The organism is Sphingomonadaceae bacterium OTU29LAMAA1 (genome assembly GCA_024072375.1).
In the GTDB taxonomy this organism is placed as follows: domain Bacteria; phylum Pseudomonadota; class Alphaproteobacteria; order Sphingomonadales; family Sphingomonadaceae; genus Sphingomonas.
On sequence record CP099617.1, the window covers coordinates 3,307,067 to 3,419,426 of the forward strand.

At 67.0% G+C, this 112,360-nt stretch carries 108 protein-coding genes and 1 pseudogene (2 of these 109 cut by a window edge); 50 read left to right on the plus strand and 59 right to left on the minus strand.

The features are described 5' to 3' along the window. Positions 1-181, plus strand: the final stretch of a protein-coding gene (gene msrA, locus NF699_15835) for a peptide-methionine (S)-S-oxide reductase MsrA (GenBank protein ID USU04498.1). 473 nt of this gene lie to the left of the window's left edge; the window shows 181 of its 654 coding nt (coding positions 474-654); the start codon falls outside the window, past its left edge; its stop codon occupies positions 179-181. A 38-nt stretch (positions 182-219) separates the two neighbouring features. Here msrA and pdeM read toward each other — a convergent pair whose 3' ends face one another. After that, a complete protein-coding gene (gene pdeM, locus NF699_15840) occupies positions 220-882 on the minus strand; it encodes a ligase-associated DNA damage response endonuclease PdeM (protein USU04499.1) in 663 nt (220 codons plus the stop codon). Between the two features lie 138 nt (positions 883-1,020). Here pdeM and NF699_15845 point away from each other — a divergent pair, with 138 nt between their 5' ends. Continuing rightward, positions 1,021-2,955: a potassium transporter Kup gene (locus tag NF699_15845; protein USU04500.1), complete on the plus strand. Its 1,935-nt coding sequence runs from the start codon at positions 1,021-1,023 to the stop codon at positions 2,953-2,955. A gap of 212 nt (positions 2,956-3,167) precedes the next feature. Here the strand turns inward: NF699_15845 and NF699_15850 are convergent, their stop codons facing one another. Together NF699_15850 and NF699_15855 are read right to left on the minus strand one after the other, a co-directional pair. Continuing rightward, complete coding sequence (locus tag NF699_15850; GenBank protein ID USU04501.1) at positions 3,168-5,573, minus strand: ligase-associated DNA damage response DEXH box helicase; 2,406 nt, start codon at positions 5,571-5,573, stop codon at positions 3,168-3,170. Between the two features lie 155 nt (positions 5,574-5,728). After that, positions 5,729-5,902, minus strand: a complete 174-nt coding sequence (locus tag NF699_15855) for a hypothetical protein (protein USU04502.1) — start codon at positions 5,900-5,902, stop codon at positions 5,729-5,731. Between the two features lie 96 nt (positions 5,903-5,998). On the opposite strand from NF699_15855, the gene NF699_15860 reads away from it, so the two are divergent. Further along, positions 5,999-6,997, plus strand: a complete 999-nt coding sequence (locus tag NF699_15860) for a ligase-associated DNA damage response exonuclease (GenBank protein USU04503.1) — start codon at positions 5,999-6,001, stop codon at positions 6,995-6,997. Between the two features lie 203 nt (positions 6,998-7,200). Here NF699_15860 and NF699_15865 read toward each other — a convergent pair whose 3' ends face one another. The 6 genes from NF699_15865 to NF699_15890 form a co-directional block, all read right to left on the minus strand. Continuing rightward, on the minus strand, positions 7,201-8,037 hold the full coding sequence (locus NF699_15865) for an endonuclease/exonuclease/phosphatase family protein (GenBank protein USU04504.1): 837 nt from the start codon (positions 8,035-8,037) through the stop codon (positions 7,201-7,203). Continuing rightward, entirely contained in the window at positions 8,034-9,512 is a 1,479-nt protein-coding gene (rpoN, locus tag NF699_15870; GenBank protein USU04505.1) for an RNA polymerase factor sigma-54, read from the minus strand. The genes NF699_15865 and rpoN overlap by 4 nt, the downstream gene beginning before the upstream one ends. Positions 9,513-9,688: 176 nt before the next feature. Further along, on the minus strand, positions 9,689-10,468 hold the full coding sequence (gene lptB / locus NF699_15875; GenBank protein ID USU04506.1) for an LPS export ABC transporter ATP-binding protein: 780 nt from the start codon (positions 10,466-10,468) through the stop codon (positions 9,689-9,691). A 169-nt stretch (positions 10,469-10,637) separates the two neighbouring features. Next, positions 10,638-11,165, minus strand: coding sequence for an LptA/OstA family protein (locus tag NF699_15880; protein USU04507.1), 528 nt, complete (start codon positions 11,163-11,165; stop codon positions 10,638-10,640). Between the two features lie 5 nt (positions 11,166-11,170). Further along, positions 11,171-11,812 (minus strand): LPS export ABC transporter periplasmic protein LptC, encoded by a 642-nt coding sequence (lptC, locus tag NF699_15885; GenBank protein ID USU04508.1) that lies wholly within the window; start codon positions 11,810-11,812, stop codon positions 11,171-11,173. Positions 11,813-11,869: 57 nt separating this feature from the next. Then, a complete protein-coding gene (locus NF699_15890; protein USU04509.1) occupies positions 11,870-12,490 on the minus strand; it encodes a ribonuclease D in 621 nt (206 codons plus the stop codon). Positions 12,491-13,098: 608 nt separating this feature from the next. Between NF699_15890 and NF699_15895 the strand changes: the two are divergent. The 3 genes and pseudogenes from NF699_15895 to NF699_15905 all read left to right on the plus strand — a co-directional run bounded on the left by NF699_15895 (position 13,099) and on the right by NF699_15905 (position 14,629). Further along, a pseudogene (locus NF699_15895) lies at positions 13,099-13,281 on the plus strand (cold-shock protein). Between the two features lie 201 nt (positions 13,282-13,482). After that, positions 13,483-13,656, plus strand: coding sequence for a cold-shock protein (locus NF699_15900; GenBank protein USU07119.1), 174 nt, complete (start codon positions 13,483-13,485; stop codon positions 13,654-13,656). Positions 13,657-13,780: 124 nt separating this feature from the next. Continuing rightward, positions 13,781-14,629: a glutaminyl-peptide cyclotransferase gene (locus tag NF699_15905; GenBank protein ID USU04510.1), complete on the plus strand. Its 849-nt coding sequence runs from the start codon at positions 13,781-13,783 to the stop codon at positions 14,627-14,629. A 73-nt stretch (positions 14,630-14,702) separates the two neighbouring features. On the opposite strand, the gene NF699_15910 is transcribed toward NF699_15905, so the two are convergent. Further along, positions 14,703-15,089: a hypothetical protein gene (locus tag NF699_15910; protein USU04511.1), complete on the minus strand. Its 387-nt coding sequence runs from the start codon at positions 15,087-15,089 to the stop codon at positions 14,703-14,705. 92 nt (positions 15,090-15,181) lie between these two features. After that, the gene (locus NF699_15915) at positions 15,182-16,777 is read right to left on the minus strand and encodes a cisplatin damage response ATP-dependent DNA ligase (GenBank protein USU07120.1); all 1,596 of its coding nucleotides are present in this window, start codon (positions 16,775-16,777) and stop codon (positions 15,182-15,184) included. Between the two features lie 50 nt (positions 16,778-16,827). On the opposite strand from NF699_15915, the gene NF699_15920 reads away from it, so the two are divergent. Then, positions 16,828-17,643: a metallophosphoesterase gene (locus NF699_15920; GenBank protein ID USU04512.1), complete on the plus strand. Its 816-nt coding sequence runs from the start codon at positions 16,828-16,830 to the stop codon at positions 17,641-17,643. Positions 17,644-17,773: 130 nt separating this feature from the next. On the opposite strand, the gene NF699_15925 is transcribed toward NF699_15920, so the two are convergent. From NF699_15925 to NF699_15935, 3 genes are all read right to left on the minus strand, one after another. Next, positions 17,774-18,265 (minus strand): DNA starvation/stationary phase protection protein, encoded by a 492-nt coding sequence (locus tag NF699_15925; GenBank protein ID USU04513.1) that lies wholly within the window; start codon positions 18,263-18,265, stop codon positions 17,774-17,776. 95 nt (positions 18,266-18,360) lie between these two features. After that, positions 18,361-18,915, minus strand: a complete 555-nt coding sequence (locus NF699_15930) for a TMEM165/GDT1 family protein (GenBank protein ID USU04514.1) — start codon at positions 18,913-18,915, stop codon at positions 18,361-18,363. A 13-nt stretch (positions 18,916-18,928) separates the two neighbouring features. Next, positions 18,929-19,234, minus strand: a complete 306-nt coding sequence (locus NF699_15935) for a hypothetical protein (GenBank protein USU04515.1) — start codon at positions 19,232-19,234, stop codon at positions 18,929-18,931. Positions 19,235-19,441: 207 nt separating this feature from the next. Here NF699_15935 and rpmG point away from each other — a divergent pair, with 207 nt between their 5' ends. The 5 genes from rpmG to NF699_15960 all read left to right on the plus strand — a co-directional run bounded on the left by rpmG (position 19,442) and on the right by NF699_15960 (position 24,174). Further along, positions 19,442-19,609, plus strand: a complete 168-nt coding sequence (rpmG, locus tag NF699_15940) for a 50S ribosomal protein L33 (protein USU04516.1) — start codon at positions 19,442-19,444, stop codon at positions 19,607-19,609. Positions 19,610-19,966: 357 nt separating this feature from the next. Next, positions 19,967-20,716: a methyl-accepting chemotaxis protein gene (locus NF699_15945; protein USU07121.1), complete on the plus strand. Its 750-nt coding sequence runs from the start codon at positions 19,967-19,969 to the stop codon at positions 20,714-20,716. Between the two features lie 102 nt (positions 20,717-20,818). Further along, positions 20,819-22,468 carry a hypothetical protein gene (locus NF699_15950; protein USU04517.1) on the plus strand — a complete coding sequence of 550 codons (1,650 nt, stop codon included), beginning with the start codon at positions 20,819-20,821 and terminating at the stop codon, positions 22,466-22,468. A gap of 238 nt (positions 22,469-22,706) precedes the next feature. Then, on the plus strand, positions 22,707-23,684 hold the full coding sequence (locus tag NF699_15955; GenBank protein ID USU04518.1) for a beta-lactamase family protein: 978 nt from the start codon (positions 22,707-22,709) through the stop codon (positions 23,682-23,684). Positions 23,685-23,697: 13 nt separating this feature from the next. Continuing rightward, on the plus strand, positions 23,698-24,174 hold the full coding sequence (locus NF699_15960) for a nuclear transport factor 2 family protein (GenBank protein ID USU04519.1): 477 nt from the start codon (positions 23,698-23,700) through the stop codon (positions 24,172-24,174). A gap of 319 nt (positions 24,175-24,493) precedes the next feature. On the opposite strand, the gene NF699_15965 is transcribed toward NF699_15960, so the two are convergent. The 4 genes from NF699_15965 to NF699_15980 form a co-directional block, all read right to left on the minus strand. Further along, on the minus strand, positions 24,494-25,630 hold the full coding sequence (locus NF699_15965) for a GNAT family N-acetyltransferase (GenBank protein ID USU04520.1): 1,137 nt from the start codon (positions 25,628-25,630) through the stop codon (positions 24,494-24,496). A gap of 150 nt (positions 25,631-25,780) precedes the next feature. Further along, on the minus strand, positions 25,781-26,245 hold the full coding sequence (locus NF699_15970) for a RidA family protein (protein USU04521.1): 465 nt from the start codon (positions 26,243-26,245) through the stop codon (positions 25,781-25,783). A gap of 34 nt (positions 26,246-26,279) precedes the next feature. After that, entirely contained in the window at positions 26,280-26,903 is a 624-nt protein-coding gene (locus NF699_15975; protein USU04522.1) for an HAD family hydrolase, read from the minus strand. Further along, the gene (locus NF699_15980) at positions 26,900-27,175 is read right to left on the minus strand and encodes a DUF3572 domain-containing protein (GenBank protein ID USU04523.1); all 276 of its coding nucleotides are present in this window, start codon (positions 27,173-27,175) and stop codon (positions 26,900-26,902) included. The genes NF699_15975 and NF699_15980 overlap by 4 nt, the downstream gene beginning before the upstream one ends. A gap of 35 nt (positions 27,176-27,210) precedes the next feature. Between NF699_15980 and NF699_15985 the strand changes: the two genes are divergently transcribed. Further along, positions 27,211-27,573 (plus strand): response regulator, encoded by a 363-nt coding sequence (locus NF699_15985; GenBank protein ID USU04524.1) that lies wholly within the window; start codon positions 27,211-27,213, stop codon positions 27,571-27,573. Positions 27,574-27,857: 284 nt separating this feature from the next. Here the strand turns inward: NF699_15985 and NF699_15990 are convergent, their stop codons facing one another. Further along, positions 27,858-29,078 carry an argininosuccinate synthase gene (locus NF699_15990; protein USU04525.1) on the minus strand — a complete coding sequence of 407 codons (1,221 nt, stop codon included), beginning with the start codon at positions 29,076-29,078 and terminating at the stop codon, positions 27,858-27,860. A 130-nt stretch (positions 29,079-29,208) separates the two neighbouring features. On the opposite strand from NF699_15990, the gene NF699_15995 reads away from it, so the two are divergent. Continuing rightward, positions 29,209-29,625 carry an EF-hand domain-containing protein gene (locus NF699_15995; protein ID USU04526.1) on the plus strand — a complete coding sequence of 139 codons (417 nt, stop codon included), beginning with the start codon at positions 29,209-29,211 and terminating at the stop codon, positions 29,623-29,625. A gap of 240 nt (positions 29,626-29,865) precedes the next feature. Here NF699_15995 and NF699_16000 read toward each other — a convergent pair whose 3' ends face one another. The 3 genes from NF699_16000 to NF699_16010 are packed head-to-tail and all read right to left on the minus strand — an operon-like array spanning position 29,866 to position 32,623. Then, complete coding sequence (locus NF699_16000) at positions 29,866-31,143, minus strand: cyclopropane-fatty-acyl-phospholipid synthase family protein (protein USU04527.1); 1,278 nt, start codon at positions 31,141-31,143, stop codon at positions 29,866-29,868. A gap of 17 nt (positions 31,144-31,160) precedes the next feature. Beyond that, positions 31,161-31,907: a molybdopterin-dependent oxidoreductase gene (locus NF699_16005; GenBank protein USU04528.1), complete on the minus strand. Its 747-nt coding sequence runs from the start codon at positions 31,905-31,907 to the stop codon at positions 31,161-31,163. Next, complete coding sequence (locus NF699_16010) at positions 31,904-32,623, minus strand: cytochrome b/b6 domain-containing protein (protein ID USU04529.1); 720 nt, start codon at positions 32,621-32,623, stop codon at positions 31,904-31,906. Before NF699_16010 ends, NF699_16005 begins: the two co-directional genes overlap by 4 nt. Positions 32,624-32,649: 26 nt before the next feature. Between NF699_16010 and NF699_16015 the strand changes: the two genes are divergently transcribed. Beyond that, positions 32,650-33,267: a flavin reductase family protein gene (locus tag NF699_16015; protein USU04530.1), complete on the plus strand. Its 618-nt coding sequence runs from the start codon at positions 32,650-32,652 to the stop codon at positions 33,265-33,267. A gap of 180 nt (positions 33,268-33,447) precedes the next feature. On the opposite strand, the gene NF699_16020 is transcribed toward NF699_16015, so the two are convergent. The 4 genes from NF699_16020 to NF699_16035 form a co-directional block, all read right to left on the minus strand. After that, on the minus strand, positions 33,448-34,164 hold the full coding sequence (locus NF699_16020; protein USU07122.1) for a sulfite exporter TauE/SafE family protein: 717 nt from the start codon (positions 34,162-34,164) through the stop codon (positions 33,448-33,450). A gap of 34 nt (positions 34,165-34,198) precedes the next feature. Next, positions 34,199-35,407, minus strand: coding sequence for a 23S rRNA (adenine(2503)-C(2))-methyltransferase RlmN (rlmN, locus tag NF699_16025; GenBank protein ID USU04531.1), 1,209 nt, complete (start codon positions 35,405-35,407; stop codon positions 34,199-34,201). Between the two features lie 362 nt (positions 35,408-35,769). Beyond that, positions 35,770-36,252: a hypothetical protein gene (locus NF699_16030; GenBank protein ID USU04532.1), complete on the minus strand. Its 483-nt coding sequence runs from the start codon at positions 36,250-36,252 to the stop codon at positions 35,770-35,772. Beyond that, on the minus strand, positions 36,249-36,896 hold the full coding sequence (locus tag NF699_16035; GenBank protein USU04533.1) for a phosphoglycerate mutase family protein: 648 nt from the start codon (positions 36,894-36,896) through the stop codon (positions 36,249-36,251). The genes NF699_16030 and NF699_16035 overlap by 4 nt, the downstream gene beginning before the upstream one ends. 133 nt (positions 36,897-37,029) lie before the next feature. On the opposite strand from NF699_16035, the gene NF699_16040 reads away from it, so the two are divergent. Then, positions 37,030-37,632, plus strand: coding sequence for an outer membrane beta-barrel protein (locus NF699_16040; GenBank protein USU04534.1), 603 nt, complete (start codon positions 37,030-37,032; stop codon positions 37,630-37,632). Positions 37,633-37,750: 118 nt separating this feature from the next. Next, positions 37,751-38,866 (plus strand): DNA polymerase III subunit beta, encoded by a 1,116-nt coding sequence (gene dnaN, locus NF699_16045; GenBank protein ID USU04535.1) that lies wholly within the window; start codon positions 37,751-37,753, stop codon positions 38,864-38,866. Between the two features lie 147 nt (positions 38,867-39,013). Here the strand turns inward: dnaN and NF699_16050 are convergent, their stop codons facing one another. Next, the gene (locus tag NF699_16050) at positions 39,014-39,931 is read right to left on the minus strand and encodes a PEP-CTERM sorting domain-containing protein (protein USU04536.1); all 918 of its coding nucleotides are present in this window, start codon (positions 39,929-39,931) and stop codon (positions 39,014-39,016) included. 81 nt (positions 39,932-40,012) lie between these two features. Here NF699_16050 and NF699_16055 point away from each other — a divergent pair, with 81 nt between their 5' ends. Genes NF699_16055 through NF699_16065 form a run of 3 tightly spaced genes read left to right on the plus strand, consistent with a single transcriptional unit; the run spans position 40,013 to position 42,956 of the window. Next, positions 40,013-41,107 carry an 8-amino-7-oxononanoate synthase gene (locus NF699_16055; GenBank protein ID USU04537.1) on the plus strand — a complete coding sequence of 365 codons (1,095 nt, stop codon included), beginning with the start codon at positions 40,013-40,015 and terminating at the stop codon, positions 41,105-41,107. Further along, entirely contained in the window at positions 41,104-41,721 is a 618-nt protein-coding gene (gene bioD / locus NF699_16060; GenBank protein ID USU04538.1) for a dethiobiotin synthase, read from the plus strand. The genes NF699_16055 and bioD overlap by 4 nt, the downstream gene beginning before the upstream one ends. Beyond that, positions 41,718-42,956: an adenosylmethionine--8-amino-7-oxononanoate transaminase gene (locus tag NF699_16065; GenBank protein ID USU04539.1), complete on the plus strand. Its 1,239-nt coding sequence runs from the start codon at positions 41,718-41,720 to the stop codon at positions 42,954-42,956. Before bioD ends, NF699_16065 begins: the two co-directional genes overlap by 4 nt. A gap of 301 nt (positions 42,957-43,257) precedes the next feature. Here NF699_16065 and NF699_16070 read toward each other — a convergent pair whose 3' ends face one another. From NF699_16070 to NF699_16090, 5 genes are all read right to left on the minus strand, one after another. Further along, positions 43,258-44,166, minus strand: coding sequence for a Gfo/Idh/MocA family oxidoreductase (locus tag NF699_16070; protein ID USU07123.1), 909 nt, complete (start codon positions 44,164-44,166; stop codon positions 43,258-43,260). A 29-nt stretch (positions 44,167-44,195) separates the two neighbouring features. Further along, entirely contained in the window at positions 44,196-45,200 is a 1,005-nt protein-coding gene (gguC, locus tag NF699_16075; GenBank protein USU04540.1) for a GguC family protein, read from the minus strand. Beyond that, positions 45,197-45,835, minus strand: coding sequence for a 2-dehydro-3-deoxy-6-phosphogalactonate aldolase (locus NF699_16080; GenBank protein ID USU04541.1), 639 nt, complete (start codon positions 45,833-45,835; stop codon positions 45,197-45,199). Before NF699_16080 ends, gguC begins: the two co-directional genes overlap by 4 nt. 61 nt (positions 45,836-45,896) lie before the next feature. Further along, a complete protein-coding gene (locus tag NF699_16085) occupies positions 45,897-46,775 on the minus strand; it encodes a 2-dehydro-3-deoxygalactonokinase (GenBank protein USU04542.1) in 879 nt (292 codons plus the stop codon). Positions 46,776-46,780: 5 nt separating this feature from the next. Beyond that, positions 46,781-48,085, minus strand: coding sequence for a sugar MFS transporter (locus NF699_16090; GenBank protein ID USU04543.1), 1,305 nt, complete (start codon positions 48,083-48,085; stop codon positions 46,781-46,783). 160 nt (positions 48,086-48,245) lie between these two features. Here NF699_16090 and NF699_16095 point away from each other — a divergent pair, with 160 nt between their 5' ends. Together NF699_16095 and NF699_16100 are read left to right on the plus strand one after the other, a co-directional pair. After that, positions 48,246-49,337 (plus strand): galactose mutarotase, encoded by a 1,092-nt coding sequence (locus NF699_16095; GenBank protein ID USU04544.1) that lies wholly within the window; start codon positions 48,246-48,248, stop codon positions 49,335-49,337. A 1-nt stretch (position 49,338) separates the two neighbouring features. Then, positions 49,339-51,132, plus strand: a complete 1,794-nt coding sequence (locus NF699_16100; GenBank protein USU04545.1) for a dihydroxy-acid dehydratase family protein — start codon at positions 49,339-49,341, stop codon at positions 51,130-51,132. A 160-nt stretch (positions 51,133-51,292) separates the two neighbouring features. Here the strand turns inward: NF699_16100 and NF699_16105 are convergent, their stop codons facing one another. Then, positions 51,293-52,003 carry a FadR family transcriptional regulator gene (locus NF699_16105; GenBank protein USU04546.1) on the minus strand — a complete coding sequence of 237 codons (711 nt, stop codon included), beginning with the start codon at positions 52,001-52,003 and terminating at the stop codon, positions 51,293-51,295. An 85-nt stretch (positions 52,004-52,088) separates the two neighbouring features. Between NF699_16105 and pncB the strand changes: the two genes are divergently transcribed. Together pncB and NF699_16115 are read left to right on the plus strand one after the other, a co-directional pair. After that, positions 52,089-53,393, plus strand: a complete 1,305-nt coding sequence (gene pncB, locus NF699_16110) for a nicotinate phosphoribosyltransferase (GenBank protein USU04547.1) — start codon at positions 52,089-52,091, stop codon at positions 53,391-53,393. 42 nt (positions 53,394-53,435) lie between these two features. After that, positions 53,436-54,332, plus strand: coding sequence for a 2-hydroxyacid dehydrogenase (locus tag NF699_16115; protein USU04548.1), 897 nt, complete (start codon positions 53,436-53,438; stop codon positions 54,330-54,332). A gap of 43 nt (positions 54,333-54,375) precedes the next feature. Here the strand turns inward: NF699_16115 and NF699_16120 are convergent, their stop codons facing one another. Continuing rightward, positions 54,376-55,851: a glycerol-3-phosphate dehydrogenase gene (locus tag NF699_16120; protein ID USU04549.1), complete on the minus strand. Its 1,476-nt coding sequence runs from the start codon at positions 55,849-55,851 to the stop codon at positions 54,376-54,378. Between the two features lie 79 nt (positions 55,852-55,930). Between NF699_16120 and glpK the strand changes: the two genes are divergently transcribed. Continuing rightward, a complete protein-coding gene (glpK, locus tag NF699_16125; GenBank protein USU04550.1) occupies positions 55,931-57,418 on the plus strand; it encodes a glycerol kinase GlpK in 1,488 nt (495 codons plus the stop codon). On the opposite strand, the gene pncA is transcribed toward glpK, so the two are convergent. Continuing rightward, complete coding sequence (gene pncA / locus NF699_16130) at positions 57,415-58,044, minus strand: bifunctional nicotinamidase/pyrazinamidase (GenBank protein ID USU04551.1); 630 nt, start codon at positions 58,042-58,044, stop codon at positions 57,415-57,417. The two genes, glpK and pncA, sit on opposite strands and share 4 nt — an antisense overlap. Before the next feature lie 96 nt (positions 58,045-58,140). Then, positions 58,141-58,734 (minus strand): hypothetical protein, encoded by a 594-nt coding sequence (locus tag NF699_16135; GenBank protein USU04552.1) that lies wholly within the window; start codon positions 58,732-58,734, stop codon positions 58,141-58,143. A 110-nt stretch (positions 58,735-58,844) separates the two neighbouring features. On the opposite strand from NF699_16135, the gene NF699_16140 reads away from it, so the two are divergent. The 4 genes from NF699_16140 (at position 58,845) to NF699_16155 (ending at position 62,909) form a co-directional block, all read left to right on the plus strand. Continuing rightward, the gene (locus NF699_16140; GenBank protein USU04553.1) at positions 58,845-59,504 is read left to right on the plus strand and encodes a response regulator transcription factor; all 660 of its coding nucleotides are present in this window, start codon (positions 58,845-58,847) and stop codon (positions 59,502-59,504) included. Further along, a complete protein-coding gene (locus NF699_16145) occupies positions 59,501-60,820 on the plus strand; it encodes a HAMP domain-containing histidine kinase (GenBank protein ID USU04554.1) in 1,320 nt (439 codons plus the stop codon). Before NF699_16140 ends, NF699_16145 begins: the two co-directional genes overlap by 4 nt. Positions 60,821-60,853: 33 nt before the next feature. Continuing rightward, on the plus strand, positions 60,854-61,957 hold the full coding sequence (locus NF699_16150) for an NADH:flavin oxidoreductase/NADH oxidase (GenBank protein ID USU04555.1): 1,104 nt from the start codon (positions 60,854-60,856) through the stop codon (positions 61,955-61,957). Positions 61,958-62,033: 76 nt separating this feature from the next. Continuing rightward, the gene (locus NF699_16155; GenBank protein ID USU04556.1) at positions 62,034-62,909 is read left to right on the plus strand and encodes an SMP-30/gluconolactonase/LRE family protein; all 876 of its coding nucleotides are present in this window, start codon (positions 62,034-62,036) and stop codon (positions 62,907-62,909) included. A 137-nt stretch (positions 62,910-63,046) separates the two neighbouring features. Here NF699_16155 and NF699_16160 read toward each other — a convergent pair whose 3' ends face one another. Further along, positions 63,047-64,627 (minus strand): aldehyde dehydrogenase (NADP(+)), encoded by a 1,581-nt coding sequence (locus NF699_16160; protein USU04557.1) that lies wholly within the window; start codon positions 64,625-64,627, stop codon positions 63,047-63,049. Between the two features lie 191 nt (positions 64,628-64,818). Here NF699_16160 and NF699_16165 point away from each other — a divergent pair, with 191 nt between their 5' ends. Beyond that, positions 64,819-65,673, plus strand: coding sequence for a rhamnogalacturonan acetylesterase (locus tag NF699_16165; GenBank protein ID USU04558.1), 855 nt, complete (start codon positions 64,819-64,821; stop codon positions 65,671-65,673). 15 nt (positions 65,674-65,688) lie between these two features. On the opposite strand, the gene NF699_16170 is transcribed toward NF699_16165, so the two are convergent. Beyond that, positions 65,689-65,961 (minus strand): hypothetical protein, encoded by a 273-nt coding sequence (locus tag NF699_16170; protein ID USU04559.1) that lies wholly within the window; start codon positions 65,959-65,961, stop codon positions 65,689-65,691. Positions 65,962-66,076: 115 nt separating this feature from the next. Further along, positions 66,077-66,934, minus strand: a complete 858-nt coding sequence (locus tag NF699_16175; GenBank protein USU04560.1) for a glucose 1-dehydrogenase — start codon at positions 66,932-66,934, stop codon at positions 66,077-66,079. Between the two features lie 175 nt (positions 66,935-67,109). Between NF699_16175 and NF699_16180 the strand changes: the two genes are divergently transcribed. Beyond that, a complete protein-coding gene (locus NF699_16180) occupies positions 67,110-69,149 on the plus strand; it encodes a TonB-dependent receptor (GenBank protein ID USU07124.1) in 2,040 nt (679 codons plus the stop codon). A gap of 57 nt (positions 69,150-69,206) precedes the next feature. Continuing rightward, entirely contained in the window at positions 69,207-70,232 is a 1,026-nt protein-coding gene (gene alr, locus NF699_16185) for an alanine racemase (protein ID USU04561.1), read from the plus strand. A gap of 48 nt (positions 70,233-70,280) precedes the next feature. Here the strand turns inward: alr and NF699_16190 are convergent, their stop codons facing one another. From NF699_16190 to NF699_16200, 3 genes are all read right to left on the minus strand, one after another. Continuing rightward, positions 70,281-74,249, minus strand: coding sequence for a TonB-dependent receptor (locus tag NF699_16190; GenBank protein USU04562.1), 3,969 nt, complete (start codon positions 74,247-74,249; stop codon positions 70,281-70,283). A 199-nt stretch (positions 74,250-74,448) separates the two neighbouring features. Continuing rightward, complete coding sequence (locus NF699_16195; protein ID USU04563.1) at positions 74,449-75,621, minus strand: acetyl-CoA C-acetyltransferase; 1,173 nt, start codon at positions 75,619-75,621, stop codon at positions 74,449-74,451. Between the two features lie 7 nt (positions 75,622-75,628). Next, positions 75,629-76,633: an alpha/beta fold hydrolase gene (locus NF699_16200; GenBank protein USU04564.1), complete on the minus strand. Its 1,005-nt coding sequence runs from the start codon at positions 76,631-76,633 to the stop codon at positions 75,629-75,631. A gap of 119 nt (positions 76,634-76,752) precedes the next feature. Here NF699_16200 and phaR point away from each other — a divergent pair, with 119 nt between their 5' ends. After that, positions 76,753-77,325, plus strand: a complete 573-nt coding sequence (gene phaR / locus NF699_16205; protein ID USU04565.1) for a polyhydroxyalkanoate synthesis repressor PhaR — start codon at positions 76,753-76,755, stop codon at positions 77,323-77,325. A gap of 10 nt (positions 77,326-77,335) precedes the next feature. Continuing rightward, positions 77,336-77,521: a hypothetical protein gene (locus NF699_16210; protein USU07166.1), complete on the plus strand. Its 186-nt coding sequence runs from the start codon at positions 77,336-77,338 to the stop codon at positions 77,519-77,521. Between the two features lie 108 nt (positions 77,522-77,629). Here the strand turns inward: NF699_16210 and NF699_16215 are convergent, their stop codons facing one another. Together NF699_16215 and NF699_16220 are read right to left on the minus strand one after the other, a co-directional pair. Continuing rightward, complete coding sequence (locus NF699_16215; protein USU04566.1) at positions 77,630-78,829, minus strand: aspartyl protease family protein; 1,200 nt, start codon at positions 78,827-78,829, stop codon at positions 77,630-77,632. A gap of 54 nt (positions 78,830-78,883) precedes the next feature. Further along, positions 78,884-80,413, minus strand: coding sequence for a CpaF family protein (locus tag NF699_16220; protein ID USU04567.1), 1,530 nt, complete (start codon positions 80,411-80,413; stop codon positions 78,884-78,886). Between the two features lie 143 nt (positions 80,414-80,556). On the opposite strand from NF699_16220, the gene NF699_16225 reads away from it, so the two are divergent. Next, positions 80,557-82,068 carry a serine protease gene (locus tag NF699_16225; protein USU04568.1) on the plus strand — a complete coding sequence of 504 codons (1,512 nt, stop codon included), beginning with the start codon at positions 80,557-80,559 and terminating at the stop codon, positions 82,066-82,068. A 52-nt stretch (positions 82,069-82,120) separates the two neighbouring features. Next, the gene (locus tag NF699_16230; protein USU04569.1) at positions 82,121-83,728 is read left to right on the plus strand and encodes a DUF1570 domain-containing protein; all 1,608 of its coding nucleotides are present in this window, start codon (positions 82,121-82,123) and stop codon (positions 83,726-83,728) included. Here NF699_16230 and NF699_16235 read toward each other — a convergent pair. Together NF699_16235 and NF699_16240 are read right to left on the minus strand one after the other, a co-directional pair. Continuing rightward, on the minus strand, positions 83,725-84,750 hold the full coding sequence (locus NF699_16235; protein USU04570.1) for a methylated-DNA--[protein]-cysteine S-methyltransferase: 1,026 nt from the start codon (positions 84,748-84,750) through the stop codon (positions 83,725-83,727). The two genes, NF699_16230 and NF699_16235, sit on opposite strands and share 4 nt — an antisense overlap. Positions 84,751-84,799: 49 nt before the next feature. Next, a complete protein-coding gene (locus tag NF699_16240) occupies positions 84,800-85,714 on the minus strand; it encodes a hypothetical protein (protein ID USU07125.1) in 915 nt (304 codons plus the stop codon). Positions 85,715-85,958: 244 nt separating this feature from the next. Here NF699_16240 and NF699_16245 point away from each other — a divergent pair, with 244 nt between their 5' ends. The 5 genes from NF699_16245 (at position 85,959) to NF699_16265 (ending at position 90,938) form a co-directional block, all read left to right on the plus strand. Further along, on the plus strand, positions 85,959-86,513 hold the full coding sequence (locus tag NF699_16245) for a F0F1 ATP synthase subunit delta (protein USU04571.1): 555 nt from the start codon (positions 85,959-85,961) through the stop codon (positions 86,511-86,513). 4 nt (positions 86,514-86,517) lie between these two features. Beyond that, positions 86,518-88,047, plus strand: a complete 1,530-nt coding sequence (gene atpA / locus NF699_16250; protein ID USU04572.1) for a F0F1 ATP synthase subunit alpha — start codon at positions 86,518-86,520, stop codon at positions 88,045-88,047. Between the two features lie 100 nt (positions 88,048-88,147). Beyond that, a complete protein-coding gene (locus NF699_16255) occupies positions 88,148-89,053 on the plus strand; it encodes a F0F1 ATP synthase subunit gamma (GenBank protein USU04573.1) in 906 nt (301 codons plus the stop codon). Between the two features lie 25 nt (positions 89,054-89,078). Then, positions 89,079-90,560, plus strand: coding sequence for a F0F1 ATP synthase subunit beta (gene atpD, locus NF699_16260; GenBank protein ID USU04574.1), 1,482 nt, complete (start codon positions 89,079-89,081; stop codon positions 90,558-90,560). Between the two features lie 126 nt (positions 90,561-90,686). Then, on the plus strand, positions 90,687-90,938 hold the full coding sequence (locus NF699_16265) for an ATP synthase F1 subunit epsilon (GenBank protein USU04575.1): 252 nt from the start codon (positions 90,687-90,689) through the stop codon (positions 90,936-90,938). 225 nt (positions 90,939-91,163) lie between these two features. Here NF699_16265 and NF699_16270 read toward each other — a convergent pair whose 3' ends face one another. The 3 genes from NF699_16270 to NF699_16280 are packed head-to-tail and all read right to left on the minus strand — an operon-like array spanning position 91,164 to position 95,816. Next, the gene (locus tag NF699_16270; protein USU04576.1) at positions 91,164-92,147 is read right to left on the minus strand and encodes a N(4)-(beta-N-acetylglucosaminyl)-L-asparaginase; all 984 of its coding nucleotides are present in this window, start codon (positions 92,145-92,147) and stop codon (positions 91,164-91,166) included. Between the two features lie 34 nt (positions 92,148-92,181). Beyond that, the gene (locus NF699_16275; protein USU04577.1) at positions 92,182-94,353 is read right to left on the minus strand and encodes a primosomal protein N'; all 2,172 of its coding nucleotides are present in this window, start codon (positions 94,351-94,353) and stop codon (positions 92,182-92,184) included. A gap of 38 nt (positions 94,354-94,391) precedes the next feature. Continuing rightward, positions 94,392-95,816 carry a diguanylate cyclase gene (locus tag NF699_16280; protein ID USU04578.1) on the minus strand — a complete coding sequence of 475 codons (1,425 nt, stop codon included), beginning with the start codon at positions 95,814-95,816 and terminating at the stop codon, positions 94,392-94,394. A gap of 133 nt (positions 95,817-95,949) precedes the next feature. Here NF699_16280 and NF699_16285 point away from each other — a divergent pair, with 133 nt between their 5' ends. Next, complete coding sequence (locus NF699_16285) at positions 95,950-96,819, plus strand: tyrosine recombinase XerC (protein USU07126.1); 870 nt, start codon at positions 95,950-95,952, stop codon at positions 96,817-96,819. Positions 96,820-96,831: 12 nt separating this feature from the next. Here the strand turns inward: NF699_16285 and NF699_16290 are convergent, their stop codons facing one another. The 4 genes from NF699_16290 to rsmI form a co-directional block, all read right to left on the minus strand. Further along, a complete protein-coding gene (locus NF699_16290; protein USU04579.1) occupies positions 96,832-97,434 on the minus strand; it encodes a DedA family protein in 603 nt (200 codons plus the stop codon). 24 nt (positions 97,435-97,458) lie between these two features. Beyond that, positions 97,459-98,436 (minus strand): glutathione synthase, encoded by a 978-nt coding sequence (gene gshB, locus NF699_16295; GenBank protein ID USU04580.1) that lies wholly within the window; start codon positions 98,434-98,436, stop codon positions 97,459-97,461. 55 nt (positions 98,437-98,491) lie between these two features. Beyond that, positions 98,492-98,866, minus strand: coding sequence for a YraN family protein (locus tag NF699_16300; GenBank protein USU07127.1), 375 nt, complete (start codon positions 98,864-98,866; stop codon positions 98,492-98,494). Positions 98,867-99,087: 221 nt separating this feature from the next. Next, positions 99,088-99,945 (minus strand): 16S rRNA (cytidine(1402)-2'-O)-methyltransferase, encoded by an 858-nt coding sequence (gene rsmI / locus NF699_16305; protein USU04581.1) that lies wholly within the window; start codon positions 99,943-99,945, stop codon positions 99,088-99,090. Between rsmI and NF699_16310 the strand changes: the two genes are divergently transcribed. Further along, a complete protein-coding gene (locus tag NF699_16310) occupies positions 99,944-101,143 on the plus strand; it encodes a penicillin-binding protein activator (GenBank protein USU04582.1) in 1,200 nt (399 codons plus the stop codon). The genes rsmI and NF699_16310 overlap by 2 nt on opposite strands. A gap of 92 nt (positions 101,144-101,235) precedes the next feature. Here NF699_16310 and hemW read toward each other — a convergent pair whose 3' ends face one another. Next, entirely contained in the window at positions 101,236-102,396 is a 1,161-nt protein-coding gene (hemW, locus tag NF699_16315; GenBank protein USU04583.1) for a radical SAM family heme chaperone HemW, read from the minus strand. A 12-nt stretch (positions 102,397-102,408) separates the two neighbouring features. Between hemW and NF699_16320 the strand changes: the two genes are divergently transcribed. Continuing rightward, a complete protein-coding gene (locus NF699_16320; protein ID USU04584.1) occupies positions 102,409-102,981 on the plus strand; it encodes a CAP domain-containing protein in 573 nt (190 codons plus the stop codon). Positions 102,982-103,041: 60 nt separating this feature from the next. Here NF699_16320 and rdgB read toward each other — a convergent pair whose 3' ends face one another. Together rdgB and rph are read right to left on the minus strand one after the other, a co-directional pair. After that, positions 103,042-103,668, minus strand: coding sequence for an RdgB/HAM1 family non-canonical purine NTP pyrophosphatase (gene rdgB / locus NF699_16325; protein ID USU04585.1), 627 nt, complete (start codon positions 103,666-103,668; stop codon positions 103,042-103,044). Continuing rightward, positions 103,665-104,378 (minus strand): ribonuclease PH, encoded by a 714-nt coding sequence (rph, locus tag NF699_16330; GenBank protein ID USU04586.1) that lies wholly within the window; start codon positions 104,376-104,378, stop codon positions 103,665-103,667. The genes rdgB and rph overlap by 4 nt, the downstream gene beginning before the upstream one ends. 81 nt (positions 104,379-104,459) lie before the next feature. Here rph and NF699_16335 point away from each other — a divergent pair, with 81 nt between their 5' ends. The 4 genes from NF699_16335 to NF699_16350 are packed head-to-tail and all read left to right on the plus strand — an operon-like array spanning position 104,460 to position 107,846. Then, entirely contained in the window at positions 104,460-104,969 is a 510-nt protein-coding gene (locus NF699_16335) for a DUF6438 domain-containing protein (GenBank protein ID USU04587.1), read from the plus strand. A 6-nt stretch (positions 104,970-104,975) separates the two neighbouring features. Further along, a complete protein-coding gene (gene hrcA, locus NF699_16340) occupies positions 104,976-106,016 on the plus strand; it encodes a heat-inducible transcriptional repressor HrcA (protein ID USU04588.1) in 1,041 nt (346 codons plus the stop codon). Between the two features lie 16 nt (positions 106,017-106,032). Continuing rightward, on the plus strand, positions 106,033-106,575 hold the full coding sequence (gene grpE, locus NF699_16345) for a nucleotide exchange factor GrpE (GenBank protein ID USU04589.1): 543 nt from the start codon (positions 106,033-106,035) through the stop codon (positions 106,573-106,575). Between the two features lie 44 nt (positions 106,576-106,619). Continuing rightward, the gene (locus tag NF699_16350; GenBank protein USU04590.1) at positions 106,620-107,846 is read left to right on the plus strand and encodes a threonine synthase; all 1,227 of its coding nucleotides are present in this window, start codon (positions 106,620-106,622) and stop codon (positions 107,844-107,846) included. On the opposite strand, the gene NF699_16355 is transcribed toward NF699_16350, so the two are convergent. From NF699_16355 to NF699_16365, 3 genes are all read right to left on the minus strand, one after another. Next, on the minus strand, positions 107,843-108,496 hold the full coding sequence (locus tag NF699_16355; GenBank protein USU04591.1) for a methyl-accepting chemotaxis protein: 654 nt from the start codon (positions 108,494-108,496) through the stop codon (positions 107,843-107,845). The two genes, NF699_16350 and NF699_16355, sit on opposite strands and share 4 nt — an antisense overlap. A gap of 204 nt (positions 108,497-108,700) precedes the next feature. Further along, positions 108,701-109,180: a vgr related protein gene (locus tag NF699_16360; GenBank protein ID USU04592.1), complete on the minus strand. Its 480-nt coding sequence runs from the start codon at positions 109,178-109,180 to the stop codon at positions 108,701-108,703. A 41-nt stretch (positions 109,181-109,221) separates the two neighbouring features. Further along, positions 109,222-109,662, minus strand: a complete 441-nt coding sequence (locus tag NF699_16365; GenBank protein ID USU04593.1) for a copper chaperone PCu(A)C — start codon at positions 109,660-109,662, stop codon at positions 109,222-109,224. A gap of 194 nt (positions 109,663-109,856) precedes the next feature. On the opposite strand from NF699_16365, the gene dnaK reads away from it, so the two are divergent. Together dnaK and dnaJ are read left to right on the plus strand one after the other, a co-directional pair. Then, the gene (dnaK, locus tag NF699_16370; protein ID USU04594.1) at positions 109,857-111,761 is read left to right on the plus strand and encodes a molecular chaperone DnaK; all 1,905 of its coding nucleotides are present in this window, start codon (positions 109,857-109,859) and stop codon (positions 111,759-111,761) included. A 55-nt stretch (positions 111,762-111,816) separates the two neighbouring features. Next, positions 111,817-112,360, plus strand: the beginning of a protein-coding gene (gene dnaJ / locus NF699_16375) for a molecular chaperone DnaJ (GenBank protein USU04595.1). It continues 575 nt past the right edge of the window; the window shows 544 of its 1,119 coding nt (coding positions 1-544); it begins with the start codon at positions 111,817-111,819; the stop codon falls past the right edge of the window.

Below are 112,360 nucleotides of genomic sequence, written 5' to 3' on the forward strand. Positions count from 1 at the left end.
TGGTGCGGCGAAGAGCTTTCCGCGGCCGATCGTGACGAAGGTAGAGCAGGGCAAGTTCTTCCCGGCCGAGGCGTATCATCAGAATTTCTACGACCGGAATCCGACGCACCCGTATATCGTGCATTGGGACAAGCCGAAGGTCGCGGCGTTCAAGGCGGGATTTCCGACGCTGTATCGGTGAGGCCTGCCCCCTCTCCCCTGCGGGGAGAGGGAGCGCAGTTAAGCAGCGATCGGGAAGCGCAGGAGGCGCTGTTCTACCGGGACCAGCGCTTCTGCGCCGCGACCCACCGCCTTCGTCAGCGCGGGGTGATTAACGTCCAGTCCACCGGTCAACGCACCGAATGCCGGCAGGACGATTTTGCGCTCCGTCGCGACGAAACAGCGCCTCGCGATCTGCTTGCCGCGCACCGCAACCCGCAGCTTCGGGTGGAAATGACCCGACAGCTCCGGGCGTGTTTCCAGCGGATCGGCCTCGTGGCGCAGGATCAGCCCATCGACTTCCGCCTCGTCGGCGATCTCGCCGCCGCAGCGGTCCTTGATGTCGGGATCGTGGTTGCCGGTGATCCACGTCCAGCGCAGCCCTTCGGTCAGCGCGCGGAGGCGGATTTGTGCTTCCTGCGGCAGGCGCTCGCAGCCGTCGCTGTCGTGGAAGCTGTCGCCGAGGCACCAGAGTTCCTCCGCCCCGGTCCTAGCGACCAGTGCGGCGAGATCGGCGAGCGTCGCCAGTGAATCGTACGGCGGCAGCATCTGGCCGCGGGCAGCGAACCAGCTCGCTTTTTCGAAATGGAGATCGGCGACGAGCAAGGCACGGCGTGCCGGCCATAGCAACGCACCCTCCGGAAGGGCGCAGAGCGCGTGGCCGCCGAACGAAAAGGGAACCATGCGTCCGCCTTGCCCGCAAAGATCCGCATGGGCAAGCCGTTGTGCGGTGCGGAGCAAATCCGCTTGCCTGGGGCTGCAATAGGCGTAAAGCGCGCCGTCCTCCCGCCGGGAGGGTTCTGTCAGAGGGTAGTCGCGCGCATGTCGCCCGCCGTCCAAGCACCCGTTTCCACCGCCCAGCATCATCCCGCACTCATCGGTCTCACCATCGGGGCGATCGGCGTGGTGTTCGGCGATATCGGCACCAGTCCGCTCTACGCGTTCCGCGATGCGCTGGGGCAGTCCGCCGCCGACGGTATCGATCCGTCCGAGATCCTCGGCGTGCTCAGCCTCGCGCTGTGGACGCTGACGCTGATCGTCACGTGCAAATACGTCTTTTTCCTGATGCGCGCCGACAATCACGGCGAGGGCGGCGTGCTGGCGCTGGCGGCGCTGGCGCGGCGGTCGCTGGGGATGCGCAGCCGCATCGCGCTGGTGTTGGGCGCAGCGGGTGCGGCGTTGTTCTATGGCGATGCGATCATCACGCCGTCGCTGTCGGTGCTGTCGGCAATGGAGGGATTGCAGACGATCCCGTCCGCCGCGAAATTGTTCGACGAGGGCACGATCCGGGCGCTGACGATCGGCATCCTGATCGCGCTGTTCCTGATCCAGAAGCGCGGCACGGCGATGGTCGCCAAGCTGTTCGGGCCGGTCTGCATCCTGTGGTTCGTGACCATCGGGGCCTTGGGCATCTGGCATATCGCCGACGAGCTATCGATCTTTCGCGTGCTGATCCCGAGCTATGGCATCCGTTTCCTCGCGACGCACGGCACGACGGGGCTGTTCGTGCTCGGCGCGGTGTTCCTGACCGTCACCGGCGCGGAGGCGTTGACCGCGGACATGGGGCATTTCGGCAAGCGGCCGATCCGGATCGCGTGGTTGTTCCTCGTCTTCCCGGCGCTGACGCTCAACTATCTGGGGCAGGGCGCGTTCGCGCTGTCGCATCTGGAAGCCGCGGCGGCGGCGGGGACGCCGTTCGTCAACCAGAACTGGTTCTTCCTGATGGCGCCCGAATCGTTTCGTGGGCCGCTGATCGTGCTGGCGGGGTTCGCCACGGTGATCGCGAGCCAAGCGGTGATCACCGGTGCCTTCTCGCTGACGCAGCAGGCGGTGCAGCTGGGGTTGCTGCCGCGCATGAAGCTGCGCCAGACGTCGGCGGATTTCGCCGGGCAGATCTATATCCCGGCGATCAACTGGTTGCTGCTGGTCGGCGTGCTGGTGCTGATCGTCCAGTTCAAGACGTCGTCGGCGATGGCGGCCGCGTACGGCATCGCCGTGACGGGCACGATGGTGGTGACGACGTTGCTCGGCTACCTCGTGGCGCGGCATGTCTGGCATTGGAAGCGGGTGTGGGCGCTGACCGCGGTGCTGCCGTTCCTTTGCCTCGACCTGATCTTCTTCGGTGCCAACATCCTGCGCGTGGTCGAGGGCGGCTGGGTGCCGCTGGTAATCGCCGCCGCGATCGGCCTGCTGATCTACACCTGGGTGCGCGGCAAGGGCATCGTGCGGGCATTCGAGGCGCGGCAGAGCATCCCGCTCGCCGACCTCGCCGTCGCGCTGGCGAAGCGCCCGCCCGAGCGGGTGCCGGGCACCGCGGTGTTCCTGACCGCCAATCCGCGCTCGGCGCCGGGAGCGTTGCTCCACAACCTCAAGCACAACAAGGTGCTGCACGAGCGCAACCTGGTGGTGAGCATCCGCACCACCGACCGGCCGGTGGTGGACGAGGCGCATCGATCGACGGTCGAGCGGCTGGACGACAATTTCGAGATCGTCGTGCTGAACTACGGCTTCATGGAATCGCCCGACGTGCCGGCCGACCTCGGCGTCGGTGGCAAGACCGAGATGCGCAGCCTGGATGCGATGAAGACGAGCTTCTTCATCGGGCGCAACACGTTGAAGCCGGAGGCGGATGTGGGCATGCCGCTGTGGCAGGACCGCATCTTCATGTTCATGCAGCGCAATGCGAGCGATCCGACCGATTTCCTGAAGATTCCGCCGGGGAAGGTACTGGAATTGGGCGAGCAGGTTACGGTCTGATTGTTCACGCGAAGACGCGAAGACGCGAAGAGGTTTTGCGCGCGGAGGCGCAGAGGGCGCGGAGAAGAAGAGGGCCGCGTAGCGGCTGTCATCGCCCGCTCAAGAGGTGGATTGGAGCTGCCGCAAGCTCGTCTCTGCGCCTCGGCGCGCTAAAACCCTTCTTCTCTTCGCGTCTTTGCGGCTTCGCGTGAATCACGCATCTTTCAAAAAGGTCAGTCGAGCGTCATCGCCTCCGCCGCAAGCGCTTCGGCTTCGATCAGCAAGGCATCATCTGCGCTGCCGACCGAGATTTTCTCGCGGCCGATCAGGGTCAGCACCGGGACGGCAAGTGGGGTGACGCGCTCAAGATCGACGTGGAGCATCGTCTCGGCGGCGCGGTCGAGCAGGCCGGCGAGGCGGCCGACGTCGGTCATGCGGGCGCGGGCGTCGTCCCAGGCGGCTTGCAGGAGCAGGTGGCTGGGTTCGTATTTGCGCAGGACATCGTAGATCAGGTCGGTCGAGAAGGTGACCTGTCGCCCGGTCTTGCGCTTGCCGGGGTGCTGGCGCTCGACGAGGCCGCCGATCACCGCGACTTCGCGGAAGGCGCGTTTGAGCAGGTGCGATTGCTGCACCCAGTCGACGAATTCGTGTTCGAGGATGTCGGGGCTGAACAAAGCGGCGGGGTCGGTGATCTTGTCGATGCCGTACACCGCGAGCGCGTAATCGTTGGCGACGAAGCCCAGCGGCTTCAGTCCCTCCGCCTCCATGCGGCGGGTGATGAGCATGCCGAGCGACTGGTGCGCGTTCCACCCTTCGAAACTGTAGGCGACCATGTAATTGCGCCCTTCGCGCGGGAAGGTTTCGACCAGAAGCTGGCCGGGGCGGGGCAGGGCGGAGCGTTTCGCCTGGAATTCCAGCCATTCGCGCACGTCGTCGGGGAAGCGCGCCCATTGGCCGGGATCGGCGAGGAAGCCGCGGACGCGGTCGGCGAGGTTGGTCGACAACGGCATGCGCGATCCGCCGTAGGTCGGGATACGCGCGGGCTTGGACGAGGCGCGGACGATGAGGTCCTCGGTATCGATCTTCTGCACTTCGCAGCTGAGGCCGGCGAAGAAGAAGGTGTCGCCGGGGGAGAGTTGCGCGGCGAACCCTTCCTCGACCTTGCCAAGGTTGCGGCCATTCTTGAAGCGGACGTTGAGCATCGTCGATTCGACGATGATGCCGGCGTTGAGGCGGTGCTGGGTGACGAACTTCGGGTGGCTGACGCGCCACAGGCCGTCGGCCTCCTGCGTCAGGCGCTTGAAGCGGTCGTAGGCCTTGAGGCTGTAGCCGCCATCGCGGATGAAGCCGAGGACGCGATCGAACGTCTCGTCGGTCAGCGCCGAATAAGGGAGGGCGGAGCGGACCTCGTCGAGCAATGTCGCCTGATCGAACGGCGCGGCGCAGGCGACCGCCATGACGTGCTGGGCGAGCACGTCGAGCGCACCGGGGCGGAACAGGTCGGGGTCGAGTTCGCCCGCCTCCACCGCGTCGAGGGCGGCGCGGGCTTCGAGATATTCGAAGCGGTTGCCGGGGACGACGATCGCTTCCGAAGCTTCGTCGAGCCGGTGGTTGGCGCGGCCGATCCGCTGGAGCAGGCGTGACGAGCCCTTGGGCGCGCCCATCTGGATGACGCAATCCACGTCGCCCCAGTCGACACCCAGGTCCAGGCTGGCGGTCGCCACCAGCGCGCGCAGGCGGCCGTCCGCCATCGCACCCTCCACCTTGCGGCGCGCCTCGAGCGAGAGGCTGCCGTGATGGACGCCGATCGGCAGCGACTGGGTGTTCACCTTCCACAGGTCCTGGAAGATCAGTTCGGCGAGGCTGCGGGTGTTGCAGAAGACGATCGAGGTCTTGTGCGCCTCGATCTCCGCCATGACCTGTTCGGCGGCATAGCGGCCGGAATGGCCCGACCATGGCACGCGGCCTTCGGGCAGCAGGATGGCGATGTTGGGGTCGGCGCCCGCCTCGCCCTGCACCATCGCGACCTGATCGATATCGCCATCGGGGGCGAGCCAGGCGCGATAGCCGTCCGAATCGGCGACGGTGGCGGAGAGGGCGACGCGGCGCAGGCCCGGACTGATCCGCTGGAGGCGCGCCATGCAGAGCGACAGCAGGTCGCCGCGCTTGCCGGTGGCGAAGGCGTGGACTTCGTCGACGACGATCGTCCTCAGCCCTTCGAACATGGTGAAGCTGTCGGGGTAGCTGAGCAGCAGCGACAGCGATTCGGGCGTGGTGAGCAGGATCTGCGGCGGCTTGACGCGCTGGCGGGCCTTGCGGTCGCTGGGCGTGTCGCCGGTGCGGGTCTCAATGCGCAGGTCGAGGCCCATCTCTTCGACGGGCGCGACGAGATTGCGCTGGATGTCGACCGCCAGCGCCTTCAACGGCGAGACGTAGAGCGTGTGCAGACCCTCGGTCGGCGTCTCGATCAATTCGGTCAGTGTCGGGAGAAACCCGGCGAGCGTCTTGCCCGCGCCGGTGGTGGCGACGAGCAAGGCGTGGTGGCCGGCGCGGCCTTCGCGGAGCATGTCGAGCTGGTGACGCCGGGGATGCCAGCCGCGGGTGGCGAACCAATCTGCGAGCGGCTGGGGGAGGTCCATTGCAACCTATGTAGGGCGGGAGCGTCGCCCACACCACTCGTCACCCCCGACTTGTTCCGGGGGAGCGCTGGGCGGCGAACGGAAAGGCTAGAGTCTCGGGGTCTTTCCCTTGTGGATGAGTGGACCCCGGAACGCGTCCGGGGTGACGGAGGATCTTACCGCTGGTCGTGATCCACCGCATCGCCCTGGTACAGGTCGTGCGTCGCCTGTTCGGTGCGGCGGTGCTGGTCGCGCGAGACGCGATTGTTGAACTTCGCCCAGATGAGTACGCCGAGCAGCACCATCGCGCCGACGAAGACGACCAAACCCCAGAAGCTGCTGATCACCATCGATTTTCTCCCGTAGGTGTAGCGTTCGGGGTCAACGACCCGTGGCCGCTATTCGATCCGGCGGCACCGTAAGCGCGGCTGGCGCGTAGTAGCGGCATGGCACGATTGGGCGACTGGCTGGAACCGCATCCGCACGGCATCTACGTCAAACCAGCGGATGCGTGGATCGACCCGTCCGAGCCGGAGGCGCGCGCGCTGGTGACGCACGGCCACGCCGATCACGCGCGCGGTGGGCATGGCGCCGTGTGGGCGACGCCGGAAACGCTGGCGATCATGGACGCGCGCTACGGCGAACAGGCAGGCCACCCCGTCGTTTATGGCGAGAGCATCCGGATGGGCGAGGTGGAGATCGGCTATGTCCCCGCCGGGCATGTGCTGGGATCGGCGCAGATCGTGCTCGACTACCGCGGCGAGCGGGTCGTCGTGTCGGGCGACTATAAGCGGCGGGCGGACCCGACGTGTACGCCGTTTGAGCCGGTAAAGTGCGACGTGTTCGTCACAGAGGCGACCTTTGCGCTACCGGTGTTCCGCCACCCCGATACGGGCGACGAGATCGACAAGCTGATCGCGCGACTGCACGCCAACCCCGATCGCTGCGTGCTGGTCGGCGCCTATGCGCTCGGCAAGGCGCAGCGGGTGATCGCCGAGCTGCGCGAGCGGGGGCATGAGGCGCCGATCTACATCCATGGCGCGTTGCAGCGGTTGTGCGACCTGTACGCCGAGCATGGCGTGCGGCTGGGCGAGCTGCTGCCGGTGGCGGATGCGAAGAAGGCGGACATGGCGGGGCACGTCGTGATGTGCCCGCCGGGTGCGCTCAACGATCGCTGGTCGCGCCGCCTGCCCGATCCGATCACCGCCATGGCTTCTGGGTGGATGCGAGTACGGCAGCGGGCGCGGCAGAAGAACGTCGAACTGCCGCTGATCCTGTCCGATCACGCCGACTGGGACGAGCTGACCGACACCTTGTCCGAAATCGCACCGCGCGAAGTGTGGGTGACGCACGGGCGCGAAGAGGCGCTGGTCCATTGGTGCGAGCAGCGCCAGATGAAGGCAAGGGCCTTGGCGTTGGTGGGGTTCGAGGATGAGGATGATTGAGCCGTCGCGGTGAGAAGGTGCTTTCACGCGAAGGTTTTTTGCGCGCAGAGGCGCAGAGGACGCAGAGACGTTCGATGCCAGCGGCAGCTTTCAGTTCAAATTTTCTGAATACAGCTGCTTCGCGAAAGCCCACTCCGCGTCCTCTGCGCCTCTGCGCGAACAATCCTTCTTTGCGTCTTCGCGCCTTCGCGTGAAATTTACTGCTACCGAAAGGCGATCCGCGCCACGACAGGGAAATGGTCGGACGGGTAAAGCGCACCCGTGTGGCGGGTGATCGTTCGTGCGGTCAACGGGCGGAAACCGCGGGTCAAAATCCAGTCGATGCGGCGATCGGGTTTGCCGGTGAAGTCGTGGAAGGTGAGCGGTGGGCCTTTGGGCGCGCGGACGGATTGCCAGACATCCTTGAGCGCGGCTGTCAGGGTGGCGTGGGCCTTCGTGTCGGGGGTGGTGTTGAAATCGCCGGTCAGGACCACGGGATCGTTCGCGGCGATATCCGGCAGGCGGGCGACGATCAACGCGGCGGCCTTTTCGCGGGCGGCTTCGTCCTCCAAACGGTAGGGGAAATGGGTGTTGAGCGCCACGAAGCGGCGTCCATCGCGGGTCTGGAAGCGGCCCCATGTCACCATCCGCGGCAGCGGGTGGCCCCAGGTGATGCTGCCGGGAAGGTCGGGCGTGTCCGACAGCCAGAAGTCGCCCTGCGCCAGCAAAGTCAGCCGGTCGGGGCGATAGAAGATGCCCATATGCTCGTCGGCATGGCCGCCGCGGCGATCGCGACCGAACCAGCGGTAGCGCGGCAGCGCGCGGACGATGTCGTCGCCCTGGGACTGGAACAGTTCCTGCGTGCCGAACAGATCGGGATCGGCGGCAGCGACCGTCTGCGCGAACAATGCGCGGCGGTGCGGCCAGTCGTTGGCGCCGTCCGAAGCCATGGGCAGACGGACGTTGAAGGTCATGATGGTGAGCGTCTGCGCGGGCTTCACTGCACCGGTCAGCGGCAGTGTCATGACCCCGGCAAGCATCGCGCGGCGGGAAAGGTTCATGCCCCTTCCAACGTGCGCGCGCGGCGGCGCTGGACCGAACTGCCGATGCCCATCGCCTCACGGTATTTGGCGACAGTGCGACGGGCTATGTCGAAGCCCTTGGCCTGCAGCAATTCGACCAATGTGTCGTCGGACAGGATCTTGGCTCCCTCATTGGCAATGAGCGCGCGGATCGCGCTTTTCACTGCCTCGGCAGATACGGCATCGCCACCGTCGGCGGACTGGATGGCGCTGGTGAAGAAATATTTCAGCTCGAAGACGCCGCGCGCGCAGCTCAGATATTTGTTGCTCGTCACGCGGCTGACGGTGGATTCGTGCATCTCGATCGCGTCCGCCACGCGTGCGAGCGTCATCGGCTTCAGGTGCGCGACGCCCTTCAGAAAAAACGCCTCCTGCTGCTTCACGATCTCGGCAGCGACCTTGATGATCGTGCGCTGGCGCTGGTCGAGGGCCTTGATCAGCCAGTTGGCGCTGGCGAGCGCGTCGGACAGCCAGGCCTTGGACGCCTTGTCCTGCGGGCCGTGGCTGAGTTCGTGGTAATAGCGGCGGTTGACGAGGACGCGGGGCAGGGTGGCGGCGTTGAGTTCGATGCCCCAGCCGGTCTTGGTCTTCTGGACGAACAGGTCGGGCGTCACCGCCAGCGCGGGTTCGCCACCGTAGCGGCAGCCGGGCTTGGGATCGTAGCCGCGCAGTTCGCGGATCATGTCCGCCATATCTTCGTCGTCGACGCCGCACATGCGTTTGAGCCGCGTCAGGTCACCGCGCGCGAGCAGGTCGAGATTGTCGATCAGCCGCGCCATGCAGGGGTCGTAGCGGTCCGCCTCGCGCGCCTGCAACGCGATGCACTCGGCGAGGTCGCGTGCGCCGACGCCGGTGGGATCGAGCGTCTGGATGAGCGTCAGGACATGCTCCACGCGCGCCTGCGACGTGCCGAGCCGCGTGGCGATGTCGAGCAGGGATGCGGTGAGATAACCCGCCTCGTCGATCTGGTCGATCAGATGCTGGGCGATGAACCAGTCGGCGCCATCGACCACCGCGCCGGCCTGAGCAAGGAGATGGTCGCCGAGCGTGCCATCGCGTTGCGCGAAGGAATCGAAGTCGAGGTCTTCGCCTCCCAAGCTGCTGCCGCCACTGCCCCCGGTCATCGACAGCGCGCCGTCGAAGCCGCCGCCGCCGTCCGCGACGCTGTCCTGCTGGTGGCTTTCGGTCGCATAGTCGACGTCGATCGGGTCGGCGGTCGCGGTGCCGCCGATCAGGTCGTCCGCACCCGCGGGTTCTTCGCGCTCGACGCGTTCGGGCCGGATGACCTCGTCGGTCTGCGCCGCTTCGAGCAGCGGGTTCTTCTCGACCTCTTCGGCGATGAAGCCTTCGATCTCGAGGTTGGACAGCGCGAGCAGCTTGATCGCCTGCTGCAATTGCGGCGTCATCACCAGCGATTGCGACTGGCGGATATCGAGGCGCGGGGCGAGGCTCATGCGGCGCGCAAAGCCCTCCCCCGCCAGGGGGAGGTGGCAGCCGTCAGGCTGACGGAGGGGGAGGACGGCAATGAACTTTGTCGGAGGGGGCGTCGCTTACCTCCCCCTCCGTCACCGCTTCGCGGCGCCACCTCCCCCTTGCGGGCGAGGGCCAAGGTAGATGATCGACCCATACCCTACAGCGAGAAGCCCTCGCCCAGATACAGGCGGCGGACGTTGGCGTCGGCCACCAGTTCTTCGGGCGATCCTGCGAACAGCACGCGGCCGTCGTAGATGATGTAGGCGCGATCGACGATGTCGAGCGTTTCGCGGACGTTATGGTCGGTGATCAGCACGCCGATGTCGCGGCGCTTGAGGTCTTTGACCAGATCGCGGATGTCGGCGATCGAGATCGGGTCGATGCCGGCGAACGGTTCGTCAAGCAGCATGATCGACGGATCCGCCGCCAGCGCGCGGGCGATCTCTGCCCGGCGACGCTCGCCGCCCGACAATGCCATCGCCGGGCTGGAGCGCAACCGGGTGAGGCCGAATTCGTCGAGCAGCTTGTCGAGCTTGGCGGGACGCGCCGAGGCATCCGGTTCGGAGAGTTCGAGCACCGAGGCTATGTTCTTTTCGATCGACAGGCCGCGGAAGATGCTGGTTTCCTGCGGCAGGTAGCCGAGGCCGAGGATCGCCCGACGGTACATCGGCAGCTTGGTGATGTCTTCGCCGTCGAGCATGATCCGGCCCGAATCGGGCTTCACCAGCCCCATCACCGAATAGAAGCACGTCGTCTTGCCGGCGCCGTTGGGGCCGAGCAGGCCGACCACCTCGCCGCGATCGACCGACACCGACACGTCGGTAAGGACGATGCGCTTGTCATAGGATTTGGCGATCGAGATCGCCTGCAGGCCGCGGTTGACTGGCGGTTCGTGGATCGCCTCGGCGGTTTGCAGGTCGGAAACGGCGGCGTCCATGGGCGTGATGCCTCGCAGCAATAGGTTACCGAACTCCTGCCTTGGCAGGGTTCGTGCATGGGATGCGTCATGGCGCGCGCAGGCGACGGAGGGAAGCCCCTTCCGACGAGATGCGGGATGGCTGCGGTGATGTGGGCGCGCGGTCGCCCTCCCCCCTGCGGGGGGAGGGTTAGTTGCGCTTGGGTACGGAGAAGGTGCCGGTCACCCGACCGCCGGGGCTCGCCGACGTGGTGCCCCCGGTCGCGCCGCTCGATCCGCGCACGGACGATCCGTCGATCACCGCACGTCCGGTGTCGAGATTGATCGTCAGGCGACCGCCGTTGACGGTGTTGCCGCCCTGGGTCAGTGTCACCGCACCCAGCATGGTGATGACGCGGCGATTGAGATCGTAGATCGCGAACTGACTTCTGGCGGTCTGATCGGGCCGACGGACAGTGACACCGCCACTCGCATCGAGGCGCGACACCTGCGGGTTCCCGCCAACCACCTGGCCGGTATAGCTGACGGTCATCCGTGCGGCATTGAGCGTCATCGCCGCCTGCTTGACCGAGACGTTGCCCGACAGCACGGCACGGTTCGCCTTGTCCTGCAATTCGATGTTGTCCGCGCCGAAATCGATCGGCGCGTTCGAATTATGGGCCGTCTGGGCAGCCAGGGGAGCCGCGACGAGCAGGGCGAGAGGAATGAGCGAGCGCATGGCGGCTATTTCGTGCGTCCGGGGACGAACCGCAAGCGGGCATTGCCGCTGAGCCGCACGGTGCGTCCCTCGAGATCCGCGTTGAGCGTATTCGCGCTGAAATTGCCCTGCGGCACGGTGCCGGTGACCTTGCCCTGACTGCTCATCGTTCGCGATTTGAGATCGATCGTCGCATCGCTGGTATCGAGGCGATAGCCATTGGCGGTGCGAAACGCGATCGGGCCGTCGACCTTCATCTGTTCGCTGTTGAGGTCGTAGCGTCCCTGATCGGCGCGCAACGTCGCGGGGCCGTCCTCCAGCTCGAGGTCGGCGGCCATGCCGTTGATCTGGACGATCGGCACGCTGCTGCTCTGTTGCACCGCCGACCCGGCGTTGAGCGCGAAGGCCTGCCCCTTGTCGTCCTGCCCGCGATAGGTGGCGGACTGAAGCTTCATCCGCTCCTTCGCGACCTCGACCTTGTTCTTGTCGAGAACGAACGACACTTCGTTGCTCGCCGTCAGCGGTGCCATCACGAGAAATGCCATCAGCACGCCGATGCCGACGGGAAGACCGGTGTTGAGCGAGGCGACGAACCGGTCGTGGCGTCCGCCGGGGGCGGCCCAGCGCTGGCGCGCCGAACGCACGCGTTGCGCGACGGCGGAACTCATGCGCTTCTACCGGTCAGGGCCGACACGAGCTGGCGCGGGTCTGGCGCGGGTGACGATTCAGGCATGGGCGAAGATGTCGATGTCGGGCCACCCGGCAAGGTCGAGCGCGGCGCGGGTCGGCAGGAAGTCGAAGCATGCCTGCGCCATTTCCATCCGGCCTTCGCGAATCAGGCGACGGTTCAGTTCGGCCTGCAGTCGATGCAGGAAGCGGACGTCGCTGGCGGCGTAGTCCTTTTGCGCATCCGACAGTTCGGGCGATCCCCAGTCGGACGATTGCTGCTGCTTGCTGAGTTCCTGACCCAGCAATTCGCGGACCAGTTCCTTCAATCCGTGACGATCGGTGTAGGTGCGGATCAGGCGCGATGCGATCTTCGTATCGTACGCCGGACCGGCGACGATACCCAGATAATGCTGGAGCGCGGCGATGTCGAAACGGCCGTAATGATACAGCTTCACCCGGCCGGGATCAGCGAGCAGCGCCTTCAGATTGGGTGCGGCATAGTCGCTGCCTGGGCCGAACCGAACGAGGTGTTCGTCGGGCCCGCCATCGGACAATTGCACCACACACAGACGGTCGCGTGGCGTGATGAGACCCATCGTCTCGGTATCGACGGCGATGGAGGCGCCGGGAGCGAAGACGTCGGCGGGGAGGTCTTCCTCGTGGAAGTGTACGGTCATGGCGACGCCCTACGCCGCAACGCCGGATCGCTCAATGATTTAAGCGCGACGGTAGAACCGATGTGAACCAGAGGCGGGTGCGCGATGGGCAAAAAGGGCGCTTTGATGGCAATGGGTTCGCCGGTGGTCGGTGATCACCACGAACTGGTCGAAAGATACGACGAATTTGTTCGCGACGACTTGTTTTCTGCGCTATGACGAGTCCCAAGGCGCAATAGGTTTCGCGCCCGAGGGCTCGCGTTCGTCGTCCGGCGCACGGGTTCTTGTCACGGATTGGATGCGGGCGAACCGGGAAGACGAACAGGGTTATGGGTTACGACAAAGGTGGCCGCGGCAATCGTGGCGGACGTGGTCGCGACAAGCGCGATGATTTCGGCGGCGGCAGCAGCGACTTCGGTGGCGGCAGCAGCTTCGGCGGTGGTGGTTTCGGTGGCGGCGGCTTCGGCGGCGGTGACCGCGGCGGCTTCGGTGGCGGCAGCAGCTTCGGCGGCGGTGGCGGTGATCGCGGCGGATTCGGCGGCGGCGGCGGCGGCTTCCGTGGCGGCGGCGGCGGCGGTTTCGGCGGCGGCGGCGGCGGTGGTGGCGGCTTCAGCGGCGGCGGCCGCGGCATGCCCCCGCAGGTCGTTGGCGAAGGCACCGGCGTGGTCAAGTTCTTCAACGCGCAGAAGGGCTTCGGCTTCGTAGTCCGCGATGACGGCGGCGAAGACGTGTTCGTGCACATCTCGGCCGTCGAACAGGCCGGCATGAGCGCGCTCGCAGAAGGTCAGCCGCTTGGCTTCACCCTCGTCGATCGCGGCGGCCGTATCTCGGCGACCGAACTGAAGATCGATGGCGAGCCGATGGCCGTGTCCGAGCGCGCTCCCCGCGAGCCGCGCGAAGGTGGCTTCGGCGACCGCGGTCCGCGTCCGGGCGGTGCTGGTGGCGCCGGTGGCGCGCCGCAGCGTCAGCTGACCGGTGAGAAGGCAACGGGTACCGTCAAATTCTTCAACGCGATGAAGGGCTTCGGCTTCATTCAGCGCGATGACGGACAGCCCGATGCATTCGTGCACATCTCGGCCGTCGAGCGCGCCGGCATGTCCACGCTGAACGAGGGCGACAAGCTCCAGTTCGAACTCGAGGTCGACCGTCGCGGCAAGTACGCCGCGGTAAATCTGTCGGCCGCGTAAGCTTCCCTGATTCGCCAACGAAAGGCCCGGCCCCGCATCAGCGGTGCCGGGCCTTTTGCGTTTTGTGGCCGGAGATGCGAGGTCCCGGCGACATAGTTCGCGGAATGGCAGAGGAATGCGTGTGGTGAAGGTGGCATTGGCGCTGGGGATCGTTGGCGTGTTCGGCGGTGTCGCATGGCAGGCGCAGCAGCCTGCGGCTCCGGCTCCGGTTACGACCGCGACCCCGGCACAACCCGCTGCGGTCGCGCCTGAAGCAGGCGTGCCGGTCTATGCGGCAACGGTGGTCGCACGGATGCCGCATGACACCGGCGCGTTCACCGAAGGGCTGCTGTTCTGCAACGGCGCGCTGTACGAGAGCACGGGCAAGGAAGGCGCGTCGGATGTTCGCCGGGTCTCACTTACGGATGGCAAGGTGCTTGCGCGGGGTCGCATCGCGCCGGAGTTGTTCGGCGAAGGCATTGGTTGCTGGAAGAACACGCTGCTGAGCGTGACGTGGAAGACCGGCCTCGGTTTCCGCTGGACACTGCCGACACTGAAGCAGGCGGTAAAGCCGTTCCGCTATACCGGCGAGGGCTGGGGCATGACCAGCGACGCGACCGGGATCATCCTGTCAGATGGTACGCCGACGCTGCGCCGCATGGACCCGGTGAGCTTTGCCGAACGCGGCCGGATTGCGGTCACGATGAACGGCCGGCCGCTTCAGAAACTCAACGAGCTGGAATACCGGCAGGGGCGGATTCTCGCGAACATATGGATGAGCGGGTTCATCGCACGGATCGATCCCGCCACCGGCAAGGTGGACGGGCTGATCGACCTGCGGCCGCTGGTCGCGGAGATCGCGAACAGCGATCCGGACGCGGTTGCGAACGGCATCGCCTACGACGCCGCCAGCGACCGTTTGTTCGTCACGGGCAAATACTGGCCGACGCTGTTCGAGATCAAAATCGGCGAAGAGGTTGGCCGAGCGGGCTAAGGACAATTGCGACTTGCGATGCGACCCCGGCGCGCCTCCTTTGCGACATGTCGATCGACATTCCATCGCCTGCTCATGCCGTTCGTGCATAGTCTTCATCCGTGGTGGCCAGCCAGCGCTTTGCCGCATCCAGCTGCAGGAACACGCGAACGCGAGGATGGACGAGGGTTCGCTCCGCCTGTGCCTTGTTGAGGTGGCTGCCGACGACGACCGCGGCACGCCCCGTCGTGAGGGCCATACCTCCGCGCATGATATGGACCAGCATGTCCGCCACGTCATTGGCCTGAACCGGAAATTCGAGTGACTCGACGATGACGTTGAAATCCGGCCTGATTGCCCTTGCTTCCTGTGCCTTCGCACCGACCCGCGCGGCGAAAGGGGTGACATCTTCCGGTCGCCAGAACCCTTTGACGGTGAGGATCAGGGCATTGGCACAGGCATCATAGTCGACGTGAAACATGGAGAGCGGCGCTTTCCGAAAAGATGTGCCGGCATCTTTGCCCGACGTGCACCTGTAATCCTAGCCGGACGGCGGATATGGCGGCGATCGCTTCAGGTCACCAGCCGCTTCAGCGTCTCCACCCGGTCCGCCTCCGCCGCCGGTTTGTCTGTTCGTATCCGCGCGATCCGCGGAAAGCGCATGGCGATGCCGGATTTGTGGCGTGTCGAGGTGTGGATCGAATCGAACGCGATCTCCAGCACCATCGTCTTTTCCACCTCGCGGACCGGACCGAAGCGATTGAGGGTGTGGCGGCGGACGAAGCTGTCGAGCATGCGCAATTCCTCGTCGGTGATGCCGGAATAGGCCTTGCCCACGGGAAGTAGCTCGCCCTCTTCGGTCCAGCAGCCGAACGTATAGTCGCTGTAATAGGATGAGCGGCGACCGTTGCCGCGCTGGGCGTACATGACGACGCAATCGGCGGTGAGCGGATCGCGCTTCCATTTGTACCACAGGCCGGCACGTCGGCCGCCGACGTAGGGCGAATCGCGGCGCTTGAGCATGACGCCCTCGATCGCGGAGTCGCGGGCGCCGGCGCGGATCGCCTCCAGTTCGGTGAAGCTCGCGGCCTCGATTACCTGGCTGATGTCAAACCGATGGGGGTCAAGACCGGGGACGAACGCCTCGAGCCGGGCGCGGCGCTCGGTCCAGGGAAGGGCGCGCAGATCTTCGGGACCGTCGAGCAGGATGTCGTAAAGGCGGACGAAGGCTGGATAATCGGCCAGCATCTTCGCCGAGACGGTCTTGCGGCCGAGGCGCTGCTGGAGCGCGTTGAAGCTTGCCGCGCCCCCGCCGTCTTCCAGCGCGCCGCCCTGGACCTCCCCTTTCACCAGCAGTTCGCCATCGACGGTGCCAGGGGTGGTGAACGCGGCGGCAACGTCGGGGAAGCTGCCGGTAACGTCGTCGCCGGTGCGGCTGTAGAGGCGGGTCTGGCCAGAAACGTGGACGATCTGGACGCGGATGCCATCCCATTTCCATTCGGCGGCATAGTCGGCGAGGTCGACCTGCGCGTCCTCGAGTCCGTGCGCGAGCATGAACGGGCGGAAGACCGGGACGTCGGCGGGCGTCGGTTGTTCGCCGGTGCCCTCTGCCCAGGCGAACAGCGAGACGTAGGGCGGCGAAAGGCCGTGCCACACCTCTTCGACGGCATCGACATTCAGCCCGAACGCCTGCGCCAGCGCGGTCTTGGCAAGACGCGCGGACACGCCGATGCGGAGGCCGCCGGTCGCCATCTTAAGGAGCGCAAAGCGTTCCTCGGCATCCAGGCGGTCCAGCATGTCGGCGAGTACCGCGGGCGCATCGGACCGCGACAGATGGCGGAGCGCGTCGACCGTTGCGGTGATCGATACCGGCTCGGCGGCGACAGGCGGCGGCACGGGTGCAGGCCAGAGCAGCGCGACGGTTTCGGCCGTATCCCCGACGTAATCGCGGCTCATCCGGAAGAGGACGGGATCGACCCGCGCCTCGATCAACGCGCGAATCTGGGCAGGCTTCACGCCGGGCAAGTCGAGATCGCCTGTCAGCGCCGCCATCGCCCATCCACGGTCGGGGTCGGGGGTGGCGTGGAGATAGTCGACGATCAGCTTCAGCTTCGCATTACGCCCGCGGGTGTAGATGAGCGAATCAAGGAGCGCGGCAAAAGCGTGCATGGGGGGCAAACGCATGGCGCGATCGATCCGCTCCCGTTACGGCTGCCACAATGCGGACTTTGCTCTGGATCCTGGCTGCGGGGCTGGCGCTGCTGCCGGGCGTGGCGGGATGGTGGCACCTCAACGCGCTCGCCGATCCCGTGCTGCGGCGGACGCGGCTGGCGTTGCCGGACTGGCCCGCAGGAGCGAAGCCGGTGACCGTGGCGCTGATCAGCGATATCCATATCGGCAACAGTACGATGGACGGGGATCGCCTGACGCGGATTGTCGCGCAGATCGATGAGCTGCGGCCGGACCTCGTGCTGATCGGCGGCGACTATGTTGCGGGGCACGACGTGGACGTGGCGCGGGCGGGCGCGCGCGATCTGGTCGCGCCCCTGTCCCGGTTAAGCGCCCCTTTGGGTGTGGTGGCGGTGCTCGGCAACCATGACCAATCCATGCCCGAGACGATCGCGTCGGGGTTGCGGCGGGCGGGGGTGACGGTGCTCGATAACGCGGCGGTCAGACGAGGGCCACTGGCGATCGGTGGCGCGGGGGACGCGTTCAGCGGGCACGACGATTTGCCAGCGACGCTGCGGGCAATGGCGGCGCTAGCGGGCGCGAAGGTGATCCTGACTCATTCGCCCGATCTGTCGCTGGGAGTGCCACCGGGGATCGGGGTGTTGTTCGCTGGACATACGCATTGCGGGCAGGGTGTGCTGCCGATCATCGGGGCGCCGCGGGTGTTCTGGAAACCGGGGCTGATGTGCGGACTGGTCCGCCGGGGCGGGTTAACGACGGTGATCACTGCGGGGCTGGGAACAAGCGGCGTGCCGCTGCGGTTCCGGGCGCCGGCTGACGTGTGGCTGGTGACGCTGGGCGGGTGAGGCGCCCTTGTGGACCGGCTTGTGGGCCATGTGCACGCCGAACGGTGTATCGCCCTGGTAACCGATACCTGATCCCGGCAGCGTTTCCCTGGCCGCGCCAGGGGAACGCTGGAAGGATCGGCATCGGGGCTTAGCCCTTGCGGCTGGCCTCGAACAGGAACCAGGCACGCTCCTCGGCCTGGTCGGTCCATTCGTCGACGATACCGCTGGTTGCATTGTCCTTCGCGTCGTCGGCCGCATCCTTCACGACACGAAAGCTTTCGACGAGCTTCAGATTGTCTTCGCGCAGCTCGGCGAGCATCGCCGCGGCATTGACGAAATCCTTGTCATTGTCGGCGATCGTCTGGCGACGGCTGATATCGCCGATCGACCGCAACGTGGTGTTGCCGGTCTTGCGCACCCTTTCGGCGATGGCATCGGTCACACCGAGAATCTGCGCCGCCTGATCGTCGAGCATCAGATGATAGTCCCGGAAATGCGGGCCGGACACGTGCCAATGGAAGTTCTTGGTCTTGAGATAGAGTGCGTAGCAGTCGGCTAACGATGCGTTCAGCGCGTCGGCGACGCTGCGAGTGTTGCTGAGGTCAGTCGGCGTGTTCAGCGCGGGATTGATGTCTGCCATGGGAAACTCCGTCGAATGGGATCGTTGCGGCAACGATCCGATGGCGGAAATGCTCCGTTGGTGGGGGCATTTTACGAGCCGGTGTGATCGGCGCGCTAGATCAGGCGAAGTGCGCCGAGTCCAAGCCAGATTGCGGCGACGATGAACAGCGCTGCGATAGTCCGGCGCATGGCGACGAGCGGAAGCGCCGTCCAGCCGCGTTCGCCCAGCACCACGGCAGGAACGACGACCGCCAGCGAGCCCAGCATGGCGCCGACGGCGGCCATCCACGGCAGTTCCGCGCGTACCGCGAGCGCGAGGACGACGAATTGCACGCCGTCACCGAAGGCAAGGATGAACAGGCCGATGAGGCTGGTCGCGGCAGCGCCGATCCGCCAGCCGGCAAGACGGTCTGGCGCCTTGACGGGGAACAGGGCGCCGCCACCCTGAAACAGGAGCGACATGGCCAGAAACAGCTGCTTCGCCTCGGGTGTCAGCTGCGGCGCGAGCAACGCCCCCAGCGCGGCGGCAAGCAGGCCCGCACCGAGTAGTGCAAGCGCCGCCATCGCGATGACGAGTCCCGGCGCGCGATACCGGTCGCCGAGGATCGCGGCGAGCCACGCCGGACGATCGCCGACCTGCGCCAGAGCGGCGGCAACCAGTGCCGCCATCAGCGCATCCATGCTAGCCGGCCAGCCGTACCGAGCAGGCGGCAGCGAAGGCGTCGCAGGCACGCACGTCCTGACGATCGCAGGCGACGGCGTCGCCCAGCACCGACAACCAGCCATGGACGAGTGCACCATGTTCGCCGCGGGACAGTGCCGAATCCACGAAATGCGCGACGGTGACGGCCGGGTTCAGTCCGTTGCGATGGGCGATCAATCGGATCTGGTTGATATCCGGCTTGAGGTCGCGAGCGCACGTATAGGGCGCCTTCACATCGATGGCGGCGATTCGCGCGGCAAGATCCGCGCGCACCGATTCTATCATGGTCATTTCACCATCGACTGCCTGCCCCATTTGCCCCGCTCCATCTTTTTCACACGTGATCCTGCGCCTGCAATGGTAAGGGGTCGGTTAAGAGGGGTGTTTCGGGCGTCGCGCGGTTGACTTCGGTCGCCTCATCCGCCATGCGCCGCGACTGATTGAGCGGCGGCGTTGGTGCTGCCGCTCTCCTTGTTTTCAGGATTAGGGCTCATGGCCAAGCCGACTACCGTCAAGATCAAGCTCGTCAGCACCGCCGACACCGGCTTCTTCTACGTCACCAAGAAGAACCCGCGCACGAAGACCGAGAAGCTGAGCTTCAGCAAGTACGATCCGGTCGTGCGCAAGCATGTCGAGTTCAAGGAAGCCAAGATCAAGTAATCCCGCCGGCGGCATCACGTCCGCCGGTATCGTTGCTTGTTTCGCGAAAGCCTTCGGAGCCTTGTGCTTCGGGGGCCTTCGTTGCGTCAGCACTTCTCCCGACCGGTTGCCTCATGCCGGACCTGCTTCGGACACATTGCGTTCATGTTCGCCGGGCATAGCGGCACATGGTGGCCGGATCGTTCGGCCGCCCTGTATCGCGTCACTACGGGCCAGGGGCGGTATTCTCGCTATGAGGATGCCGCCCTTGGTTTTTTTGTCTCCGGACGCCGCCATGGCGATGGCGGCTAACGTCGATCAGCGTTCTCCGCAGGGCAGGCGTCTAGGGGCGGTCGCGTGACCTATCACCGAATCTCGATGCCCGGCGAGAAGAGCCCGAGCGCCGGTTATTGCACGGCCGCATGGGCCGCCGTCTGCCGTTCCGAAGCCGTCGCGGAATTCGATATGGAGGGCCGCTTCACCTGGGCCAACGACCGGTTCCTGACCCTAATCGGGTATCGCATGGAAGAGGTGATCGGCGCGCACCATCGCCTGCTCTGCCCGGCCGAGGTGTCGGATTCCGCAGGATATCGCGCGCTCTGGAGCGGTTTGCGCAACGGGGATTTCGCCAGCGGAGAATATCAGCGCCGACGGGCCGATGGTGCGCCCCTGTGGTTGCAGGCGACGTACAATCCGATCTTCGACGAGGGGATTCCCCGCCGGGTCCTGAAGATCGCGACCGACATCACCCGGCAGGTGCAACTGGAACGGCAGGCGCAGGCGTTGCTCGACGAAAGCCGGCGATACCAGTCCGCGCTGGAAGAGCGCAGCCGGACGCTGGAGGGTACGATGACCGAACTGGGCGAGATCGTCACGTCGATCCAGCAGATCGCCAAGCAGACCAATCTGCTCGCGCTGAACGCGGCGATCGAGGCGGCGCGTGCGGGCACGGCGGGTCAGGGGTTCGCGGTGGTCGCGACCGAGGTCAAGAAACTGGCGGGGGATACCCGGGCCGCGACCGAACGCGCCGGCGCGATGGTGGCGCAGCGCACACGCCTCGACGCCTCGGCACAGGGCGCGGTCGATCGCATCCCGGCGGGAAACATGCTGCTGCCGAACGACGCGTGAGGGGGGGCGCCCGTCATGCGGGACCTCCGTTCGCCGCACTGCGACGGGACTATTGCGCGACAATACTTGTCGGACGCCGCTTCCAGCCCCTAAGGCAGGGCGATGCAGGGGCATAAGCTGCACTGGTGGCAAACGCGGTGGTTCGTCGTGGCGGTGGTGATCGCGACGATGATCCCCTTGCTGTGGCCGACGATCCCGCCGCTGGTCGACCTGCCGGGCCATATGGGCCGGTATCGCGTCCAGCTGGACGGCGCGTCCTATCCCTGGCTGGCGGAATGGTATGACTTCCGCTGGTCGATGATCGGCAATCTGGGCGTCGACCTGTTGATCGAACCGCTGGCGCCGATCTTTGGGCTGGAACTGGCGGTCAAGCTGGTGGTGATGGCCATCCCGGCGCTGACGGTATCCGGTCTGCTGTGGATCGCGCGCGAGGTTCACGGCCGCATTCCGGCGACGGCCCTGTTCGCACTGCCGCTCGCATATGGTTATCCCTTCCAGTTCGGCTTCGTGAACTTCGCTTTGTCGATGGCGCTGGCGCTCAATCTGTTCGCGCTGTGGCTGCGGATGGGGCGGCTGGGGGCCGTGCGGCTGCGAGCCTTGCTGTTCGTGCCGCTGTCGTGCGTGCTGTGGATTTGCCACACGTTCGGCTGGGGTGTGCTCGGCATCCTCGCATTCTCTGCCGAGATGATCCGGCAGCATGACGTGCGCAAGGATCGACAGAGCGGCCACTGGCTGGAAAGCTGGGTGAGGGCGGGTATCGGCTGCCTGCCGCTGGCGTTGCCGTTCGCGATGATGGTGCTGTGGCGATCCGGCGATCACGTTACCGGCCAGACGATGGACTGGTTCAACTGGCGCGCCAAGGTCGGCTATCTGATCATGGTGCTGCGGGACCGGTGGATGGCGTTCGATCTGGCGTCCGCGACCGTGCTGTTCGTGATCCTGTTGAAGGGCGTGCGTGACGACCGCGTCGAATATTCGCGCAACCTGCTGCTATCGACGTTGTTCCTGACGGCGATCTTCGTATTGCTGCCGCGGATCGTGTTCGGATCGGCGTATGCCGACATGCGGCTGGCACCGTTCGCACTGGCCATCGCACTGATCGCATTGCGGCCAAAGCGTGGGCTGTCGTTCCGTGGGGCGGCGACGTTGGCAGCGCTGGGCCTCGCGTTCTTCGGGGTGCGGCTCGCCGGCACCACGGTGAGCTACTGGCTGTATGCCAGGGATTACGACCGGACGCTGGCGGCGCTGGATCACGTGCCGGAGGGCGCGCGGCTATTGACGATGGTCGGGCGGACGTGCCGCGACGACTGGACATCGACCCGGCTGGAGCATGCCGCCGGGCTGGCACTGGAGCGCAAGATCGCCTTCGCCAACGACCAATGGTCGATGGCGGGCGGGCAGTTGCTGACGGTGCGCTATCCCATCGCCGGCCGCTTCGCGCATGACCCCTCGCAACTGGTCACCGACCGACGGTGTCGGGGGGAGTGGTGGAGGCCGTTGAAGGTGTCGCTGGCGTTCCTGCCGCGGCACGCCTTCGATTACGTCTGGCTGATCAATCCGCCGACGGTGGAGGCCGAGTTCCTGACCGGGCTGACGCCGGTCTGGCAGAGCGGACGCGACGTCCTGTACCGGATCGACGACCAGACGCCCGCCAGCGTGGTGCTGGACCCGGCGCTGCTGCCGCCGCGCCGGCTGCCGAGGCCGCCGATGGTGCCGCCGCCGCCGGGTGAGAGTGGCGTGGCGAGGGATTAAGGAGGGGGGCTGCCGCCTTTCTCAAAAAGGATGGTATTTTGGGAATCTCCGGAGCGGTTCTCACGTTCGTCACCGCGATGGAAATACGATCCATGTTGCAGCCAAGCTTCGACGCCGCTAACTGTTGCACATGAGTAATACAGCCAATCTCCTGAAGCGGACGGTTCACGGCAGTTTGATCGGGCTGCTGGCTTGCGCCTCGATGGCGGACGCCAGAGCCAAAGCCTCTCTGCCGGATATGACCACAACCCTACGCGAACATCGCGTGGAGAGTGCTTCAGTCGCCGTGATACGCAACGGACGGATCGTCTCGACTGCAGCTTGGGGCATGGCTGGCCCCAACCGTGCGACCACCGTCGCCACGCCCTACAATCTAGCCTCGCTGACGAAGCCGCTGACGGCGGAGGTCATTCTGCGGCTGGTGTCGGCCGGCAAGCTGTCGCTTGATGAGCCGATGGACCGCTACTGGAGCGACCCCGACCTGTCGCGCGATCCCCGGCGGATGAAGCTGACGGTCCGAATGGCGCTGAGCCATCGCACGGGATTACCGAACTGGCGCGATGCAAAGGGGCTGGCCTTCGATCATGATCCTGGCACGACCACCGGCTATTCGGGCGAAGGGTATCAATATGCAGCGCGCTACGCCGAGCGTCGCACCGGGCAGTCGTTCGAGACGCTCGCCGGGCGCTGGCTGTTCGCCCCAGCCCATATGCGCGCGTCGGGCTATGTGTCGGCGCAAGGTGAGACGGCGCCGATCGCCGTGCCGTATGACGACACCGGCAAGCCGCTGCCCGTCGGGCGGGTGACGCGATACAATGCTGCTGATCTGGCTCACGCGACAGCGCGTGATTATGCGCGTTTCCTCATCGATGCCCGCAATGACCGGGGTCTGGTCGCGTCTGTCGCGGCAGAGCGCAGCAAATCGCAAGCCGATCTGACACCCGCGATATGCGCCGGAGCGAAGGCGACGACGTGTCCACCCTCGACCGGCTTCGGATTGGGTTGGCAGCTCCTCGGCTTTCCCAAGGGCGCGACGATGCTTCACACCGGCAAGGATGCCGGGGCCTTCACCTTCGCCGCGATCGATCGCACGAGCGGTGACGGGATCGTCATCCTGACCAATAGCGACAACGGGTGGCGGATCATCCTGCCTATCCTTGAGCGCACCAGCAGCGATCCAAAGCTGATCGCCTTCCTTCGCGGCCAGATGAACTGACAGGACCACGAGTATGTTGACCACCATCGCCATTGCCGCGGCATTGCTCGCGACACCCGTGCCGCCTCCGACCGATCCGCTGACGACGGAGATCGGCACGCTTGATGCCAAGGTGTTCGATGCTTACAATCGCTGCGATCTGCCGGCCTTCTCCGGCTATTTCGATCCTAAGGTGGCCTTCTACCACGATACTGGCGGCGCGACGTTCGAGCGTGACGCGATGGTGGACGGCGTTCGCAAGTACATCTGCGGGAAGGTGAAGCGCGAGCTGATCCCGGCTACCTTCCATGTCTATCCGATCAAGGACTATGGTGCGATCGAGGAAGGCGAACACCGCTTCTGCGAACTGGCGACAGGCCGATGCGAGGGGATCGCCAAGTTCGTGATGGTCTGGGCGAAACAGGATGGCGCATGGCGGATCACCAGCGTCCTCAGTTACGGACACCGCGCCGCGACGCCTGCCGAACAGCGGAGCGCTGCCGGCAGATAGCTCGCCGGCTATTTCCCGATTAGGAACCCATAGCGGGACAGTCGCCTGAGCGATTGCGCGGAGTGCCGCCCGGGGCACGTCCTTTCCCGAAATCTGTTCCCGATTGCTCTTTCCCGAAATAGCCGGACGGAGACGGAGAAACGGGAAAGATCGCGCTTGATGAATGGCTGTTATCGGAAGCCCGGATCACCGGCCTGAACGTCGGTATGTGTCCGCAAGCGGGCCGTCCGCTTCTGGTGAATGATGATCTTCGGGGTGACGTAGCGCCACGCCTCTACCCACGCCCGGCCCCTCGCTTGCAGGGAGGGGAGGGGATGCGTCAGTCGCCGCCCTTTCTGAACGGGGCGAGTTCGGTGAGGCAGGATTGTTCGTGTGCCACGGCGGCGCGTTCGCGGATGAGGAAGTCGGCGATGGCGCGGCGGAAGCCCGCATCCGGGATGTAGTGCGCGGACCAGGTGGGGACGGGGACGTAGCCGCGGGCTAGCTTGTGTTCGCCTTGGGCTCCGGCCTCGACGGTCTTGAGGCCGCGGGCGATGGCGGCGTCGATCGCCTGATAATAGCAGAGTTCGAAGTGGAGGAAGGGCACCTCTTCGGTGCAGCCCCAGTAGCGGCCGTAGAGCGTGTCTTCGCCGATCAGGTTCAGTGCGCCAGCAACGGGCACGCCGTCGCGCTCGGCGAGGATCAGCAACACCTTGTCCCCCATGCGTTCCCCCAGCAGTGGGAAGAATGCTCGCTTGAGGTAGGGTTGGCCCCATTTGCGGCTGCCGGTGTCCTGATAGAAGGTCCAGAAGGCGTCCCAATGCTCTTCGCGGATGTCGGCGCCGGTGAGGTGGCGGATGGTCAGGCCCTCGACGGCGGCGGCGCGTTCCTTGCGGATCGCCTTGCGCTTGCGGCTGGCGAGTGCGCCCAGGAAATCGTCGAAGGTGGCGTAATTCTGATTGGCCCAGTGGAATTGCGTGCCTTCGCGGATCAGCCAGCCGGCCTGTTCGAACAGCGGCACCTGATCGGGGGCGAGGAAGGTGGCGTGTGCGGAGGAGAGGCCGTGCTGGTCGGTGACGGCCTCCAGCGCGGCGATCAGCGCGGGGGCGGCGGCGGGATCGCGGAGCAGCAGGCGGGGGCCGGGCACGGGACTGAACGGGGCGGCGATCTGGAGCTTGGGATAGTATGCTCCCCCGGCGCGCTCCCATGCGTCGGCCCAGGCGTGGTCGAAGACGTATTCGCCCTGGCTGTGGCTCTTGGCATAGGCGGGGGCGATGGCGGCGGGGGTGCCGTCCGCGCCGTCGACGACGATCGGGATCGGTTGCCAGCCGGAGCGGTTGCCGGTGCTGGCGGAGTCTTCGAGCGCCGACAGGAAGGCGTGGCTGACGAAGGGGTTGGTGGTGCCGGCGCAGGCGTCCCATTGTTCGGGCGGGATGGCGCGGACGCCGTCGACGAGGCGGGCGGCGACCTGGGTCATGCGGCGTGGAGCGGGGCTGACATCGTCGCTGATATAGGGGCGCTATCGGCGCTTGCGGAGGGGGGCGTGTTCCTGCGAACATGGGAACCCGGAGTTTCGAGCGGTGCGCTTGGTAACCCTGGGCTCCTGCGTGCGCAGGAGCACGTGGGGTCAGGCCAGTTCGATGATGGCGTCGACTTCGACCGCTGCGCCCAACGGCAGGACGGGGACGCCGACCGCGCTGCGGGCGTGCTTGCCGGCGTCGCCGAACAGCGCGACCATCAGTTCGGATGCGCCGTTGGCGACCTTCGGCTGGTCGGTGAAATCGGCGTGGCTGTTGACGAAGACGCCGAGCTTCACGACGCGCTTGATCCGCGAGAGGTCGCCGCCGAGGTGCTTCTTGACCTGCGCCACGATCATCAGGCCGCAGAGCTTCGCGGCTTCCTGACCGTCTTCCAGCGAGACGCCGTCGCCGAGGCGGCCCTTGACGAGCTGGCCGTCCTTGAAGGGCAATTGGCCCGAGAGGTGGAGCATGCCGCCGGCTTCTACGACGGGGACGTAGGCGGCGACCGGGGCGGCGGCTTCGGGGAGGGTGAGGCCGAGTTCTTCGAGCTTGCGGTCGACGTGCGTGGTCATGGGTGGGTCCTTCTTGCGGGTTTGGGGGAGGGGTTTAGGCGGCCGGCACGCCGGCGTCGAACTTCGCCTCGATCCAGTCGGCGGCTTCGCGCCAGTCGTCGATGCGGGCGTGGGCGTGTTCGGCCCTGGGGACGTTGGGGGCGAGCGTCGGTTCGGAGACCATGTGGAGGCGGTGGACGCCGGGGGCGTGGCGCGAGACCGATTCGTGGTGGACGGCGAGGTCGTCGACGAACACCGTGACCGGGTTGCCGTGTTCCGCGACGAGGCGCGCGACGGGATCACCCTTGCCGCCCTGATTGCATTCGACGCGGTGTTCGATGCCGAACTTCGCGAGTTGATCGAGTCGCGCGGTCTTGCAGGCGTCGGTGATGTTGGTGAGGATGACGATGTCGGCGCGTTCCGCGAGCTGTGTGAGGGCTTCGGCGGCGTGGGGGACGAGGGTCTGGCGGTGCATTTCGGCCGGGAAGAAGCCGCCGAGCATCGCCCACATTTCCTCGCGGGTCGGGACGGCGCCATTGTCGCGGCGGCGCATGCTGTTGGTGAAATCCGCACCGTCGGGGGCGAAATCGATATCGTGCGTCTCACCCAGCCAGACGCCGAAATGCTTGACCATGTGGAGGAGGACTTCGTCGCAATCGGAGATCAGCAGCGGCTTCATCGGGCCTCCAGGGCTTCGTGGGCGGCGACCAGCGCCTGTGGGGGGACGCCGAGCGCGGACGCGCAGGCGACAAGATCGGGTTCGTAGGATTCGAGATAGCCGATAACGGCGGCGAGGACCGCAGGCTCCCCGGCCCGGGCGCGCAGGTCGTCGGGGTCGAGGCCGGTGACCGCGATCAGGCGGTCGGCGCGGTCTGGCTCGCCGATCGCCCAGACCAATGCCTGCAATCCGAGCACGTCCGCATCGGGAAGGTTTGTATCGCGCGTGCGCATTGCTATCGTCCCGGTTTGAAAGGCTGGTGACGCACGTGGCGAAACGGGTGCTCGTTGTCGAGGACAACGAACTCAATCTGAAGCTGTTCTGCGACCTGTTGCGGGCGCACGAGTTCGTCGCCGAGCCGGTGCGCGACGGACGCGAGGCGGTGGCGCGGGCGCGCGAGTTCGTGCCGGACCTGATCATCATGGACATCCAGATGCCGCATGTGACGGGGTATGAGCTGATCCTGGAGCTGATGGCGGACGAGGTGCTGCGGGCGATTCCGGTGATGGCGGTGACCGCCTACGCGGGGCGGGACGACGAGGAGCGGATTCGGGCGGCGGGGGCTAGGTCGTACGTGTCGAAGCCGATCAGCCTGGCTCGGTTCATGGATGCGGTGAACGCGTTAGTGTGATTTGCCTGATCGGGCCGAGATCACCCCAGGGACGTCGTCACCCCGGACTTGTTCCGGGGTCCACTCTGCGGCGAGGGGAATAGCGCGCGCCTCCAGCCTTTCCGGTGGGGCACCGTGGACCCCGGAACACGTCCGGGGTGACGACGTCATCTGGTCAAACAAAGACGCCCTGCCGATGCGGCGGGCATCGACAGGGCGTCGCGAGCTTCCAATTCCCCTGCCCCCCGAAAAGGGCTGGATGCTGCAAGCGTAACGATAACGTGGATCAGGGCGATCCGGTTCCCTTATTCGGCGTCGCGGCGGCCCAACAGGCGCAGGCGCAGTGCGTTGAGCTTGATGAAGCCGGCCGCGTCGCGCTGGTCGTAGGCGCCCTGATCGTCCTCGAAGGTCACCACCTTTTCCGAATAGAGGCTGTTGGGCGACTTGCGGCCGACGATGTAGACGCCGCCCTTGTAGAGCTTGAGGCGGACGGTGCCGCTGACCTTCGCCTGGCTGTGGTCGATCGCGGCCTGCAACATCTCGCGTTCCGGCGAGAACCAGAAACCGTTGTAGATCAGCTCGGCATAGCGGGGGGCGAGTTCGTCCTTGAGGTGCGCAGCGCCGCGATCGAGCGTGATCTGTTCGATGCCGCGATGGGCGAGGTGATAGATCGTGCCGCCCGGCGTTTCGTACATGCCGCGGCTCTTCATGCCGACGAAGCGGTTCTCGACGAGGTCGAGGCGGCCGATGCCATGGCGACGGCCGAGCTCGTTGAGCTTGGTCAGCAGGGTCGCCGGGCTGGTCGCCTCGCCGTTGAGCGCGACGCCGTCGCCGCGTTCGAAGTCGATCGTGATGTATTCGGGGGTGTCCGGCGCGTCTTCCGGATTGACGGTGCGCGAATAGACGTAGTCGGGGACCTCATCCCACGGATTTTCCAGCACCTTGCCCTCGGACGAGGTGTGCAGGAGGTTCGCGTCGGTCGAGAAGGGCGATTCGCCGCGCTTGTCCTTGGCGACCGGGATCTGGTGCTGTTCGGCGAATTCGATCAGCCGGGTGCGGCTGGTGAGGTCCCACTCGCGCCACGGTGCGATGACCTTGATGTCCGGCGCGAGCGCGTAATAGCCGAGTTCGAAGCGGACCTGATCGTTGCCCTTGCCGGTCGCGCCGTGGCTGACCGCGTCGGCGTTGACCATCCGCGCGATCTCGATCTGGCGCTTGGCGATCAAGGGCCGCGCGATCGAGGTGCCGAGCAGGTACAGCCCCTCGTACAGCGCGTTCGAGCGCATCATCGGGAAGACGTAGTCGCGCACGAACTCCTCGCGCAGGTCGTCGATGAAGATATGCTCGGGCTTGACGCCGGCCATCTGCGCCTTCTGGCGGGCGGGCTCCAGCTCCTCGCCCTGACCGAGGTCGGCGGTGAAGGTGACGACCTCGCAATTATAGGTCTGTTGCAGCCACTTCAGGATCACGCTCGTATCCAGCCCGCCCGAATAGGCGAGAACGACACGGTTGATCTGATCGGTCACGGGCAGCATCCTCGATTGCGGTGGATGGCGCGCCCCTAAGCGCCTGTGCGTTGCGGTGCAACGTCTGCGTTCACCGGGGGTTTAAGCGCCGCCGCCTAGTGCGGGGTCAAACCCATTACCCGGAGACGTCATGTTTCGTCCGTTGTTCGCCGCTTTGCCCGTCCTGTTGCCCGCGCTGCTGGTCGCCACGCCTGCGCTGGCGCAGAAGGTCGATCCCAAGATCAAGGCGGAGTTCGACAAGACCGACGCCAACAAGGACGGCTTCCTGACCCGTGCCGAGATCGATGCGCGCGTGGCGCGGATGGACGTCGGCAAGAACAAGATGCCGCCGGGCAAGGCGAAGGCGATCAGCGGCGCGTGGTTCAACACCGCCGATGCGAACCATGACGGGAAGGTGTCGCCGACCGAGATGCAGGGCCTGTTCCGGGCGCTGGCGTCGCGGTACGATACCAACCGTGACGGCGTGGTGAGCCTGGACGAGCGGACCGCGGCGCGGGCGGCGGTGATCGGGCCGCAGGCGGGTGCCAAGGCTCCGGCGGGGCGGTGACGCGCGTGCTCCTGCGCAGGCAGGAGCCCAGGGTTACGCAGGCTGGCCCCCGTGGCTCTGGGTTCCTGCGTTCGCAGGAACACGGGGGCTCGCAGGGCAGTGACGCGCGTGCTCCTGCGCAGGCAGGAGCCCAGGGTTACGCAGGCTGGCCCCCGTGGCTCTGGGTTCCTGCGTTCGCAGGAACACGGGGGGCTAGAGGGGCGGTGATGCGCGTGCTCCTGCGGAGGCAGGAGCCCAGGGTTACATAGGCTGGTCTTCGTGGCTCTGGGTTCCTGCGTTCGCAGGAACACTGGGGGCTCGCAGCGCGCGTTCGCCTTCGAACATGTAGTCGCGGGTGATGGGGAGTTCGGTGCGGCTGCGGCTGAACTGGATCTGGTAATTGACCAGCCCGCCGTTCTCGAACGCATTGGCCGCGCCGGCGAGATAGAAGGTCCACATCCGGTAGAAGCGTTCGTCGTAGAGCGCGACGATCTGGTCGCGCGCGGCGAGGGTGCGGCGATACCATTCGTGGAGCGTGTAGGCGTAGTGGAGGCGCAGCACCTCGACGTCGGTCAGGAACAGCTTGAGCCCCTCGAATGCCTGCATCACTTCGGACAGCGCCGGATTGTAGCCGCCGGGGAAGATGTATTTGGTCGTCCAGTCGTCGGTGACGCTCGGCGGCCCAAGCCGGCCGATGGTGTGGAGCAGCATCACGCCGTCCGGGGTCAGCAGGTCGCGGCATTTGCGGAAGAAGGTGCGGTATTGCGGCGGGCCGACGTGTTCGAACATGCCGACCGAGACGATGCGGTCGAAGCGGCCTTCTACCCGGCGATAGTCGATCAGCTCGAACTTGACCGTGTCCGACAGGCCAGCGGCGGCGGCGCGTTCGCGGGCGATCTTGAGCTGTTCCTCGGACAAAGTGACGCCGAGCACTTCGACGCCGAAATGTTTGTTGAGGTAGAGCGCCATGCCGCCCCAGCCGCAGCCGATGTCGAGCACGCGCATGCCGGGGCGCAGCGCCAGCTTGGCCGCGATATGCGCGAGCTTGTCGGTCTGTGCCTGTTCCAGACCGTTGTCGGGGCTGGTGTAATAAGCGCAGGAATATTGTTTGTCGGCGTCGAGGAACAGGTCGTAGAGCCGCGCCGACAGGTCGTAATGGTGGGCGACGTTCCGCTTCGAGCGACGCTCCATGTTGATGCGGTCGAGCCGGTGCTTCACCGCGCCCAGCCCCTGCACGAAGGTGGAGGGCTTCAGCGCGTTCTGGCCGCGCTCCCACGCGCTGTTGCGCTTGAGCAGGCGGACGAGACCCATGATGTCGTCGCCGTCGACGGTGAGGCGGCCGTCCATGTACATCTCGCCAGCCGCCAGCGCGGGGTTGCGGACGATGCGGCCGGCGACGCCGTTATCGGTGAAGCGGATGGTGATGTGGCCGTAGTCGGGATCGGGCGTGCCGAAGGTGGCGGGCGGCTTGCCGGGGCGATGGAGGGTGAGTTGGCCACGCTTTACGGCGCGGCTGAGGAACATGTCGATCAGCGCCATGGGGCCGCTCTACTGTCCTAGATGCCGGCGTACCAATCGTAATCGACGTTGTCCTCCCAATAGCCGCCCTTGCCCTTACCTATGTTGGCGAGGTTTTCGACCGCGTCGATGCCGGTGACGTATTTGGCGTGTTTGTAGCCGAGCTGGCGCTCGACGCGGAGGCGGACGGGGGCGCCGTGGGGGACCGTCAGGCGGCTGCCGTTCATTTTTAGCGCGAGGATCGTCTGCGGGTGGAAGGCGTCGATCGTGTCGATCGATTCGTAATAGGGCTGGCCATTGTAGAGGTCGGCGCAGGTGAAGACGACGTAGCGGGCGGTGTTGCGCATACCCGCGGCCTTGAGGACGGTGCCGAGCATCGGACCCTGCCATGCGCCGATCGCGCTCCAGCCCTCGACACAATCGTGGCGGGTGATCTGCTTGCGGGCGGGCATCGAGGCGAGTTGCGTGAGGCTGAGCGACAGCGGCCGGTGGACGAGGCCGCCGACGCGCAGGCGGTAGTCGGCGAAATCGTTGGCGACCATCGCGGCATAAGCGGGGGTGCCGGGATCGCGGGTGCCGTTGGCGCGGAAGATCGGCGACATCTGTTCGGGGGTGAATTCGGGGGCGAGCGCACCGCGGTCCATCAGCGCGCGTTGCAGGCCGCGGTGCATATCCTCGCCCGCGAACAGGATCTTGCGCGCCTGGGGGAGGGCGGCGACCTTGTCGCAGCCGGCGAGCAGCAGGCCGCCGGCACCGACGAGCAGGTTGCGACGGGCGATTATCATGGCCGGTCTCCGGTGGGGGGCACCTTCCAGCGGCCGGTGATCATCGAGCGCAGTTCGTTGCCCGCGCCGGCGAGGATGACAAGCGTCAGGTGGATGACGACGAAGCCGCCGATCAGGGCACAGGTGACGAAGTGGATCGAGCGCGCCGACTGGCGGCCGCCGAACAGGTCGAGCAGCCACGGCCATGCCGCATCCATGCCGGGCGACAGCGCGAGACCGGTGAGGATCATCAGCGGGAGCATGACGAAGATCGTCAGGATGTAGCTCCATTTCTGGAGCGAATTGTACGCGCCGGGATCGTCGGCGTCGTGGAAGCGGAAGTTGAGGTGATCGCGAACGTCTTCGGCGAGATGCGCGGGGGTGACGTCGGCGCGCTTGAGCTTGAGGTTGCGCTGGAAGTGGCGGTTGATCAGGCTGGCGATCATGAAGGCGAGCAGGCCGAAGGCGAGGACCAGCGCGAACAGCAGATGCCAGCGGCGCGAGATCGCGAGATTGTAGTTGGCGGGGATGGTGATCCACGCGGGGAAGCGCGGCAATTGCGCCCAGGCGTGGTCGAAGTTCGCGCCGTAGCGGCCCCAGTAGAGCCGCGGATGCGCGTTGGAGATGCCGAGGCCGCTGCCGATCAGGATGAAGATCGCGACCGCGTTGATCCAGTGCCAGGTCCGCGTCGCCAGCGCGTGGCGGAAGATCGAAGTGCCAGGCGCTATTGGGTTCATGCCGATATTGTAGCAGGTAAGCGGGCATGATCGAATGGCATTTCTACGAACCCCGCGACGGCCACCGCCTGCCGCACGATCCCCTCAACGCGATGGTCGCGCCGCGACCGATCGGATGGATCAGCACCGTATCCGCCGATGGGGTACGAAACATCGCGCCGTACAGCTTCTTCAATTTGCTCAACTATGCGCCGCCGCTGATCGGCTTTTCGAGCATGGGGCGGAAGGACAGCGTCGCCAATGTCGAGGCGACGGGCGAGTTCGTCTGGAACCTCGCGACGCGCGATCTGGCGGAGGCGATGAATGCGACGTCGGCGATGGTGCCGGCGGATGTAGACGAGTTCGCGCTTGCCGGGCTGGAGACGCTGCCGTCGCGGCTGGTCGCGCCGGAGCGGGTGGCGGCGAGTCCGGTGGCGTTCGAATGCAGGCTGACGCAGCTGATCCGGTTGACCGATCGGCATGGGGAGGAGTTGGACCAGTATCTGGTGATCGGCGAGGCGGTGGGGGTGCATATCGACACCGCGATGCTGGAGGACGGCGTGTACCAGACGGCGCGGGCGCGGCCGATCATGCGCGGGGGTGGGCCGGCGGATTATTTCGATGTGACCGAGGCGAATCTGTTTCGGATGTGGCGGCCGCGGTAGATCGGGTTGGGCTGCGTCGTGGGAGAAGGTGTGTTCGCGCGGAGGCGCGGAGGACGCAGAGGGGGGGCGCTTGCCGCGTCGGTAGTCCTGCCCCACTTTCCTTATCGATAGCAGGATGATGCTGCCGCGCGCGACACGACTTCGCGTTCTCCGCGCCTCTGTGCGAACACACTTTCTTGTCTAGGCGTAGGCCCGCCAGAAGAACACCGCGGTGGTGACGATGGTCACCAGCAGCGTCCAGCCGCGGATGATGGCGGGGGACAGGCGGCGGCCGACCAGTGCGCCGAGGTAGCCGCCGGCGATCGATCCGACCATCATCGGTACGCAGAGCGCCCATGCGACCATGCCGCTGGCGACGAAGACGATCGTCGCGGCGGTGTTGGCGACGGCGAGCATCAGCGTGCGCGGGGCGGCGAGCGAGGCGGGGGTAGCTCCGGTGAGCAGCCCCCACATCGCGGTCAGCATCATGCCGACGCCGCCGCCGAAATAGCCGCCATAGATGCCGAGCAGCGCCTGTCCCGCGACGATGCTGCGCGGCCCGGCGACGAAGCGCGCGCTGAGCCAGTCGGAGGCGTGGCGGCCGAGTGCGATGGCGATCGTCGCGGCGAGCAGCAGCCAGGGGACGATGACGTCGAATGCGCTCGCCGACGTGTGGGCGAGCAACAGGCTGCCGGCGAGGCCACCGGTGAAGGTGATGGCGGAGAGCGTCCGAACGCCGATGCCGCCGATCGGGGCGAGGCCGGCGCGATAGGCCCAGGCGCTTGCCACCGCGCCGGGCTGGACCGCGACGTTGCTGGTCGCGTTGGCGACGGTGGAGGGCAGGCCGAGCGCGATCAGCGTCGGCATCGTCGCGAACGATCCGCCGCCCGCCAGCGCGTTCATCGCCCCGCCCAGCATCCCCGCGCCCGCCGCCAGCGCGAGCGCAACTGGATCAGCCAAGCGCGATCATCTTTTCCTCGGCCTCGCGGTCCATCTGCGCGCGGCTCTTCTTCTCGGCCGCGGTCTTGAGCTGGCCGCAGGCGGCGTCGATGTCGCGACCGCGCGGTGTACGGACCGGCGCCGAAATGCCCGAAGCGAAGATGATCTCGCTGAACCGGCGCACCCGCTCCGGCGTCGACGTATCGTAGGCGGCGCCGGGCCAGGGGTTGAACGGAATCAGGTTCACCTTGGCGGGCAGATCGTATTTGCGCAGCAGGCGGACGAGTTCGTGCGCTTCGGCGTCCGAATCGTTCTTGTCCTTGAGCATGACGTATTCGAACGTGATGCGCCGCGCGTTGCTGGTGCCATGATAGTCGGCGCAGGCCTGCAGCAATTCCTCGATCCCGTATTTCCGGTTGAGCGGCACGAGTTCGTCGCGCACCTCCTTCGTCACGGCGTGCAGCGATACGGCGAGGTTGACGCCGATCTCCGTACCGGCGCGCGCCATCATCGGCACCACGCCGCTGGTGCTGAGCGTGATCCGGCGGCGAGAGAGTGCGAGGCCGTCGCCGTCCATCACCAGCTTCAGCGCGTCGCGGACCGCGTCGAAATTGTAGAGCGGTTCGCCCATGCCCATCATCACGATGTTGGTGAGCATGCGCCCCTCGGGCTGGCTCGGCCATTCGCCGAGCGCATCGCGGGCGAGCATGACCTGGCCGACGATCTCGCCCGCGGTCAGGTTGCGGACGAGGCGCATCGTGCCGGTGTGGCAGAAGCGGCAGTTGAGCGTGCAGCCGACCTGGCTGGATACGCAGAGCGTGCCGCGGTCGGCGTCGGGGATGAACACCGCCTCGTAATCCTGCCCGTCGGGCGAGCGGAGCAGCCACTTGCGGGTGCCGTCGGTGGACACCTGCGCCTCGACCACCTCGGGGCGGCCGATGACGAAGCGTTGTTCCAGCCACGGGTGCATGGTCTTGGAGATGTCGCTCATCGCGGAAAATTCGGTCGCGCCGCGGTTGTAGAGCCAGTGCCAGATCTGTTTCGAGCGGAGCTTGGCCTGACGCAGCTCCATGCCGGCGTCGAGCAGGGTCTGGCGAAGGGCGTCCTTGCCGAGGCCGATCAGGTCGATGCGGCCGTCCTCGCGGAACGTCTTGGCGCGGGGCACCGGCACAGGGTCGATGTGGCCCGGAATGGGCATGGGCGGGGCAACGCTGTCGAGCATCGGCGGTATATAGACGAAAATGGGGTTGGTTTCCATCCCGGTGGGTTGGGGGTGGAGAGGTTGTTCACGCGAAGACGCTAAGGCGCGAAGAAGAAGGTTGGTTCGCGCGGAGGCGCGGAGAAGAAGAGGGGGGTAGGGAGGCGTGATACCTGTTCCCTCTCTTCGTTTCGTTTGCTCCCCTCCCCTCCCCTCCTTTCGTCATCCCGGCGGACGCCGGGACCCATGGACGCCCGCGGCCAATGGCGTGTGCGATTACGACCGCCTTGAAACCATGGGTCCCGGCGTTCGCCGGGATGACGGTGGGGGCGGGGGCGGTGGAGTGCCGCCTTCTTCGCGTCTTTGCGGCTTCGCGTGAATCCAGCCTAGCGCACGCACGCCAGCGTCGCCGCGTCGATCGCGGTTGCGGCACCCGTCAGGAGGTAGACGTCGACGAAGGGGCGGCCTCCGGTGGCGACGGCTTCGATGCTCATGCTGCGGCCGGAGCGGAGGGCGGTGACGATCGCGCGGTCGGTCGGGGCGTCGGGGGCCCAGGCATCGAGGCTGTTGGCGGTGAGTTCGAAGCGGCGCTCGCCCACCGTCAGCGTGACGGAGGCAGAGCGATCGCGGGTCTGGGACAGCCGGATGTGGAGCGATGCGCGCAGGCCGCGACCGGGCCAGCTCGCGACGCTCGCCCAACCGGTGCTGCGGCCCCCCGCCTTTGCCGGGCGGGCGATGGCGTAGCAGCGGGACGGGGTGGCGTCGCGGAAGGCTCCCCAGCTCTTGTAGACGCCGATCGTGTCGCGCGCCGTGGCGGGCGTCGCGATGGCCAGCGATATGGGCAGCAGGACGGCGAGCAGGCGCTTCACGCCGGCGCGTGTCCGGTGCCGAGGTGGGGGATCGATTCGCGGCCCTGCTCGATCAGCACCAGCGAGCCCTGCGGCAGCCCTCCGGCGATCGGCGCGCCCCATTCGGGATGGTCGCCCGCGCCGGTCATCACGCCGCGGAGCACGCGGCTGGAGATGCCGTGCATGATGACGAGCCGGTCGGCGGGATCGTCGTGCGTATCGGCGAGCCAGCCCGAGACGCGGGTGGTGATCTGGCGGTAATCCTCGCCGTCGGCGGCGGGGCGGAGCAGGCCTTCGGGTGTCACCACCGGGCCGACCTCTCCGATCACGTCGGCGTAATAGCGGCCGCCCCAGCTGCCCATGCCGATCTCAGTCAGGCGCGGGTCGGTGCGGGCGGCGTGCCAGTCGAGTTCGAGATGTTCGGCGATGACCGCCAGCGTCTGGAGCGCGCGACCCGTCGGCGATGCCCAGAGGGCGAGGGCTGGTTTCGCGCCCAGCAGATCGCGCAATGCCCGGCCCATCTCGTCGGCCTGCATGAATCCGGCGCGGGTGAGCGGGGTGTGCGGATGGTCGCCCTGCAAGCGGCGGGCGGCGTTGAAAACGGTCTCCCCATGCCGGGCGATAAAATCGCGACCTTTTCGCGAGGCAGGAAGGGGCTGGTTCATCGCGCCGGTGTCGGATCGCTGTGGCGCAAAAGCAACGGATTTCCGTGTTTAGCTGAGGTTCATGCAACGGTGCGCGGCTTCGGCCATTGGGTCGGTCCGCCCCGCGTTCATGGGGCCCATCACGGAGTAGTTCATGCGTAACCTCATTTTCGCCGCGCTCGCCACGACCGCCTTCGCCGCCCCCGCCATGGCGCAGACGACCGGATCGCCGTTCACTGGCCTGCGCATCGAAGGCGTCGCCGGCTACGATGCGCTGAAGGACGGCCACAGTCAGGATTCGAGTTCGAGCGACGGCATCGTCTATGGCGGCGCGGTCGGGTATGACGTGCAAGTCAACAATCTGATCCTCGGCGGTGAGGGCGAGCTGACCGGATCGACCACCGATACGCGCACGGACAATCTGGTGCTGGCCGGCGACCGGCTGCGCGTCGATGCGGGTCGCGACATCTATGTCGGCGGCCGTGCGGGCTTCGTGCTCAATCCTTCGACGATGGCCTATGCGAAGGCGGGCTATACCAACGCCCGGGTCGAGGCGCGCTACGACGTCGGCACCACGCGGACGAGCGATCATGTCGATCTCGACGGGCTGCGGCTGGGCGCGGGACTGGAGCATCAGATCGGCGCGCGGACCTATGTGAAGGGCGAATATCGCTATTCGCATTATGGCCGGGCAGACGATTTCGACATCGATGCCGATCGGCACCAGATCGTCGCCGGCGTCGGAATGCGGTTCTGATCCGATAACGTCCTGTTAACCGGAATCGCCCGAGGGGTCGGAGTGCTTGCTCCGACCCCTTTTTCATGGGTAGGACAGGCGGGACACGCCCCGGACTCGGGGGACGGGGGTAAGACTCATGAAGGCGACGATCGAACGTGCAACGCTCCTGAAGGGGCTGAGCCATGTCCAGTCCGTGGTGGAGCGGCGCAATACCATTCCGATCCTGTCGAACGTGCTGCTGGAAGCGACCGCCGAGGGGCAGTTGCGGCTGATGGCGACCGACCTCGATCTGCAAATCAACGAATCGGTGGCGGCGGCGGTGGATCAGGCGGGTTCGACGACGGTGTCGGCGCACACCCTGTTCGATATCGCGCGCAAGCTGCCCGATGGATCGCAGGTGCAATTGCATGCGGCGGAGGGTCGCATGTCGATCGTGGCGGGGCGCGCGCGCTTTTCGCTCGGCACGCTGCCGCGCGACGATTTCCCGGTGATCGCCGAGGGTGAGCTGCCGACGCAGTTCGAGATTCCGGCGGAGACGCTGAAGCAGATCATCGACAAGACGCGCTTTGCGATCTCGACCGAAGAGACGCGTTATTACCTCAACGGCATTTTCCTGCACGTGCAGGACGATGCGAGCGAACCGACGTTGAAGGCGGCAGCGACCGACGGCCATCGGCTGGCGCGCGTGACGCTGCCGCGGCCCGAGGGCGCGGCGGGGATGCCCGACGTGATCGTACCGCGGAAGTGCGTCGCCGAACTGCGCAAGCTGCTCGACGAGGTCGACGGGTCGGTCGGCGTGTCGCTGTCGGGGACCAAGATCCGGTTCGACCTGGGGCAGGCGGTGCTGACGTCGAAGCTGATCGACGGGACGTTCCCTGATTATTCGCGCGTCATCCCGACCGGCAACGACAAGATCCTGAAGCTCGATCCGCGCAGCTTCGAAGAGGGCGTGGATCGTGTGTCGACGATCGCGACCGAGAAGACGCGGGCGGTGAAGATGGCGCTGGATCGTGACAAGATCACCTTGTCGGTGACCAGCCCGGAGAATGGGACCGCGGCCGAGGAAGTGCCGGGCGATTATGCCGCGATGCCGTTCGAGATCGGCTTCAACAGCCGGTATCTGCTCGACATTCTGGGGCAGATCGACGGCGATGTGGTCGAGGTGCATCTGAACGATGCCGCCGCGCCGACGCTGATCCGCGAGAACGACAAGGCGCCGGCGCTGTACGTGCTGATGCCGATGCGGGTGTAAACGGCCCCTCGTTTCGTTCCCCTTTTCATCACCTCCTACCCCCATCATCCCGGTGTTCGCCGGGATGATGGGGGTAGGAGGTGGATCGCCGCACCGCCGACTGTTGCCTATGCAATCGCTGCCTTTCGCCGCTTTGGGAGCGAGCGGTTACCGTGCCGCCAATTGTTCGTGCGCGATCGCCTGCAACGCCGCGGCATGATCCGGTGACAGGCCGAGTTCGTCCGCGGCGCGTTCGTTACGGCCGAGACTGCGGGGGTCGACGCCGGTAACGTCGCCAAATACCGTCAGCGCCTCGAGATAATAGCCCGCCGTGCTGGCGTGATAATGGTCGAAGGACCAGAGGTTCATCTGGCCGTAGGCGATGCCGTCATACGGGTTCGGGTCGGCAATACCGGCGGCGAACGCGCGATTCCATGCCTGACCGACCGGGATGATACCCGACACCGCGCGGTTGGTGCGGCGAGCGCGATCGGCGGCGTTGCGCAGGTCCTCCGCCATGGTCGCCACTGGCCTGCCGGACCACGGGCTGCCGGGTTGATAGATCTGATCCGCGCGGCTCCACGTGGCCATCAGTGCCACCTTCACCGCATGATTGCGAACGCGGAACAGCGAACTCAGCTGGCCGACGCTGCGGATGTAGCGGGTGGCGTCGCCGGGTCGATCGCGGTCGAGCGTGCTGTATTCCTGCAGCACGACGACATCCCACGGGCGGTCGAACAGCTGGCGGCGCTGTTCGTAGTGGAAGGCGAGGCTTTGACCGCCCTGCGTTTCCAGGCTGACGGCGTAGTTGAGACCGGCCTCCACGGTGAATTCCTTGAACAGCGCCGGCACGCCGCCATAGCCCGCGCCGTTCAGATCGGTGACGCGATCGGCGTGCCAGTTGCGGAGCGGCGAATGCGCGCCCTGCGTGAAGCTGTTGCCGATGAACAGGATGGTGCGCGGCAGTTGCACCGGCGTGGTGGTCTGCGCACGCTGGGCCGATGCGGCACCCGGGATCGCCGCGGCCAGGGTGGCGGCGAGGATCGACTTCCAGATCATATGCGTGTTCTCCCAGTGATCGGACATGGCGCGTGCCCCCGTATCGGATGCCGGGGGCCGAACGCCAGTGGGCTGGCGCGCGAAGGTGCAGGCGCTAGAGGAGCAGCGATGTTGCAATTCTATCGTGACGATCTTGCGCGGCTGGCGGCGGCCGACCGGTTGCGGGCGCTTCGGCCGAGGACGGGCGCCGATTTCGCCTCCAACGATTACCTCGGGCTGGGAGCGTCCTTGCGGCTGCGGCAGGCGGTGGCGGCAGCGCTGGACCGCGGCGTCGGCATTGGATCGGGCGGGTCGCGGCTGCTGCGCGGCAACGATCCCGAGCATGAGGCGCTGGAGGTCGAGGCGGCGGCGCATTTCGGCAGCGCGGCTGCGCTGTTCTTCGCCAATGGCTATGCAGCGAACGTGGCGGCGTTCGCGACCCTGCCGCAGCCGGGCGATATAATTGTTTGTGATGAGCTGGTGCACGCGAGTGCACACGATGGCATGCGGCTGGGGCGTGCGCCGCGGGTGGCGGTTTCGCATAACGATGTTGACGCGTTCGAGGATGCGATCCGGCGGTGGCGGGCTGGAGGCGGCACCGGCACGCCGTGGATCGCCGTCGAGAGCCTGTATGGCATGGATGGCGACCAGGCGCCGCTGAACGATCTGGCGGCGGTGGCGGCGCGGCACGACGCGATGCTGCTGATCGACGAGGCGCATGCGACCGGCGTGTTCGGCAGCGCGGGGCGGGGGCTGGCCGAGGGGCTGCACGGCGCGGAGAATGTCGTGACGCTGCACACCTGTGGGAAGGCATTGGGCGCGGAGGGCGGGCTGCTGTGCGTGCCGGCCGTGCTGCGCGACATGCTGATCAACCGGGCCCGCGGCTTCGTGTTCTCGACCGCGCCATCGCCGCTGATGGCGGCGGCGGTGCGGGAGGCATTGCGCTGTCTGGTCGACGAGCCGGAGCGGCAGGCGCGGCTATGGGCCCTGGTCGCGGCGGCGGAGCGCGCGCTGGGCTTCGCAAGCGGATCGCAGCTGTTTCCGGTGATCGTCGGCGAGGATGGTGCCGCGGTGGCACTGGCGGAGCGATGTCAGGCGGCGGGGTACGACGTGCGGGCGATCCGGCCGCCGACGGTGGCGGCGGGGACGGCGCGGTTGCGGGTGTCGATCACCTGCAACGTCGACGAGGCGGCGATCGAAGGTCTGGGAGGGGTGCTGCGATGAACCGGGCGATCGTGGTGACGGGGACCGACACCGACGTCGGCAAGACCGTGTTCGCGGCGGCGCTGACCGTGGCGCTGGGTGCGACCTACTGGAAGCCGGTGCAGGCGGGACTGGACGAGGGCGGTGACGCGGCGGGGGTGCGGGCGCTGGGCGTCTGGCGGGTGCTGCCCGAGGCGTATCGGCTGGTGACGCCGTGTTCGCCGCATCGTGCCGCCGCGATCGACGGGGTGACGATCGATCCGGCGCGGCTGGCAATGCCGACGGTCGAGGGACCGCTGGTGGTCGAGGGGGCGGGGGGCGTGCTGGTGCCGCTGGCTGGCGATCTGGTTTATGCCGATATGTTCGCACGCTGGGAAGCGCCCGTCGTGCTGGTGGCCCGCACAGGACTGGGGACGATCAACCACAGCCTGTTGAGCATCGAGGCATTGCGGAGGCGGGGGGTGCCGATCCTCGGTATCGCGTTCAACGGTGAGGCTCAGGAGGATAGCGAGGCGACGATCTGCAGGATCGGCGCCGTGCGGCGTCTGGGGCGGCTGGGCCGGGTCGATCCGCTCAATGCCGCGGGGTTGGCTCGGGCATTTGCGGACAGTTTTGGTGTGGAGGATTTCATGTGAGCGCGGTGTGGCATCCGTTCACGCAGCATGGGCTGGGCGAGCCGATCCCCGAAGTCGTGCGGGCGGAGGGGGCGGCGCTCTACACGGCGGACGGGCGGCGGGTGGTCGATGCGATTTCGTCATGGTGGGTGACGACGCATGGCCATTGCGAACCGCGGATCATGGCGGCGATTGCCGATCAGGCGGCAAAGATGGACCAGATCATCTTCGCCGGCTGGACGCACGAACCGGCGGAGGCGGTGGCGGCCGGGTTGCTGCGGCTGATGCCGGAGGCGCTGACGCGGGTGTTCTTTTCCGATTCGGGTTCGACCAGCGTCGAGGTGGCACTGAAGATGGCGCTCGGCTTCTGGCTTAATCGGGGAGAGCCGCGGCATCGTATTCTGGTGCTGGAGCATGGCTATCACGGCGACACGATCGGGACGATGTCGGTCGGTGCCCGGGGCGCGTTCAACCGCGCGTACGAGCCGTTGCTGTTCGATGTCGCGACCATCCCGTTTCCCGCCACCGGCCGCGAGCAGGCCACTTTGGATGCGCTGGAGGCGGCGTGCCGAGAAGCTCCGGCGGCGCTGATTGTCGAGCCGCTGATCTGCGGGGCGGGTGGCATGCTGGTCTATCCGGCATCGGTGCTCGCCGAGATGCGGGCGATCTGTGCGCGGCACGACGTGCTGTTCATCGCGGATGAGGTGATGACGGGATGGGGACGGACCGGAACCGTGCTGGCGTGCGAGCAGGCCGGCGTCGTGCCGGATATCCTGTGCCTGTCCAAGGGGTTGACCGGGGGCGCGGTGCCATTGGCGGTGACGATGGCGCGCGAGGCGATCTATCAGGCGCATTTGAGTGCCGACCGGGCGCGGATGTTCTTTCATTCGTCGAGCTACACCGCGAACCCGATCGCCTGCGCGGCGGCGGCGGCGAATATCGCGATCTGGGAGGAGGAGCCGGTGCTGGAGCGGGTCGCGAACCTGGCGGCGCGGCAGTTGGTGAGGGCCGACGCCTTGTCGGGTGTGCGCAATATCCGGACGCTGGGAACGATCGCGGCGGTCGATCTGGGGGACGAGGGCGCGGACTATCTGTCGGCGATGGGGCCGCGGCTGCTAGCGTTCTTTCGGACGCGAGACCTGCTGCTGCGACCGCTGGGGAACGTGGTGTACGTGATGCCGCCGTATTGCATCGGCGACGATGATCTGGACGCGGTGTATGCTGCGATCGGCGAGGCTGCTGCCTGGGTAGGTTGATTAGCGCGAAGGCGCAAAGGCGCGAAGAGAAGACGCCGGTTCGCGCGGAGACGCGCAGAAGAAGGGTCGAGGACCTGCGTTTGGAGTCGGCTGCGCCCCCACTCCCATCCGTCATCCCGGCGGACGCCGGGACCCACGGATGCGATCGATCTGATGGAGCGCATCACGCCGCCGTAGCGCCCCCATGGATACAGACCTTCGTCGGGATGACGGGGAGTGGGGTGCCGCCCCTTCTGCTTTTCTCCGTGTCCTCCGTGCGAACACACGTCTTTCTTCGCGGCTCAGCGGCTTCGCGTGGACATCACTCGACGAACGGCTCCACCGTGATCCGCCGCCCCCGCAGGAAGGCGTCGGCCACATGGCGCAAGGGGGCGATGTCGACGTCGGATTGACCGGCGCGGACGATCTCGGCGAAACGGGCGTAGAGGCCGGCATATTCGCCGTGAAGCGCATCCTCATGCGAGGGTTCGGTGCCGTCGGGCATCACCAGACGCGCGCCGCCATCGTGGAGGGTCAGCGTGCCCTCCGCAGTGTCGACGACGATATCCCAGCTCTGCGGGCCTTCCTGCCGGAAGTCGAAGTCCGCCGCGATGGCCACGCCATGGTCGTCGGCGAAGGTGATGCGCGCGGCGATCGGGGCGTCGCAATTGGCAGGGAAATCCAGTTCCGCATCGGCGATGAAGAACGGCCGCGGCAGGATGCGGGTGACGATCGACAGCGCGTTGATGCCGGGATCGAACACGCCAAAGCCGCCCGCCTCCAGAATCCACGCCTGTCCCGGATGCCAGACGCGGATGTCCTCGCGCCATGTCACCGTGACCTTGCGGATGTCGGCATGGGCGAGGAAGGCGCGCGCCGGCTCGACGCCAGGGGCGTAGCGCGAATGCCAGCTCGCGAAGAGGCTGATGTTGGCGGCGTCCGCGGCGGTTTGCAGGTGCGCGACCTCGGCCAGCGTCGCGCCGGGGGGCTTTTCGAGGAAAACGTGCCAGCCCTGTGCGATCGCCTGTGCGGCTATGGTGCGGCGAACCTGCGGCGGGGTGCAGAGTGACACAGCATCGATCGCGATCCCGCTGGCGATCAGATCGGCGAGTTCCCGGAAGTGCGGGACACCGTCTACGCCTTCGCCGTTACGGCTGACCGTCGCGGCGAGCGTGATGTCGCCGTTGCCGGTGATCGCGGGGACGTGCTGGTCGTGGGCGATCTTGCCCATCCCGACCAGCGCGAGTCGGATCGGCTCGCTCACAGCGGCGTCACCGTGACCGGCGCGGCGGGTGCGGTGGCGAGCGGATTGCGCAGCGGCAGCGTGAAGGGCGCGGCCTCGATCGCGAAGACGTCGCCGTCCTGCGTCTGAATATTGTCGGCGCAGGACAGGGTCGCGGTGCCGAAGAAGTGAACGTGCACGTCCCCCGGGCGACGGAAGGACGCATATTTGAAATGATGATGTTCGAGGTTGGAGAGGCTGTGCGACATATTCGCCTCTCCGGTGAGGAACGGCTTTTCCCAAAGGGTCTCGCCGTTCCGCTCGATCCGGCTGGTGCCACGGATGTCGGCGGGCGGTTCGCCGAGCAGCAGTTCCGCACCGAGCGCCGCCTGCCGCAGCTTCGAATGCGCGAGCCACAGGTAATTATGGCGTTCCGTCACATGGTCGCTGAACTCGTTCGCGAGTGCGATGCCGAGGCGGAAGGGGGTGCCGTCGTCGCCGATCAGATAGATGCCGGCGAGTTCGGGTTCCTCGCCGCCGTCCTGCGCGAAGGACGGCGAGGTCAGCGGCGCTCCGGGCGCGATCAGCGACTGGCCGTCGCCCTTGTAGAACCACTCGGGCTGCGCACCCGTCTGACCCTCCGTCGGTCGGCCGCCCTCCATGCCTTCGAGAAAAAGTCGCATCGAGTCGGTCTGTTTGCCCTCGGCAGCGGCCTTGTGCATCGCATCACGGCCCGATGCGGAGCCGAGGTGGGTCAGCCCGGTGCCCGCGAGCATCAGGCGCGAGCTGTCGTCGTGATCGATCGCGGGCAGCAGTTCGCCGGCGGCGAGCGCGGCGGGAAGGTCCACCGTCTCGTCCGAGCGACGGGCGCGGGCAGCGTCGAGCAGCGAACTGCCTTCGGTAATGGCGGCAGCCGCGAGTTCGCGGGTGGTGGTGACGCCTGTGAGGACATGCGCGGCATGCTCGGCGAGGATTACCCGGCGCGTGCCGTCGGGCAGGCGCTGCTGAAGGAGGCGGGCCGAAATCGAAGAAGGAGGTGTCATGCGAGGGCCTTCACTGCGGAAACGAACGTCGCGGCATCGCGCGCGACGTCGGCGGCGGACTTGCCGGCGCGATAGAGATTGGAGCCGAGGCCGAAGCCATCCGCTCCGGCGGCGTGCCATGCGGCCATGGTGTCGGGGGTGATGCCCCCGACGGCGAGCACTTTCGTGTCCTTGGGGAGGACGGCGCGTTGCGCCTTGAGGTAGGTGGGAGCGGCACCTTCGGCCGGAAACAGCTTGAGGCCATGCGCGCCGGCGGCGAGTGCGGCGAAGCCTTCGCTGGGGGTGTAATATCCGGGCAGCGAGATCATGCCGCGCGCGACCGAGGCGCGGATGACGGCGGGATCGGTGTTGGGCGAGACGATGAGTTCGCCGCCCGCGTCGGCGACGGCGGCGACATCGTCTGTGGTGAGTACGGTGCCCGCACCGACGATCGCCCGGCCAGCGTAGCGCTTCGCCATTGCGGCGATGCTGGTCAGCGGGTCGGGCGAGTTCAGCGGCACTTCGAGCAGCGTGAAGCCGGCATCGACCAGCGCGTCGCCGATCGCCTCAGCCTCGGCGGGGGTGAGGCCGCGGAGGACCGCGACGAGCGGGCAGGCGGCGAACGCCTCGGCGAAGCGGGTTGCGGGGTCGGTCATTGTAAAGGCTCCCGGGGTGTTGCGGCATGCTGGCCTTGGCGGTGGTGACGTCGCGAGAGGATCATGCGGCCAGATGCGCGCGCAGGTGGTGGATGCCGGCGATGAAGGCCATCGTCGCGTCGACCGGCTCTACCCGGCCGCCGAGCGTTTCGATCGCGGCGGTGTAGAGAGCGGCGAGCGTGCCGTCGGCGAGCAGGTGGACCGTCTCGCCCGCCATATCGCGTGCGCCGACGTCGGAACCGATCAGCACGCCGCTGGCATAGGCCGCAGCGTCTTTGGGTGCGCGGCGGGCGAGGAGGACGGCGGCACGGACCTCGAACAGCGCCGCGCCGAGGTCGCAGGCACCGGCGCCGCGCGCGATGCCTTCGCGAAACGCAGTCCCATCCGCGACCGGGCCGTCGAGCATGCCGGCGAGGATGCCGTGCGCCTTGAGCAGCGCGAAGAGTTCGCCGGTCATCACCGTCGTCACATCCACGATCCGCGCGTCCTGTGTGGCGATCCATTTGTTGTGCGTGCCGGGCTGGCAGAACAGCGCATCGGCAGGGGCAAGGCCGGCGGCGACCGCGCCCAGAACCTGCACCTCTTCACCGCGCATCACGTCGGCACGGGCACCATGGACCCAAGACACGCCGGGGACGATAATGGCTCTGGCATCGTCGATCCGCAGCGCGGTCCGGCCGAGTGCAGCAAGATCGGCGGGAGCGGGCACATAGGGCGCTTCCCGCCAGCCGCGGGTCGAACCGATCATGCCCGCCGCGATGACCGGCAGATCGCCGAGCCGTTCGCGCAGCGTGGCGAGCGCGGGGACATAATCGTCCGCCGCCATCGCCAGCACGCCGGCCCCGTCGCGCATGCCGTCCGACACGCTGCCGTCCGCCTCGACCCGGTAGGCGCGGCGATTGGTCGTACCCCAATCGACCGCGATAATCGCATTCGCCATCCCGCTTACTCGGCTTGGGGCGTGCCGAGGTCGGCGGTCGGCTTCGAACCCCAGAGCGCATAAGCGAGGACGACGACCTCGCACGCCATGGTCAGGAAGAACGAGTTCTGGAGGCCGTAGCGATCGGCGAGCCAGCCCTGGACAACGACGAGCGCACCGCCGGCGATCGCCATGATCATCAGGCCCGACCCCTCTTCGGTCAGCGGGCCGAGGCCGCGGATCGCGAGCGTGAAGATCGTCGGGAACATGATCGAATGGAACAACCCGACCGCGATCAGCGACCACATGGCCATCGGCCCGGTGGTGAACGTCGCAACGGCGACGACGACGAGCGCGCCGAAGGCGAAGACGCTAAGCACGCGTTCCGGTGCGATCTTTTGCATGATGAGGCTGCCGGCGAAGCGGCCGACCATCATCCCGCCCCACAGCAGCGCGAGATAGCGCGACGCCTGTTCGTGCGTGATCGCGGCGATCTCGGGCTGCGAGACGAAATTCACGAACAGGTTGGCGACGCCGATCTCGGCGAGCAGGTAGGCGATCATCGTCGGGATGCCGAGCGTCAGGTTGCGATGCTTCCACAGCGAATGCTGGTGACGGTCCGCCTTGGCCGCGCGCTGCGTCGCCGCGCCCAGCGATGGGAGCGGGAAGCGCGCGATGACGACCGCGAGGACGACCAGCACGATCGCGACGAGGACGTAGGGCAGGATCACCGACTGCGCGTCCGCATAACGCTGTGCCTGCGTCAGCGTCGCGCCGGCTTCGGCGGTCCCGCTCTGGCTGCGGCCGAGAATCAGATAGCCGGCGAACAGCGGCGCGAGCGTGGTGCCGAGCGAGTTGAAGGCCTGCACCAGGTTCAGCCGCGACGATCCCGTTTCGGGCGGGCCGATGACGGTGACATAGGGGTTGGCCGCGACCTGCAGCAGCGTGATGCCGCTCGCGATGATGAACAGCATGACGAGCGTCACGCCATAGGACGGCAGGCTGGCGGCGAGCGTCATGCCGAGCGCCCCGGCAGCCATGATCAGCAGGCCGATCACGATCGCGCGCTGGTATCCGACGCGCTCGATGAGTTTGGCGGACGGAATGGACGCGAAGAAATAGGCGATGAACCAGACCGATTCGATCAGCGTCGTCTGGGTGTAGTCGAGTTCGAACACCGATCGCAGGTGCGGCAGCAGCACGCCGTTGATGACGGTGATGAAACCCCACATGAAAAACAGGCTGGCGAGCAGGCTGAGCGCCTTGCCGTAGGAGGCGCTGCCCCCTGCCCCCACCGCATGATGCGTGGTCGTGCCGATCGGTCCTGCCATTCTCTCATCCTCTTCCGCTGCCGACGTCGTTCCGCCGCCTTGCGCCCCGGTTATTTGTCTGACTATAAAGGCAGCATACGCCGGGTCAATGCCGGCGATGAGTGTCGGGAGAGATGCGGTGAAGGTTCGAAAGGCTTTGGGGATGGCAGGCGCCGGATTGATGACGTTGGCTGCCGCGCAGGCCGATGCGGCCACCGCGAAGCGCGAGGCTGCAGGGGCGCTGCCCGACGGTACCGCCGTGGAGGCGATCACGCTGATCGCGAAGGGTGGTGTCGAGGCGCGCATCCTGACCTATGGCGCGACGTTGCAGGCACTGCGTGGCCCGGATCGCAACGGCAAGGTCGCCGACGTGGTGCTCGGCTATGACGATGCCAGGGATTATGCCTCACATCCCAATTACTTCGGCGTCACCGTCGGTCGTTACGCCAATCGCATCGGCGGGGGCCGGTTCACGCTCGACGGCAAGACGTATCAGCTGCCGCTGAACGACAAGGTCAATTCGCTGCATGGCGGCACCAAAGGGTTCGACAAGCAGCCGTGGCGGGTCGTGTCGGTGAAGGACGGCAGCGTCACGCTGGCGCTGACCAGCGCGGACGGCGATCAGGGCTATCCCGGCAAGCTCGACGTGACGGTCACCTATGCGATGAGCGACGACGGTGCGCTGACCATCACCTTCGGTGCCAGCACCGACAAGCCGACCGTGGTAAACATGACCAACCACGCGATCTTCAATCTCGCCGGCGAAGGATCGCCGAGGGACGCGATGGGGCATCGGCTGACGATTCCCGCCAGGGCGATCACGCCGGTCGACGCCAATCTGATCCCGACCGGCGAGCTGCGCCCCGTCGCGGACACGGTGTTCGATTTCCAGAGCGGGCGTGTGGTCGGCGACGGCCTGCGCGACGGTCGCGATCCCCAGATCGTGATGGGCCACGGCTACGATCACAATTTCGCGCTCGACAAGGGACTGTCCACGGCGCCGGGCCTTGCCGCGCGACTGGAGGACCCTGTATCAGGCCGTGTGCTGGAGGTGTCGACGACCGAGCCGGGCGTGCAATTGTATACCGGCAATTTCCTCGACGGGACGTTCATCGGCAAATCGAAACACGTCTACAGGATGGGCGACGGCATTGCGCTGGAGCCGCAGAAATTCCCGGACTCTCCCAACAAGCCCGCCTTTGCGTCCGCCCGGGTCGATCCCGGCAAGCCGTATAGGCACGTGATGATCTACAAGCTATCGGTGGCCAAATAACATGACGCAATCGCGCACGCCCCTCCGTTCCAGGGCCTGGTTCGACAACCCTGCCAACATCGACATGACCGCGCTGTATCTGGAGCGGTACCTGAACTTCGGGCTGAGCCTGGAGGAGCTGCAATCGGGCAAGCCGATCATCGGCATCGCCCAGACCGGCAGCGACCTGTCGCCGTGCAACCGCCACCATCTGGTGCTGGCGGACCGCGTGCGCGAGGGCGTGCGCGAGGCGGGCGGGATCGTGCTGGAATTCCCCGTGCACCCGATCCAGGAGACGGGCAAGCGGCCGACCGCGGGGCTTGATCGCAACCTTGCCTATCTTGGGCTGGTCGAGACGTTGTACGGCTATCCGCTCGACGGCGTAGTGCTGACGATCGGTTGCGACAAGACGACGCCCGCCTGCCTGATGGCGGCGGCGACGGTGAATATTCCGGCGATCGCGCTGTCGGTCGGGCCGATGCTCAACGGCTGGCACAAGGGCGAGCGCACCGGGTCGGGCACGATCGTGTGGAAGGCGCGGCAGCTGCTCGCGGCGGGCGAGATCGACGATGCGGAATTCATCCGGCTGGTCGCGTCGTCCGCGCCATCGACGGGCTATTGCAACACGATGGGCACCGCGACGACGATGAACTCGCTGTGCGAGGCGCTCGGCATGTCGCTGCCGGGATCGGCGGCGATCCCCGCGCCGTATCGCGACCGGCAGGAGGTGTCGTACCTGACCGGCAAGCGCATCGTGCAGATGGTGGCGGAGGATCTGAAGCCGTCCGACATCTTGACGAAGCCGGCGTTTCACAATGCGATCCGAGTCAATTCGGCGATCGGCGGTTCGACCAACGCGCCGATCCATCTGTCGGCGATCGCCCGCCACGTCGGCGTCGACCTGCCGCTAAAGGATTGGGAGACCGAGGGGCACAAGGTGCCGCTGCTCGTCAACCTGCAACCCGCCGGCGAATATCTCGGCGAGGATTATTACCGCGCGGGTGGCGTGCCCGCGGTGGTCAACCAGCTGATCGGGCAGGGGCTGATCCATGAGGATGCGCTGACCGTCAACGGCAAGACGATGGGCGAGAATTGCCGCGGCGTCGCCATCGAGGACGAGAAGGTGATCCGTCCGTTCGACCAGCCTTTGGTCGAGGATGCGGGCTTCATCGTGCTGTCGGGCAATCTGTTCGACGCGGCGGTGATGAAGACCAGTGTGATCTCGCCCGAATTCCGCCAGCGTTACCTGTCCAACCCCGACGATCTCAACGCGTTCGAGGGGCCGGCGGTCGTGTTCGACGGGCCGGAGGATTACCACCACCGCATCGACGATCCCGCGACCGGGATCACGCCGGAAACGCTGCTGTTCATGCGCGGCGCCGGGCCGATCGGCTATCCCGGCGCGGCGGAGGTCGTCAACATGCGGCCGCCGGCGTATCTGATCACCGAGGGCGTTAGCGCATTGCCATGCATCGGCGACGGGCGACAATCGGGAACGAGTGGATCGCCGTCGATCCTGAATGCGTCGCCAGAGGCGGCGGCGATGGGTGGGCTCGCGCTGCTTAAGACCGGCGACCGCGTGCGCGTGGACCTCAACACCGGCACCGCGAACGTGCTGATCCCGGACGCCGAACTGATGGACCGGCGGGCGGCGCTGGAGGCGGCGGGCGGGTTCGCCTATCCGAAGTCGCAGACGCCGTGGCAGGAGATCCAGCGTGCGGTCGTCGGGCAGATGAACACCGGCGCGATCTTGGAGGGCGCAGAGAAATACCAGCGGATCGCACAAACGATGGGGTTGCCGCGCGACAACCATTGATGGAGTTCCCTCCTGCGCGCGAGAGAAACGTTGCTGATCCTCACGGCGCGGCAAGATTCCAGTCCTCCCCCGCGAGGGGGAGGCGGCGCCGAGCAGCGGTGACGGAGGGGGAGGCAAGCGATGTCCTCCGTGACCCAAGACATCGCTACGCTCAACAAACTCACGCTTGCAGCAAGCGCTCCGTATCCTCGTGCGCCTGTTGCAGCAGGACGATGGTCGCGTCCCTTGCCGTCGCCGCATCGCTGGCCGCGATCGCATCGTAGAGGCGGCGGTGCTGGGGCATGGGGTCGCGGGGGCGGCGGCTGCCGCGGAACTTGAAGATGGTCGTCCAGCGAACCGCCGCACCGATACTGCCCGACAGGCTGACCAGCAGTTCGTTGTCGGTCGCCTCGAGAATCGTGTTGTGGAAGGTCTGGTCCGCCGCCTGACCCTCCGGCGTGTCGAGGCCGTGCTCGACCATGCCGTGCAGGGCCGTGTCCATCCGCTCCAGCTGATCGGCGGTACGCGACAGTGCGGCCATCTCGGCAGCGGCCGGTTCGACGATCATGCGCAACTGGAACAGCGCACGGACGAAACTGGCGGGTGGTTCGCCCTCGAACATCCATGCCAGCAGATCGGGATCGAGCAGATTCCATTGTGCGCGTTCGCGGACGCGGGTGCCGGATTTGGGGCGGCTTTCGACGAGCCCCTTGGCCGACAGCATGCGCAGTGCTTCGCGCACGACGCTGCGCGAGACGCCGCGCTGGCTGGCGATGTCGATCTCGCCCGGAATGACGCTGCCGGGCGGGTGACGGCCGGTGACGATGGCGATGCCGAGGTCGCGAGCGATCAGCGTATGGGACGGTTCGCGCCGCTCGCTCTTGATCGCCATCCCGCTCTCCCTCGATTTGTCAGACTACGCCTAGGCCGCATGGCAACGGTTGGAAAGCCCGGCGCTTGACTGTAGCGGTGCTGTCATGGCCGTTACCGATATCGCGACGCGCACCTGGGACCATAATTGGCGGCTCGATCCGATCGTGCGCAGCCTGCTCGACACCGATTTTTACAAGTTGCTGATGCTGCAGATGATCCGCCACCTGCACGGTGACGTCGATGCCACGTTCCGGCTGATCAACCGCAGTACCAGCGTCCGTCTCGCCGATGTGATCGACGAGGATGAACTGCGGGCGCAGCTCGATCATGCGCGGCGACTTCACTTCGCCAAAAAAGAATTGATCTGGCTGGCGGGTAACAGCTTCTACGGCCAGCAGCGGATGTTCGCGCCCGACTTCATCGCCTGGCTCGCGGATTTCCGGTTGCCCCCGTACGAATTGCATCGCGTCGACGGACAGTTCGAGCTGACGTTCGAAGGACCCTGGACGCACACGACCATGTGGGAGATCCCGGCGCTTGCGATCGTCAACGAATTGCGGGCGCGGGCGGCGCTGCGCGGCAAGGACCGGTTCGCGCTCGACGTGCTCTACGCACGCGCCAAGGCGAAGCTGTGGGACAAGGTCGAGCGGCTGCGCGATCTCCCCGACCTCGTCATCTCCGACTTCGGCACGCGACGGCGGCATGGCTTCCTGTGGCAGCGCTGGTGCGTCGAGGCGCTGAAGGAGGGGCTGGGCAGCCGCTTCATCGGATCGTCCAACGTGCTGCTGGCGATGGACAATGATCTGGAGGCGATCGGCACGAACGCACACGAACTGCCGATGGTGCTGGCGGCACTGGCGCGCGACGATGCCGGGGTCGCGGCGGCGCCCTATCGCGTGCTGGAGGAATGGCAGGCGCATTACGGCGGCAATCTGCTGGTGGTATTGCCCGATGCGTTCGGCACGGCGGCATTCCTGCGCGATGCACCGGCATGGGTCGCGGGCTGGACCGGCTTTCGCCCGGACAGCGCGCCGCCGATCGAGGCGGGCGAGCAGGTGATCGAATGGTGGCAGGCTCACGGGCAGGATGCGCGCGACAAATTGCTGATCTTCTCGGACGGGATGGACGTGGATTCGATCGAGCGCGTCTATCGGCACTTCCAAGGACGGGTGCGGATGAGCTTCGGCTGGGGGACGAACCTGACCAACGACTTCCGCGGCTGCGACCCCGATGGTGCAGCGGGACTGGAGCCGATCTCGCTGGTGGCGAAGGTGACGCGGGCGAACGGCCGGCCGGCGGTGAAGCTGTCCGACAATCCGGCGAAAGCCACCGGCGATCCGGCCGAGATCGCACGGTACCTGCGAATATTCGGTGCGGACGGACGAACGCGAAGCGAAGTGAGCGTGTGACCCGATTTCTCTCCCGCGAGTGAGCAGGGGTTTGGAGTGGTTATGATCGACGTTCTCGCCTTGTCGGCGTTGCCCGACACGCTCGCACCCCGGCTGGCGGAGCGGTTCACGCTGCATGTCGGTATCGACCATGCGCCGTGCGACCGGGTGCGCGCGCTGGTGGGCGGCGGGACGATGCTGGTCGACGGCGCCCTGCTCGATCGTCTGCCCGCCCTGGAGATCATCGCTGTGCACGGGGTCGGGCATGACGGGATCGATCGCGATGCGCTGGCGGCGCGCGGCATCGTGCTGGCGATCACCGCGGGTGTCTTGACCGACGACGTCGCCGACCTTGCGATCGGATTGTGGCTGGCGGTGGAGCGACGGATCGCGGCGCACGATCGCGTCGTGCGGGACGGCGGCTGGTCGGTGCCGCTCGCCCGGCGTGCGTCCGGGCGGCGGATCGGGGTCTATGGTCTGGGAGCGATCGGGCGGGCGATCGCCTTGCGGGCGGTACCGTTTGCCGGGGAGTTGCTCTACAGCGCGCGTTCCCCGAAGGCCGATGTGCCCTGGCGGTTCGTCGCCGATCTGCGCCGCCTCGCCGGGGAATGCGATGTACTGATGCTGTCGGCAGCGCCCGACGAGGCCAACGTCGGGGCGGTCGATGCGGCGGTGCTGGCGGCACTGGGGCCGGACGGCGTTCTGGTGAACGTCGCGCGCGGCGCGCTGGTCGATCAGCCCGCGTTGATCGCCGCACTCGAGTCCGGGACGATCGCCGGGGCGGGACTGGACGTGTTCGCCGACGAACCGGATGTGCCGACGGCGCTGCGGCGGGACAACGTCGTGCTGTCTTCGCATCAGGGGTCCGCCACCGTGGAGGCAAGAGCGGCGATGGCGGCGATGGTGGTGGCCAATCTGGAGGCGCACTTCGCCGGGGAGGTCCCCCCGGGGCGGGTATGATAGAACCGGCGTTCTCGTTCATACCCTTGCCTGCGGGTGGGCGTTACCCGAGATAGGCCGCGATCGCCTCTGCCGTACCGTCCGGAACGTGGAGGCCGAGTTTGCTGCGACGGTAGAGTATGTCGTCCGCCGTCCGCGCCCATTCGTGCGTGACGAGATAATCGATCTCACGTGCGTAGAGATCGCCGCCGAAATGCCGGCCGAGCGCGACGACGTCCTGCGCGTCGCCCAGCAGCGCAGCGGTGTCGGTACCGTAGGCACGGGCGAGGCGTTGCAGGAGATGCGCAGGCAGGTCGGGGCGAGCGGCGATCAGGCTGGCCAGCATTGTGTCGAAATGCATGAAATCGCCGCCGGGAAGCGGCTGTGTCGCAGTCCATGATCCACCCGCATCCGGGAACGTGGCCGCCAGTTTCTCGAGCGCGTGTTCGGCCAGCTTGCGATACGTCGTGATCTTGCCGCCGAACACGCTCAGCAGCGGTGCCCGTCCGTCCTCCGCGTCGAGGTCCAGAACGTAATCGCGCGTCACCGCAGAGGCGTTGGCAGCGTGATCGTCGTAGAGCGGACGGATGCCTGAATAGCTCCAGACGATATCGGCCGGGCCGATCGCGCGCGTGAAATAGCGGTTCACCGTGTCGCAGAGGTAAGCTGTCTCCTCCGCGTCGATGGTCGCAGGGCCGGGCGGCCCCTGCCACGGCTGGTCGGTGGTGCCGATCAGGGTGAAGTCGCGTTCGTAGGGAATCGCGAAGACGATGCGGCGGTCCGGGTTCTGCAGCATGAAGGCGTGTTCGCCATCATATAGGCGTGGCACGACGATATGGCTGCCCTTGATCAGGCGCACGCCGCGGTCCTGGTGGGCGCCCGGTACCTTCGACAGGATATCGGCGACCCATGGCCCGGCGGCGTTGACCAAAGCACGGGCGATTACGGTACGCGGGCCGGCGGCATCCTCGATGGTCGCACGCCATTCGCCGCCATCGCGGACGGCGGCGATCAGGCGGGTGCGGGTGTGTATCGCCGCGCCGCGAGCGGCGGCATCGCGGGCATTAAGGACGACCAGCCGGCTGTCCTCTACCCAGCAATCGGCATAGACGAAGGCGCGGTCCGCCTTGCCGGGCTTCAATCCGTTGCCGCGGGGATCGCGCGACAAATGGATCGTTTCCGTCGCGGGAAGGCGCTTGCGGCCGCCGAGATGGTCGTAGAGAAACAGGCCGAGCCGCACCATCCATGCCGGCCGCGGCGATTGCGCCTGCGGCAGCACGAAGGCGAGCGGCCAGATGATGTGCGGCGCGATGCCGAGCAGCCGCTCGCGTTCGATCAGCGCCTCCCGCACCAGCCGGAACTCGCCATATTCCAGATAGCGCAGACCGCCGTGGATCAGCTTGGTGCTGGCGGACGAGGTATGGCTGGCGAGGTCGTCCTGCTCGACCAGCATCACCGACAGGCCGCGTCCGGCGGCGTCGCGGGCGATCCCCGCGCCGTTGATGCCGCCGCCGACGATCAGCAGGTCCACGTCCGCCATGCTCACGTCCTCCAGGGTGGCCCGCTTTACCCGAAAGCGGCGCTGCGTCACCATGGCGACGATACGAAGAGGATGACCGATGGCTGCAACCCATATCCTGGCGATTGATCAGGGGACGACGTCGACGCGCAGCATCGTCTTCGATGCGCAGGCGCGCGCGGTCGCGACGGCGCAGGTCGAGTTCGCGCAGCATTATCCCGCACCAGGCCGGGTCGAGCACGATCCCGAGGACATCTGGCGCGATACGCTGGCGACCGCGCGACAGGCGATCGCGGAAAGCGGCGTGGGCGCGAAGGGGATCGCCGGTATCGGCATCACCAACCAGCGCGAGACGGTGGTCGTCTGGGACCGCGCGACCGGAGCGGCGCTGCACCGCGCGATCGTGTGGCAAGATCGCCGCACGGCGGATGTATGCGCCGCGCTGAAGGCGGACGGTATCGAGGCGACGGTCCGCGCCAGGACCGGGCTGTTGCTCGACCCCTATTTTTCCGCGGCCAAGATCGCCTGGATCCTCGACCATGTCGACGGTGCCCGCGCCCGGGCGGAGCGGGGTGAACTGGCGTTCGGGACGATCGACAGCTTCCTGTTGTGGCGGCTGACCGGCGGCGCGGTGCACGCCACGGACGTGACCAACGCGGGGCGGACATCACTCTACGATATCCGGGCACAGCGCTGGGATGAGGAATTGTGCCGGCTGTTCCGGGTGCCGATGGCGATGCTGCCGCAGGTGCACGACAACAGCCATGTCTTCGGCACGACGGCCGTCGGGCTGTTCGACGCGGCGATTCCGATCGCCGGCATGGCGGGGGACCAGCAGGCCGCGCTGTTCGGGCAGGCGTGCTTCGAGGCAGGCATGGCAAAATCGACCTATGGCACCGGCTGTTTCATGCTGCTCAACACGGGAACGGAAGCGCTGACGTCGGAGCATCGCCTGCTGACCACGCCTGCATATCGGCTGGACGGGGTGATGACCTATGCGCTGGAGGGATCGATCTTCGTCGCGGGGGCGGCGGTGAAGTGGCTGCGCGACGGGTTGGGCGTCATCACCCATGCGCGTGAAACCGACGACATGGCGACGCAGGTGCCGGACAGCCATGGCGTCTACATGGTCCCCGCCTTCGTCGGGCTGGGCGCACCGCACTGGGACCCGGCGGCGCGGGGCGCGATCTACGGCCTGACGCTGGGGACGACAGCGGCGCATCTGGCCCGTGCGGCGCTGGAGGCGGTCGGCTACCAGACGATGGATCTGGCGGAGGCGATGATCGCCGATGGCGGCGATGCGCCCGCGACGATCCGGATTGATGGCGGCATGGCCGCGAACGACTGGCTGTGCCAGTTCCTTGCCGACATGGTGCAGGTGCCCGTGGAGCGACCCGAGCATCTGGAGACGACTGCGTTGGGCGCAGCGTTTCTGGCGGGGCTGGCGACGGGTGTCTGGGCGGATCGCACGGCACTGGCCCGCACCTGGCGGCGCGGCGCCTGTTTCGAACCGCGAATGGCGGCGGCGGACCGCGCACGGCTGGCGGTGGGGTGGCAGGATGCGGTGCGGCGAACGCTGGTCGGCTAGGCGATCGTCACGCCGGCGGCAGCGAAGCGATCCTCGATATCGTCCAATGTCGTGCGACCATCGGCGATCGGCATGCCGATCGCGCGGCTGAGGTCCTTTACCACCACGGCCTCGAATCCGTGCGCCACCGCGTCCAGTGCCGACCAGCCGACGCAGAAGTCATACGCCAGACCGACCAGCACGCAGCGGGTCACTCCGGTGTCGCGCAGGAATCCGGCAAGGCCGGTGGCGGTGCTGCGGTCGTTCTCGCGAAAGGCGGAATAGCTGTCGATTGCGGGATTGCCGCCCTTGCGCAGGATCATCTGCGCGTGGTCGATCGCCCGCGCGATTCCGGGGTGGAAGGCCGCGCCGTGGCTGCCCTGCACGCAGTGATCGGGCCAGAGCACCTGTTCGCCATAGGGCATCATCGTCGTGGAGAAGGGCACGGCACCGGGATGGCTGCTCGCGAACGAGCTATGACCGGCGGGATGCCAGTCCTGCGTGATGACGACATGGGCGAAACGGGCAGCAAGCGTCGCGATGCCCGGCATGATCGCATCGCCGTCCCCGACGGCGAGTGCGCCGCCGGGGCAGAAGTCGTTCTGCGGATCGATGACGATCAGCGCGTCGGTGGGAAGCGGGGTCATGCCCGCGTTATCGCGCGGGATAACGCAATGGGAAAGACCCGGCCGCGTGGGGCGCGACCGGGTCTTCTGTCGTCCTGCATTCGCAGGAACACGGGGCTAGCGCGCGGGTGTCGCTGCCGGTGCCCCCGCTGAAGGCGGAGTCCCAGCCGGTGCGGCCGCGGGTGCGCCTGCGGCGAGCGGCGGCGGGGGTGTGCCGCGACCGTCTGCGGGGGGCGGAGGCGGCGGGCCGTCGCCACGCGGGCCACCGGAGCCGTCCGGACCACCGGGTTTGCCGGGGCCGTGCGGTCCACGTGGGCCGTGAGGACCGTGCGCGGGTCCCACCTCCCTGACCTGACCCGCCGGATCGACGAGGAAGCGGGCGCGCAACTGGCCGTCGTCGTAACGACCTTGCACCGTCATGGCGCTGCCCTTGACGATGCTGCCGGCATTGCGGCCCGCATCGATCATCGCGCGGCCGCTGCCGTCCTGCACGACGAAGCGATCGCCGAAGACCTCGGCGACGCGGCCCTTCACCGTGACGATGCCGTCGCTGGAACCCAGTCTGGCGATCGGCGTGACGTTGGTCGGCGCCATCTCGATCGATGGGCGGGTGAGCGCCACCGCGCCTGCGCCGCCGGCTGCGCCGATCGCGATCAGGGCGGTTGCGCCGAGTGCCAGACGCTGACGGCGTCCGATTGTCATACGTGTCATCGGGTCTCTCCGGTTGGTGTGTCGATGACGGCGTTCTAGGATGGTGCGTCCGACCCCCGCTGAACCACGCGGTTCAGGTTCGGTTTAGCGACGGGGGATACCGGCTGCCGATGCGTATCTTGCTTGTAGAGGACGACAGCGATCTGGGCCCGGCGATCGCACGCGGACTGCGTGCCGAACATTTCGCCGTCGATCTGGTCGCGGACGGGATCGACGCTGCGCATCTGGGAGAAACGGAGGCGTATGACGTCGCGGTGCTCGACCTCGGGCTGGCGGGCAAGGACGGGATCACCGTGCTCAAGGAATGGCGCGCGGCCGGACGCGTGCTGCCGGTGCTGATCCTGACTGCGCGCGACGGCTGGTCCGACAAGGTCGCGGGCTTCAAGGCCGGGGCGGACGATTATCTCGTCAAACCGTTCCGGCTGGACGAGCTGGTGATGCGGCTGCGCGCGCTCGTCCGGCGCGCAGCGGGGCACGCGCAGCCTGTGCTCACCTGCGGGCGGCTGTCGTTCGATACGCAGATCGGGCATTTCGAACTGGACGGCCTGCCGCTGAAGCTGACCGCGTTCGAATGGCGGGTGCTGTCGGCGCTGATGCTGCGGCGCGAAGCGGTGATCGAGCGTCTCGACCTGCTGGAACGCGTCTATGAAGGCGATGCCGATGTCGATTCGAACAGTCTCGAGGTGATCGTCGGGCGGCTGCGACGCAAGATTGGCCCGACGATGATCGAGACGGTACGCGGCCGTGGCTACCGGCTGACGTGCCCATGATCCGCCGGCTGCTGCCCAATTCTATTCAGGGGCGCATGCTGCTGTTGTCGGCGATGGCGATCCTGTCTGCGCTCGGGGTCGCGGGCTGGGCGATCGGCGGCGTGCTGGAGCGGGTGGTGACCGAGGGCATCGACCGGAGACTGGATGCACAGATCGCTCTGCTGGCGAGCGTGGTCGATGCCGATGGGCAGGTCGACCGTGCGGCGCTGGCGGAGCGATCTGGCGCGCTGGAGGCGGGTCGGGGGTGGCGGTGGCGGATCGAGACGCCAGCGGGCGCGATCGGGTCCACCGACCGCCCCGTGCTGCACGGGCGCCCGCACCCGCGCCACGAACGCGGCCCGGAAGCGCTCGACGGTGCGGACGGGGCCGGACGCGGCGTCCATGCGCGGCGGCTGGTGATCGGCCGGACGACGGTAACCGCCTCGGTCCCGCGTGCCGTGATCGACCGGCCGCTCGAGGATGTCTTCTGGCCGTTGCAGCTGGCGCTGGCGATCCTTGCGTTGCTGCTGGCGGCGGCGACATGGGTACAGCTTCGGCTGGGGCTGAAGCCGCTCGGGCGAATGCAGGCGCAGGTTGCCGCGATCCGGGCGGGGGCGGCGACGCGGCTGGACGAGGACCAGCCGGTCGAATTGCGCGGTCTGGTGGCAGAGCTCAACGCGCTGGCGGCGGATCGCGAAGCAGCGCTGGCGACGGCGCGGCAGTCGGCGGCGAATCTCGCTCATGCCCTGAAGACGCCGGTGGCGACGCTGGCACTGTCCGTACGCGATGATCCGGGCCGGACGGCGCAGGTCGCGCGGATCGATGCGACAATCCGCCACCATCTGTCGCGGGCGCGGGCCGCGACCACTGATGCGCGCGCCAGTACGATGGTCGCGCCGGCCGTCGCAGATCTGGTGCAGGCGATCGGGCGGCTGCATGCGACGCGCGGGCTGACGATCGATACGGATATCGCCGACGTGACTGCCGCGATCGACGCGCAGGACTTCGACGAACTGCTCGGCAATCTGTTGGATAATGCGGCGCGGCATGCCGTCATGCGGGTGTGGGTGACGGCCCGGCGGCAGGCCGATGCGCGGTGGCTGGAGCTCTGCGTCGCCGATGACGGCCCCGGCATTCCCGCTGCGGAGCGCGATCGGGTGACGCACCCCGGCGTGCGGCTGGACGAGCGGGGCGAGGGGCACGGGTTCGGGCTGGCCATCGTGCGCGAACTGGCGGATCTGCATGGTGGGCGGTTGACGCTGGCGGCGCGGCAGGGTGGCGGTCTGGCAGCCTGCGTGACGTTGCCGGCACGGCACCAAATGGCATCCGGTGCGTAACGCTCTTCGACCCTGTTACCGGAGACTTTCTGCATGAGCGGCCCTGCGCTTTTCCAGCCCGTCACCGTCGGTTCGCTGACGCTGCCAAATCGCATCGTCATCGCGCCGATGTGCCAATATTCCGCCGACAATGGCTGCATGACCGACTGGCATCTGATCCACCTCGGCCATCTCGCGCTGTCGGGCGCCGGGCTGCTGACGATCGAGGCGACCGCGGTCGTGCCGGAAGGCCGGATCACCTATGCCGACATCGGCCTCTGGGACGACGCGACCGAGGCGGCGATGGCGCGCGTGCTGGAATCGGTACGCCGTCATTCCGACATGCCGATCGCGATCCAGCTCGCGCATGCCGGGCGCAAGGCATCGACCGACCTGCCGTGGAAGGGCGGCAAGCAGATCGCGCCGGATCATGCCGACGGGTGGCAGACGGTGGCGCCCTCCGCCACGCCGTTCGCCGAGGGCGAGAATGCACCCGCCGCGCTGACCGTCGATGATCTGAAGCGGCTGTGCGACGCCTTCGCCGGATCCGCGCATCGGTCGGCGCGGCTGGGGATCGACGCGGTGCAATTGCATGGCGCGCATGGCTATCTCCTCCACCAGTTCCTTTCGCCGCTCTCCAATCGGCGCAACGACGATTATGGTGGCAGTCTTGAGAACCGGATGCGCTTCCCGCTCGAGGTCTATGACGCCGTCCGCGCAGCATTCCCGGCGGATCGCCCGGTGACGATGCGGGTGTCCGGCAGCGACTGGGTGGAGGGTGGCTGGGATGCGGCGCAGACCGTCGCCTTTGCGCAGGCGCTGGAGGCACGCGGGTGCGCCGGTATCCACGTGTCGAGCGGCGGGCTGGACCCGCGGCAGGCGATCCCGGTCGGCCCGAGCTATCAGGTGCCGCTCGCGCGGGCGGTCAAGCAGGGCTGCGGTATGCCGGTCGTCGCGGTCGGCCTGATCACCGATTACGAACAGGCGGAGGCGATCGTAGGCACCGGCGATGCGGACATGATCGCGCTGGCCCGCACGATCCTGTACGACCCGCGCTGGCCCTGGCACGCGGCGGCGCATCTGGGCGCCCGGGTGAAGGCGCCCGACCAATACCTCCGATCGCAGCCGCGTCAGTACCGGCACCTGTTCGACGTCTGATCGCGTAATTGTCAGACTAGACGAATCCGTTGGGGCAGGGGATGAAGCGCTGCTGATAACGAGAGGATCGCCTGCGATGACCGACCACAATGTACGCACCCTGCTGCCGGTACAGGCGACGCTGGGCGAGGGGCCGGTGTGGGTCGGTCGCGATCGCGCCTTGTGGTTCGTCAACATCAAAAGCCGGCATGTGCATCGCGTCGATCCGGCGACCGGCGCGGCGCGGCGCTGGGACGCGCCCGATCAGGTCGGCTGGGTGCTGCCGGCCGCCGATGGCGGCATGATCGCGGGCCTGCGGACGGGATTGCACCGGTTCGATCCCGCGGACGGCAGCTTCACCTTCATCGCCCGCGCGCAGGGCGATGCCGCCGGCAACCGGCTGAACGATGCGGCTACCGACAGCGCCGGCCGGATCTGGTTCGGCACGATGGACGATGCCGAAACCGATGCGAGCGGGCGCCTGTACCGTTTCGCCGATGGCGCAATCGTCGATAGCGGCCTGCCGCCCGTGTGCATCACCAACGGGCCCGCGATCGCTGCGGACGGCACGCTGTACCACACCGATACGCTCGGCAAGACGATCTGGCGCGCGCGTATCGGCAACGACGGCACGCTCGGGCCGGCAGAGCGGTTCGTCACGATCGAGGACGACGCGGGCCATCCGGACGGATCGGTCGTCGATGCGGACGGTTGCCTCTGGGTCGCATTATGGGGCGGCTGGGGTGTGCGGCGCTACGATCCGGCAGGCACGCTGATGGGCACGGTGACGCTGCCCGCGTCCAACATCACCAAGATCGCCTTCGGTGGCGACGACTTGCGCACCGCCTTCGCAACCAGCGCGCGCAAGGGGCTGGACGACGCTGAACTGGCCGAGCAGCCCGGGGCGGGAGACGTGTTCGCGTTCGATGCCGGGGTATGCGGATTGCCCGTGACACCGGTCGTACTGCCGTAATCCCTCCCTCGCGAAGCGGGGGAGGGGGCCGCCCACGCAGCGGATGGTGGAGGGGGCGTTTCCACAAGCGATCAGGTTCGTCGCCAACCTCCCCCTCCGCCAGTTTCGCGGCCACCCCCTCTTGCAGGGACGACCGATCAGGTAGCGCTGGCTTCTCGCTTCCCGTCGATGCGCCGCGAAACGCCCCAGGCGTTGTCGTCACCCAATCCTTTCGGCAACAGCGCGGGCGCGAGATTCTGGAAGCACACCGGCCGCAGGAAACGGGCGATCGCCAGCGTGCCGACCGATGTCGTGCGGCCATCGCTGGTGGCCGGGAACGGTCCGCCGTGCACCATCGCCGGCGCCACCTCGACCCCGGTCGGCCAGCCGTTCGCGAGGATGCGCCCGACCCGGCGCGCGAGCACCGGCACCAGCGTCGCGGCATCGGCCTCGTCGGCTGGATCCATCTGCAGCGTCGCGGTGAGCTGACCCTCCAGACCGGCGATGACCTTCGCGATCTCCGCGACGTCGCGGCAACGCACCACGACCGAGGACGAGCCAAAGACTTCATGGCTGAGCGCGGCATCGGCAATGAACGCCCCGGCCGTCGTCTCGAACACCGCGCCGACCGCCTGGTTGACGCCTTCGCCCACCTTGCCGCGCGCGACGGTGCGAACCGCCTCGTGGCTGGCGAGCGCGTCGACACCCTGTTCGAAGCTGGCATGGATCCCCGGCGACAGCATCGTGATGGGCGCACTCTCGGTCAGCGCGGCGGCAGCGGCGGCGACGAACGTGTCGAGGTCGGGACCGTCGATCGCCAGCACCAGGCCGGGGTTGGTGCAGAACTGGCCGGCACCCATCGTCAACGACGCGACGAATTCCTTGCCCAGCGCCTCACCGCGTGCGGCGAGCGCGGCGGGCAGGATCACGACGGGGTTGATGCTCGACATCTCGGCATAGACCGGGATCGGCTCCTTGCGTTCGGCCGCGATACGAACCAGTGCGAGGCCGCCCCCGCGCGATCCGGTAAAGCCCACCGCCTGAATGCGGGGATCGGCGACCAGTGCACCGCCCAGCTCGTTGGTTTCGCCGGGCAGGTAGGAAAACACGCCGGCGGGCAGGCCGGCATCTGCCACCGCCTTCTGGATCGCGCGGGCGACCAGTTCGCCGGTGCCGGGATGCGCCGGATGTCCCTTCACCACCACTGGGCAACCGGCGGCGAGCGCCGAAGCGGTGTCACCGCCCGCGACGGAGAAGGCGAGCGGAAAATTCGACGCGCCGAACACCGCGACCGGGCCGATGGCGAGATTGATGCGGCGCAGATCGGGGCGCGGCAACGGCGCGCGGTCGGGCATGGCGGGATCGATCGTGGCATCGAGGAAGTCGCCCTGACGCACGACGCCGGCGAACAGCTTCAACTGCCCGACAGTGCGGCCGCGCTCACCCTCCAGTCGCGCTCGCGGCAGACCGCTTTCGCTCATCGCGCGGACGATCAGGTCGTCACCGATGTCGAGGATGTTCTGCGCGATCGCCTCGAGGAAGGCGGCGCGCGCTTTCAGATCGGTGGCGGCATAGGTCGGGAACGCCGCTTCCGCTAACGCGCACGCCTCATCGACGGCATCGTTGCCTGCCGATGAAAAGTCCGGAGTCAGCGTTTCGCCGCTGGCCGGGTTTACCGCGGTGAAGCGTTGCGCGGCCTGGCGTGCTTCGCTGCCGATCAGCAGGGCGCCGTCGATCATCGGAAAATACCTCTCTCGGAAAATGTCGGACTTATTCTAGGGTCGCGGGAGGGATACGACAATGGCCCGATCGCGGTCCGCTGCCACATGGTGACGATCCGGACCCATTGACCATATCGACTCAGGCACGTTTGCGTGGGATGACACCGGTTTCCTGAACCGACAGGCGAGGATCGAGGAGAGGACCCGTGATGCCGAACGCCATCCGCCGCTGTGCCGTGCGCACGACCGCGATCCGTCTGGGCATCGCGCTGCTGTGCACATCGTCCGTCCCGGTCTCCGCGCAGGGCATACCCGCACCCGCACCGCCCGTGCCGCAACGGATCAGCGCGTCCAAGATTGTGCTGGTCGGCGATTCCACCACGGCGGTGGCCGGTGGCTGGGGCGGGGTGTTCTGCGGCGAGCATGTCACGTCGTTCGTCGCCTGCGTCAATCTGGCGCGGGGCGGGCGTAGTTCGGGCAGCTATATCGCGGAAGGATCGTGGGAAATCGCGCTCGCCGAGATGAAGACGCCGGGGTTCGCAAGAACGTGGGTGCTGATCCAGTTCGGCCACAACGATCAGCCGGGCAAACCGGGCCGGTCGACCGATCTCGCCACCGAGTTTCCCGCCAATATCGCCCGCTATGTGCGGGAAACGCGTGCCGCGGGCGCGATGCCGATTCTGGTCACGCCGCTCACCCGGCGAATGTTCGCAAACGGTGCGCTGTCGAACGATCTGGAACCCTGGGCCGCGGCAGTGCGCAAGGTCGCGGCGACGATGAAGGTGCCGCTGATCGAACTGAATGCGAAAAGCGCCGCCGCGGTACAGGCGATGGGCGAGGCGCAGGCCGACCGATTCGCGCAGCTGCCACCCGGCGTGGCCGGCACGGCCGTGCCGGCCGCCACCGGTGAGGTCGACGATCTGCCGTTCGCACAGCGCAAGCTGTCGTTCGATCGCACGCATCTAGGCTATGCGGGCGCTCGCTATTTTGCGGCGATGATGGCGCGGGAATTGTCGGCGACGGTGCCCGAGATGCGCAAAATGCTGTTCCAGAACGGATATTGAGGACCAGCGGGGCAGTCAGTCGGGGTGATCCCCGCTCTCTTCGGCAACATGGGGGTCGAGATCCCATGTCGCCGCGACCTGCTCCACCGCCTTGCGGGCGATGCCGTCGAGCTCTTCCGGGCAAAAGGCCTGCACGTCCCAGTTGTGCATCGCGATGCCGTCTTCGGGATCCGCGAGCGTCGGCAGCATGAATTCGATCTTGGCCCCCTCGCTGTCGAGCGACAGTCGCAAAGCCGCCTGATTGAGCTCGTCGCGCAGCGACTCGGCACCCAGCCGTTCCCGGCTCACGCGCACGTACCGTTCGAGCGCTGCGCCGTCCGTCGTGCCTGCACCATGATCGTTCTCCCGGTTTGTAACCGAGCGCGAGAGCGGCCGGATCGTTCCCGGCCCGGCCTGATCCCGATCAAAGAAACGGCCGGCCGCCGGTCACCGGGATCGTCGCGCCGGTGATGTAGCTCGCTTCGTCGCTGGCGAGCATCACATAAGGCGGCGCGAGTTCGACCGGTTGCGCCGCGCGGCCCAGGGGCGTGTTCTGCCCGAACGTCTTCACCGCTTCCGGCGGCATCGTCGACGGGATCAACGGCGTCCACACCGGACCGGGCGCGACCGCGTTGACGCGGATCTTGCGGCTGGCGAGCATCTGCGCCAGGCCGGCGGTGAAATTATGGATCGCTCCCTTGGTGGTCGCATAGGCCAGCAGCGTCTGGCTGGGATCGTCGGCGTTGATCGACGTCGTGTTGATGATCGATGCGCCCTCGCCCATGTGCGCCACTGCGGCCTTCGACAGATAGAACATCGAATGCATGTTGACCGCGAAGGTTCGCTGCCACTCCTCGTCCGGAATATCCTCCAGCGCTTCGAAGCTGCGCTGGTGCGCCGCATTGTTGACCAGCACGTCGATCCTGCCGAACGCCTCGGCGGCACGCGCGACGACGCTGCGGCAATGCCCGGGGTCGGACAGGTCGCCGGCGACCGTAACGGCGCGCCGACCGGCCTCCTCGACCAGCCGCTGCGTTTCTGCGGCGTCGTCGTGCTCGTCGAGATAGGCGATCAGCACGTCCGCCCCTTCGCGTGCGAAGGCGAGTGCGACCGCGCGGCCAATGCCGCTGTCGCCGCCGGTCACGATCGTCGCCTTGCCGGCGAGCCGGCCCGATCCTTCGTAGCTGTGCTCGCCGTGATCCGGTCGCGGGTCCATCCGGTCGGTGCGACCGGGTATGTCCTGCTGCTGTTCGGGATAGGGGGGCGTTGGATAATCGGTCATATCGGCTCCTCGTTTTGAGGCCGCCAACCCGCCCCGCCGGTGCGTGTTCCGCCAGATGGCACGTGCATCGATCTGGGTTAGCGAGGTTTTTTGACGATCGTCGATGATCGGGCAATCGGTGGTCGATATGTCGGGCACCATTGCGGCACGGCGCAAAACCGGCTTGGAGGCGGTGATGCGCTACCTGCCGATCGCCGCTCTCGTCATCGCCGTATCTGCTCCGATCCGGGCCCAGACCATATCCGGCACGGGCGACGGCGCCGACATCGTCGTCACCGGGCGGGGATTGGCGGCATCGCCCGGCGAACGCGCCTTCGACATCGTGACGATCGATCGTGCACGGCTACAGGCGAATGCGAGCGCACGACTGGAAAGCGTGCTGGCCGATGTCGCCGGGTTGCAGCAATTCCGGCGCTCCGACAGTCGTACCGCCAATCCCACTAGCCAGGGCATCACCCTGCGCGGCATCGGCGGCAACGCGTCCAGCCGGGCGCTGCTGATCCTCGATGGCGTGCCGCAGGCCGATCCGTTCGGCGGTTGGGTGGCGTTCCCCGCTTATGCCACCGGTCGTCTGGGGCAGGTACGCGTGACGCGCGGCGGCGGCAGCGGGTATTTCGGCGCCGGTGCGCTGGCCGGCACGGTGCAGCTCGACAGTGCCACCCCCGACCAGCTGAGCCCGCTCGACGCCAGCGTCTTCTACGGCAGCCGCGATTCGGTCGAGGCGCAGGCATCCGGCGCGCTGGTCCGCGCCGGCGGTTTCGCGACGCTGTCCGCCGCCTATGCGCGGGGCGACGGGTTCGTCCCAGTGGTGGCGGGCAGCCGCGGCCCCGTCGACCGGCCCGCCCCGTACGAACAGGCGTCGGGGGCGCTGCGTACCGTGATCGGCGTCGGCGCGTCGACCGAATTGCAGGCGAACGTCAGCGCATTCACCGACCGGCGCGAACGCGGCACCGCATTTACGATCAACCGGTCGCAGGGTGCGGATGCCAGCCTGCGCCTCGTCGGCAGGGGGCGCTGGGGATGGTCGGCGCTCGCCTATCTCCAGACCCGCGCCTTCGCGTCGGACTTTGCGAGCGTCAACGCCGCCCGTACGACGGTGAGCCAGTCGCTCGACCAGTATCATACGCCCGCTACGGGGCTGGGTGCGCGGCTGGAGGTGCGCCCGCCCGTCGGCGGCACGATCGACCTGCGGATGGGCGCCGATATCCGCGACGTGTCCGGCAAGACGCAGGAGCTGTTCACCTTCGTGAACGCGGCACCGACCCGGCGGCGGGAAGCGGGGGGATCGACCCGCACCGAAGGCCTGTTCGCCGATGGCAGCATTGCGATCGACGCATTGACGTTGACCGGCGCGGCGCGAATCGATCGCTGGAGCATCGACGGCGGCTATCTGACCGAACAGCCGATCGTCGGCGGTGCGGCGCTGACCGCCAACCGGTTCGCGGATCGCGACGGCAGCGAATTCACCGGCCGCATCGGCGCGGCGTGGCAGGTCATGCCTGCGATTACACTGCGGGCTGCGGGCTATCGCGGCTGGCGATTGCCGACGCTCAACGAACTCTACCGCCCATTCCGTGTCGGCAACGACGTCACCGCCGCCAATGCCGCGCTCTCGCCTGAGCGTCTGACCGGGATCGAGGGTGGCGTGACGCTGACGCCGCTTGCGGGCGGGAGCCTGGCCGCAACCGTCTTTCACAACCGGCTGGACGATGCGATCGCCAACGTCACCTTGTACTCGACGTCGACCAGCGCATCGCGGGTGCGCCGCAATCTCGATGCCATCCGCTCGACCGGGGTCGAGGTCGATGCCAGCTACACCGTCGGGCGGGTCACCGCGCTGGCATCGTGGAGCCATGTCGACGCCCGGGTAAGGGCATCGGCCGCGGCGGCGGCGCTCGATGACCTCCGCCCGGCGCAGACGCCGCGCGATGCGCTGTCCGGCACGCTCGGCTGGCGCCGGGGGCGGGCGGCGCTGTCGGCCACGGTCCGCCGTGTCGCGCGCCAGTTCGACGATGACCAGAACGGCCGCAGCCTCGCGCCTGCGACGACGCTCGACGGTTACGCCGCGCTGCCCTTGACGCGCGGTCTGTCGATCGAGGCGCGCGCGGAAAACCTGTTCGATGCGCGCGTGGAGGCCGGCATCAGCGGTGCCGCGATCGTCGAGCGCGCCTCGCCCCGAACGTTGTGGATCGGCATGCGCGCGGCGCTGGACTGAGCCGCGGCGGCGCACCGGGCATCGACGCGCGGCGCCCGCGGGCTTATGCGGCGATGCGTGACCGCTCCCCTACGCCTCCGCATCGACACCGCCGCCCTCGCCGATAACTGGCGCACGCTCGACCGCATGAGCGGTGCGGCGGTCTGCGGCGCCGCGATCAAGGCGGATGGCTATGGCCTCGGCGCATCCCTCGTCGCCCGTCATCTGACAGCGGCCGGTTGCCGCGATTTCTTCGTGGCGACCTGGGCGGAGGCCGAGCGGCTGGCGGCGATGCGACTGCCCTTGTCGGTGCTCCACGGGGTGCGGATGGAGGACATGGCGGTCGCGCGGACCGGCATCGCCCGACCCGTCCTCAACACCGATGCACAGGTCGCCCGATGGAAAGAGGCGGGCGGCGGAGCCTGCGACGTGATGGTCGATACCGGTATGAACCGGCTGGGGGTATCGCCCGATGCGGTGCGCGGCGGACTGCTCGATGGCCTGACAATCGAGACGCTGATGAGCCATCTCGCCTGCGCCGACGAAGACAGCGTGATGAATGCGCGGCAGCGCGATCTGTTCAGATCGTTGCAGGGCGTGACGGACGTGCGGCGGATGAGCCTCGCCAACTCCGCCGGGATCGCGTTAGGCGTCGATTATGCGTTCGATCTCACCCGCCCGGGATTGGCACTGTACGGCGGTATCCCCCGGCGCGAGTGCGCGGGTGTGATCCGGCAGGTGGTGACGCCGGAGGCGCAGATTTTGCAGCGTCGCACCGTCCAGGCCGGCGACACCGTCGGCTACAACGCGACATGGACTGCGCAGCGCGAGACGGAGGTCGCGATCGTTAACCTAGGCTATGCCGACGGTTATTTCCGGGGGTTTTCGGATCGCGGCAGCGCGAACGACGGCGCGTTGCCGGTGATCGGGCGCGTCTCGATGGACCTCGTGGCGCTCGACGTAACGGCCGCGCGCGAGCTGGCGGAGGGCGACTGGGTCGCGATCGACTTCGCCCTGCCGGATGCGGCGGCGCGGAGCGGGATGTCGCAGTACGAGCTGCTTACGAGTTTGGGGCGGCGATACGCGCGGGGCCGAACAGTGTAAAAAGAAGGGGCCGTTCCGAAGAACGACCCTCTGTAGCGAAGTCTTGGATCAGAAGCGGGTGGTGACCGTCATACGATAACGCCGACCGATCTGATCATAGTAATCGGCGAAGCGATAGCCCAGATCGCCGGCCGTGGTGTTGTCCAACACGTTGGCGACCAACACCTGGAAGCGGAAGCTTTCGCTGACATCGACACCCAACGTCATGTCAACGTTGTTCTGTGCTGCATAGCGCGTGTACGGATATTGCTCGTTGGTCGCAGGCAGATTGCTGACGAAGATCCGCGTCGGGTCGCTGCGGTTCCAGGTAACCTGGCCATAGACCTGGTTATGTTCGTACCGCGCGGACAGCTGCGTCTCCCACCGCGGCCGACCGAACGAACCGACCGATTCCTGCGTGTCGTCATACTTGCCCGATGGCGAGACCTGATAGCTGATCAGGCGGTACGCACCCCCGCGCAGGGTCAGTCGATCCGAACCCAGCTCGATCGTGTAATTCGCCGATGCGTTGACGGCCTTGACCCGTTGCCCACCCAGATTGAGGAAGCCGGCCGAATAGCCGTTCTGCAGCTGGAAATCGGTGCCACGCGAGAATTGCGTGCAGCTGTTGATGCCGACGTCAGCAGTGGGGTTGGGATAGATCGGGCTGTCGTAGCAGGTCTGCAGGAAGGTGCCGATGCTGGCCGTGGTGATCACATCCTTCACGCGGACATCGATATAATCCGCCGAGATCGTCAAGCCGGGAATCCAGCGCGGCGTGAGGGCCGCACCGGCGGTCCAGCTTTCGCCGCGCTCCGGGTTGAGTGCGGTGTTGCCGTTGAACACGCCTTGCAGACCGGCGCCGGTGGCGACGTAATTTTGCAGGAACGAGGTTGCCCGATCGGTCGTCGTTATTACGCCCTGCGCATCGCTGACCCCGGCCGCGATCACCGCCGCGGTGCAGTTCTTGCGCCGGTTGGCCACGAAGCTACCCGAGTCGATGTTCGCCGGATTGCACAGATCGACCGGCGTCGTGAACGACGGCTGGCCGCCAAGGAAGAGTTCGACGATCGACGGCTGACGCACCGAGCGGGTGTAATTGCCGCGGAACTGGATGTCGCGCGTGGGTGCCCAGGTGCCGGCAAGCGAGAAGATCGTGGCCGCATCGCCATTACGTTGTGGCGTGGTCAACTGCCCGGTCAGATTGCGATAGCTTTGGGCGCGACCGTTCTGCTGCGATATTCGGACTGCCGGCTGAAAATCGAGCCGACCGAGGAACGGCAGGAAGTTCGGACCTGTCAGCGGGATCACCATTTCCCCACCGATTTCGTACGTTTCGGTATAGGCTTCGGTGTCGGACGACGGTGCCGAGCGTGTCCGGCCGAGCGTGTTCAGTTCGTTGGTGGAGAACCCCAGCTTGTCGCGACGATATTCGCCGTTGACGTTAATCTGGACGGTACCGGCGGGTAGATTGAAGAGACCACCGCCGATCGATGCCTGCGCATAGGTCTGTTCGGACACGTTGCGGAACGTCGACTGGCCAATGACATAGGCCTTCGATGCATCCGTCATGTTGTTGTAGCCGAACGGGTTGAGCGGCCGGCACCCGTCGATCTGCGCCTGCGAAATGGTCGGGGTCAGCAGGACCTCGGTCAATACGCCATCCGCACCGCGAACGCGGGTGATGTTCTGCGCCGTGCCGACCGGCGTGCGTCCCAGATATTGGGTCGGGAATACCTGTGCCCGGCAAACGACATTGCCATTAGCTACGCCCGTGGTGGCGAGACCCTGATCGACGGCGTCGAGCGCAAGCTGGTACTCGATGTCCGAGATATTCGCTGATTTCGTCGTCTGGACGGAGCGGCCGTAGCTGCCCGAAATTTCAGCGTTCCAGCGATGTCCGAGCAACTCGAACTTCGACCGGAGTCCGCCGACCAGACGATAGGTCTCCTGCCGATTGGTATACGGGTTTGCGCCGAAAACGTCCTGATTTTGACGGGTAATCAGGAAGTTACCTTGGTTGGTCGCTGTGGGCGTGATGCCCACCGACGTCAGCACGGCCCGATTTTGCGCCGTCAGGTACGGATTGTTGTAGTTGACCAGGAGGGCGGCGTTTTCCTGCCCCTGCGTGATGAAGTTCTGCGCGCCGGAAATATTGCCGAGCGACCGGTTGAGCACCTTGGCATAAGTGTTTTCGGTGAAGAAGGTCACCTGATCGCTGATGTCGAACTTACCGAGCAGGTTGGCGACGTAGCGGTCCTGTTGGGTCCGCAACACGGTATTTTCCAGGCTGCGACGGAAGCCGCCGTCACCGCCGCGAGCGGAGCTGACGGTCAGGGGATCGTTGCCGCTCACCGGACCCGAGAAAGTGTAGGCGCGCAGGGTACCGTTGTCGTTGAACTCCAGCGGTACCGCAACGAACGGCAGCACCTGATTGACCGGCACCTGCACCGTCGTCCCGTTCACCTTCACACTGACCAGCGTGGTATCCGTGTTGGCGATCCGCGGAACGTCGGGTGCGAACGTGCCGATGAAATAGTTGAGGTTGGTCGTGGGATTGGCTGCCAGGAATTCACGGGCCGTGAAACGGTTGGCTTGCAACAGGTTGACGGCTAGCAGCGTCTGCTGTGCCGCAGTGGCTCCGGTAGGCGCCGTCACGCCATAAGCCGTGAAAATTTGCGCTGCGGTGACGTTGGCAGGCAGCGACGTCGGCGCGAATGTCGTGAATGGAACATTGGTCGCCTGCGTCGTACGACCGTTCAAACCGTTGGCGGTAATTGCACCCGCACCCGGCGTTCCCTGAATGATCTGTGCGCCCGAGAAGCTGAAAAAGCCGTTGTTGATGCTGGCGCCCGTACCCGATACCCGCAGCGTGGACGCAGCCCCGTTCGCGGTCGTGCCTGCCAAGGCAAAGCCGACCGGCGCAACGCCGTTGGCCAGTGCGATGTAGTTGGTCGTGACGGCCTGGCCAGCGACATTGATGCCGGTAATCCGTGTATAGGGCGTGTAGAAGCTCGTGCCTTGGACATTGAGAACCGTGCCCGGGTTGCTCAGCGTCTGGGTGACCAGGCCGAGGCCGAACAGCGTCGAAGGCTGACCATCGTCCGCCGCGCGCAGGAATGCGCCGTTATTGGCATTTGCGACGTCGATAATTGCGGTCGGGGCGAAGTTCGGGTTGCGGACACCGCCATTGAACGGATTGGTGTACGATCCGGGGCGAATGGTGCGGAAGTCGCGGCTCGTCGCCTGAAGGCCATCGTTGCGGCTGTATTCGAACGACGCGGTGATGTTGGCACGGCCATCGAGGAAGTTGTGACCCGCAAGCGCGCTCAGCTGATACTGGGCCGCGTCGCCGCGTTCGGAGATGCCGGTCAGCCCACGTAGCTGGAGGCCGTCGTAATCGTCCTTCAGGATGAAGTTAACCACGCCTGCGATCGCGTCCGCACCATAAGCGGCGGCGCCGCCGACGGTCACCGTATCGACTCGCTCGATCAGCGAGGTCGGAATGACGTTGATATCGACCTGGCTACCGGTTTCATTGCCCGCGACGAACAGCGAGGCGGCGTTACCGGATACGAAGCGGCGGCCGTTGACCAGCGTCAGCGTACGCGCGGTGCCGAGATCGAGCAAATCGACGAAAGCGGCGCCCAGGCTTGCCGTCTGGCCGCCGTTGTTGCCGTTCAGCGGGCTGGCACCGGGGCCGACCAGCGGAATGTCGTTGAGCGCTTCGAGAGCATTGGTGAAGCCACGTGTTTCGATCGACTGGGCCGTGATCTGAACGCCGGGGAGCACGCCGTTGATTTCAGGGCGGGCGATGCGCGAACCCGTGACGATGATCGATCCGTCATCGCGCTGTTCGCCATCGGCGCTGACGGTAACAGCCTGTTCCGTGGGATCACCCGGCGCCGTCGACTTACCCGGAGTCGTCGCTGTTGGCGGCGTGGCGCTGGGTACGTTCGGAATAGACTGGGCGGCCACCGATGACGTGAAAAGCGAGCCGGCAAGCGCCGTGGCGCCGAGCAAAAGACTGATGCGCATGATTTCCCCTGTAGCGAAGACGGGGTTCGGCCCGTTCATCTGCCAGCAAGGTTCCAATAAACGCGCTGGATAACAAGAGAGTTGTGCCGGCCGGGATCATGTTGATCGTCGCGTGTGGCAACGATGTGACACTAGGGTCAGCAAGACTGTATGATCCTGCAAAAGATGCCAGCCGACACTTGATCAAGGGCAGGCTATCTTACCTTTCCACACACATGGCGATACCCATCCCGCCGCCGATGCAAAGCGTCGCCAGCCCTTTCTTCGCGTCACGCTTCTGCATCTCGTAGATCAGCGTCGTCAGCACGCGCGCGCCGCTGGCGCCGATCGGGTGGCCGATCGCGATGGCGCCGCCGTTGACGTTAACCTTGTCGGCATCCCAGCCGAGTTCCTTGCCGACCGACAGCGCCTGCGCCGCAAAGGCTTCGTTCGCTTCGATCAGGTCGAGGTCGGCGATGGTCCAGCCCGCCTTCTCCAGCGCTTTCTTCGATGCCGGCACCGGACCGATGCCCATGATCGACGGATCGACGCCGGCGCTCGCCCAGCTCTTGATCGTGGCGAGCACGGGGGCGCCGCGCCGCTCGGCTTCCTCGCGGCTCATCAGGACCAGCGCCGCGGCGCCGTCGTTGAGGCCGCTGGCGTTGGCGGCGGTGACGGTGCCGTCCTTCTTGAAGGCCGGGCGCACACCGCTGACGCTGTCGATGGTCACGCCGCTGCGGATATATTCGTCGTCCGCCACCACGGTATCGCCCTTGCGGCCCTTGATCGTGACGGGCGCGATCTCGTCCTTGAAGCGACCGCTGCTACGCGCCGCTTCGGCCTTGTTCTGGCTGGCGACGGAAAAGGCGTCCTGGTCGCCACGCGTTACCTGATATTGCTCGGCCAGGTTTTCCGCGGTGATGCCCATGTGATAGCCGTTGAACACGTCGGTCAGACCATCGCTGACCATCGTGTCGACCAGACTGACCGCACCCATCTTGGTGCCGCCGCGCATCGTCTGGGCGTGCGCGCTGAGCGACATGCTCTCCTGCCCGCCGGCGACGACGATCGTCGCATCGCCGGTCTGGATCGCCTGACAGGCGAGGGCGACCGCGCGCAGGCCCGATCCGCACACCTGATTGACGCCCCACGCCGGGACCTCCTTCGGAATACCGGCCGCCATCGACGCCTGACGTGCCGGGTTCTGGCCCTGCGCGGCGGTAAGGACCTGGCCAAGGATCACTTCGGATACGTCGGCGCCGTCGACGCCGGCCTGTGCCAGCGCGGCCTCGATCGCGATTCGACCGAGCTCGTGCGCCGGAGTGGCGGAAAACGCGCCCAAAAAGCTGCCCACGGGGGTGCGCTTGGCGGCGGTGACGACGATCTCGTTCATGATGGTCCTACTCCTCTGTGCGCCGTGTACCCGGCGGAAGGCCCGCAATCCAGTGGGCGAGCGGTTCCCACACCATCGATCGTGCGCGGCCGCCGACGATCATGCCGACGTGACCGAGCGCGAGGTCGCGGCGGTCCGACAGTCCCGCTGCGGTGGCGGCGGGGACGATGCGGTCAGTGGCAGAGACGAACTCCATGGCAGGGCAGCCGAGCCGGTCGGGCGCTACCGCCGCACCGCGGATCGACCAACCGCCGGTGCCCGGCAGATCCGTTGCGATGAAGCGTTCGAACAGGTCGCGTGCGGTGGCGAGCGGCAGCGGCTCGCCGGCATTCGCCCAATCCTCCAGTCGCACGAACGATCGCGCCGCATCGCTGTCCGGATCGAGCCGCCCGAACGTTTCGTACTTGGCGACCGTCCGTGCGGGATCGAGCCGCCAGAACCCGGCCTGCAACACCTCCATCGGCATGACGCCCAGCGCCTCGCACGTCGGACTGGCGGCGGACCACATGTCGATCATCGCCGCCGCATTGGTGCCATATCCCGCGAACTGCCACGGCGCGGCGACCATCGCGAGACCGGCGACCGGCGTCGCGCAGGCTGCAGCCAGCGCCATCGTGCCGCCGAGGCAGTAGCCGACCAGCACCGGCGGCTCGTCGAGCTGCTCGATCAGCGGGATCAGCAGCGCCTCGATATGCGCGGTCATGTCGACATCGCGATCCGCCGTCGTCGGCGCGCCCCAATCGACCAGCGCGACCCGGAAACCCTGCCGCGCCATCCATCGGACCAGCGACGTCCCACCGAGGTCGAGGATGGCGGGCGGATTGATCAGCGAGGGGACGAACACCACCAGCCGCCCGCGCCCGCCGTAGTAGCGCAGCGTCGCGCGCCCGCTGATCGCCAACGCCGGCATCGGTGGCGGCGGGGCGGGACGGGGCGCCTGCTGATAGGCGGCGAGGCCGGCCATCGCCGCGGCGAGCCGTTCCGGATGTGCTGCAGTTTCGCTGCGCAGCATGTCTAGGAACAGCGGCAGGGGACGCGGTCCGTGTTGCGGTGCGAAAAATTGAGGCGTATCACCCACATCAGTCACGGACGGAACACCGGATGGGTCGGGTTACGCGACGGGGGAGCCGCATGAAGAAGCAAGCCAGGACTGATGGTGTCGTCATCATCAAGAAATACGCCAATCGCCGGCTCTATAACACCGAGACCTCGTCCTATATCACACTCGACCATCTGGCGACGATGACCCGCGAAGGCCGCGACTTCAAGGTCGTCGACGCCAAGACCGACGACGATATCACCCACAACGTCCTGACCCAGATCATCATGGAAGAGGAAAGCCGCGGCCAGACCATGCTGCCGGTCAGCTTCCTGCGTCAGCTGATCTCGATGTATGGCGATTCGATGCAGTCGATGGTGCCGGGCTATCTCGAGGCGTCGATGGACAGCTTCCGCCGCAATCAGGAACAATTCAAATCGGCGGTCGAGGGCGCGTTCGCCCACTCGCCCTTCGCCGAGATCGCCAAGCGCAACCTCCAGATGTTCGAAGCGGCGGCGCAGGCGTTCCAGCCGCCCGCAGGTGGTGCGTCGCCGGCGCCGGCCTCGCCTTCCGCTCCCGTTACCCCCAGGAGCAAGGACGACGAGATTGCCGCACTGAAGGCGGAAATGGCGCGGTTGCAGGACAAGGTCGAGAAGCTCGGCTGAGCGCGCGCCCGTGCCGGCGATGTTCTGGGGCGCCGGCGGAGCGGTGCTCGTCGCGCTTTTCGCCGCGTTGCGGGATCGCCGGCGACGGCTGCGCGACGATCTCGACCGCGTTGGCTGGGTCGACTGGCGGACCGTGCAGATGGCGGCGCTGCTCGCAACGATCCTGCTCGTCAGTCTCGGATTGCATACCCGCTGACCCGTCGATGGGGGAGGCACTCGCCGCCTGCTCGTCATTGCGGGTGTGGCGAAGCAACTCGGGCATCGCGGTCTCCCCTCCCGCTTGCAACTGCGCGCCCGTGCAAGCTCAGTAGAACTGCGCCAGCGTCAGCGATCGCACCGTGCCGTCGCACAGGCCCAGTCGCACGACCGTGCCCGGCGCGCCGATCGACCATTTTGCCAGCGGGCTCGACGGATAGTCCTTCCCGACGGGCTGGTCGTCGATCCGGCAGATCAGGTCTCCCGTCCGCCAGTTCGTCGCCGCGGCGGGACCGCCGCGCATGACGTGCAGCACCTTCAGCCGGTCACCCTGCACGCCGACGAGCAACCCGCTGGTCGATCGCAACGGCAGCGCATCGGCATCGGGGCCGGGCTTCAGCACCATTCGCCCCGCCGTGGGATCGAGCAACACGCGATAGCCTTGCAGCAGGCCCGAACCGATCCGCCCGGCGACGCCGACCGCCTGCGAAAAGCCACCGCGGGGCTCGACACGGGTCTCGACGTTGTGGATCGCCTGCTGGCCCAGCGTCGCGGACGGCAGGATGGCGAGCGTGCTCACCGTTTCGCCGGCCAGCCCGAACGAGATCGTCGTGGTGGTCGGCACCGCGGCCGCGAGTTGACGCCAGCTTGCCTCAGACAATGTCAGCGCGGACCCGTCACCGGTGTCGACGATCATCGGCGACAGACGCTTGCCGCCGATGGTTATAGCGCTTTCGTAGACGCGGCGGTTGGCGGAGATCGACAGCGGCGCCAGCGCGCCGACGAACGGCAGTCGGCCGGACGGCAGCAATCGGAAACGGCGGTTGGCATAATCTACGTCGAGGGCTTGTCCGCCGGTGACGTCGCGCCCGACCAGCATATCGACCGCGCGGGCGCTGCCGGTGGCGAGCGCGGGCAGGTCGGCGACGGTGACGCCGCCGCCGGTGCGGGTCAGTCCACCGATCGCCAGTTGCCGGGTCGGTTGCCAGCCGATCGCCACGGTGCCGTTACCGCCGCCGCCGATCGCGGTCGCCTGTCCGTTGGCGACGACGCGCGCCGGATCGACCGCCGCCGATTGGCGGGCGAGAACCGAATAACTCACCCCGGTGTCTAGGATCGCGGTGACCGGCCGCCCGTCGAGCGTCAGCGTAAAGCGCATCTGGTTGCCGGGCGTCAGGTCGAACGTCACCCAGCGTGCTTCGGTATCCGCGGCGAGCGCGACCGTTCCCTCGCGGTCGGCGGTATCAGGACGAAGCGGCAGGGGTGCCGCTGCAATCAGCAGTGCGGCGAACGGCAGGAAACAACGCATCGCGACGCCATTACCACGTATCGCCGCGGGCCTCACATCTTTGTCACGGCGGTCCTACAGGCACGCTTCCAGATAGGCGCTGTCGAACCCGAACTGCTTCGCCTTGTCCAGCGTGTAGGGGCGCAGGCCCATCGAACGGTATTCGCCGATGATCTTGCCGTCCGCGCTCTCGTCGAGATATTCAAACTTGAACAATTCCTGCGTGACGATCACCGGGCCTTCCATGCCGATCACCTCGGTGACGTTGGTGACGCGGCGTGAGCCGTCGCGCAGGCGTTTCACCTGGATGATCAGCTCGACCGAATCGGCGATCTGGCGGCTGATCGCCTCCTTCGGCACCTTGATGTCCGACATCATCACCATGTTCTCCATACGCGCCAGCGCCTCGCGCGGGGAGTTGGCGTGGAGCGTACACATCGAACCGTCGTGGCCGGTGTTCATCGCCGCGAGCATGTCGAAACATTCGCTGCCACGGATTTCGCCCAGGATGATGCGATCCGGGCGCATACGCAGCGCGTTCTTGACGAGGTCGCGGATCGAGATCTCGCCCTGACCCTCCAGATTGGCGGGACGCGTTTCCAGCGGCAGCCAGTGCGGCTGCTGCAACCGCAATTCGGCTGCGTCCTCGATCGTCAGCACGCGCTCGCCCGGGTCGATCATCTTCGACAGCGCGTTGAGCATCGTCGTCTTGCCCGAACCAGTACCGCCGCTGATGACGACGTTGAACCGGCTCGCGCCTGCGATCTTCAGTGCGGTCGCCATCTTTGGCGACATGCTGCCGAAGCCCGCCATCATGTCGAGAGTGATCGGCTTGGCGGAGAATTTACGGATCGAGATCGCCGTGCCCTTCAGGCTCAGCGGTGGCACGATCACGTTGACGCGGGACCCGTCCTTCAGGCGGGCATCGGCGAGCGGCGTCGTCTGATCGACGCGGCGGCCGACCGAATTGACGATGCGCTGCGCGATCTGGAACAGATGCTCCTCGTCGCGGAACTGGATCTGCGCCAGCTCCAGCTTGCCCTTGCGCTCGACGTAGGTCTGGTCGGGCCCGTTGACCATGATGTCGGTGATCGCCGGATCGGCGAGCAATTCCTCCAACGGCCCCAGCCCGAGCAGCTCGTCGACCAGCACCTTTTCCAGCGCGAATTGTTCGCGGCGGTTGAGCGTCAGCTTCAGCTCGGCGAGCACCTCGCCGATGATCGGCCGGAATTCCTCGGCCAGCTCGTCCTTGCCCAGCGTCGCGGCGGCTTCGGGATCGACGCGCTCCAGCAGGCGCGGCAGCACCTGTTCCTTGATCTTGTGGATCGACGCCTCGAACCCTTCGCCGCGGCTGCTGCCGGACTCGCCACTGGCGTTCTGGCGGTCGGTCAGGCGCTGCATCGCGTCGAGCGTGCCCGCCGGCATCGTACCGGGCAGGCTGTCCTCGCCCGGCAACGGCATCGACTCGATGGGCGGAAACTGGCTACCGGGGGCTGATTCGTCGGACCGCGCGATACCGCTGCCCTGCATCGGGCGCGCCACGCCGAAGGCCGGTCTTGCCGGCTGTCCGCCACCCATTCCGCTGCGACGCCCGAACGCGCTCATGCTGTACCCCTTGAACCTCGAGGGAAGGGGTAGGGGGCAGAGTTTGACATTTTCCTAACCAAACTCAGTCGACGCCCGATTGCGGCCCAGACGCCCCATGCCGAACTTGACAGCGCAGCCGCGCTGCCGTTCGAAGCGGTCGTATGCGCTGGCTCTTGCTTTTCCTCGTCGCGATCGTCGGATCGATCGCCGGTGCCGCCCCGGCTTCGGCGGACGACATCGGCGCGACCGCCCGCGGTGTCGTTCGGGTCGTCACGATCGCGGTGGTCGATGGCCAGGTGGTGGGCTTCGGCCACGGCAGCGGTGTCGCGATCGCACCCGATCGCATCGTCACCAACGCGCACGTCATGGAGCTGGCCGAACGCTATCCCGACAACGTCGTCGTCGGCGTGGTCCCCTCCGAAGGCGACAAGAGCTATCAGGGACGCGTCATCGCCTATGACGCGCAACGCGACCTCGCGCTGATCGAATTCGCCGGCGCCCGTCTGCCAGTAGCGGCGCTGTACACCGGTCCGGTGGGGGAGGGCGATGCAGTGGTCGCGCTCGGCTATCCCGGCAACGTCGACCTCGCGACCGCGCGTTCCGCCGCCGATTACATCCGCCCGACCTCGCCGGTGCGCTCGGAAGGCGTATTCTCCGGCCGACGCAGCCTGACCGGAGTCGAGGTGCTGCTTCACACCGCCAATATCGCGCGTGGCAACTCGGGTGGGCCGTTGCTCGATCGCTGTGGTCGCGTGATCGGCATCAATTCCGCCATCACCCGCGGCGAGGAGGGTGACAGCTCGTTCGGCTTCGCCATCGCCGATACCGAAGTGTTCGCATTCCTGCGGGAAGCGAAGCAGCCCTATGCGACCGTCGGCACGCCCTGCACCTCGATCGAGGAACGGCTGCGCGACGACACCGAGGCGGACGCCCGTGCCCGCGCCGATGCGCTGACCAGCGCGCGCGAGGCTGCGACGCGTGCTGCGATGGGGCGGGAAGAGGCGCTTGCGGACGCGCGCGAGGCTGCGCAGACCCGGCGCGAGAATGTGATGGCCGTCGCCGGGCTGCTGCTGGTGCTCGGCGCCCTCGGCGTCGGCGGTGCGGGGCTGCTCGAATCGCGCGACAGGCGGCGTCCGGCGATCTGGGCCGCAGGCGTCGGCGGTCTCGCGATGATCGCCGCCGTCGCGATATTCCTGCTTCGTCCTTCGGGCGAGGCCGATCTGCCGCCGCCGCCCGCGGTCACGCGGCAGGTCGTGCCCAACGCCCCGCTCGGTAAGCTCGCCTGCGTCTTCCAGCCCGACAGCAGCCGTGTCACCGTATCCGCGATCACCGATGTCGCACTGGCCTGGGGGCGTAGCGGCTGCGTCAACGGGCGGACCCAGTATCTGCCCGCTAACGATCGCTGGGAACGGGTGCTGGTGCCGGATGGCGAACAGACGGTGTCGGTGCTGATGTTCGATCCCGCCACCCGTCGCTACACCAACACCCGCTATATGCTTGGCGCGCAGGCGATGGAGCAGATGCGCAAGCTGCGCGGTGAGAACGACGGCGCGCGGTGCAGCGTCGATCCCGCCGCGATCGACCGACTGGCCCAGCGCCAGTCGGCCGTCCGCGCCGCACTGCCGCCGCTACCCAATGAGAAGCTCGTCTATTCCTGCACGAAGGCGGGCTGACAGCGGGATGCGGCGGCGTTAGCCTCCGGCCCTTGGCGGGAGAGAGTGCGCGATGCGGTGGACAACGAACGGGCTGGCGCTGACGACGGCGGCGACCATGCTGGCGATGGCGCAACCTGCACGGGCCGAGTGGATCGAGGCGACGTCGAAGCATTTCATCGTCTACGCCAATGGCGATGCCGACGACGTCAGGGAGCAGGCCGAACGGCTCGAACGCTTCGACAGCGTGGTCCGCTATTTCAACTCGATTCCGGCGCGCGAAGGGGATGGGTCGAACAAGCTGACCGTCTACGTCGTTGCCAACGATGTCGCGGTGCGACGCATCTTTGGCGATCGCAGCAGTCGTGTCGCGGGTTTCTACAAGGGGCGCGCCAGCGGATCGGTGGTCTACACGCCGGCGCGTGCCGGCGGCGGCTCGGCCAACAGCCTCCAGCCGCAAATCGTGCTGTTCCACGAATATACGCACCACCTGATGCTGGGCAACACCGGGGCGGCGGCGCCCGGCTGGCTGGTCGAGGGCTATGCGGAATTTCTGTCGACCGCACGGTTCGACAAGGACGTGGTATGGATCGGCGCGCCTGCCCAGCACCGCGCCTATGCCCTGCTGCGGCAGCGCGAGCGGCTGTCGGTCGAACAGATGATGGGGATGCCCCGATCGAGGATGTCGCCGGAACAGGTGTCGTCGCTTTATGCGCGGGGCTGGCTGCTGACGCATTACCTGATGATCGACAACACGCGCCGTGACCAGCTGATCGCCTATCTGAAGGCGGTCAATGCCGGCACGCCGAACGTCGAGGCAGCCCGAGCGGCCTTCGGTGACCTGCGGGCGCTGGACAAGGCGCTCGACGCCTATCTCGGGCGATCGAAGCTGCCCGCCTATACCATTCCGATCGCCCAGCTGCCGGCACCGCAGGTGACTCTGCGGCCGCTCCGCCCGGGCGAGAAGGCGATGATCGACCTGCGCATGCAGTCCGACCGCGGAGTCAACCGCACGACCGCCCAGCCGATCCTGGCCGAGGCGCTGCCGATCGGCGAACGCCATGCCACCGATCCCGTGGTGCAGGGCTGGCTGGCCGAGATGGCGCTGGATGCCGGCCGCTACGACCTTGCCGAAGCTGCCGCCGACCGGGCGCTGGCGATCGATCCGAACGCGTCGCAGGCGCTGGTCTACAAGGCGCAGGTCCATCTGCGTCGCGCGAGGGAGGCGAAGGCGACCGATCCGGCCGTGTGGAAGGAAGCCCGCAGCTGGCTGCTGAAGGCCAACAAGCTCGATCCCAACGATGCCTTCGCGCTGCTGCTCTATTATTCCAGCTTCGGCATGGCGGGTGCGAAGGCGACGGACAACGCCAAGGCGGCGCTGGCGCGGGCACACGAACTGGTGCCGCAGGACGGCGGACTCAGCTATGCCTATGCGACCCAGTCCCTGTATGACGGACGGCTGGACGACGCGCGCACCGCGTTGCGCCCGCTGGCCTATTCGGCGCACAGCGGGGCGGACAATCGCGCCGCACGGATGCTGGCGCAACTCGACGCCGGAAAGAACGCCGCCACCGCCGCGGCCGTGACCGGCAGCGAGGCCGATGGTCCGGTGGACGGCGGTCCGGACGGGAGCAGTGTGGGTGGAGGCGCAGCCCCTGCTACGCCGCAGGCCGGCAACTAACTCCGTTCCCGATCCAGCAGCGCCCGCTTGCGATCGACGCCATAGGCGTAGCCGCCGGGGGCGCCATCGCTACGGGTGACGCGGTGGCAGGGGACGATCACGGCCAGCGGGTTGCGGCCACACGCCGTCCCTGCCGCGCGCACCGCACCCGGCCGCCCCGCGAGCGCGGCGAGTTCGGCATAACTGCGCGTTTCGCCGGCGGGGATCGTCTTCAACGCCTGCCACACCGCCTCCTGAAAAGCAGTGCCACGAACGTCCAGGGGCAGCGCCGCGTCGCGGCCGGGCGTCTCGACCAGCGTCACGACCTCCTCAGCCAGCGCCGCCAGCGCCGGGTCGCCCGCCACGATCGTCGCGCGGGGGAAGCGGCGTGTCAGCGCTGCGGCATCCTCGTCGAACGCCACGCGGCACAATCCCGTATCGGTGGCGGCCACCAGTAGCGGGCCGAGGCTGGTCGCCGCGACCGTCCATCGGATCGTCACCCCAATGCCGCCCCGCGCCCATACGCTGGGGCTCATCCCCATCCGGCGTGCGCCGTCCGCGTAGAAGCGGCTCGCCGCGCCATAGCCGGCTTCGTAGATCGCACCGGTAACGCTGCCGTCGCGTTGCAACGCCTCGGCTGCGCGGCTCGCCCGCAGGCCCCGCCCATAAGCGGCAGGGGTTATTCCGGTCGCCCGCTTGAACAGCCGCAGGAAGTGGTGCGGCGCGTAGCCGACCCGTGCTGCCAGCGCGTCCAGTCCGATGCCCTCCTCCGCTGCGGCGATCAGCGCCACCGCTTCGGCGACGGCGCGGCTGTCGCGGGCGACCGCGTCCGGCTTGCAGCGCAGGCAGGCGCGATACCCCGCCGCCCGCGCCGCGGCTCCGTCGGGCAGGAAGCTGACGTTCTCGCGATGGGGATGGCGGGCGGGGCAGCTCGGCTTGCAATAGATGCCGGTCGTCCGCACCGCAGCGACGAAGGCTCCGTCCTGTCCCCGGTCGCGCGCGGTAAATGCGGCCCAGGCTGCGTCCTGATCGATGCTGGTCATGCCGACGGTATAATCGATCGCCGCGCTCGCCTCATCCCGGGGCTTGCGCTCAAAACCCCGTACCGCGAACGGGTGGCATGGCGCGCATCGCCGCCACGTCCTGCGCGCCTGCTGCCAGTGCGCCGACGCGGCCCAGCCCCTTGGTGACATCTCCGCCCGCCTTCAGCGCGAACAACCGGGCCCGGGTGTAGCGATCCCCCGCCTCGGCATAACGACCCGCCGCCTCGGCACATAGCGCCAGGTTGAAGGTGGTTGATCCATGATCCGGCGCCACCCGGTCGACCTCGGCAAAGGCGGTGCACGCGGCAGCGCCGTCGGTCTTGGTCAGCCGGACCGCCTGTTTGAACCGTGCGGCAGCGTCGGCCGGCAGGCCATCGCGCTGCTCCTGCACCCGGATCGTGTAGCTCTCTGCGTGCGGCGCCAGATCGAGCCGAACCTCGGCTGCAACCGATTCGACGAAGCCATGCACCGTGCTGCCCACATCGCTCGCCACGCCGCTATCCTCGCACCAGTCATGCCGGTCATCACGCGTCTTGCTGACCGCATAGGGCACGCCGCCGGTACGTCGCATCAGTCTCAGATCGGCACGGAAGTCGATCGTGCGCGCCACGCAGTCGACGCGATATGTCTCCTTGCGCACGCATTTGCCGTCCTTCTTCTCGATGCAGCGTTGACGGCTTTCGGTATAATCGTTGTCCGACACGGACACGTTCGTACGCCCGGTCAGCAATCCGTCGGGCTTCAGGCCCGGCGGGATCAGGCGGACATGGGGCAGGCCGTCCGAACCGAGGGTCGCGAGCCGCCGCTCGATCGCGTCGGCCAGCGCGTCACCCTCCGGTCCGGCGAATTCGCCGACCGCGATCGTCGGCAGAAAGCTCGCCTCCCGCGCCTGCGCCGGGAACACGCCTTCCACCCGCAACGTCTCGGCCGCCGCCGTCGATGCGAGCGCCGATCCGATCATCATAGCCACCAGCCCGCGCATAGTTCAGCGTCCTCCGTCCATTGTCGTTACGCTTCCGATCCTGAACGCATGCTGCCGATGCGAGCGTATCTCCCGCCTGCGACGCGCAAGGATTCCGCGAACATGACGCCCCCGTCATACTTGCGCTCCGGCTACCCCCATGCTAGCCGCCCGCCACCCATAAGAGGTGCGCTTTCGCGCGCCCTTCTCCCCATGGGCCAACATTCGGCACGAGGACTTCGACTCCGTGGAGACATCCGGCGGTATTCAGGCAAGCTTAGGCGGACGCTATGCGATCGCGCTGTTCGAGCTCGCACGCGATTCGAAGACCATCGATACCGTCGAGGCGAGCCTCGCCGCCGTCCGCGACGCGCTGGCACAGAGCGATGACTTCCGTGCGCTGACCACCAGCCCGCTGGTCGCCCGCGGCGCTGCGGTGAAGGCGATCCTCGGCGTCGCCGATAGCATCGGCATCGATGCGACCACCAAGAACTTCCTCGGCGTCCTCGCCGAAAACCGCCGCCTCGGCCAGCTGCCCGCGATCATCCGCGCCTTCCGCACGCTCGCCGCCCGCCACCGCGGCGAGGCGACCGCAGAGGTCACCAGCGCGCACCCGCTCACCGACGAACAGGTCGGCGAGCTGAAGCAGCAGCTGCGCGCACGCATGGGCCGCGAAGTTTCCGTCGACCTGTCGGTCGATCCCGAACTGCTCGGCGGCCTCGTCGTCCGTATCGGTTCACAGATGATCGATTCGTCGATCCGCACCCGTCTCAATACTCTCGCGCACGCGATGAAGGGCTAAGCACATGGATATCCGCGCCGCAGAAATCTCGAAGGTCATCAAGGACCAGATCAGCAACTTCGGCACCGAGGCCCAGGTCACCGAGACCGGCCAGGTGCTCAGCGTCGGCGACGGCATCGCCCGCATCTACGGCCTCGACAACGTCCAGGCCGGCGAGATGGTCGAATTCGCCAACGGCGTGCAGGGCATGGCGCTCAACCTCGAAGCCGATAACGTCGGTGTCGTGATCTTCGGCTCGGACGCCGAGATCCGCGAGGGCGACATCGTCAAGCGCACCGGCACGATCGTCGACGTTCCCGTCGGCAAGGGCCTGCTCGGCCGCGTCGTCGATGGCCTCGGCAATCCGATCGACGGCAAGGGTCCGATCGTCGCCGAAAAGCGTAGCCGCGTCGAGGTGAAGGCGCCGGGCATCATCCCGCGCCAGTCGGTCAGCGAGCCGATGCAGTCGGGCCTGAAGGCGATCGACGCGCTCGTGCCGGTCGGCCGCGGCCAGCGTGAGCTGATCATCGGCGATCGCCAGACCGGCAAGTCCGCCGTCGCGATCGACACCTTCATCAATCAGAAGACGGTCAACCAGGGCTCGGACGAATCCAAGAAGCTGTACTGCGTCTATGTCGCGGTCGGCCAGAAGCGCTCGACCGTCGCCCAGCTCGTCAAGACGCTCGAAGAGAATGGCGCGATGGACTATTCCATCGTCGTCGCTGCGACCGCGTCGGAGCCCGCGCCGCTCCAGTTCCTCGCGCCCTACACCGGCACCGCGATGGGCGAGTATTTCCGTGACAACGGCATGCACGCGCTGATCGTGTTCGACGATCTGTCGAAGCAGGCGGTCGCCTATCGTCAGATGTCGCTGCTGCTGCGCCGTCCGCCGGGCCGCGAAGCCTATCCGGGCGACGTGTTCTACCTGCACAGCCGCCTGCTGGAGCGCGCCGCCAAGATGTCTGACGCCAACGGCGGCGGCAGCCTCACCGCGCTGCCGATCATCGAGACGCAGGCCGGCGACGTGTCGGCCTATATCCCGACCAACGTGATCTCGATCACCGACGGCCAGATCTTCCTTGAAACCGACCTGTTCTTCGCGGGTATCCGCCCGGCGATCAACGTCGGCCTGTCGGTCAGCCGCGTCGGCTCGGCTGCACAGACCAAGGCGATGAAGAAGGTGTCCGGTTCGATCAAGCTGGAGCTGGCGCAGTATCGCGAGATGGCGGCGTTCGCGCAGTTCGGCTCGGACCTCGACGCCTCGACCCAGCGCCTGCTCAACCGCGGCGCGCGCCTGACCGAGCTGCTCAAGCAGTCGCAGTTCAACCCGATGCCCTTCGAGGAGCAGACCGCGTCGATCTTCGCCGGCACCAACGGCTATCTCGACAAGGTCGCGGTGGGCGACGTCGTCCGCTACGAAGCGGCGATGTTGCAGGACCTGCGCGCCAACCACGCCGACGTCCTCACCAAGATTCGCGAAACCCGCGATCTCGGCGACGAGGCCAAGTCGGGGCTGAAGGCCGCACTTGACCAGTTCGCGAAGACCTTCGCGTAAGGCCACCCGGTGCTCCTGCGTACGCAGGAGCCCAGAGCCAAAGACGGCTCGCTGAGTAACCCTGGGCTCCTGCCTGCGCAGGAGCACGAGAAGGCAGACAATGGCGTCACTGAAGGCCCTCAAGGTTCGGATCAACTCGGTCAAATCGACCCAGAAGATCACCAAGGCGATGAAGATGGTCGCCGCCGCCAAGCTGCGCCGTGCGCAGGAGGCGGCGCAGGCCGGGCGTCCCTATGCCGAGCGTCTGGAGGCGGTTGTCGCCAGCCTGTCGCGTCAGCTGTCGGGCGGCGCGGGCGTGTCGCCTTTGCTGTCGGGTACCGGCAAGGATCAGGTCCACCTGCTCGTCGTCGCGACCTCGGAACGCGGCCTCGCCGGCGCGTTCAACACCAACATCGTCCGCGCCGCCCGCCGCAAGGCGGAGGAGCTGGAGGCGCAGGGCAAGACCGTGCGCTTCTATCTGGCGGGCAAGAAGGGACGCGTTCTCAAGCGCTTCTACCCGAACGGCATCGTCGCCGACCATGAGCTCGGGGGCCACAAGACGCTGGGCTTCACCCAGGCGCGAGAGATCGCCGACGACCTGCTGGCGCGCTATGCCGCGGGCGAGTTCGACGTCGCCCACCTGTTCTACGCCAAGTTCGTTTCGGCGCTGGTGCAGGAGCCCGTCGGCCAGCAGATCATCCCGGTCGCGGTGGACGTTTCCAAGGCGGACGTGTCACCAACTTCGGCAACTTCCGCGCCCGTCTCAGCCGGCGCCGTCGTTGAATACGAACCCGACGAGGAAGGCATCCTCGCCGACCTGCTGCCGCGCAACGTCGCGATCCAGGTCTTCCGCGCGATGCTCGAGAACGCCGCGTCGGAACAGGGCAGCCGCATGAACGCGATGGACAATGCCACCCGCAACGCGGGCGACATGATCAATCGCCTTTCGATCCAGTACAACCGCACGCGTCAGGCCGCGATCACGACCGAGCTGGTCGAGATCATCTCCGGCGCCGAAGCGCTCTAACGAATCCGAAGCAGGAAGAACCGCCATGGCAACCGCCGCAGACGACATCCGCCCGACGCAGAACACGGGCAGCAGCAACACCACCGGCACGATCGCGCAGATCATCGGCGCGGTCGTGGACGTGCATTTCCCGGACAATCTGCCGGCGATCCTCTCGGCGCTCGAGACGGATAACAATGGCAACCGCCTCGTCCTCGAAGTCGCGCAGCATCTGGGCGAGAACACCGTCCGCACGATCGCGATGGACGCGACCGAGGGTCTGACCCGCGGCCAGACCGTGCGCGATACCGGCGCGCAGATCAGCGTTCCGGTCGGTCCGGCGACGCTCGGCCGCATCCTCAACGTCATCGGCGAGCCGATCGACGAGCGCGGTCCGGTCCTCACCGACCTGCGTAGCCCGATCCACGCCGATGCGCCGCTGTTCGTCGATCAGTCGACCGAGAACGCCATTTTGGTCACCGGCATCAAGGTGATCGATCTGCTCGCGCCCTATGCGAAGGGCGGCAAGATCGGCCTGTTCGGCGGCGCCGGCGTCGGCAAGACCGTGCTGATCCAGGAACTGATCAACAACATCGCCAAGGGTCATGGCGGCACCTCGGTGTTCGCCGGCGTCGGCGAGCGCACCCGCGAGGGTAACGATCTGTACCACGAATTCCTCGATGCGGGCGTCATCGCCAAGGATGCCGATGGCAATCCGCAGTCGGAGGGTTCGAAGGTCGCGCTGGTATTCGGCCAGATGAACGAGCCGCCGGGCGCCCGCGCCCGCGTTGCGCTCTCGGGCCTGACGATCGCCGAATACTTCCGCGATCAGGAAGGGCAGGACGTGCTCTTCTTCGTCGACAATATCTTCCGCTTCACGCAGGCGGGCGCGGAAGTGTCGGCGCTGCTCGGCCGCATCCCGTCGGCAGTGGGCTATCAGCCGACGCTGTCGACCGACATGGGCGCGTTGCAGGAGCGGATCACCTCGACCAACAAGGGGTCCATCACCTCGGTGCAGGCCGTGTACGTTCCCGCCGACGACCTTACCGATCCGGCGCCGGCGACGTCGTTCGCCCATCTGGACGCGACGACCGTGCTCAACCGCGCGATTTCGGAGCTCGGCATCTATCCGGCGGTCGATCCGCTCGATTCGACCAGCCGCGTCCTCGAACCGCGCGTCGTCGGTCAGGAGCATTACGACACGGCACGCGCCGTCCAGTCGCTGCTCCAGCGCTACAAGTCGTTGCAGGACATCATCGCCATCCTCGGCATGGACGAACTGTCCGAAGAGGATAAGCTGACCGTCACTCGCGCTCGCAAGATCCAGCGCTTCCTCAGCCAGCCGTTCCACGTCGCCGAGGTCTTCACCGGCATCAGCGGCAAGTTCGTGCAGATCGAAGATACGATCCGCTCGTTCAAGGCGGTCGTCGACGGCGAATACGATCACCTGCCCGAAGGTGCATTCTACATGGTTGGCGGCATCGACGAAGTCGTCGCCAAGGCCGAGAAGATGGCGCAGGAATCGTAAGCTGACGGGAAAAGCCCCTCCCCTTCAGGGAAGGGGTTGGGGTGGGGAAGGTCTCACCGAGACCAAAGCTCACGACTCCTCCACCCCAACCCCTCCTCTGAAGAGGAGGGGCCAAGGAAGAAAACAATGCTCCACTTCGAACTCGTCACGCCCGAAAAGCTCATCCGGTCCGAGGACGTGTACATGGTCGTCGTCCCCGGCACCGAGGGCGACTTCGGCGTGCTGGAAGGCCATGCGCCGCTGATGTCCACCGTCCGCGACGGTGCGCTGTCGGTCTATCGCACCGAAGGCGGCCAGCCAGAGACGATCGCGATCCAGGGCGGCTTCGCGGAGGTGAACGCGCAGGGCCTCACCGTTCTGGCGGAAAGCGCTGCCTGAACGACACGTGTTGGACGCGACCGGCGCCATCCCCTTGGCGAACTGTCGAAAAGGCAACCGGGATGTCCTACGCGGTTCTATCACGCTACCGCCATCCCGGCTCTTTCTCATCCCCGACGCTGTCCTATTATCGCCGATCCGGAAACGGTAGACTTGGATCGTTTCCATTAAGGTGTCCAGGTTGTCCGAGTCGCATGGCCCTGCCAGCGACTGGACGCCCGGGGATCACGCCGGGAACAGCGATGGCCCCTTCTTCACGACCGTCACACCCGCGCCATCCGTCACTGCATAGGTGAACCCCGGCAGCAGACAGAAAGCGCCGACCTCCCCCTGCGGCGACAGCGCCAAAAACCCGACCTGCGTGCCCTTGATCGCATCGCCGCGCAGCTTGGCGATATGCCGCACCACTTCCTCGCAAGCCGCCTGCGCCGACAGCCCGGCACGCATCGAGGCGACGACGCGGGCCGTGCCGGAGACGCGGGTGACCTCCTCCCCCAGTCCGGTGGAAGTCGCCGCGCCTACCCCCGCCTCGACGTAGAGTCCGGCGCCGACCTGCGGCGAGTCGCCGACCCGACCGCGCATCTTGAACGCCATGCCCGATGTGGTGCACGCCCCCGCCATTCGGCCATCGGCGGTCCGCGCCAGCAGGCCGATCGTGTCGTGATTCAGAGCACCACCGCGAGGGCGGGCATTCTCGATATTCGCGACCGGTCGGTATTGCGATGTCTTCAGCCAGTCGCGCCACGCGTTCTCCGCTTCCGGCGTCAGCAGGTTCACCTTGGGGAAGCCCTGATCGCGCGCGAACCGCGTCGCGCCTTCGCCGACGATGAAGGTATGCGGCGTCTTCTCCATAACCCGGCGCGCCACCGAGATGGCGTGAACGGTATCCTCCAGCGCGGCGACCGCACCGACGCCGCCGGCATCGTCCATGATGACCGCATCCAGCGTGACGCGGCCATCGCGATCGGGATAGCCGCTGTAGCCGACCGAGTGGTTGTTGGGGTCCGCCTCGGGCACCATACCGCCCGCCTCGACCGCGTCGATCAGGCTGCCGCCTGCCTTCATCCGGGCGAAGGCGGCGTCGTTCGCGGCCGCGCCGAAGTCCCATGTCGATACGATCAGTGCACGGTCGGGCTGCGCCGCTCCAGCCAGGGATGCCATGCCCGCGGTCGCTGCCGTTCCGCCCAGAAAGCTCCGCCGCGTCGTCATGGCCTGGGACCCCCGTTTGGACCGCTATTGGTCCTTACAGGAAGTTATACGGATCGACGTCCACCGTCACGCGCGCTTTCGCCGGCCAGTCGAGCGCTCCCAACCAGTCGCGGATGACATCCTGCACGTCGAGCGCACGGCGGGCATGGACCAGCAGGCGATAGCGGTGCCGGCCGCGCAGCATCGCCAGCGGGGCGGGGGCGGGGCCGTAGACCGCCATGCCGTCAACCTGCGGCGCGCTGCGTGCGACCAGCCGCGCAATCTCGTTGGCGCAGGCCTGTTCCTCCGACGATACGACGATCGCAGCGTAGCGGCCGAACGGCGGGGCGCCGGCGTCGCGGCGGGCTTCGGTTTCCGCCTCGTAGAAGGCGTCGGCATCGCCGGTGATCAGCGCCTGCATCACCTGCGCCTTGGGGCTGTGCGTCTGGATGAAGACATGCCCCGGCTTGGCCCCGCGCCCGGCCCGTCCCGACACCTGCCGGATCTGCTGGAAGGTGCGCTCGGCGGCGCGGAGGTCGCCGCCCTCCAGCCCGAGATCGGCGTCGATCACGCCGACCAACGTCAGGTTGGGGAAGTGATAGCCCTTGGTGACCAACTGCGTGCCGACGACGATGTCGATGTCGCCTGCCTCCATTCGGCCGACGAATTCAGCTGCCTTGGCCGGCGACCAGATCGTGTCGCTGGTGACGACCGCAGTCTTCGCTTCGGGGAACAGCGCGGTGACCTCATCGGCGATGCGTTCGACACCGGGGCCGCAGGCGACCAGACTGTCCTCTTCCTTGCACTCCGGACACACGCGCGGCGTCGGCATGACGTGACCGCAATGGTGGCAGGCGAGGCGGCGGGTCAGCCGGTGCTCGACCATCCACGCTGTGCAATTCGGACATTGAAAGCGATGCCCGCAGGTCCGGCAGAGCGTCAGCGGCGCATAGCCGCGCCGGTTGAGGAACAGCAGCGACTGTTCGCCCCTGGCCAGCGTTTCCTTCAGCGCCGTCACCAGCTTCGGCGCGATCCAGCGACCCCGCTCCGGGGGGTGCTGGATCAGGTCGATCGGCTCGATCGTCGGCATCTCCGCCGGGCCGTACCGACCGGGGAGCTTCAGTTCCTCATAGCGACCAAGGGCGACCTGCTGGCGCGTCTCGATCGCGGGCGTCGCGCTGGCGAGGATCACCGGGCATTCCTCAAACTTGCCGCGCATCACCGCCACGTCGCGGGCGTGATAATGGACTCCCTCCTCCTGCTTGAAGCTGGTCTCGTGCGCCTCGTCGACGACGATCAGGCCGAGGTTGCGATAGGGGAGGAACAGCGCCGATCGCGCCCCCACCGTCACCAGCGCCTCGCCACTGGCGATCGCCCGCCACGCGCGGCGGCGCTGCGTCGAGCGCAGCCCGGAATGCCAGGCAACGGGCTCGCAACCGAAGCGGTCGTGGAAGCGCTTCAGGAACGGTTCGGTCAGCGCGATCTCCGGCAGAAGGACGAGCGTCTGGCGGCCGCGCCGGATCGCCTCCGCCACCGCCTCGAAATACACCTCGGTCTTGCCCGACCCGGTGACGCCATCGAGCAACGTCGGGGCAAACGCGTGGGTCGCGACGTTGGCGACCAGCGTGTCCGCCGCCGCCTGCTGCTCGCCGGCCAGCGTCGGCGGGCCGAAAGCTGGATCGGGATGAGGGAAGGGGCTGTCGATGTCGACCTCGACGGCTTCGATCGCGCCCGTCTTCACCAGCCCGCGGATCACCGCATCGCTGACGTCGGCGATCGTCGCGAGTTCACGGATCAGGCCCTGCCGATCGCCGATCCGCTCCAGCGCCTGTTCGCGCTGCGGCGTCAGGCGCGGCGGCACATGGCCGGTGACGCGATATTCGGTGACGGTGCGGGCGCCCTCCAGCGCGGAGGTTGAAGCGAGCGCCATCCGAACCACCGCCGCGGGCGGGGCGAGATAATAGGCGGCGGTCCACTCCACCAGCCGGCGCAACGGCGCCGCGAGCGGCGGCACATCGACCACCCCCAGCAACGGGCGCAAGCGGTTGTCGCCGACTTCGGCGTCGGAGGGTAGCCGCTCCGGCTCCCACACCACGCCGAGCAACTGGCGCGGGCCGAGCGGTGCGATGACGATCGATCCAGGCTCGACCTGCATGCCGGTCGGCACTCGATAGTCGAGCGGGCCGAGCGCGGAGTTGAGGACGAGGACACGGGCACGCGACGACATGGACCATATATGGGGGCTGGCCGAGTCGACGTGAAGCGCTAAGCCGCCTTTGCCGTCGTCGACCGGCGGAGCCCGACGCGGGCCCGCTTGGCGGCGTAGAGAACGGCGTCGGCCCGACGGGCGAAGTCGCGTAGCGAATGGCAATCGTCATCGAAGCTGGCCATGCCGACCGATCCGGCGCTGGTCATGGTGATGCCGTTTGCCTCGACCGAGACCCGGAGCGCGGATTCGATGTCGAGGTGCAAACGGTCGGCGTTGTCGATCAATTGTGGGTCGGTGACGATGAGGGCGAATTCGTCGCCGCCGATCCGCGCGGCGAAACAGTCGCGTAGCCACGGTTGGGTCAGCGCCGTTCCTGTCAATCGCAACACGTCGTCGCCGGCGCCATGACCGAGGGAGTCGTTGATGGACTTGAAGCCGTCGAGGTCGATCAACGCAAGCAAGAGCGGCGTGCCGGCGCGGCGGGCGCGCTGCATCGCGGTGTCGAGTTCGCGATCGAAGGCGGCGCGGTTGGCGATTCCGGTCAGCGCATCCGTATCCGCAGACCGGCGAAGCTGCGTTTCGAGGTCGTGACGATCGGTGATGTCCTGAAACACGCCGACCATCGCCGTCGGCGTGCCGTCTGTCCATTCCGTCTCCCCCGCCGAACGGACGCGGCGGCGCTCGCCTTTCGCCGTGATGAAGTCGGATTCGAATTCGAACGGAGCGCCCGTCTCCATCGACTGCGCGAGCTTGGCCGCGATCTCGGCACGATCACGGGGCAAATAGAATTCGAGCGCGTCGGCCAGCGCGGGTTTCTGCCCGACCGGCAGGCCATGGATGCGATAGACGTTGTCCGACCATTCGATCGACGAATCCGCCAGCGACAGGCGCCAGGACCCGATCATTGCGATCCGTTCCGCCTGGCGGAAGATGCGGTCCTTGCTGGCGAGCCTGCCCACGAGTTCTTCACCAGTGGTCGCGATCCGGATCGCCTCCATCGCCGTACGGCGGGCGGCGATCAGCGCCTCGGCAAGGCTGGCGAGATGCCCGAGGGCGGCATGACCGGCCGCGTTCAACGAGCGAGGGCTCTCGTCGAGCACGCACAGGGTGCCGATCGGCTGGCGCACGCCTTCGCCATCGGCGACATGGATGGCGGTACCCGCGTAGAAGCGCATGCCCGCATCGATCACCAGCGGGTTGTCGTGGAAGCGGGCGTCATCGCGAAGATCGTCGATAACCATCGGAGTGGTCTGCCGGATCGTGTGATCGCAAAAGGCGATATCGCGGTCGAGTTCGCGCTCGCCCTGCGTCGTGCTCGCCTTGATCCACAGGCGGTCGCGATCGATGAAGGTGAGCAGTGCGGTGGGACAGCCTAGTAACTCGGCGGCAAGCGCGACGAGGGCGTCGAACTCCCTTTCGGGCTCACTGTCGAGCAGGGCCAGTGCATGCAGGGCGGCAAGACGGCTCGCTTCGTCGTACACGGGCCCTGATGAAGACGTTACCGGATGCGTCATGGCTAACCTGATGCAAGATAGCGGTTAATATGTTCTTCCCGCTGCGCCTGACGGAGCCCATAATGATGTCGTGACGAACGATCCCACTCGGCCGCTGTCGATGCGATGGGCGGCTCATCTGGCGCGCGACCGACGGCGATCGGCCCATACCGTGCGAGCCTATCAGGCGACCGCCGAGCGACTGACCGCGTTCCTGCAGGTGCATCTCGGCGAGCGGGTCGATGCGGCAAGGCTGGCGCAAGTCACGCCGGCCGATCTGCGCGCATTTCTGGCGGCGCGGCGGGGCGAGGGGCTAGGCAATGCCTCCGCTGCACGCGAACTGTCGGCGGTCCGGGGATTTCTGGCATTCGCCGCGCCGGGGGCGGAGCCACCGCGGTTGCGCAGTCCAGCGGTCAAGACGGGGGTGCCGCGGCCGATCTCGCCGGACGAGGCGCTGGCGCTCGCCGACGCGGTGGCGGACGATGCCGCCGAACCGTGGATCGGCGCACGCGACTGGGCGGTGCTGCTGCTGCTCTACGGTGCGGGGTTGCGTATCGGCGAGGCGATCGCTCTGCCGGCGCGGATCCTGCCGCTGGGCGACACGATGATGGTGACGGGCAAGCGCGACAAGACACGGGTCATACCGCTGCTTCCACAGGTGCGTGCCGCGATCGAGAGCTATGTGGAGCAGGTGCCGTGGGCACTGGAAGCGGGCGCTCCGCTGTTTCGCGGAGCGAAAGGAGGGCCGCTGTCGCCGGGGATCATTCGCAAGGCTGTGCGGGGCGCCCGGTCGCGGCTGGGGCTGGGCGTCCGGACGACACCGCATGCGCTGCGTCACAGCTTCGCGACGCACCTGCTGGGGCGAGGTGCCGACCTGCGGGCGCTACAGGAATTGCTGGGGCATGCGAGCCTCAGTTCGACGCAGATCTATACCGCGGTCGACGCAGCGCATCTGATGGACGTCTATCGCAACGCGCATCCGCGGGCATAAGGCGAAGCAAGCCTACCGCTGGCGGGGCTTCCATGTCGCGACACGCCAGAGATAGCCGCCGATCATCAGCACGGTGAGCGCGATCGCAACCGGCCCGACGTAGCGATCCAGCTCCTGAAAACGCGAACCGAGATAGAGGCCGGCAGCGGCAAGGATGCTGTTCCAGATCAGGCTGCCGGCGAAGGTCCAGACGAGAAAGCGCCAGAGCGGCATGCAGGTGATGCCGGCTGGCAGCGAGATGATCGTGCGGAACGTCGGCATGAAGCGGAACACGAACACTACCCACCCGCCGTGATGCACGAAGAACCGGTGCAGTCGTTCGACATCCTCCCATTCCAGCGTCAGCCAGCGACCATGACGATCGACGAACGGGCGGAAGCGCTCGTAACCGATGTGGCGCCCGATATGATACCAGAAGTAATTGCCCGCCGTCGTCCCCGCGGTTCCCCACAGAACCAGCGGAACGATCGCCATGTCACCGCGCGCGACCGCCATCCCGCCCAGGCCCATGATCACCTCCGACGGGATCGGCGGCACGATGTTTTCCAGCGCCATCAGCAGGAAAATGCCGAAATAGCCGCCCCAGGCGATCCCGTTGAGGATGAATTCGGTCATGTCGGATGGCTAACGGCGGGAACGTCAGCCCCGTTCCGTCAGCCCCGTCCCGTTCACGGGTGCCTGACGCTCGATCGCCTCCCAGATCAGGCCGGCGACGTCGGTGCCGTCGAACCGTTCGATCGCGACGATGCCGGTGGGAGAGGTGACGTTGATTTCCGTGAGCCATTCGCCGCCGATCACGTCGATGCCGACGAACAGCAGCCCGCGGCGCTTCAGCTCCGGCCCGAGTACGGCGCAAATCTCGCGCTCCTTATCGGTCAGCCCGGTCTTCACCGCCGACCCGCCGACCGCCAGATTAGATCGGATCTCGCCTTCGCCTGGCAGGCGGTTAATCGCGCCGGCGACCTCGCCATCGACCAGTACGATGCGCTTGTCGCCCTGCGCGACGGCGGGGAGGAACGCCTGCACCATATGTGGTTCGCGCCACGTCTGGTTGAACACCTCGATCAGCGCGGACAGGTTCGCGCCATCGCTGCCGACGCGGAAGATTGCCTTGCCGCCATTGCCGTGCAGCGGCTTGACCACGATCTCGCCGTGCCGGGCGAGGAAGGCGCGGGCTTCGTCGAGGCTGCGGGTTATGAGCGTCGGTGGCATGAACCGGGCGTAGTCGAGAACGAACACCTTTTCGGGCGCGTTGCGGACGCTGCGCGGGTTGTTCACGACCAGTGTGCGATCCGCGATCCGTTCGAGCAGATGCGTCGCGGTGATGTAGCCGAGGTCGAAGGGCGGGTCCTGTCGCATCAGCACCACGTCGGCCTGTTCGCCCAGGTCGAGGCTGACGGGCGCCTCGAACCGGAAATGGTCACCTTCGACCCGCTGCACGGTGACCGGATGCGCCTTGGCCCAGACGCGACCGTCCGCGTAATTGAGGTCTTCGGCGGTATAGTGGAACAGGCTGTGGCCGCGCGCCTGTGCCGAGAGCATCAGGGCGAACGTTGAATCGCCGGCGATAGCGATGCTGTCGAGCGGGTCCATCTGGACGGCAACGGTGAGGGGCATGGACGCACTCCGATCGGTTGTTCGAGCCGGCAGTTAGGGTGCGCTCGACCGAATGTCATCCTGTCCACGCATTCTCGATGTGGCGGGGGCGGGTGCCGGGTGCGAGCAGGATGACGTCGACGCGGATGTCGTCGTCCGGCCCCGCATAGCGCGCCATCAGCACCTCCGCGGCCGCCGCGACCCGGGCGAGCCGCCGTTCGTCGATGGCGAAGTCCAGTTCGGCGGCGGTGCGGCGGGTTTTGACTTCGACGAAGGCGATGAGTTTGCCGCGCCGGGCAACGAGGTCGACTTCGCCTGCCGGGGTGCGCACGCGGCGGTCGAGGATGGTCCAGCCTTTCAGTCGCAGCCACCAGCCGGCAAGGCGCTCGCCGCGGCGGCCGGCGGCTTCGGCAGCCTGGCGCGCGGTAGAGGGAGTGCGTCTGGTCGACATCGCCGCAGCGTGGCGCAGCGATTTGGTTCGAGCAAGCAATGCTGCGTTGTTCGCTGCGAAGTTGGCAGCTTCGACGAGCAACGATGGCGGTCGATCGTTGCCGAATGTTGCAGCGATGAGAAGGAGCATGGTCGTGGAAACTGCGTACCGGCGCACCGCGTGCAGGACGGAGCGCGTGGACGCGGTGCCCGGTGGCGGCTGGCGATCCGTGTGGAAGGTGGTCAGCTGCCTTTCATGGCCAGCGCGCGGGCGTAGAGTTCCTTGCGATCAAGGCCGAAGGCCCTCGCCACTTCGCCGGCGGCCTTTGCGACCGGCAACCGGGTTAGGGCTTCGGCCAGCGCGGCTTCGGCGTCGGCGGCGTCGGGAGGTGGTGCTTCGCCGGGGGGGGCGACGACGATGACGATCTCACCCTTTGGCGGAGCGTCGGCGTAGCGGGCGGCGAGGTGCGTGAGGGTGCCCGTGACTGCCTCTTCGTAGCGTTTGGTGATCTCGCGCGTCACGGCCGCGTCGCGGTCGCCGAGGCCGTCGGCAAGCGCGGAGAGGCAGACGGACAGGCGCGGACCGGATTCGTACAGGACGAGGGTGGCGCGGATGGCGGCGATTTCGGCGATTGCGTCGGCACGCGCCTTGGCCTTGCTGGGCAGAAACCCGCAAAACAGGAAACGGTCGGTCGGCAGGCCAGCGAGCGTGAGCGCGGCGACCGCGGCGCAGGGGCCGGGGATCGTCACCACCGTACGCCCGGCGGCGCGGGCATCGCGGACCAGCTTGTAGCCGGGATCGGAGATCAGCGGCGTGCCGGCGTCCGACACGAGCGCGATGGCTTCGGTGGTCATGCGGGCGATGAGGCCGGGGCGCATCCCCTCTGCGTTATGATCGTGATAGGGGATCATCGGGCGTCGGGTGCCGATGTGGCGAAGCAGACCGGCGGTGACGCGGCTGTCCTCCACTGCGATTACATCGGCGCGGGACAGGACGTCGGCGGCGCGGGGACTTAGGTCAGCAAGATTGCCGATGGGCGTCGCGACGATGTACAGCCCGGGTTCGAGAGGATTTTCGGATATGGCCACAGGGGACGTCATGGCAGAGGCAGCAACATTTGGACAGGTGCGTACGCGCGGCCTCGGACGCTGGGTGGCGATCCTGGGAGCGGGGCTGCTCGCGGCGTGTTCGACGGTGGTGCCGCGCGGCCCCGTCGCCGCGCCCGACCGGCCGGTGCGCGCGCCGGTGGAGCGGCCCGACGACTTGCAGGCGGGCCTGCCGCGCGATACGCAGCGAAACCGGGTGGCGCTGCTGGTGCCGCTGTCGGGCAGCAACGCAGGCGTGGGCCGCTCGATCGCCAATGCGACGATGCTGGCGGTGCTCGACACCGGCACCGACAAGGTGCGGATCACCAATTACGACACCGCGACCGGCGCCGCTGCGGCGGCGCAACGCGCGATCGCCGAGGGCGCGCAGTTGATCTTGGGGCCGCTGCTGTCCGAGGATGTGCGCGTGGTGGCACCGATCGCCAGGGCGGCCGGGGTGCCGGTGCTGAGCTTTTCCAACGACGTGTCGGTGGCGGGCAACGGCACGTATCTGATGGGCTATGCGCCGGCGCAGTCGATCGACCGGGTGGTGCAATATGCGCGCAGCCGCGGCGTGACGAGCTTTGCCGGGCTGATCCCCAACGGCCTGTACGGCGAGCGGGCGTCGACGGCGTTCCTGCGATCGGTCGAGGGTGCGGGCGGCGAGGTCGCGTCGTTGCAGACCTATGGCCGGGTGGCGGGCGGCATCGCCGGTGCGGTGGCGCGGCTCAACGCGAAGGGGCCGTATGGCGCGGTGCTGGTGGCGGATGCGAGCACCAGCGCAGCGGTAGCGGCGCCGCTGGTCAAGCGTGGCGGCGGTGGCGCGACGCGCATCCTCGGCACCGAATTGTGGAATTCTGAAGCGGCGGCGGCGGGCAAGGCGGCGCTGAACGGGGCGTGGTTCGCCAGCGTCGCGGATGGGCTGTACCGGCAATATGCGACCAAATATCGGACGCGCTACGGCGCGGCGCCGTATCGCCTGTCGAGCCTGGGCTATGATGCAGTGCTGTTGACGGTCCGTATTTCGCGCGATTGGCCGGTAGGGCGGGCTTTTCCGGAGGGAAAGCTGCGCGATAGCGACGGATTCGCCGGGATCGACGGCGCGTTCCGCTTCGGCCGCGACGGGATCGCGGAGCGGGCGCTGGAGGTACAGGAAATCCAGGGCGGCACGACGGTGACTGTCTCGCCGGCTCCGGCTGGGTTCGGGCGTTAGGGGTTAGAAAAAGATTGCTTCACATGGAGAAGAAGATCTCGGTAGAAGGCCGAAATCTTCTTCTCCGCGGCTCGGCGTGAATTGAACCTTCGTCAAGCCAACGCCGGCGCTTCGCCCACGACCAGCGGCAGGATGGCGTCCAACAACAGAGCGCCGGCTTCGGTAACGCGGAGGCGGTCGGGTTCGTGGACGATGAAGCCCTGTGCTTCCAGTCGCGCGGCCGCCGGCCAGACGATCGGCGCGGCGCCGCCGGCCAGTCGGGCGACGTGCGTCAGATCGACGCCCTCGCGCAGGCGGAGGCCCATCAGCAGGGCTTCGGTGGCGCGGTCGTGGGGGGCGAGGGAGGTCTCGACTTCCGTGCCGTGGCCGTTGCGGGCGACGGCGGACAGCCAATTCTCGGGCTTCTTGCGGCGCTGCGTCGCCACCCCGTCGCGGCGACCGTGCGCGCCGGGGCCGACTCCGGCGTAATCGCCATAGCGCCAATACGTGAGGTTGTGGCGGCTCTCCGCGCCGGCTTTTGCGTGGTTCGAAGTTTCGTAGGCGGGCAGGCCGGCCGCGGCGGTCATCGCGCGGGTCGCTTCGAACAGGTCGGCGGCGGTGTCGCCGTCGGGGATGGTCAGGCGGCCCTTGGCGGCTTCGGTGGCGAAGCGCGTGCCCGGTTCGATCGTCAACTGGTACAGCGACAGATGCTCGGTGCCGAACGACAGCGCGCGTGCGAGCTCCGCCTCCCAGGCGGCAAGGCTCTGGTCGGGAAGCGCGTAGATCAGGTCGAAGCTGACGCGTTCGAAATGGCGCTGCGCGGTGTCCAGCGCACCGAGGCCTTCGTTAACATCGTGGGCGCGGTCGAGGAACTTGAGCGCGGCATTGTCGAGCGATTGCAGGCCGAGCGAGACGCGGTTCACGCCGGCGGCGGCGAGATCGGCGAAGCGCGCGGCCTCGACCGACGAGGGGTTCGCCTCCAGCGTTATTTCGATATTCTCGGCGGGGGTCCAGATCGTCCGGGCGGCGTCGATGATCGCGGCGACGGTGGCGGGCGGCATCAGCGATGGCGTGCCGCCGCCGAAGAAGATCGATCCCAGCGTGCGGCCGGGCAGCGCCTGCGCCTCGTAGGCGAGGTCGGCAAGCAGGGCGTCGCGCCACGCCTGCTGGTCCACCGCATCGCGGACGTGGCTGTTGAAGTCGCAATAGGGGCATTTCGAGACGCAGAACGGCCAGTGGACGTAAAGCGCGAGCGGCGTCTTGTCGGGGATCATGATGGGGGCGATATGGCGAGGATCATGCTGAAACGCCACTCGTGGATTGCGCTTCTGTTGCTTGCCGCCTGCGCCCAGGCGCCGGAACGACCGGAGCGCGTGGTCGAACCGCGGCCCGGCGGGGCGAATGCGCCGCGCGGGTCGGTGCTGCTGCAACGGGTGATGCTGGCCGGGCATAACCGCGCGCGCGGCGATGTCGGCGTGGCGCCGATCACATGGAGCGAGCCGCTGGCGGCGTCGGCGCGGGGCTATGCCGAGACGATGGCGCGGACCGGACGGTTCGAACATGCCGTGCAGTCGATCGGGATGGATCGGCAGGGCGAGAATTTGTGGACCGGGACGCGCGGCGCCTATCGTTATGACGAGATGATCCGTCATTGGGTGGCGGAGAAACGCGATTTCGTGAACGTGCCGGCCCCGCAGTTCAGTCGCACCGGGCGGTGGCAGGATGTGGGGCATTACACGCAGATAGTATGGCGTGCGACGACACAGGTGGGCTGTGCGCTCGCGAGCAACGCGACCGACGATTATCTGGTGTGCCGATACGCGCCGCCAGGAAATGTGGTGGGGCAGCGGACGTTCTGAGTCTCGGCCGTGGCGGCAGGTCCGGTGCTCCCGCCTGTGCAGGAGCACCGGTGCCAGCGCTTAAAGGACCGCGGCGACGAGTTGTTTGAACGCCTCGGCGCGGTGGCTGACGGCGTGTTTGGCGGCGGGGTCCATCTCGCCGAAGGTTTCGGTGGTCCCGACCGGCAGGAACATCGCGTCATAGCCGAAGCCTTGCTGCCCGCGAGGCGGCCAGACGAGCGTTCCGTCGACGCGGCCTTCGAACCATTCGACGTGGCCGTCGGGCCAGGCGAGCGCCAGCGCGCAGACGAAATGCGCCGAGCGGGGCAGGTCAGGTTCCTCGTTCAGGCGATCCTCGACCAACCGCATGGCGTGGCCGAAATCCTTCGATTCGCCGGCCCAGCGCGCCGAGAAGATGCCTGGATCGCCGCCCAGCGCATCGACGCACAGGCCGCTGTCGTCGGCGAGCGCCGGCAGGCCGGACAGGTCGGCGGCCTGCAACGCCTTCAGCTCGGCATTGGCGACGAAGGTGGTGCCGGTCTCCTCGGGCTCGGGCAGGTCGAGTTCGCCGGCCGAGACCGGCTCGATCCCGTACGGACCGAGCAGCTCGGCGATCTCGCGGACCTTGCCGGCATTGTGGCTGGCGATGACGAGCTTGCCGGGGGCGAGCTTGCGGATCGCCTGCGGGTCCCTGCCTTCGCCGCTCATCGTACGGCGCGCTCTTGGGCGGCGAAGATGTCGGCGCAGCCGATGCGGGCGAGGCGGAGCAGGCGGAGCAGCGCCTCTTCGTCATAGGTGGCGTGTTCGGCGGTCGCCTGCGCCTCGGCGATGTTGCCGTTTTCGAGCAGGACGAAATTGCCGTCCGCATCTGCGCCCGAATCCTCGATGTAATCCAGGTCGAGGACCGGCGTGCCCTGATAGATGCCGCAGCTGACCGCGGCGACCTTCTGCTGGATCGGATCGACCGTCAGCTTGCCGTTCGCCATCAGCGTGTTGATCGCAAGGCGCAGCGCGACCCAGGCGCCGGAGATCGACGCGGTGCGGGTGCCGCCGTCCGCCTGGATGACGTCGCAGTCGAGGACGATCTGGCGCTCGCCGAGCAGCTTCATGTCGACCACCGAGCGCAGCGAACGGCCGATCAGCCGCTGGATTTCCTGCGTACGGCCCGACTGCTTGCCCTTGGCCGCCTCGCGGTTACCGCGGGTGTGGGTGGCGCGGGGGAGCATGCCGTATTCGGCGGTGACCCACCCTTCGCCCTTGCCGCGCAGGAACGGCGGCACGCGCTCTTCGATGCTGGCGGTGACGAGCACCTTGGTGTCGCCGAAGCCGACCAGCACCGATCCTTCGGCGTGGCGGGTGAAGTTCGGCTCGATCGTGATGGCACGCATCTGATCGGGGGCGCGGCCGCTGGGGCGCATTCAACTCTCCTCAAGGTTCGATGCGGCAACGCCCTAGACGGCGCCGGGTGGCTGCGCCAGTGGTGAGCAAAGGGGACGGGCATGCACAAGGTGTTGATCGCAGGACTGGGTCTCGCTTTGTCGGGGTGCGTGGTGGTGGATGCGTCGAACTCCGGCAACGGACGGCCGGTGGCGATCGAGAGCGAGACGATCCGCTACGAGACGGCGCCGTGCTACGGCACCTGCCCGGTCTATGCGGTGACGATCGCACCGGACGGCAAAGGGACGTTCGAGGGCATGCGCTTCACCGCCGTGACCGGGATCAAGGATTTCCAGGCGACGCCGGCGGCCTATCGGACTTTCGCAGCCAAGCTCGCGCCGTATCGCCCGAAGGAGGCCGAGACGGTGCTGCAACCCGGCAGCCGCGGCTGCGAGAATGCACCGACCGATATGCCTAGCGTCGATATCGTCTGGAGCGAGCTGAGCGGCGGTCGCCAGCATCTCAACGTCTATTACGGCTGCGGATCGCAGGAGATGCGCGCGGGGCTTCGCTCCGCGCCGGAAGCGCTGCCGATCGCGGCCTTTATCGGCGATCCGCGGCGTCCTAGATAACAGCTCATGGGACTGCCCGTCACCGAACTGACCGACCGGGCGCGCGATATCTTTCGCGCGGTGGTGGACGGCTATGTCGCAACGGGCGTGCCGGTGGGGTCGAAGACGATCGCGGTCGCCTCCGGCCTCAACCTGTCGCCGGCATCGATCCGCGGCGTGATGCAGGAACTGGAGGAGCTGGGGCTGCTCGCCAGCCCGCATACCAGCGCCGGGCGGATACCGACCGAGCGGGGGCTGCGGCTGTTCGTCGACGGGATGATGCAGGCGCTGGAGCCGTCCGCCGAAGAGCGCGCGACGATCGAATCGCGGGTCGGCTATCACGGGCCGGTCGAGGAGGCGCTGGCGGCGACCACCGCGGCGCTGTCCGGCTTGTCGGCCTGTGCCGGGCTGGTGATGGTGCCGAAGCGCGAGCTGGCGTTGCGGTCGATCGGCTTTGTCGGGCTGTCCCCCGATCAGGCGATGGCGGTGCTGGTCAGCGAGGACGGCAGTGTCGAGAATCGCGTGATCCAATTGCCGGCGGGGATGACGCCGTCGGCGCTGATCGAGGCGGGCAATTACATGACCGCGACCTTGGGCGGGCTGACGCTCGCCGAGGCGCGGGCGCGGATCGAGCGGCAGTTGGTCGAGGAACGCGCCGAACTGGACGTGGCGGCGCGAACTCTGGTGGAGCGTGGGTTGGCGGTGTGGAGTGAGGATGGCGCGCGGCGGCCGGTGTTCATCGTTCGCGGGCAGAGTCGGCTGATCGATGCGGCGGCGGCGGCGGACCTCGACCGGGTCCGCGACCTGCTCGACGATCTGGAGGGGAAGCAGGAAATCGCCAACCTGCTCGATAGCGCGAGTGCCGGCGATGCGACCCGCATCTTCATCGGGGCGGAGAACAAATTGTTCGCGCTTTCAGGATCTTCCGTGATCGCGCGGCCGTTTCGCGGCGCGGGTGGCAGGGTCGTCGGCGTGGTGGGTGTGATCGGCCCGACGCGGTTGAACTATGCCCGCGTCGTGCCCATGGTGGATTTCACGGCGGCAACGCTCGCCCGTTTGATGGGCTGAACCTACAGGGAATCGAATGACCGAAGAGACGAAGATGGACGCGGAGGCGCTGCGCCAGGAAACTGCCGAAGCCGCTCCCGAAGTGGCGGAGCATGACCGGGTGGCGGAGCTGGAGAACCAGCTGGCCGAGGCGAAGCAGCAGACCCTGTATGCGCAGGCCGAAATCCAGAACGTGCGCCGCCGCAGCGAAAAGGAAGTCGCGGACGCGCGGGCCTATTCGACGACATCGTTCGCACGCGACATCCTGTCGGTAGCGGACAATCTGTCGCGTGGCCTGTCGGCGATCCCCGCCGAACTGCGCGGCGACGAACGGCTGAAGGGTCTGGTCACCGGTCTGGAAGCGACGGGCCGCGAACTGGACAGCGTGTTCGCACGCAATGGCATCACCAAGGTCGAGGCGATGGGCGCAACGCTCGACCCGAACAAGCATCAGGCGATGATGGAAGTGCCGAGCGATGCGGCACCGGGCACGATCGTGCAGGAGATGCAGGCGGGCTATATGATCAAGGATCGCTTGCTGCGCCCGGCGCTGGTCGGCGTCGCCCGCAAGCCGGACTGATGTGCAATCCTCCCCGATATCGGGGAGGATGTCGAAAGAACCCCATGAACGCCAATCTGACCACCGATCGTCCGACCTTCGTCACGCATCTGGAATGCTCGCTGACCGGCGAGCGCTATGACGCGGACCGGCTGCATGGCCTGTCGCGCGCAGGGCGGCCGTTGCTGGTGCGCTACGATCTGGAGGGCGTGAAGGCGGCGGTGTCGCGCGATGCGCTCGGCGCGCGGGACACCGATATGTGGCGGTGGCGGGAGTTGCTGCCGGTTCGGCATACCGGAAATGTCGTCAGTCTGGGCGAGATCGAGACGCCGTTGATCCCGATCCCCAAAGCGGCGGGCAGCCCCAACGTGCTGGTGAAGGACGAGGGGCGATTGCCGACGGGCAGCTTCAAGGCGCGCGGGCTGGTGATGGCCGTGGCGATGGCGAAGGAACTGGGCGTGACCCGGATCGCCATGCCGACCAACGGCAATGCCGGCGCTGCGCTGGCGGCCTATGCGACGCGGGTGGGGATCGAGACGATCGTCTTCTGCCCGGAAGACACGCCCGAGGTGAACGTCCGCGAGATCGCGATGCAGGGCGCGCGGGTATGGCGGGTCAACGGCCTGATCGACGATTGCGGCGCGATCGTGGGGAAGGGGGCCGCGGAGGGGCGCTGGTTCGACTTCTCCACGCTGAAGGAGCCCTATCGGATCGAAGGCAAGAAGACGATGGGGCTGGAACTGGCCGCGCAATTCGGCTGGGACCTGCCCGATGCGATCTTCTATCCGACCGGCGGCGGCACCGGTCTGATCGGGATGTGGAAGGCGTTCGACGAGCTTGAGCGGCTCGGCTGGATCGGATCGAAAAGACCGCGGATGTATGCGGTGCAGGCGAGCGGGTGCGCGCCGATCGTCCGCGCGTTCGAGGCGGGCGTCGAGCATGCCGAGCGGTGGGAGGATGCACATACCGTCGCGGCCGGCATTCGCGTGCCAAAGGCGGTCGGCGATTTCCTGATCCTGCGGGCGGTGCGGGAAAGCGGCGGCAAGGCGCTGGGCGTCGGCGACCCCGCGATCCTGACGGCGGTCGAGGATGCGGCGAAGCGCGACGGTCTGTTGCTGTGTCCCGAGGGCGGCGCGACGCTTGCCGCCTATCGCGAGGCGCTGAAGACCGGCGAGGTCGACGAGGACGAGCGGGTGGTGCTGTTCAATTGCGCGACCGGGCTGAAATATCCGATGCCGGAAGCGCCGCAGACGCTCGACCGGCACGTCGCGATCGATTTCGACGCGCTTTAGGCTGCGCCGAGTAACGCCGTCGCCTGTTGCGTGGCGGCGCGTGTCGCCTGGGCAAGGCGCTTCATCTCCTGCGCCACGACGGAAAAGCCGCGTCCGTGTTCGTTGGCGCGTGCCGCTTCGATGGTGGCGTTGAGCGCGAGCAGGTTGGTCTGGCTGCTGATCGTGCCGATCGAGACGACGATCCGCGTCACCTCGGCCATGGTGTCCGCCAGATTCTGCCGGACGACGGTGTCGCGACGTGCGCGATGCGCGGCGGCACCGGCGGAAAACGCCCGGATATCGATCGCGGCGAGCCGGTACAGTGCGTTGGTCGACGTAGCATAGCGCAGCGGATCATGGATCAGTACTGTGCGCAGCAGGGTGTCGCGCGAGCGGTAATTCTCCATCAGTCCATCGATATAGTCATTGTCGTCACCGCCGTTCGCGACGAAATTGCTGCCCCGCTCGACCATTTCCGCATCCAGCAACGCATCGAACGGCCCGACGAACTTGCGCCTGGTGTAGGCCAGCTCGCGTTCGTGCAGCGGCGATGCCCCCTGCGCATCGCTGCGGTACAGCATACGCGCCATTGGATGATGACAGAAGGCGCGGGTCTCCTCGACGATCGTCGACTCCAGCAGCACCCAGATATCGCGCAACGCGTCGATCAAGGCGGGGTCGTTTCGCAGCAGCGCGGATCGAGGGAGCGTTTCGGTATGCATCGGGGGCCTTGGTCAAGAGGTGCCGCGGTCTGGGAAAGCCGCCTCTATGAGCCTAGAAGTTAATAGGTCCGAAACGTAACTTACCCGTTGTGATAAATAGAAAAGGCGCGGTTGCCGTAACGTCAATCCCGAACCCCATATCGGGCAATGCCTTCATCCGAAGGGCAGCAGCGTCCGGTATTGCGCCAGTGGCGGTGCGCCGGGGATGCGGGCGCCGTGGCCGAGCAGGAAGGCATGGCGGACGATCTCGCCCTGCTGTTCGATGCCGTAGCGGTGCAGCGGCTGGCCGGGCTTCAGCGCGTAATCGTAGCGGCACCACGGATGGCGCGCGAGCGGCAGGCAGATGCCGCGCTGGTGCTGCCAGATGTGCACCATCTCGTGTATGAACAGCCCTTGGTCGGTGAGTGCGGCGGCGGCGAAATCGTCGCGCCACTGGGTGCCGCCGGGATGGAAGTGGATGCAGCCGGTCGGCGCCATCACCGTATCGCGCGGCTGGAAGAAGGCCCATTTGGTCCGCGACAACCGCACCGCGTCATAGTCGATCGCGTCGTGGAACACCGATGCGGCGAGCGCGCGCTCGCCCGCGGTCAACGGGCGGGCATCGGCAGGAGCGCGCAGCGAGAGCAGGGGCATCGGATCGTTGCCTCAGCCGCGAACTGGCATCGTCGTCGCCATCAGAAATCCGGCGCCGGGTCCGCCGCGCCGACGGTCATCGCCCCGGCATAGATCCGCGCCCCGTTCGAGAAATTCAGCGTCAGGTTGTAGATGCGCCCTACCTTCGCCTTCGGATTGATGTCGAACAGCATGACGTGGCGACCGCCGGGCGCAAAGACCGTGTCGGTCCCGGCGGGAACGGCGACGCTGGCGAGCGGCTTCATGCTGGTCATGCCGCCGGCACCGGTCATGCTCTCGTGCATCTCGGCACGGATGGCAATGTCGGCGCTGACGTTGATGAGCGTCGCGTTCGACGGACCGCCCTCCAGCGTGAAATAGGCGACCCCCGGGCGGCCTGTGACCGCAGGCAGGCGAATCCACGCGTCGTCCACCGTTACCCGCCCCGGTCCGCTGCAACCGCCGAGCGTCGCCACCGCCATCAGCATCCACCAGCGCGTCATCGCATCATCCCCTTCAAGCCGACCGGCTCATTTCGAGGCAAGTCACTATGGCGCGCACCGTCTTGCGGCAAGCGGAACCCCACCTATATCCCGGCCATACACAGGAGCTTTCGCTGCCGTAACGGGGCAAAGGTTCCATGGGTTTCGGCGATTTTCGCCATTGATTTCGTATGTGAGGGGCTAAGCAAGCACACATGGCTAAAGTAATCGGTATCGACCTCGGCACCACCAACAGCTGCGTTTCCGTGATGGAAGGTGGCAAGCCCAAGGTGATCGAGAATGCGGAAGGCGCGCGCACCACGCCGTCGATCGTCGCCTTCGCCAAGGACGGCGAGCGGCTGGTCGGCCAGCCCGCCAAGCGTCAGGCCGTCACTAATGGTGACAACACGATCTTCGCGGTGAAGCGCCTGATCGGCCGTCGTTTCGACGACCCGATCACCAAGAAGGACACCGAGCTGGTCCCGTACAAGATCGCGCGCGGTCCGAACGGCGACGCGTGGGTGTCCGCAGGCGGCAAGGATTATTCGCCGTCGCAGATCAGCGCCTTTACCTTGCAGAAGATGAAGGAGACGGCCGAGAGCTACCTCGGCGAGACGGTCACGCAGGCGGTCATCACCGTGCCGGCATACTTCAACGACGCCCAGCGTCAGGCGACCAAGGACGCCGGCCAGATCGCCGGTCTGGAAGTGCTGCGCATCATCAACGAGCCGACCGCGGCTGCTCTCGCCTACGGGCTGGAGAAGCAGGACGGCAAGACGATCGCGGTCTATGACCTTGGCGGCGGCACGTTCGACGTCTCGATCCTCGAGATCGGCGACGGCGTGTTCGAGGTGAAGGCGACCAACGGCGACACCTTCCTCGGTGGTGAGGATTTCGACAACAAGCTGGTCGAATATCTCGCCGAAGGGTTCAAGAAGGACGAAGGCATCGACCTGTCGAAGGACAAGTTGGCGTTGCAGCGTCTGAAGGAAGCGGCGGAAAAGGCGAAGATCGAACTGTCGTCGGCAGCCTCGACCGAGGTCAACCTGCCCTTTATCACCGCGGACCAGAACGGGCCGAAGCATCTCGTCAAGACGATCAACCGCGCCGATCTGGAGCGGCTGGTCGACGACCTGATCAAGCGCACGATCGATCCGATGAAGAAGGCGCTGGCCGATGCCGGCCTGAAGACCGACGACATCAGCGAAGTCGTGCTCGTCGGCGGCATGACCCGCATGCCGAAGGTGCGCGAGGCGGTGAAGAATTTCTTCGGGAAGGAGCCGCACACCGGCGTCAACCCGGATGAGGTCGTCGCGATGGGCGCCGCCATTCAGGCGGGCGTGTTGCAGGGCGACGTCAAGGACGTGCTGCTGCTCGACGTGACGCCGCTGTCGCTGGGTATCGAGACGCTGGGTGGCGTGTTCACCCGGATGATCGACCGCAACACGACGATCCCGACCAAGAAGTCGCAGACCTATTCGACCGCCGACGACAACCAGGGCGCGGTGACGATCCGCGTGTTCCAGGGCGAGCGCGAGATGGCGGCGGACAACAAGCTGCTGGGTCAGTTCGACCTTGTCGGCATCCCGCCCGCACCGCGCGGCGTGCCGCAGATCGAGGTCACGTTCGACATCGACGCCAACGGCCTCGTCAACGTGTCGGCCAAGGACAAGGGCACCGGCAAGGAGCAGCAGATCCGCATCCAGGCATCGGGCGGTCTGTCGGACAACGACATCGAGCAGATGGTGCGCGATGCCGAGAAGTTCGCCGAGGAGGACAAGAAGCGTCGGGCCGGCGCCGAGGCGAAGAACAACGCCGAATCGCTGATCCACACGACGGAGCGGCAGCTCGCGGACAATGGCGACAAGGTCGATGAGGCCCTGAAGTCGGAAATCCAGTCGGCGATCGACGCTGCCAAGGCTGCGGTCGAGGGCGGCGATGCCGACCAAATGACCGAAAAGTCGCAGGCGCTCGCACAGGTCGCGATGAAGCTCGGCCAGGCGATCTACGAGAAGCAGGCCCAGTCCGAAGCGTCGCCGCAGGGCGGCACCGACGGAGAAGCACCGAAGGACGACGTGGTCGACGCCGAATTCTCGGAAGTCGACGACAACAAGGCGTAACCCGATCGCCCCCTCCCCCGGCGGGGAGGGGGCCTTCAGGGCTTAAAGGTCGGGCATGAGCACCACAGTCGATTATTATGAGCTACTCGAATGCGAGCGTGATGCGGACGGCGCGACGCTGAAATCGGCGTACCGCAAGCTCGCGATGAAGTATCACCCGGACAAGAACGCCGGGTGCAAGGACAGCGAGTCCAGGTTCAAGGCGGTCAGCGAAGCCTATGAGGTCCTGAAGGACCCGCAGAAGCGCGCTGCCTACGATCGCTACGGCCATGCCGCGTTCCAGAACGGTGGCGGCGGCGGAGCACAGGATTTCAGCGGCTTTTCCGATATCTTCGAATCGGTCTTCGGCGAATTCATGGGTGGCGGCCGCGGTGGCGGGCGTACCCAGCAGCGGCGTGGCGCCGATTTGCGCTACGACATGGAAGTGACGCTCGAAGAGGCATTTCATGGCAAGTCGACCGAGATTACGGTCGATGTATCGGCGCAATGCGACACCTGCCACGGTTCGGGCGCGAAGCCCGGGACGCATGCATCCACCTGTCGGCAGTGCAACGGTCACGGCAAGGTGCGGGCGCAGCAGGGATTCTTCGTGGTCGAAC

Bases quoted from the DNA above. Each gene is read 5' to 3' on its own strand.
- pdeM (USU04499.1), bottom strand. From the start codon at position 882: ATGGTTCCCTTTTCGTTCGGCGGCCACGCGCTCTGCGCCCTTCCGGAG.
- NF699_15845 (USU04500.1), top strand. From the start codon at position 1,021: ATGTCGCCCGCCGTCCAAGCACCCGTTTCCACCGCCCAGCATCATCCC.
- NF699_15850 (USU04501.1), bottom strand. From the start codon at position 5,573: ATGGACCTCCCCCAGCCGCTCGCAGATTGGTTCGCCACCCGCGGCTGG.
- NF699_15855 (USU04502.1), bottom strand. From the start codon at position 5,902: ATGGTGATCAGCAGCTTCTGGGGTTTGGTCGTCTTCGTCGGCGCGATG.
- NF699_15860 (USU04503.1), top strand. From the start codon at position 5,999: ATGGCACGATTGGGCGACTGGCTGGAACCGCATCCGCACGGCATCTAC.
- NF699_15865 (USU04504.1), bottom strand. From the start codon at position 8,037: ATGAACCTTTCCCGCCGCGCGATGCTTGCCGGGGTCATGACACTGCCG.
- rpoN (USU04505.1), bottom strand. From the start codon at position 9,512: ATGAGCCTCGCCCCGCGCCTCGATATCCGCCAGTCGCAATCGCTGGTG.
- lptB (USU04506.1), bottom strand. From the start codon at position 10,468: ATGGACGCCGCCGTTTCCGACCTGCAAACCGCCGAGGCGATCCACGAA.
- NF699_15880 (USU04507.1), bottom strand. From the start codon at position 11,165: ATGCGCTCGCTCATTCCTCTCGCCCTGCTCGTCGCGGCTCCCCTGGCT.
- lptC (USU04508.1), bottom strand. From the start codon at position 11,812: ATGAGTTCCGCCGTCGCGCAACGCGTGCGTTCGGCGCGCCAGCGCTGG.
- NF699_15890 (USU04509.1), bottom strand. From the start codon at position 12,490: ATGACCGTACACTTCCACGAGGAAGACCTCCCCGCCGACGTCTTCGCT.
- NF699_15900 (USU07119.1), top strand. From the start codon at position 13,483: ATGAAGGGCTTCGGCTTCATTCAGCGCGATGACGGACAGCCCGATGCA.
- NF699_15910 (USU04511.1), bottom strand. From the start codon at position 15,089: ATGTTTCACGTCGACTATGATGCCTGTGCCAATGCCCTGATCCTCACC.
- NF699_15915 (USU07120.1), bottom strand. From the start codon at position 16,777: ATGCACGCTTTTGCCGCGCTCCTTGATTCGCTCATCTACACCCGCGGG.
- NF699_15920 (USU04512.1), top strand. From the start codon at position 16,828: ATGCGGACTTTGCTCTGGATCCTGGCTGCGGGGCTGGCGCTGCTGCCG.
- NF699_15925 (USU04513.1), bottom strand. From the start codon at position 18,265: ATGGCAGACATCAATCCCGCGCTGAACACGCCGACTGACCTCAGCAAC.
- NF699_15930 (USU04514.1), bottom strand. From the start codon at position 18,915: ATGGCGGCACTGGTTGCCGCCGCTCTGGCGCAGGTCGGCGATCGTCCG.
- NF699_15935 (USU04515.1), bottom strand. From the start codon at position 19,234: ATGATAGAATCGGTGCGCGCGGATCTTGCCGCGCGAATCGCCGCCATC.
- rpmG (USU04516.1), top strand. From the start codon at position 19,442: ATGGCCAAGCCGACTACCGTCAAGATCAAGCTCGTCAGCACCGCCGAC.
- NF699_15945 (USU07121.1), top strand. From the start codon at position 19,967: ATGCCCGGCGAGAAGAGCCCGAGCGCCGGTTATTGCACGGCCGCATGG.
- NF699_15950 (USU04517.1), top strand. From the start codon at position 20,819: ATGCAGGGGCATAAGCTGCACTGGTGGCAAACGCGGTGGTTCGTCGTG.
- NF699_15955 (USU04518.1), top strand. From the start codon at position 22,707: ATGACCACAACCCTACGCGAACATCGCGTGGAGAGTGCTTCAGTCGCC.
- NF699_15960 (USU04519.1), top strand. From the start codon at position 23,698: ATGTTGACCACCATCGCCATTGCCGCGGCATTGCTCGCGACACCCGTG.
- NF699_15965 (USU04520.1), bottom strand. From the start codon at position 25,630: ATGACCCAGGTCGCCGCCCGCCTCGTCGACGGCGTCCGCGCCATCCCG.
- NF699_15970 (USU04521.1), bottom strand. From the start codon at position 26,245: ATGACCACGCACGTCGACCGCAAGCTCGAAGAACTCGGCCTCACCCTC.
- NF699_15975 (USU04522.1), bottom strand. From the start codon at position 26,903: ATGAAGCCGCTGCTGATCTCCGATTGCGACGAAGTCCTCCTCCACATG.
- NF699_15980 (USU04523.1), bottom strand. From the start codon at position 27,175: ATGCGCACGCGCGATACAAACCTTCCCGATGCGGACGTGCTCGGATTG.
- NF699_15995 (USU04526.1), top strand. From the start codon at position 29,209: ATGTTTCGTCCGTTGTTCGCCGCTTTGCCCGTCCTGTTGCCCGCGCTG.
- NF699_16000 (USU04527.1), bottom strand. From the start codon at position 31,143: ATGGCGCTGATCGACATGTTCCTCAGCCGCGCCGTAAAGCGTGGCCAA.
- NF699_16005 (USU04528.1), bottom strand. From the start codon at position 31,907: ATGATAATCGCCCGTCGCAACCTGCTCGTCGGTGCCGGCGGCCTGCTG.
- NF699_16010 (USU04529.1), bottom strand. From the start codon at position 32,623: ATGAACCCAATAGCGCCTGGCACTTCGATCTTCCGCCACGCGCTGGCG.
- NF699_16015 (USU04530.1), top strand. From the start codon at position 32,650: ATGATCGAATGGCATTTCTACGAACCCCGCGACGGCCACCGCCTGCCG.
- NF699_16020 (USU07122.1), bottom strand. From the start codon at position 34,164: ATGCTGGGCGGGGCGATGAACGCGCTGGCGGGCGGCGGATCGTTCGCG.
- rlmN (USU04531.1), bottom strand. From the start codon at position 35,407: ATGCTCGACAGCGTTGCCCCGCCCATGCCCATTCCGGGCCACATCGAC.
- NF699_16035 (USU04533.1), bottom strand. From the start codon at position 36,896: ATGAACCAGCCCCTTCCTGCCTCGCGAAAAGGTCGCGATTTTATCGCC.
- NF699_16040 (USU04534.1), top strand. From the start codon at position 37,030: ATGCGTAACCTCATTTTCGCCGCGCTCGCCACGACCGCCTTCGCCGCC.
- dnaN (USU04535.1), top strand. From the start codon at position 37,751: ATGAAGGCGACGATCGAACGTGCAACGCTCCTGAAGGGGCTGAGCCAT.
- NF699_16050 (USU04536.1), bottom strand. From the start codon at position 39,931: ATGTCCGATCACTGGGAGAACACGCATATGATCTGGAAGTCGATCCTC.
- NF699_16055 (USU04537.1), top strand. From the start codon at position 40,013: ATGTTGCAATTCTATCGTGACGATCTTGCGCGGCTGGCGGCGGCCGAC.
- bioD (USU04538.1), top strand. From the start codon at position 41,104: ATGAACCGGGCGATCGTGGTGACGGGGACCGACACCGACGTCGGCAAG.
- NF699_16070 (USU07123.1), bottom strand. From the start codon at position 44,166: ATGGGCAAGATCGCCCACGACCAGCACGTCCCCGCGATCACCGGCAAC.
- gguC (USU04540.1), bottom strand. From the start codon at position 45,200: ATGACACCTCCTTCTTCGATTTCGGCCCGCCTCCTTCAGCAGCGCCTG.
- NF699_16080 (USU04541.1), bottom strand. From the start codon at position 45,835: ATGACCGACCCCGCAACCCGCTTCGCCGAGGCGTTCGCCGCCTGCCCG.
- NF699_16085 (USU04542.1), bottom strand. From the start codon at position 46,775: ATGGCGAATGCGATTATCGCGGTCGATTGGGGTACGACCAATCGCCGC.
- NF699_16090 (USU04543.1), bottom strand. From the start codon at position 48,085: ATGGCAGGACCGATCGGCACGACCACGCATCATGCGGTGGGGGCAGGG.
- NF699_16095 (USU04544.1), top strand. From the start codon at position 48,246: ATGACGTTGGCTGCCGCGCAGGCCGATGCGGCCACCGCGAAGCGCGAG.
- NF699_16100 (USU04545.1), top strand. From the start codon at position 49,339: ATGACGCAATCGCGCACGCCCCTCCGTTCCAGGGCCTGGTTCGACAAC.
- NF699_16105 (USU04546.1), bottom strand. From the start codon at position 52,003: ATGGCGATCAAGAGCGAGCGGCGCGAACCGTCCCATACGCTGATCGCT.
- pncB (USU04547.1), top strand. From the start codon at position 52,089: ATGGCCGTTACCGATATCGCGACGCGCACCTGGGACCATAATTGGCGG.
- NF699_16115 (USU04548.1), top strand. From the start codon at position 53,436: ATGATCGACGTTCTCGCCTTGTCGGCGTTGCCCGACACGCTCGCACCC.
- NF699_16120 (USU04549.1), bottom strand. From the start codon at position 55,851: ATGGCGGACGTGGACCTGCTGATCGTCGGCGGCGGCATCAACGGCGCG.
- glpK (USU04550.1), top strand. From the start codon at position 55,931: ATGGCTGCAACCCATATCCTGGCGATTGATCAGGGGACGACGTCGACG.
- pncA (USU04551.1), bottom strand. From the start codon at position 58,044: ATGACCCCGCTTCCCACCGACGCGCTGATCGTCATCGATCCGCAGAAC.
- NF699_16135 (USU04552.1), bottom strand. From the start codon at position 58,734: ATGACACGTATGACAATCGGACGCCGTCAGCGTCTGGCACTCGGCGCA.
- NF699_16140 (USU04553.1), top strand. From the start codon at position 58,845: ATGCGTATCTTGCTTGTAGAGGACGACAGCGATCTGGGCCCGGCGATC.
- NF699_16145 (USU04554.1), top strand. From the start codon at position 59,501: ATGATCCGCCGGCTGCTGCCCAATTCTATTCAGGGGCGCATGCTGCTG.
- NF699_16150 (USU04555.1), top strand. From the start codon at position 60,854: ATGAGCGGCCCTGCGCTTTTCCAGCCCGTCACCGTCGGTTCGCTGACG.
- NF699_16155 (USU04556.1), top strand. From the start codon at position 62,034: ATGACCGACCACAATGTACGCACCCTGCTGCCGGTACAGGCGACGCTG.
- NF699_16160 (USU04557.1), bottom strand. From the start codon at position 64,627: ATGATCGACGGCGCCCTGCTGATCGGCAGCGAAGCACGCCAGGCCGCG.
- NF699_16165 (USU04558.1), top strand. From the start codon at position 64,819: ATGCCGAACGCCATCCGCCGCTGTGCCGTGCGCACGACCGCGATCCGT.
- NF699_16175 (USU04560.1), bottom strand. From the start codon at position 66,934: ATGACCGATTATCCAACGCCCCCCTATCCCGAACAGCAGCAGGACATA.
- NF699_16180 (USU07124.1), top strand. From the start codon at position 67,110: ATGCGCTACCTGCCGATCGCCGCTCTCGTCATCGCCGTATCTGCTCCG.
- NF699_16190 (USU04562.1), bottom strand. From the start codon at position 74,249: ATGCGCATCAGTCTTTTGCTCGGCGCCACGGCGCTTGCCGGCTCGCTT.
- NF699_16195 (USU04563.1), bottom strand. From the start codon at position 75,621: ATGAACGAGATCGTCGTCACCGCCGCCAAGCGCACCCCCGTGGGCAGC.
- NF699_16200 (USU04564.1), bottom strand. From the start codon at position 76,633: ATGCTGCGCAGCGAAACTGCAGCACATCCGGAACGGCTCGCCGCGGCG.
- phaR (USU04565.1), top strand. From the start codon at position 76,753: ATGAAGAAGCAAGCCAGGACTGATGGTGTCGTCATCATCAAGAAATAC.
- NF699_16215 (USU04566.1), bottom strand. From the start codon at position 78,829: ATGCGTTGTTTCCTGCCGTTCGCCGCACTGCTGATTGCAGCGGCACCC.
- NF699_16220 (USU04567.1), bottom strand. From the start codon at position 80,413: ATGAGCGCGTTCGGGCGTCGCAGCGGAATGGGTGGCGGACAGCCGGCA.
- NF699_16225 (USU04568.1), top strand. From the start codon at position 80,557: ATGCGCTGGCTCTTGCTTTTCCTCGTCGCGATCGTCGGATCGATCGCC.
- NF699_16230 (USU04569.1), top strand. From the start codon at position 82,121: ATGCGGTGGACAACGAACGGGCTGGCGCTGACGACGGCGGCGACCATG.
- NF699_16235 (USU04570.1), bottom strand. From the start codon at position 84,750: ATGACCAGCATCGATCAGGACGCAGCCTGGGCCGCATTTACCGCGCGC.
- NF699_16240 (USU07125.1), bottom strand. From the start codon at position 85,714: ATGATGATCGGATCGGCGCTCGCATCGACGGCGGCGGCCGAGACGTTG.
- atpA (USU04572.1), top strand. From the start codon at position 86,518: ATGGATATCCGCGCCGCAGAAATCTCGAAGGTCATCAAGGACCAGATC.
- NF699_16255 (USU04573.1), top strand. From the start codon at position 88,148: ATGGCGTCACTGAAGGCCCTCAAGGTTCGGATCAACTCGGTCAAATCG.
- atpD (USU04574.1), top strand. From the start codon at position 89,079: ATGGCAACCGCCGCAGACGACATCCGCCCGACGCAGAACACGGGCAGC.
- NF699_16265 (USU04575.1), top strand. From the start codon at position 90,687: ATGCTCCACTTCGAACTCGTCACGCCCGAAAAGCTCATCCGGTCCGAG.
- NF699_16270 (USU04576.1), bottom strand. From the start codon at position 92,147: ATGACGACGCGGCGGAGCTTTCTGGGCGGAACGGCAGCGACCGCGGGC.
- NF699_16275 (USU04577.1), bottom strand. From the start codon at position 94,353: ATGTCGTCGCGTGCCCGTGTCCTCGTCCTCAACTCCGCGCTCGGCCCG.
- NF699_16285 (USU07126.1), top strand. From the start codon at position 95,950: ATGCGATGGGCGGCTCATCTGGCGCGCGACCGACGGCGATCGGCCCAT.
- NF699_16290 (USU04579.1), bottom strand. From the start codon at position 97,434: ATGACCGAATTCATCCTCAACGGGATCGCCTGGGGCGGCTATTTCGGC.
- gshB (USU04580.1), bottom strand. From the start codon at position 98,436: ATGCCCCTCACCGTTGCCGTCCAGATGGACCCGCTCGACAGCATCGCT.
- NF699_16300 (USU07127.1), bottom strand. From the start codon at position 98,866: ATGTCGACCAGACGCACTCCCTCTACCGCGCGCCAGGCTGCCGAAGCC.
- NF699_16310 (USU04582.1), top strand. From the start codon at position 99,944: ATGGCAGAGGCAGCAACATTTGGACAGGTGCGTACGCGCGGCCTCGGA.
- rsmI (USU04581.1), bottom strand. From the start codon at position 99,945: ATGACGTCCCCTGTGGCCATATCCGAAAATCCTCTCGAACCCGGGCTG.
- hemW (USU04583.1), bottom strand. From the start codon at position 102,396: ATGATCCCCGACAAGACGCCGCTCGCGCTTTACGTCCACTGGCCGTTC.
- NF699_16320 (USU04584.1), top strand. From the start codon at position 102,409: ATGGCGAGGATCATGCTGAAACGCCACTCGTGGATTGCGCTTCTGTTG.
- rdgB (USU04585.1), bottom strand. From the start codon at position 103,668: ATGAGCGGCGAAGGCAGGGACCCGCAGGCGATCCGCAAGCTCGCCCCC.
- rph (USU04586.1), bottom strand. From the start codon at position 104,378: ATGCGCCCCAGCGGCCGCGCCCCCGATCAGATGCGTGCCATCACGATC.
- NF699_16335 (USU04587.1), top strand. From the start codon at position 104,460: ATGCACAAGGTGTTGATCGCAGGACTGGGTCTCGCTTTGTCGGGGTGC.
- hrcA (USU04588.1), top strand. From the start codon at position 104,976: ATGGGACTGCCCGTCACCGAACTGACCGACCGGGCGCGCGATATCTTT.
- grpE (USU04589.1), top strand. From the start codon at position 106,033: ATGACCGAAGAGACGAAGATGGACGCGGAGGCGCTGCGCCAGGAAACT.
- NF699_16350 (USU04590.1), top strand. From the start codon at position 106,620: ATGAACGCCAATCTGACCACCGATCGTCCGACCTTCGTCACGCATCTG.
- NF699_16360 (USU04592.1), bottom strand. From the start codon at position 109,180: ATGCCCCTGCTCTCGCTGCGCGCTCCTGCCGATGCCCGCCCGTTGACC.
- NF699_16365 (USU04593.1), bottom strand. From the start codon at position 109,662: ATGACGCGCTGGTGGATGCTGATGGCGGTGGCGACGCTCGGCGGTTGC.
- dnaK (USU04594.1), top strand. From the start codon at position 109,857: ATGGCTAAAGTAATCGGTATCGACCTCGGCACCACCAACAGCTGCGTT.